This is a genomic window from Streptomyces sp. NPDC030021, assembly GCF_055574035.1.
In genome coordinates this window covers 1-115,343 of record NZ_JBVIAH010000018.1, presented here as the reverse complement: position 1 = coordinate 115,343, position 115,343 = coordinate 1, and the positions used below count along the sequence as shown (strand labels likewise).

Annotated in this window: 73 protein-coding genes and 2 pseudogenes (1 of these 75 running past the window's edge); 31 read left to right on the top strand and 44 right to left on the bottom strand. The window is 74.1% G+C overall.

Features of this window, described 5'->3' with window-relative positions:
- Nucleotides 1-490, top strand: partial view of a SpoIIE family protein phosphatase gene (locus ACZ4YL_RS30295; RefSeq protein WP_468120979.1) — the final stretch only. The gene continues 2,297 nt to the left of window position 1, outside the view; the window shows 490 of its 2,787 coding nt (coding positions 2,298-2,787); its start codon lies beyond the left edge, outside the window; it ends in the stop codon at nucleotides 488-490.
- A gap of 122 nt (nucleotides 491-612) precedes the next feature.
- Nucleotides 613-1,758: an ABC transporter substrate-binding protein gene (locus ACZ4YL_RS30290; RefSeq protein ID WP_468120977.1), complete on the top strand. Its 1,146-nt coding sequence runs from the start codon at nucleotides 613-615 to the stop codon at nucleotides 1,756-1,758.
- Nucleotides 1,759-1,871: 113 nt separating this feature from the next.
- Here ACZ4YL_RS30290 and ACZ4YL_RS30285 read toward each other — a convergent pair whose 3' ends face one another.
- Nucleotides 1,872-5,171 carry an AfsR/SARP family transcriptional regulator gene (locus ACZ4YL_RS30285; RefSeq protein ID WP_468120975.1) on the bottom strand — a complete coding sequence of 1,100 codons (3,300 nt, stop codon included), beginning with the start codon at nucleotides 5,169-5,171 and terminating at the stop codon, nucleotides 1,872-1,874.
- A gap of 301 nt (nucleotides 5,172-5,472) precedes the next feature.
- Here ACZ4YL_RS30285 and ACZ4YL_RS30280 point away from each other — a divergent pair, with 301 nt between their 5' ends.
- A complete protein-coding gene (locus tag ACZ4YL_RS30280; protein WP_468120973.1) occupies nucleotides 5,473-5,733 on the top strand; it encodes a hypothetical protein in 261 nt (86 codons plus the stop codon).
- A 13-nt stretch (nucleotides 5,734-5,746) separates the two neighbouring features.
- Here ACZ4YL_RS30280 and hisC read toward each other — a convergent pair whose 3' ends face one another.
- The 17 genes from hisC to ACZ4YL_RS30195 all read right to left on the bottom strand — a co-directional run bounded on the left by hisC (nucleotide 5,747) and on the right by ACZ4YL_RS30195 (nucleotide 30,765).
- The gene (hisC, locus tag ACZ4YL_RS30275) at nucleotides 5,747-6,841 is read right to left on the bottom strand and encodes a histidinol-phosphate transaminase (RefSeq protein WP_468120972.1); all 1,095 of its coding nucleotides are present in this window, start codon (nucleotides 6,839-6,841) and stop codon (nucleotides 5,747-5,749) included.
- Nucleotides 6,842-6,868: 27 nt separating this feature from the next.
- Nucleotides 6,869-8,167 (bottom strand): ATP-grasp domain-containing protein, encoded by a 1,299-nt coding sequence (locus ACZ4YL_RS30270; protein WP_468120971.1) that lies wholly within the window; start codon nucleotides 8,165-8,167, stop codon nucleotides 6,869-6,871.
- Nucleotides 8,168-8,193: 26 nt separating this feature from the next.
- On the bottom strand, nucleotides 8,194-9,033 hold the full coding sequence (locus ACZ4YL_RS30265) for a TauD/TfdA dioxygenase family protein (RefSeq protein ID WP_468120970.1): 840 nt from the start codon (nucleotides 9,031-9,033) through the stop codon (nucleotides 8,194-8,196).
- Nucleotides 9,015-10,292 carry an MFS transporter gene (locus tag ACZ4YL_RS30260; protein WP_468120968.1) on the bottom strand — a complete coding sequence of 426 codons (1,278 nt, stop codon included), beginning with the start codon at nucleotides 10,290-10,292 and terminating at the stop codon, nucleotides 9,015-9,017. Before ACZ4YL_RS30260 ends, ACZ4YL_RS30265 begins: the two co-directional genes overlap by 19 nt.
- On the bottom strand, nucleotides 10,282-11,694 hold the full coding sequence (locus ACZ4YL_RS30255) for an FAD-binding oxidoreductase (protein ID WP_468120967.1): 1,413 nt from the start codon (nucleotides 11,692-11,694) through the stop codon (nucleotides 10,282-10,284). The genes ACZ4YL_RS30260 and ACZ4YL_RS30255 overlap by 11 nt, the downstream gene beginning before the upstream one ends.
- Nucleotides 11,691-11,903, bottom strand: a complete 213-nt coding sequence (locus ACZ4YL_RS30250; RefSeq protein WP_382504798.1) for a ferredoxin — start codon at nucleotides 11,901-11,903, stop codon at nucleotides 11,691-11,693. The genes ACZ4YL_RS30255 and ACZ4YL_RS30250 overlap by 4 nt, the downstream gene beginning before the upstream one ends.
- Nucleotides 11,904-12,039: 136 nt before the next feature.
- Nucleotides 12,040-13,296 carry a cytochrome P450 gene (locus tag ACZ4YL_RS30245; protein WP_468120966.1) on the bottom strand — a complete coding sequence of 419 codons (1,257 nt, stop codon included), beginning with the start codon at nucleotides 13,294-13,296 and terminating at the stop codon, nucleotides 12,040-12,042.
- On the bottom strand, nucleotides 13,293-19,661 hold the full coding sequence (locus ACZ4YL_RS30240; RefSeq protein ID WP_468120964.1) for a non-ribosomal peptide synthetase: 6,369 nt from the start codon (nucleotides 19,659-19,661) through the stop codon (nucleotides 13,293-13,295). Before ACZ4YL_RS30240 ends, ACZ4YL_RS30245 begins: the two co-directional genes overlap by 4 nt.
- On the bottom strand, nucleotides 19,658-20,083 hold the full coding sequence (locus ACZ4YL_RS30235; protein WP_468120962.1) for a nuclear transport factor 2 family protein: 426 nt from the start codon (nucleotides 20,081-20,083) through the stop codon (nucleotides 19,658-19,660). Before ACZ4YL_RS30235 ends, ACZ4YL_RS30240 begins: the two co-directional genes overlap by 4 nt.
- Nucleotides 20,080-22,275 (bottom strand): aminotransferase class III-fold pyridoxal phosphate-dependent enzyme, encoded by a 2,196-nt coding sequence (locus ACZ4YL_RS30230; protein ID WP_468120960.1) that lies wholly within the window; start codon nucleotides 22,273-22,275, stop codon nucleotides 20,080-20,082. Before ACZ4YL_RS30230 ends, ACZ4YL_RS30235 begins: the two co-directional genes overlap by 4 nt.
- Nucleotides 22,276-22,842: 567 nt before the next feature.
- Nucleotides 22,843-24,765 (bottom strand): beta-galactosidase, encoded by a 1,923-nt coding sequence (locus ACZ4YL_RS30225; RefSeq protein WP_468120958.1) that lies wholly within the window; start codon nucleotides 24,763-24,765, stop codon nucleotides 22,843-22,845.
- A complete protein-coding gene (locus tag ACZ4YL_RS30220) occupies nucleotides 24,762-25,799 on the bottom strand; it encodes a zinc-dependent alcohol dehydrogenase (protein ID WP_468120956.1) in 1,038 nt (345 codons plus the stop codon). Before ACZ4YL_RS30220 ends, ACZ4YL_RS30225 begins: the two co-directional genes overlap by 4 nt.
- Entirely contained in the window at nucleotides 25,796-26,785 is a 990-nt protein-coding gene (locus ACZ4YL_RS30215; protein ID WP_468120954.1) for an inositol monophosphatase family protein, read from the bottom strand. The genes ACZ4YL_RS30220 and ACZ4YL_RS30215 overlap by 4 nt, the downstream gene beginning before the upstream one ends.
- On the bottom strand, nucleotides 26,782-28,050 hold the full coding sequence (locus ACZ4YL_RS30210) for an aspartate aminotransferase family protein (protein ID WP_468120953.1): 1,269 nt from the start codon (nucleotides 28,048-28,050) through the stop codon (nucleotides 26,782-26,784). Before ACZ4YL_RS30210 ends, ACZ4YL_RS30215 begins: the two co-directional genes overlap by 4 nt.
- Nucleotides 28,051-28,304: 254 nt before the next feature.
- The gene (locus ACZ4YL_RS30205) at nucleotides 28,305-28,913 is read right to left on the bottom strand and encodes a GPP34 family phosphoprotein (RefSeq protein WP_468120951.1); all 609 of its coding nucleotides are present in this window, start codon (nucleotides 28,911-28,913) and stop codon (nucleotides 28,305-28,307) included.
- Nucleotides 28,910-29,512: an HAD family hydrolase gene (locus tag ACZ4YL_RS30200; protein WP_468120950.1), complete on the bottom strand. Its 603-nt coding sequence runs from the start codon at nucleotides 29,510-29,512 to the stop codon at nucleotides 28,910-28,912. The genes ACZ4YL_RS30205 and ACZ4YL_RS30200 overlap by 4 nt, the downstream gene beginning before the upstream one ends.
- 26 nt (nucleotides 29,513-29,538) lie before the next feature.
- Nucleotides 29,539-30,765 (bottom strand): MFS transporter, encoded by a 1,227-nt coding sequence (locus tag ACZ4YL_RS30195; protein WP_468120948.1) that lies wholly within the window; start codon nucleotides 30,763-30,765, stop codon nucleotides 29,539-29,541.
- A 170-nt stretch (nucleotides 30,766-30,935) separates the two neighbouring features.
- On the opposite strand from ACZ4YL_RS30195, the gene ACZ4YL_RS30190 reads away from it, so the two are divergent.
- The 7 genes from ACZ4YL_RS30190 to ACZ4YL_RS30160 all read left to right on the top strand — a co-directional run bounded on the left by ACZ4YL_RS30190 (nucleotide 30,936) and on the right by ACZ4YL_RS30160 (nucleotide 53,880).
- Nucleotides 30,936-31,703: a DeoR/GlpR family DNA-binding transcription regulator gene (locus tag ACZ4YL_RS30190; RefSeq protein ID WP_468120947.1), complete on the top strand. Its 768-nt coding sequence runs from the start codon at nucleotides 30,936-30,938 to the stop codon at nucleotides 31,701-31,703.
- Between the two features lie 505 nt (nucleotides 31,704-32,208).
- Nucleotides 32,209-33,330 (top strand): helix-turn-helix transcriptional regulator, encoded by a 1,122-nt coding sequence (locus ACZ4YL_RS30185; protein WP_468120946.1) that lies wholly within the window; start codon nucleotides 32,209-32,211, stop codon nucleotides 33,328-33,330.
- 88 nt (nucleotides 33,331-33,418) lie between these two features.
- Nucleotides 33,419-41,257, top strand: coding sequence for an amino acid adenylation domain-containing protein (locus ACZ4YL_RS30180; RefSeq protein WP_468120944.1), 7,839 nt, complete (start codon nucleotides 33,419-33,421; stop codon nucleotides 41,255-41,257).
- Nucleotides 41,254-51,759 (top strand): amino acid adenylation domain-containing protein, encoded by a 10,506-nt coding sequence (locus ACZ4YL_RS30175; RefSeq protein WP_468120942.1) that lies wholly within the window; start codon nucleotides 41,254-41,256, stop codon nucleotides 51,757-51,759. The genes ACZ4YL_RS30180 and ACZ4YL_RS30175 overlap by 4 nt, the downstream gene beginning before the upstream one ends.
- A gap of 80 nt (nucleotides 51,760-51,839) precedes the next feature.
- Complete coding sequence (locus tag ACZ4YL_RS30170; protein ID WP_468120940.1) at nucleotides 51,840-52,040, top strand: MbtH family protein; 201 nt, start codon at nucleotides 51,840-51,842, stop codon at nucleotides 52,038-52,040.
- Nucleotides 52,041-52,124: 84 nt separating this feature from the next.
- Nucleotides 52,125-53,456, top strand: coding sequence for an MFS transporter (locus tag ACZ4YL_RS30165; protein ID WP_468120938.1), 1,332 nt, complete (start codon nucleotides 52,125-52,127; stop codon nucleotides 53,454-53,456).
- Between the two features lie 175 nt (nucleotides 53,457-53,631).
- Nucleotides 53,632-53,880, top strand: coding sequence for a hypothetical protein (locus ACZ4YL_RS30160; protein ID WP_468120937.1), 249 nt, complete (start codon nucleotides 53,632-53,634; stop codon nucleotides 53,878-53,880).
- 86 nt (nucleotides 53,881-53,966) lie between these two features.
- Here ACZ4YL_RS30160 and ACZ4YL_RS30155 read toward each other — a convergent pair whose 3' ends face one another.
- Both ACZ4YL_RS30155 and ACZ4YL_RS30150 read right to left on the bottom strand, forming a co-directional pair.
- On the bottom strand, nucleotides 53,967-54,515 hold the full coding sequence (locus tag ACZ4YL_RS30155) for a hypothetical protein (protein WP_468120935.1): 549 nt from the start codon (nucleotides 54,513-54,515) through the stop codon (nucleotides 53,967-53,969).
- Nucleotides 54,516-54,612: 97 nt separating this feature from the next.
- Complete coding sequence (locus ACZ4YL_RS30150; protein ID WP_468120933.1) at nucleotides 54,613-55,656, bottom strand: LuxR C-terminal-related transcriptional regulator; 1,044 nt, start codon at nucleotides 55,654-55,656, stop codon at nucleotides 54,613-54,615.
- 246 nt (nucleotides 55,657-55,902) lie between these two features.
- Here ACZ4YL_RS30150 and ACZ4YL_RS30145 point away from each other — a divergent pair, with 246 nt between their 5' ends.
- Nucleotides 55,903-56,130 carry a response regulator transcription factor gene (locus ACZ4YL_RS30145; protein WP_030716619.1) on the top strand — a complete coding sequence of 76 codons (228 nt, stop codon included), beginning with the start codon at nucleotides 55,903-55,905 and terminating at the stop codon, nucleotides 56,128-56,130.
- Here the strand turns inward: ACZ4YL_RS30145 and ACZ4YL_RS30140 are convergent.
- From ACZ4YL_RS30140 to ACZ4YL_RS30095, 10 genes are all read right to left on the bottom strand, one after another.
- The gene (locus ACZ4YL_RS30140; RefSeq protein ID WP_468120931.1) at nucleotides 56,124-57,437 is read right to left on the bottom strand and encodes an MFS transporter; all 1,314 of its coding nucleotides are present in this window, start codon (nucleotides 57,435-57,437) and stop codon (nucleotides 56,124-56,126) included. The two genes, ACZ4YL_RS30145 and ACZ4YL_RS30140, sit on opposite strands and share 7 nt — an antisense overlap.
- Before the next feature lie 47 nt (nucleotides 57,438-57,484).
- Entirely contained in the window at nucleotides 57,485-59,023 is a 1,539-nt protein-coding gene (locus ACZ4YL_RS30135) for an amino acid adenylation domain-containing protein (protein ID WP_468120930.1), read from the bottom strand.
- 112 nt (nucleotides 59,024-59,135) lie between these two features.
- Complete coding sequence (locus ACZ4YL_RS30130; protein ID WP_468120928.1) at nucleotides 59,136-62,378, bottom strand: non-ribosomal peptide synthetase; 3,243 nt, start codon at nucleotides 62,376-62,378, stop codon at nucleotides 59,136-59,138.
- Between the two features lie 19 nt (nucleotides 62,379-62,397).
- The gene (locus ACZ4YL_RS30125) at nucleotides 62,398-65,610 is read right to left on the bottom strand and encodes a non-ribosomal peptide synthetase (protein WP_468120926.1); all 3,213 of its coding nucleotides are present in this window, start codon (nucleotides 65,608-65,610) and stop codon (nucleotides 62,398-62,400) included.
- On the bottom strand, nucleotides 65,607-67,442 hold the full coding sequence (locus ACZ4YL_RS30120; protein WP_468120924.1) for a condensation domain-containing protein: 1,836 nt from the start codon (nucleotides 67,440-67,442) through the stop codon (nucleotides 65,607-65,609). The genes ACZ4YL_RS30125 and ACZ4YL_RS30120 overlap by 4 nt, the downstream gene beginning before the upstream one ends.
- Nucleotides 67,435-67,659 (bottom strand): MbtH family protein, encoded by a 225-nt coding sequence (locus ACZ4YL_RS30115; protein ID WP_382542299.1) that lies wholly within the window; start codon nucleotides 67,657-67,659, stop codon nucleotides 67,435-67,437. The genes ACZ4YL_RS30120 and ACZ4YL_RS30115 overlap by 8 nt, the downstream gene beginning before the upstream one ends.
- A gap of 75 nt (nucleotides 67,660-67,734) precedes the next feature.
- Entirely contained in the window at nucleotides 67,735-70,002 is a 2,268-nt protein-coding gene (locus tag ACZ4YL_RS30110) for a pyridoxal-phosphate dependent enzyme (protein WP_468120922.1), read from the bottom strand.
- A 2-nt stretch (nucleotides 70,003-70,004) separates the two neighbouring features.
- On the bottom strand, nucleotides 70,005-70,985 hold the full coding sequence (locus ACZ4YL_RS30105) for a GHMP family kinase ATP-binding protein (protein ID WP_468120920.1): 981 nt from the start codon (nucleotides 70,983-70,985) through the stop codon (nucleotides 70,005-70,007).
- On the bottom strand, nucleotides 70,951-72,528 hold the full coding sequence (locus tag ACZ4YL_RS30100) for a lyase family protein (protein WP_468120918.1): 1,578 nt from the start codon (nucleotides 72,526-72,528) through the stop codon (nucleotides 70,951-70,953). Before ACZ4YL_RS30100 ends, ACZ4YL_RS30105 begins: the two co-directional genes overlap by 35 nt.
- Before the next feature lie 136 nt (nucleotides 72,529-72,664).
- Nucleotides 72,665-79,984 (bottom strand): amino acid adenylation domain-containing protein, encoded by a 7,320-nt coding sequence (locus tag ACZ4YL_RS30095; protein WP_468120917.1) that lies wholly within the window; start codon nucleotides 79,982-79,984, stop codon nucleotides 72,665-72,667.
- Between the two features lie 246 nt (nucleotides 79,985-80,230).
- Between ACZ4YL_RS30095 and ACZ4YL_RS30090 the strand changes: the two genes are divergently transcribed.
- Together ACZ4YL_RS30090 and ACZ4YL_RS30085 are read left to right on the top strand one after the other, a co-directional pair.
- Nucleotides 80,231-81,064 (top strand): alpha/beta fold hydrolase, encoded by an 834-nt coding sequence (locus tag ACZ4YL_RS30090; RefSeq protein ID WP_468120915.1) that lies wholly within the window; start codon nucleotides 80,231-80,233, stop codon nucleotides 81,062-81,064.
- A 125-nt stretch (nucleotides 81,065-81,189) separates the two neighbouring features.
- Nucleotides 81,190-81,762, top strand: coding sequence for a TetR/AcrR family transcriptional regulator (locus tag ACZ4YL_RS30085; protein WP_468120913.1), 573 nt, complete (start codon nucleotides 81,190-81,192; stop codon nucleotides 81,760-81,762).
- A gap of 57 nt (nucleotides 81,763-81,819) precedes the next feature.
- On the opposite strand, the gene ACZ4YL_RS30080 is transcribed toward ACZ4YL_RS30085, so the two are convergent.
- The gene (locus tag ACZ4YL_RS30080; RefSeq protein WP_468120912.1) at nucleotides 81,820-82,749 is read right to left on the bottom strand and encodes an MBL fold metallo-hydrolase; all 930 of its coding nucleotides are present in this window, start codon (nucleotides 82,747-82,749) and stop codon (nucleotides 81,820-81,822) included.
- A gap of 116 nt (nucleotides 82,750-82,865) precedes the next feature.
- Between ACZ4YL_RS30080 and ACZ4YL_RS30075 the strand changes: the two are divergent.
- The 4 genes and pseudogenes from ACZ4YL_RS30075 to ACZ4YL_RS30060 form a co-directional block, all read left to right on the top strand.
- Nucleotides 82,866-83,104: pseudogene (locus ACZ4YL_RS30075) on the top strand (hypothetical protein); the annotation flags it as partial.
- Between the two features lie 366 nt (nucleotides 83,105-83,470).
- Nucleotides 83,471-84,745, top strand: a complete 1,275-nt coding sequence (locus ACZ4YL_RS30070; RefSeq protein WP_468120910.1) for a pyroglutamyl peptidase — start codon at nucleotides 83,471-83,473, stop codon at nucleotides 84,743-84,745.
- A 285-nt stretch (nucleotides 84,746-85,030) separates the two neighbouring features.
- Nucleotides 85,031-86,140 (top strand): mechanosensitive ion channel family protein, encoded by a 1,110-nt coding sequence (locus tag ACZ4YL_RS30065; protein ID WP_468120908.1) that lies wholly within the window; start codon nucleotides 85,031-85,033, stop codon nucleotides 86,138-86,140.
- Nucleotides 86,141-86,369: 229 nt separating this feature from the next.
- Nucleotides 86,370-87,125 (top strand): DUF4118 domain-containing protein, encoded by a 756-nt coding sequence (locus tag ACZ4YL_RS30060; RefSeq protein ID WP_468120906.1) that lies wholly within the window; start codon nucleotides 86,370-86,372, stop codon nucleotides 87,123-87,125.
- A gap of 7 nt (nucleotides 87,126-87,132) precedes the next feature.
- Here the strand turns inward: ACZ4YL_RS30060 and ACZ4YL_RS30055 are convergent, their stop codons facing one another.
- Nucleotides 87,133-89,196 (bottom strand): SpoIIE family protein phosphatase, encoded by a 2,064-nt coding sequence (locus ACZ4YL_RS30055; protein ID WP_468120904.1) that lies wholly within the window; start codon nucleotides 89,194-89,196, stop codon nucleotides 87,133-87,135.
- Nucleotides 89,197-89,767: 571 nt separating this feature from the next.
- Between ACZ4YL_RS30055 and ACZ4YL_RS30050 the strand changes: the two genes are divergently transcribed.
- Entirely contained in the window at nucleotides 89,768-90,217 is a 450-nt protein-coding gene (locus ACZ4YL_RS30050) for a GNAT family N-acetyltransferase (protein WP_468120903.1), read from the top strand.
- Nucleotides 90,218-90,243: 26 nt separating this feature from the next.
- On the opposite strand, the gene ACZ4YL_RS30045 is transcribed toward ACZ4YL_RS30050, so the two are convergent.
- From ACZ4YL_RS30045 to ACZ4YL_RS30030, 4 genes are all read right to left on the bottom strand, one after another.
- A complete protein-coding gene (locus tag ACZ4YL_RS30045) occupies nucleotides 90,244-90,996 on the bottom strand; it encodes an anti-sigma factor (RefSeq protein ID WP_468120902.1) in 753 nt (250 codons plus the stop codon).
- Entirely contained in the window at nucleotides 90,993-91,589 is a 597-nt protein-coding gene (gene sigK, locus ACZ4YL_RS30040; RefSeq protein WP_468121070.1) for an ECF RNA polymerase sigma factor SigK, read from the bottom strand. Before sigK ends, ACZ4YL_RS30045 begins: the two co-directional genes overlap by 4 nt.
- Nucleotides 91,590-91,833: 244 nt before the next feature.
- Nucleotides 91,834-92,253 (bottom strand): ATP-binding protein, encoded by a 420-nt coding sequence (locus ACZ4YL_RS30035; RefSeq protein WP_468120901.1) that lies wholly within the window; start codon nucleotides 92,251-92,253, stop codon nucleotides 91,834-91,836.
- Nucleotides 92,254-92,395: 142 nt separating this feature from the next.
- A complete protein-coding gene (locus ACZ4YL_RS30030) occupies nucleotides 92,396-92,782 on the bottom strand; it encodes a hypothetical protein (protein WP_468120900.1) in 387 nt (128 codons plus the stop codon).
- Nucleotides 92,783-93,179: 397 nt separating this feature from the next.
- Here ACZ4YL_RS30030 and ACZ4YL_RS30025 point away from each other — a divergent pair, with 397 nt between their 5' ends.
- From ACZ4YL_RS30025 to ACZ4YL_RS30015, 3 genes are all read left to right on the top strand, one after another.
- Nucleotides 93,180-94,259, top strand: a complete 1,080-nt coding sequence (locus ACZ4YL_RS30025; RefSeq protein ID WP_468120898.1) for a hypothetical protein — start codon at nucleotides 93,180-93,182, stop codon at nucleotides 94,257-94,259.
- Nucleotides 94,260-94,347: 88 nt separating this feature from the next.
- Entirely contained in the window at nucleotides 94,348-96,108 is a 1,761-nt protein-coding gene (locus ACZ4YL_RS30020) for an Ig-like domain-containing protein (protein ID WP_468120896.1), read from the top strand.
- Nucleotides 96,109-96,258: 150 nt separating this feature from the next.
- Nucleotides 96,259-96,657: a TOBE domain-containing protein gene (locus tag ACZ4YL_RS30015; protein WP_468120894.1), complete on the top strand. Its 399-nt coding sequence runs from the start codon at nucleotides 96,259-96,261 to the stop codon at nucleotides 96,655-96,657.
- 23 nt (nucleotides 96,658-96,680) lie between these two features.
- On the opposite strand, the gene ACZ4YL_RS30010 is transcribed toward ACZ4YL_RS30015, so the two are convergent.
- Nucleotides 96,681-98,150 carry a PucR family transcriptional regulator gene (locus ACZ4YL_RS30010; protein ID WP_468120893.1) on the bottom strand — a complete coding sequence of 490 codons (1,470 nt, stop codon included), beginning with the start codon at nucleotides 98,148-98,150 and terminating at the stop codon, nucleotides 96,681-96,683.
- A 267-nt stretch (nucleotides 98,151-98,417) separates the two neighbouring features.
- On the opposite strand from ACZ4YL_RS30010, the gene ACZ4YL_RS30005 reads away from it, so the two are divergent.
- The 3 genes from ACZ4YL_RS30005 to ACZ4YL_RS29995 all read left to right on the top strand — a co-directional run bounded on the left by ACZ4YL_RS30005 (nucleotide 98,418) and on the right by ACZ4YL_RS29995 (nucleotide 102,531).
- Nucleotides 98,418-99,242, top strand: coding sequence for an FAD binding domain-containing protein (locus ACZ4YL_RS30005; protein WP_468120892.1), 825 nt, complete (start codon nucleotides 98,418-98,420; stop codon nucleotides 99,240-99,242).
- Complete coding sequence (locus tag ACZ4YL_RS30000; protein ID WP_468120891.1) at nucleotides 99,239-102,007, top strand: molybdopterin-dependent oxidoreductase; 2,769 nt, start codon at nucleotides 99,239-99,241, stop codon at nucleotides 102,005-102,007. The genes ACZ4YL_RS30005 and ACZ4YL_RS30000 overlap by 4 nt, the downstream gene beginning before the upstream one ends.
- An 83-nt stretch (nucleotides 102,008-102,090) precedes the next feature.
- Entirely contained in the window at nucleotides 102,091-102,531 is a 441-nt protein-coding gene (locus ACZ4YL_RS29995) for a molybdopterin-dependent oxidoreductase (RefSeq protein ID WP_351155071.1), read from the top strand.
- A gap of 59 nt (nucleotides 102,532-102,590) precedes the next feature.
- Here the strand turns inward: ACZ4YL_RS29995 and ACZ4YL_RS29990 are convergent, their stop codons facing one another.
- A complete protein-coding gene (locus tag ACZ4YL_RS29990; RefSeq protein WP_468120890.1) occupies nucleotides 102,591-103,010 on the bottom strand; it encodes a TOBE domain-containing protein in 420 nt (139 codons plus the stop codon).
- 152 nt (nucleotides 103,011-103,162) lie between these two features.
- Between ACZ4YL_RS29990 and ACZ4YL_RS29985 the strand changes: the two genes are divergently transcribed.
- The 4 genes from ACZ4YL_RS29985 (at nucleotide 103,163) to ACZ4YL_RS29970 (ending at nucleotide 106,249) form a co-directional block, all read left to right on the top strand.
- A complete protein-coding gene (locus ACZ4YL_RS29985) occupies nucleotides 103,163-103,819 on the top strand; it encodes a DUF2278 family protein (RefSeq protein ID WP_468120889.1) in 657 nt (218 codons plus the stop codon).
- A gap of 161 nt (nucleotides 103,820-103,980) precedes the next feature.
- Nucleotides 103,981-104,616, top strand: coding sequence for an ATP-binding cassette domain-containing protein (locus ACZ4YL_RS29980; protein ID WP_030016709.1), 636 nt, complete (start codon nucleotides 103,981-103,983; stop codon nucleotides 104,614-104,616).
- Nucleotides 104,613-105,479 carry a metal ABC transporter permease gene (locus ACZ4YL_RS29975; protein WP_468120887.1) on the top strand — a complete coding sequence of 289 codons (867 nt, stop codon included), beginning with the start codon at nucleotides 104,613-104,615 and terminating at the stop codon, nucleotides 105,477-105,479. The genes ACZ4YL_RS29980 and ACZ4YL_RS29975 overlap by 4 nt, the downstream gene beginning before the upstream one ends.
- The gene (locus ACZ4YL_RS29970; protein WP_468120886.1) at nucleotides 105,437-106,249 is read left to right on the top strand and encodes a metal ABC transporter solute-binding protein, Zn/Mn family; all 813 of its coding nucleotides are present in this window, start codon (nucleotides 105,437-105,439) and stop codon (nucleotides 106,247-106,249) included. The genes ACZ4YL_RS29975 and ACZ4YL_RS29970 overlap by 43 nt, the downstream gene beginning before the upstream one ends.
- Nucleotides 106,250-106,580: 331 nt before the next feature.
- On the opposite strand, the gene ACZ4YL_RS29965 is transcribed toward ACZ4YL_RS29970, so the two are convergent.
- The 4 genes from ACZ4YL_RS29965 to ACZ4YL_RS29950 form a co-directional block, all read right to left on the bottom strand.
- Nucleotides 106,581-107,537 carry a hypothetical protein gene (locus ACZ4YL_RS29965; RefSeq protein WP_468120884.1) on the bottom strand — a complete coding sequence of 319 codons (957 nt, stop codon included), beginning with the start codon at nucleotides 107,535-107,537 and terminating at the stop codon, nucleotides 106,581-106,583.
- Nucleotides 107,538-107,803: 266 nt separating this feature from the next.
- Nucleotides 107,804-108,127, bottom strand: coding sequence for a hypothetical protein (locus ACZ4YL_RS29960; protein WP_468120882.1), 324 nt, complete (start codon nucleotides 108,125-108,127; stop codon nucleotides 107,804-107,806).
- 17 nt (nucleotides 108,128-108,144) lie between these two features.
- Complete coding sequence (locus ACZ4YL_RS29955) at nucleotides 108,145-109,821, bottom strand: class I adenylate-forming enzyme family protein (protein WP_468120880.1); 1,677 nt, start codon at nucleotides 109,819-109,821, stop codon at nucleotides 108,145-108,147.
- Nucleotides 109,818-111,638 carry a CoA transferase gene (locus tag ACZ4YL_RS29950; protein ID WP_468120878.1) on the bottom strand — a complete coding sequence of 607 codons (1,821 nt, stop codon included), beginning with the start codon at nucleotides 111,636-111,638 and terminating at the stop codon, nucleotides 109,818-109,820. The genes ACZ4YL_RS29955 and ACZ4YL_RS29950 overlap by 4 nt, the downstream gene beginning before the upstream one ends.
- A gap of 204 nt (nucleotides 111,639-111,842) precedes the next feature.
- Here ACZ4YL_RS29950 and ACZ4YL_RS29945 point away from each other — a divergent pair, with 204 nt between their 5' ends.
- The gene (locus tag ACZ4YL_RS29945) at nucleotides 111,843-113,021 is read left to right on the top strand and encodes an acyl-CoA dehydrogenase family protein (RefSeq protein WP_468121069.1); all 1,179 of its coding nucleotides are present in this window, start codon (nucleotides 111,843-111,845) and stop codon (nucleotides 113,019-113,021) included.
- A gap of 160 nt (nucleotides 113,022-113,181) precedes the next feature.
- Here the strand turns inward: ACZ4YL_RS29945 and ACZ4YL_RS29940 are convergent, their stop codons facing one another.
- On the bottom strand, nucleotides 113,182-113,940 hold the full coding sequence (locus tag ACZ4YL_RS29940; protein ID WP_468120876.1) for an alpha/beta fold hydrolase: 759 nt from the start codon (nucleotides 113,938-113,940) through the stop codon (nucleotides 113,182-113,184).
- 104 nt (nucleotides 113,941-114,044) lie between these two features.
- Between ACZ4YL_RS29940 and ACZ4YL_RS29935 the strand changes: the two genes are divergently transcribed.
- Together ACZ4YL_RS29935 and ACZ4YL_RS29930 are read left to right on the top strand one after the other, a co-directional pair.
- A complete protein-coding gene (locus ACZ4YL_RS29935; protein ID WP_468120874.1) occupies nucleotides 114,045-114,464 on the top strand; it encodes a MarR family winged helix-turn-helix transcriptional regulator in 420 nt (139 codons plus the stop codon).
- A gap of 4 nt (nucleotides 114,465-114,468) precedes the next feature.
- Nucleotides 114,469-114,690 (top strand): annotated as a pseudogene (locus tag ACZ4YL_RS29930) (transposase); the annotation flags it as partial.
- On the opposite strand, the gene ACZ4YL_RS29925 reads toward ACZ4YL_RS29930, so the two are convergent.
- Nucleotides 114,639-115,343, bottom strand: a 705-nt coding sequence (locus ACZ4YL_RS29925) for an IS5 family transposase (protein ID WP_468120873.1), incomplete at its 5' end; no start/stop codon positions are given. The pseudogene ACZ4YL_RS29930 and the gene ACZ4YL_RS29925 overlap by 52 nt on opposite strands.

The following is a 115,343-nucleotide window of genomic DNA, read 5'->3' as shown; positions in this document are numbered from 1 at the left end:
GCCCAGCGACGACGTCGCGCTGCTGGTGGCCCGCACCCGCCTGCTGGATCCGGCGCGGATCGCCGAATGGGACGTGGCCCCCGACCCCGCGGCCGTGTCCCCGGTGCGCAACGCCTGCGCCCGCCGACTGGCGGAGTGGGGCCTGGAGGACATCTCGTTCACCACGGAGCTCATCCTCAGCGAGCTGATGACCAACGCCGTCCGCTACGGCACCGAGCCCATCCGGGTGAGGCTGCTGTACGACCGCTGCCTGGTCTGCGAGGTCTCCGACGGGTCCAGCACCTCCCCGCACCTGCGCCGGGCCGCGGACACCGACGAGGGTGGCCGCGGCCTGTTCCTCGTCGCGCAGTTCGCCGAGCGCTGGGGCACCCGCTACACCGATCGCGGCAAGATCATCTGGAGCGAGCAGGCGCTCCATGAGGGGGACGCACCGGCCTCGCCGGACCTCGGGGAGGCGCTCCTGGCCGCGTGGGACGACGAGGGGTTCTGAGAACGCGCCGCTACGACAGCCGCAGGGAAGACGGCGGACACCACGGCCCGGGACTGCGCCGCCGGGGCTGCCGAACGTACGCTGGCCTCGATCGGTACGCGACCGCCCGTTATGGAGCCTTTGTGCCCGCACCCCGTCTCCGGACAGCCTTCGTCGCCGCCCTCCTGGCCCTCGCGGTGGCGCCCCTCGGCGCCTGCGGTGACAAGCCTGTCGCCGCACCGAGGGAACCCGCGGTGGCCACCTCCGCCGCGGACGCCGGCGGCATGGCGGCACTGACCGCGGCGGCGAAGAAGGAGGGCTCGCTCAATGCGATCGCCCTCCCCCGTGACTGGGCCAATTACGGCGCGCTGATCGACGGCTTCGAGAAGAAGTACGGGATCAAGGTCAGGGTGGAGAACCCGGAAGGCACCAGCCAGGACGAGATCGACGCCCTGAAGGAGCACCGGCGCGACGGCAGCGCCCCCGACGTGATCGACGTGGGGGGCTCGTTCGCCCAGTCGGCGGCCCGGCAGGGCCTGCTCGCTCCGTACGAGGTGGCCGCGTTCGACCAGATCCCCGAGGAACAGAAGGACAAGCACGCCCGCTGGTACAACAACTACGGCGGCTACATCTCGATCGGCTGTGACGCCAAGCGGGTGAAGACCTGCCCGTCGACCTTCGCGGACCTGCGCAAGCCCGAGTACAAGGGCCAGGTCTCGCTCAACGGCGACCCCACCAAGTCCGGCTCCGCCTTCGCCGGCGTGTACGCGGCGGCCCTGGCGAACGGGGGGTCCTTCGACAACATCCAGCCGGGAATCGACTTCTTCGCCGAGCTCAGCAAGAACGGCAACTTCATCCCCGTCCCGTCCTCACCGGACACGATCGCGAAGGGCCAGACCCCGATCAGCATCGACTGGGACTTCCTCAACCTCGGATACGCCGACCAGTTCCGCGAGAAGGGGGTGGACGTCGACTGGCGGACCGCCATCCCCTTCGACGGCAGCTTCGCCGAGTACTACGCCAACGGGGTGAACAAGGACGCCCCGCACCCTGCGGCAGCACGTCTGTGGCAGGAGTACGTCTTCAGCCCGGAGGGCCAGAACCTCCGGCTCGGCGCCTATGCACGCCCCGTCCTCATGGACGCCATGAAGGAGGACGGCACCCTCGACAAGGCCGCCGCGGAGAATCTGCCGACGGTCGAGGGCACGCCGACGTTTCCGACGGAGGAGCAGCGCGAGAAGGCGAGGGAGACCGTCAACCGCAACTGGGCCAAGGCCGTCCCGGGCTGAGGGACAGTCTCTCGGCTGTGCAGAGCCGCAGGGCAGCGTCCGTACACCTCGGACCCTGAGCTCGTGGACCGGCGCCGGTGCCCCCATGGCGGGTACGGCGCACCGGCTCCGGCTCAGTGGCGGACCAGATCGTCGTATGCGTTCACCGGTACGCCGACCGCTGTGAGAATCCTCAACGCCTCCTGCCCCGTGGGCCCGGCGGTGGCGTCTCCGCGGGCGTGGAGGGAGCGGCTGAGGGCCGCGAGGGTTCTGGCTTCGCCGAGCCGGTGGCCCGTCAGGCGGTGGATGGCCAGTGCCTCGTGGCCGAGCCTGACGGCGGCCGCGGACCCCGCCGGTGCCGACCCCGCCAGCTCGCACATGACGGTCAGGGCCTGGCCCTCCACGACGCGGAAGGCGTGCTCGCGGGCCAGGGTCAGCGCCTGCTCGGCGTGGCGCCGGGCCTCGTCGCCGGAGCCCAGGAGGTGGTGGGTGAGGGCGAGGCCCAGGAGGCTGTCCGCCTCCGTCCGTCTGCTGCGCGCCTCGCCGGCGAGGGCGAGGGCCTCGGTCCCGGCCCGGAGCGAGGCGTCGGAACGTGCCAGTTTCCGGTGGGCAGCGGCGACCGTGTTGAGGATTCCGGCCTGAATCCATCGCCGTCCCACCTCACGGACCATGGAGAGGGCGCGCTCGGCCTGTTCCAGAGCCTCATGGGGGTGACCGAGCTCGATATTGATCTTCGCGACGGCGTCCAGCATCATCGCGCGGCCGTTGCGGTACCCGCCGCGTCCGTCGCCCGTCGTGCGCGGACCGAGAACGCGGAGACCGTCGGCCAGCCGGCCCAGTTCCCAGTACACCCCGCCCAGGTTCTGCAGAGCCAGGCTGTCGTCGCTCCAGCCGATCTGCGCGTTCCTGCCGATGGCCCGTTCGAGGTGATCGGCCGCCTCGTGCAGTCGCCCGAGATCTCGGCAGGTCACACCGAGGCCGACCAGCGCGAGGGCTTCGAGGTGGAGGTTCCCCGCCTCACGTACGGTCCGCAATCCGGCGGAGAGGTGCTCGTGCGCGTCGCCGAGGCGCGCCATGCTCATTTCCACCAGTCCTGTGCCGCCGAGACCGGCCGCCTCGCCCGTCGCCCAACCGAGGTCGCGGCTGATGTCCCGTACGCGTGCGTGGTGGTACAGGGCCTGCCGGGCGTTCCCCCGGTCCCACTGGATGATCCCGAGGCTGCTGTGCATCGCGGCCTCGCCGTACGGGTCACCCTCGGCCGTGGCCGCCTCCAGCGCGGTCCGGACGTCAGCCTGCCATGTCGCCCGCGGCAGGTGGAGCCAGAAGTGGCCGAACAGCGCGGCGGTCAGGTGCCAGGCCACCGGACGGGGGCCGTGCCGGCCGGCGTGCCGGACGACAGCGAGGAGGTTCCGCTGTTCGGCCTCCAGCCACTGTGCGGCTCCTGCCGGGGACGGCAGGTGCCGTTCCCCGCCACGGGCGAGCGGTCCGGTCAGTTCGGGGAAGAGCCAGGTCCCCGAGGCGGCGCGGGCCGCGTGCACGTACCAGATCAGGAGTCGTTCCAGCGCGGCGTCACGATCCGCCGCGGATTCCTCCACCTGAGCGCGCTCCTGCGCGTACTCACTCAGCAGATCGTGGAAACGATATCGGCCCGCGGTCTCGGATTCGATGAGATGGGCGGCGGCCAGGGTGCCGAGCAGGCGTCGGGCCTGGTTCAGGGGAGAGCCCAGAAGGGCTGCCGCGGCCTCGGTGCTGAACTCCGGCCCGGGGAAGAGGCCCAGGAGCCGGAACAGGCGACGCGCCTCATGCCTCAGAACTCGGTACGACGCGCAGAAGGCGGCCCGCAAAGGCGAGTTGTCCTCACCCTCCGGATCCAGCGCCCCCAGCCGGTTGCCCTCGGACATCTCGCCGGCCAGGTCGGCCAGGCTCAGCCCCGGATCGCCCGCCAGCCGGGCGGCGGCCAGGCGCAGCGCCAGCGGCAGACTGCCGCACAGGCGGATCAGTTCTCCGGCCGCGGCCGACTCGGCGGAGAGCCGGGCCGCGCCGAGGGCCTCGCTCAGCAACGCGTGGGCCTCGTCCGGCCGGAGGAGGCCCAGCGGCAGGGGCCGCGCCCCGTCGCGGACGACGAGATCGCCGAGCCGGTTGCGGCTGGTGACGATGACGCAGCAGGTGGGGCTGCCCGGGAGCAGTGGCCGGACCTGCTCCGCCGAGGCCGCATTGTCCAGCACCACGAGCAGGCGCCGGCCGGCCAGCAGGGTCCGGTACACGCGGGCCTGGTCCTCGTCGTGGGACGGGATCTCCGACGCCGCGAGCCCCAGGCTGCGCAGCAGGACCTCAAGGGCCTCATGGGGCTGGAGGGGCTGGCGATCGTGATCGAATCCGCGCAGGTTCACGAAGATCTGGCCGTCCGGAAAGCGATCACGCACCTGGTGCGCCCAGTGCACGGCGAGAGCGGTCTTGCCGATGCCCGCGGCGCCGCCGATCGCTGAGATGACCACCGTGTTCGCCGGGCGGTGGCCCGGGCCTCCTTCGGACGGAAGCAGCGCGTGCAGACGCACGAGCTCGTCGGTGCGGCCGGTGAACCCTGCTATGGCGTGCGGCAGTTCGGCGGGCGCGGGCACCGGCGGAGCGCCGGCGTGTGCCGGACGCATCGGTGTATCCGCCACCGGATCGTTGCGGAGGATGCGCCGGTGGAGCGTCTGCAGCTCCGGCCCCGGGTCGACCCCCAGCTCCTCGGCGAGCCGTTTGCGGAGGCGTTCGTAGTAGTGGAGGGCTTCGGCCGATGATCCGCATCGGTGCAGCGCCGTCAGCAGCTGCCTGGCGATCCGTTCGTCGAGCGGGTGCCCGGCCGCGACTTCACGCAGCCGCGGGAGGATTTCCTGGTGACGCGCCCCGCGTAATCGCACCTCGTGGTACTGCAGCGATGCCTCCACGCGTTCGCTCTCCAGCCTGGCCCGCGTCCCTTCCGCCCATGGGCCCGTCAGCCCTGCCAGTGGTTCGCCGCGCCACAGCCCCAGGGCCCGCTCCCAATGCCCGGCCGCCTTCTCGTCGTTGCCGGCCTCCGCCGCACGGGCCTGGCCGACGAGTCCGCGGAACCGGTACACGTCCACCCGCTCGACCGGGACCTGAAGCATGTAGCCGCCGGAACCCCGGTCCAGACGCACGCCTGCCGCGTCCGCATCGGCCTGCCGCAGTGCGGCGCGTAGCCGGGTGACGTAGCCGTAGAGAACGTTACGTACGGAAACGGGTGGGCCCTCTCCCCAGACCCGGTCGATGAGGGTCTCGATCGGCACGACCCGGTTGGCCTCGGTGACGAGCACCGCCCAGACGCAGCGCTGGCGAGGCCGACCGAGGTCGATGTCCCGGCCGGCTGCCCGAGCGTGTACCGGCCCCAGCAACCGGATGTCCACCGATCTGTCCCTCCGTCGGTACGCCATGGGGTGAGTGACCGTGGAGGAGTCCAGCCTCCCGGTCGGTCCATACTCCCGGCCCCGTGACCTGCACGTCCAGGTTTCCTCAACATTCCGTGATCTTCCCGTCGCCAAGCTGACGGCATCACGCGGGCAAGTACGCCGGATCCACCGCCTCGGCACGGCCCGGCACACGCGTGACACGGGCTGCCGTCCGCCGGTCCCGGGGGGAACCGGCGGACGGCGCCCCTCTCCCACAGGGAGACACCGACGATGCCCGCGCATCGAGCACCCATCCACCCGCACCACGGACAGCGAGGAGAGCCCCGTGCGCCGCGTCCACCCGCCGCACCACACCCCGCCCGACCCGCCGGATCCCGCGCCCCCGCCCGCCCGGGCGCCTGCTCCGCGGAACTGCACCGGCCCGGCACTCGTGGTCGTCTGCGTGTCCGCCGGAACCTGCGCCGTCCTCTACATGCTCGCCCGGGTCCTCGATGCCGCCGGCGATGCCGCCGGCGCGCTGGCCACCGTCCCGGCGGGTGGCATCCTCACCGGCATCGCCGTGCAGCTCCTGCGCAAGCGGTCGTGACCGGCCCCGGTGTTCATCTGCCGGCGCTGTGGCGAACGCACCGCCCACGGGCGCCGCCGGACCGGTAGCGGTCGGCTGCCGAGAGGAAGGCGTCGTTCTCCTCCGGCAGCCCGACGGTGACGCGGACGCCGTCCCCGGGGAAGGTCCGCACGAGCACTCCGTGGCGGGCGCAGAAGTCGGCGAAATCGGCGGCCTCCTCCCCCAGGGGCAGCCACACGAAGTTGGCCTGCGAGGGGGTCACCGGGTGGCCGTGACGCGTCAACCGGGTCTGCAGCCGCTGCCGTTCGCGGACGATCGCCGCGGAGCGCGAGCGCACCTCCTCGGGGCGGTCGAGTGCGGCGAGGGCCGCGGCCTGGGCGAGCCGGCTGACCGCGAAGGGGACGGCCACCTTGTGGACGGCGGACACCACGGCCGGCGCCGCCACGCAGTACCCGATGCGCACGCCGGCTAGCCCGTACGCCTTCGAGAAGGTGCGCAGCACCGCCACGTTCGGGCGGTTCCGGGCGAGTTCGACGCCGTCCGGCACGCCGGGGTCGTCGACGAACTCCCGGTACGCCTCGTCCAGTACGACCAGGATCCGGTCGGGGAGGCGGTCGAGGAACGCGCGCAGCTCGCGGCCCCGGACCGCCGTCCCGGTGGGGTTGTTGGGGTTGCAGACGAAGACGACGCGGGTCGCGGGGGTGACCGCCGCGAGCATCGCCTCCAGGTCGTGCCGGTGGCCGGCGTCCAGGGGGACGGTGCGGGCGCGTACTCCGGCGACCCTGGCGAAGACCGGGTACGCGTCGAAGGACCGCCAGGCGCACAGGACTTCGTCGCCCGGGCCGCAGTAGGCCTGGATCAGGTCGCGGCACAGGCTCACCGACCCGCAGCCCACCGCGATCCGCTCACCCGGGACCGCCAGGTCGGCGGCCAGCCGGGCGACCAGCGTGTCGGAGAACCACTGCGGGTAGCGGTGACCCTCGACGGCGGCGCGGGTGATGGCCTCGACCACGGCGGGCGGTGGCGGCAGCGGACCCTCGTTGGAGTTGAGCAGGACGGCGTCGGGCGCCGTGCCGGGAATGTTGTAGTCGGGGACGGTGGCCAGATCGGCTCTGATGGCGACACCCATGGGGCTCCTCGGCGTGTGCGGGCGCGGTCAGTTCGGGGCGAGGCGGAACACGTCGTCGGCCAGCAGCCGGATGCGGCGGTGGTCGGCGAGGAGCCGCTCCGGGCTGTCCCCGGTCAGGAAGACCCGCAGCGGGCTGGACAGCAGGTCGGTGGTGGGCCGCATCCGGCCGCCCGGGGCCAGCCGGGGCACCGCCAGGTGCACGGTGTCCAGGGCGCGGATCCGGGCCAGGGCGTCCTCGTCCACTGCCTCGACGAGACCGCTGCGGGTCGTCCGTACGTGGACGACGACCCCCTCGTGGTGCTTTCGGTACAGGGTGTCGCCGGGGTGCCCCCGCCGGTACTCCTCGGGGCGTACGCAGGCGAGTGCGAGCAGGTCGGCCTGGTTCCCGTCGAGGCACGCGTCGTGGTGGCCCGGGTCCATGATGCCGTCGAGCCGTGCGCCCACCTCGACGAGCACCGGCCCGCCGGCGGTCATCATGATCTCCGCGTGGGCGGCACCGAACCGGATGTCCAGGGCGTCGAGGACGGTGTCCAGGTAGGTGACGAGAGGTTCGACCACCGGCGCGCCGGGGTCGATCAGGACGTCCCGGTCGTAGACCGGCCGGGTCCCGACGAGGGTCTTGTCGTAGCGCCAGACCCCGCACACGTGCCGTGCGCCGCCGGGGCCCCTGATGACGTCCACGATGTACTCGGTGCCGTCCAGGAAGGACTGGGCGAGCAACTCGTCGTTGTGCCGGCCGAAGATGTCCGGGCTGCCGAGGATCTCGGCGGCGGCGGCGCGGACATCGTCCGGGCCGCCGCAGATCGAGACCTTGTCCGTGGAGGCCGAGCTGAGCGGTTTGACGACGACCGGGTAGCCGGTGGTCCGCGCCCAGGCGAGCACCTCCTCGACGTCGCCGGACTTCAGCTGGTCGGCGCAGCGGATGCCGGCGGCGCGCAGCGCCTCGATCATGCGGTACTTGTCGCGGCGCAGTGCGGAGGTGGCCGACGGGTTGCCGGGCAGGCCCAGCAGCTCGGCCGTCCGGTCGGCCGGCGGGACCCCGGTCTCCTGGCCGGGCAGCACCCCGCAGGGGTGGTAGGAGGCCAGCTCCTTCACCGTGCGGGCGGGGTCGGCCGCGTCCTGGACCACGTTGGCCAGGTACGGGCGCAGGTCCGGCGGGGGTACGCAGTCCAGGAACTCGGGCGTGCTCTGCAGGTGCACGACGTCCGCGCCGAGCCGGCGGAAGGCGGCGGGCAGGTACTTGCCGACCGAGTAGCCGTCGACGATCACGCCGACGGGCGCGGCGCCCCGGTGGCCGACGGAGGTGGAGGTGGAGGCGGAGGGCATTGCGGATCCCTTCTTCGCGGGCGCGCTCACGCGGCGGCGACGCTGACGCGGTGGACGGTCCGGGAGACGCCGGGCGGCAGGTCGGTGGCGACGTGGTAGGTGGTGGCGGTCTTCCACAGCAGCAGGTCGTGCGGGGTCCACTCGTGGGTGTACGTCCGGTCGGGGTCGGCCAGGAGGGTGTCGACGAGGTCGAAGAACTCCTCGTTCTCGTTGGCGTCGAGGCCGACGACGCGGTCCATGTAGGCGCGGGCGGCGTACAGGAAGCGGCGGCCGGTGTGCGGGTCGCGGCGGACGACGGGGTGTTCGACGGCCGGGTACTGGCGGGCGACGAGGGCGCGGACCTCGGCGATGGACAGGCCCACGTGCTCGGGGGCGATGCGCTGCTGCTTGGTGAGGGTGTGCAGCCCGATGCGGTCCCACAGCAGGTCGCGCCACTCGTCGGGCAGCCGGTCGTAGACGTCGGCGGCGCTCGCGAAGACGGTGTGGCCGTGCCCCTCGGGCACATGGACGCCGTGCAGCACGGTGTAGGCGGAGGGGTCGGCGTCGAAGGAGGAGTCCTGGTGCCAGAAGTGGCCGACCCGCTCGATCCCGATCGGCCGGCCGGCCTTGCGCTCGTTGGACGAGACGAGGATCTCGGCGAACTCGGGGTGGCGCCAGTCGGCGAGCAGGAAGGGAACGGGGCGGCCCATGCGGGCGGCGAGGCCGATCTGCTGCTGGGGGGTGAGTTCGATGCCGCGGACGACGACGAGGTCGCGCCGGTGCAGGGAGTCGACGACGTCGGCGAAGACCTCGGGGCGGGTGAGTTCGGTGTGGGTGAGTCCGGTGTACTCGACGCCGATGAAGGGGGTCAGGTCACGCTTGTGCACGGTTCCTCCTTGTGCCAGGTGTACGGGTGGGTGCGGGCGGCGAGCAGCAGCAGGCAGGCGGCGCAGACCGCCGCTCCGGCGGCCGCCCACGGGGCGCCCGGGTGGCCGGGGGCCGAGAGGTGCAGGGCGAGTTGCGGGGCCGCGATGAAGGCCAGGTTGACGCCGCCGGAGAACAGGCTCATGGTGCGGTCGGCGGCCGGGCCGGAGAGCCGGCTGACGTAGTCGAGCAGTCCGGGGAAGACGACGATCTCCCCGGCCGTCCACACGAGGGTGGCGAGCACCAGCTCGGGACCGGTGTCGGCCAGGGCCATGAGCAGGAAACCGGCGCCCGCGAGGGCGTAGCCGCTCAGCAGTGTCGCCAGGTGTCCGACGCGTGCCATGCGGATGTTGAGCGGGACCTCGAACAGGACGATCCCGACGGCGTTGACGGTGAAGACGGCGCCGGCCCAGTAGCCGGGCAGGCCGAGGCCCACGATGACGTAGGCGCCGACGAAGACCGAGGGCAGCGCGTAGGCCAGCTGGATGGGCAGCGAGAGGCCGAACACGGTCCAGAACCGGGTGCGTTCGGCCGCCGTCGGGCGGACGGTGCCGCGCGCGGCGGCCTCCTTCCCCGGACCGCCCCCGCCCCCGCCGGTGTCGGTGTCGGTGTCGGTGTCGGTGTCCGCGTACGGTCCCGCACCGGCCGGCCGGTGTTCGCGGCGCAGGTGCAGGAACGCCGCGGCCGCCAGGACGCACGCGGCGTTGGCCCAGAACACGGAGTACGGGTCGAACGCGTAGAGCAGGGCCCCCAGGAGCGGGCCCGCGGACAGGCCGAGGTTGATGGCGAGCCGGTAGCAGGAGAACGCGACCTTGCGCTGCTCGGGCCGTGACCCGGCGATCGTGGCCGCGTAGGCCGCCGGGGTGACGATCTCGTACGCGAACCCCCACACCAGCACCCCGGCGGTGAGCGCGGGCAGGCCGTGCAGCAGCGGCACCACCGTGACCGCGGCGGCGCCCAGCAGGAAGCCGCCCCGCATCAGCGCGTACGGGTGCAGCCGGCCGAGGAGCCGGCCGGCGGCCAGGTCCGCGGCGAGGGCGCCGACCCCGAAGGCGGTGACGACCAGGCCCGCCCCGGCCGCGTCCAGGCCGCCGCCGCCCAGCAGGTGGGGGGTGAGGAAGGGGTAGGCCATGGTGCCGGTGCGGAAGAGCAGGGTGGTGAGGAACAGGGTGCGCAGGGGCGGGGCGAGCCCGGCCACGGTCCGCAGGGTCTCAAAGGGCACGGTGGGTCCCGGCCGACCGGCGGGCGAGGACGGCGCCGGGGTTGAACAGGCCCGCCGGGTCGAGGGCGTCTTTGAGAGCGCGGTGCACGCGCAGCGCCACGGGTCCCAGTTCGCGTTCCAGCCAGTCCTGTTTGAGCTTGCCGACTCCGTGCTCGCCGGTGATGGTGCCGCCCAGGGACAGGGCGAGGGCCAGGATCGCGTCGAACGCCGTCCGGGCGCGGGCGTACTGCTCGGTGTCGGCACCGTCGTAGAGGACCGTGGGGTGCATGTTTCCGTCGCCCGCGTGGCCGACGACCGCGACGGTGAGCCCCGCGTCGGCGCCGATCCGCGTGCAGCCCTCGATCAGCTCGGCGATGCGGGTACGGGGCACCGCGACGTCCTCGGTCATGCAGGCGCCCCGGGCTTCGAGGGCGGCGAGGCTCACCCGGCGGGCGCGCAGCAGCAGGGCACCCTCCGCCGCGTCCTGCGTGGCGTGCGTGTACACCGCGCCCGCCTGCCGGAACACCCGTTCCATGTGGTCGAGTTCGGCTTCGCGGGCGGCTCCGGGCGCGTCGGACTGGCACAGCAGCAGGGCCTGGTCCCCTTCGCCGACGAGCTCGGTGCCCAGGTAGGCGGAGGAGGCGCGCAGCGAGGTCGCGTCCATGATCTCCATGAGGGAGGGAACGAGGCCGGCCCGGACGATCCGGTTGACGCTGGCGCCGGCCTGGGCCACCGAGTCGAAGGCCGCGATGACGGTGCCGGGCGCGGCGGGCAGCGGGCGCAGGGCGAGGGTGGCCCGCGTGATGACGCCGAGGGTGCCCTCGCTGCCGACGAGGAGGCGGGTGAGGTCGTAGCCCGCGACGCCCTTGACGGTGCGGCGGCCGGTGCGCAGGAGGGTGCCGTCGGCGAGGACCGCCTCCAGGCCGAGGACGTAGTCGCCGGTGACCCCGTACTTGCCGCAGCACAGGCCGCCGGCGTTGGTGGCCAGGTTGCCGCCGAGGGTGCACGTGTCGAGGCTGGAGGGGTCGGGCGGGTAGTACAGGCCGTGGGCGGCGGCGGCCGTCTTCAGGTCCTGGTTGACCACGCCGGGCTCGACGACCGCGAGCCGGTTGTCCGGGTCGAGTTCGAGGATCCGGTTCATCCGCGTCGTGGCCAGGACGACGCAGCCGTCGACGGCGTTGGCGGCGCCGGTCAGGCCCGTTCCGGCGCCCCGGGGGACGAGGGGGACGCCGGCCGCCGCGCAGGCCCGTACGCATGCCTGTACCTGCTCGGCCGAGGCGGGCAGGACCACGGCGAGCGGCCGGCCGTACGGGGCGAGCGGCATCATGTCGTGGGCGTATCCGGTGGTGGCGTCCGGGTCGGTGACCAGGGCGCCGTCGCCGTCGAGGGCGGAGCGGAGGGCGTCCAGGAGGGCGGCGGTCATACGGGCCGCCCGTCGGCCCCGGTGACGAGGATCGCCTGGGCGGGGCACAGGTCGGCGGCTTCCAGGACGGCGTCGGCGAGGTCCTCGGCCGGCTCCGGGTCCAGCAGCAGGACGACGCCGTCGGCCTCGTCCTGGTCGAAGACCGTGCCGGCGGACAGGACGCAGTGGCCGGCGCCGACACAGCGCTCGGGATCGAGGGTGACCTTCACGGGGTCGGCTCCTTCGGGGCAGGGGACGGACGGTGGCCGGGCGGAACGGGGCCTGTCCCGGGGAGACGGCGGTGGCCCGGCGGAACGGGGCCGCAGGCCGGGACGGGGCGGCAGCGGCCCGTGCGCGGCGGCGGGGTCACCAGGTCACGGGCAGGGCGTGCACCCCGTACACGGCCATGTCGGACTTGAAGCGGATCTCCTCGACGGGTACGGCGGTGCGCAGGGTCGGGATCCGGCGGGCCACGGCGGCGTAGACCTCCTGGAGCTCCACCCGGGCCAGCGCCTGGCCCATGCACTGGTGGGGCCCGTAGCCGAAGGCGAGGTGGCCGTGGGCGCGGGACACGGGGTCGAACTCCTCGCCGGCGGGGAAGCGTTCGGGGTCCCGGTTGGCGACGTCGATGGCGGCGACGACGCCCTCCCCGGCCCGGACGAGCCGGTCGCCGACCGCCACGTCCTCGACGGCGATCCGGCGGATGCCGCGCTGGACCACGGTGAGGTGGCGCAGCATCTCCTCGACGGTGCCGGCGAGCAGTTCGGGGTCGTCGCCGGCGCCGAGGGCGGCGAAGTGGCCGGGATGGCGCAGCAGGGTCAGCACCCCGAGGGAGATCATGTTGGCGGTGGTGTCGTGGCCGGCGGTGAGCAGCAGGAGCGCCATCGCGGCGAGTTGGCGCCGGGTCATGGTCCCGTCGGGCAGGTGCCGGGCGGCCATGCGGCCGATGAAGCCGTCCCGCGGTTCCCGCTCGCCCGCGGCGACGAGCTCCTCCAGGTAGTCCTGGAGGGCCTGCCGGGCGGCGGCGGCGCTCTCGGTGGTGCCGGCGACGACGTTCATGGTGTGGGTCAGACCGCGGAAGAGCTCACGGTCCTCGAAGGGGACGCCGAGGAACTCGCAGATGACGGTGAGCGCGACGGGCAGGGCCAGGTCGGCCACGAGGTCGGCCCCGGTGCCGCGGAGCATACGGTCCAGGCAGCCGTCGACGACGGCGCGCACGGCCGGGCGCCATCCCTCGGCGCGTTTCACGGTGAACTCGCCGAGCACCAGGCGCCGTACGGCGTCGTGCTGCGGGTTGTCCATGACGAGCAGGGTCGGTTCGACGGCGGTCTCGGCGAGGGCGACGGCGCTGGACAGCGGGTAGCCGGGGCGGCTCTTGTCCGCGCTGAACCGGGGGTCGGCGAGGACGGTGCGGGCGTCGTCGAAGCGGGTGAACAGCCAGGGCCGGACACCGTTCCACAGCGTCACGCGGGGCACGGTGCCCGCGTTGCGGACGTCGGTTGCCTCCTGCGGCGGGGCGAACGGGCACTGCCGGTCCATGGGGTAGTGCGGGGCCGCAGTCTGCGGGTCGGTCTTCGGGGCGGCCGTCAGGTCGGTCGTCGGGTCGGTCGTCGGGTCGGTCATGCGCGGGTGCTCCGGTCGAGGTTCTGCCACCAGCGGCCGACGAGGTCGTCGTCCAGGGCGGGCGGGGAGATGCCGTGGGCCCGCAGGGCGGCGAGGGTGGCATCGTTGCGGTGGTCGGGGAGCCGGGCGTCCGGGTGGTCGCGCAGGTCCCGGAAGTACTCGCGGTAGGCGAGGGCGGGCAGCGCGGTGCCGCCGGCCTCGGCGTCGGCCAGGCGGCCGAGCCAGGTGTCCAGCGGGACGGCGGGGGTGGTCCGGCCCGTGCGGCGGTCGTGTACGGCGAGCAGTTCGGCCAGTGGCGTCCGCCGGGGGTGGTGCAGGTGGTGGACGGTGCCCGGGGCTGCGTCGGCGAGGGCCAGGGCGACCAGGGCCCGGGCCATGGTGTCCACGGGCAGTGCGTCGGTGGCGAGCCGCGGGTCGTCGGGGTGGCAGCCGAGGGCGGTGGAGGTGACGAGGAGCCGGCTGAGGAAGTCGTCCTCGCTGATGGCGCCGGTCGTGCTGCCGCCGGCCCGGCCGAGCCGGTAGATCCGGGCGTCGGCGCCGCGTTCGAGGGCCTGGGCGACGAGGTGCTCCGCGGCCCACTTGGCGGCCGCGTAGCCGCGGCCGCGGGGGTGGCGTTCCTCGGCGGCCGGGGTGGCCTCGGTGATGGTGCGCGGGCGGGCGCCGCCGGGTCCGGCGCGGAACACGCCGAGGGTGGAGACGTGGTGGAGGCGGGCCGGGCGGCCCTGGGCGCAGACGCGCAGGAGTTCGGCGGTGCCGCCCACGTTGGCGGCCGCCAGGTGGTGGAAGCCGGACACGTGGTGGACCTCGGCGCCGAGGTGGAGGACGGTCGTCGCGCGCAGGACGTGCTCCCGGTGGGCACCGTCGAGACCCAGGCCGGGCCGGGTCAGGTCGCCGGGGACGGGCACGATCCGCGGGTCCGAGGCGTCGGGGCGCAGCCCGTGACGGCGCAGTGCGGCGGACAGCCGCCGGCGGGCGGCGCCGGTGTCCGCGGCCCGGACCAGGCACAGGACCGGGCCCGTGGTGCGGTCCAGCAACGCGGCCAGGACGTGGGAGCCCACGTATCCGGTGGCTCCGGTGAGCAGGACGGTGTCGTGCGGGTCGGAGGGGCCGGGGCGCTCGGGGAAGACGATGCCGGGGTCGAGCCGCGCGTCGTCGGGTCCCACGGGCCGCGCCGCCGGACCGGCCGGCCGGCCGCCGGACAGGCTCCGCGCGGGGGCCCCGGCCGGGGCGGACCCCTCCAGCAGGCGGGCCACCTCCCGTACGGTCGGCGCGGCGAGGAAGTCGGCCACGGCGATCCGGACGCCGTACTCCCGCTCGATGCGGCCCAGGAGCCGGATGACGCGCAGGGAGTGGCCGCCCTGTGCGAAGAAGTCCTCGTCCGGGGAGCCCACCGGCCCGCCCAGTACGTCTTCCCACAGGGCGAGCAGCCGCCGCTCGGTCCCGTTCGCGGGGCCGTCGGCGGCGCGGTCGGCCGGGTGCGTCCGCTGCCGACGGGCGGCCAGGCGGGCGGCGAGCGCCGGCCGGTCGGCCTTGCCGTGGCTGCCGGTGGGGATGGCGGGGACGGGTTCGGCCAGCCGGGGCACCATGTGGGCCGGGAGCAGCCGGGCCAGGTGGGCGCGGGCGTCCCGGGGGGCGGCCGTGCCGACGTAGCCGACGGCGAGTTCGGCGTCGGCCCCGGCGCCGAGGAGGACGGCGACGGCTTCCCGGACACCGGGGTGTTCCGCGAGCGCGGCCTCGATCTCACCGAGCTCGATGCGGAAGCCGCGCAGCTTGATCTGGTGGTCGAGCCGGCCGAGGTAGTCGATCGACCCGTCGGACAGGCGGCGCACCCGGTCCCCGGTGCGGTAGCAGCGGCCGGCGCCGGCGAGTGCGGGACGGGTGGTGAACGACTCGGCCGTCCGCTCGGGGTCGCCCAGGTAGCCGTCGCCGAGTCCGGCGCCGGAGAGCCACAGTTCGCCGGGGACTCCGGTGGCCGCGAGCCGTCCGTGACGGTCCACGACGTGGGCCGCGGTGCCGGGCAGGGCGGTGCCCACGGGGACGCGGGCCCGGTGGTCCGTCGGGTCGGCCCGGTGGGTGGTGGCCAGGATCGCCGCCTCGGTCGGGCCGTAGCCGTTGACGACGACCCGGTCCGCGGCGAAGTGACGGGTGTCGTGGACGTCCGCGGGCTCGCCGGCGACGAGCAGTACGCGTACGCCGGCCAGGTCGGGACGGTCCAGGGCGCGCAGCAGGGAGGGCACGGTCACCATCACGGTGACCCCGGCGCTGCGCAGGGTGCGGGTGAGGGCCGGGCCGTCGGCGCGGGTGGCGTCGTCCGCGTAGACCAGGGTGGCGCCGGAGACGAGCGGCATGAACTGCTCGAAGGCGGCCACGTCGAAGCCGGGCGAGGTCAGCTGGAGCCACACGTCGTCCGCGGTGAAGGGGTGCCGGTCGAGGCAGGTGAGGAGGGTGTTGGCGACCGCGCGGTGGGGGACGGCGACGCCGCGGGGGCGCCCGGTGCTGCCGGAGGTGTAGATGACGTACGCGGGGGCGGCGGGATCGCCGGGGTGCGCGGCGGGCGGGGTCCGCTCGCCGGGGGCGGTGAGGGCCTCGATGTCCAGGACGGGCGGGCCGGAGCCGTTCGTACCCGGCCCGAACAGCGTGTCGGCGGTGTCCTTGGCGCAGACCAGCGCGCCGGCATCGGCGTCGGCGATGCAGTGGCGCAGCCGCTGCGCCGGGTACGCCGGGTCGAGCGGCACGTAAGCGGCCCCGGCCTTGAGCACGCCGAGGAGGGTCGTGACGAGGAGCGGGGAGCGCTCCAGGCACACGGCGACGCGGTCGCCGGGCCGGATCCCGCGGGTGGTGAGGCGGGCGGCCACGGTGTCGGCGAGCCGGTCGAGTTCGGCGTAGGTGAGGCTGGTGTCGGCGCCGACGACGGCGGTCTTGTGCGGGCGGGCGGCGGCCTGCCGGGCGACGAGGGCGGGCAGGGTGGTCTCCGCCGCCCGGGGGCCCGGCTCCGCGGCGTGGCTCAGCCGCTCGTACTCCCCCGGTTCGTACAGGGTGACGTCGCGCAGCGGCGGGTCGCCGTCCGCGAGGCGGTCGAGCACGGCGGCGAGCTGGCCGGCCAGCCGCTGTGCGGTGGCACGGTCGTAGAGGTCGGTGCTGAACTCGACCTCGATGCCGAGGCCGTCGCCCTCCTCCTGGAAGGTGAAGGACAGCTCGAAGGTGGCGGTGTCGCGGTCGCCGGCGTCCCAGGGTGCGGTCCGCGCGCCGGGCAGCTCCAGCGGGTGCGGGCGGCGCTGCCGGTGGTTGACCACGGCCTGGAAGGGGACGGCCGCCCGGCCGGGGGTGGCCGGGGCGAGTTCCCGGCCCACGGCCTGGAAGGGGACGTCCTCGTGGTGCAGGGCCTCGGTGCAGGCGGCGCGGACGCGGGCGAGCAGGACACCGGCCGTGGTGTCCGCGTCCGCCTCGACGCGGACGGGCAGCAGGTTGACGAAGCAGCCTACGAGGTCCTGTGCCCCGGCCCGGTTCCGCCCGGCGGCCAGGGCGCCCAGGGTGAGGGTGTCGCGTTCGGTGTGGGCGGCCAGGACCGTGTACACGCCGGCCAGGCGGAACATGTACGGGCTGACGCCGTGCCGGCGGGCGGCCTCGGCGTGGCGCGCGTGCTGCGCGGAGCCGATCCGCAGCCGCACCCGGTCGCCGGATCCGCTGAGGACGGCGGGGCGGGGGCGGTCGGTGACCAGGTCGAGTGCGGCGGCGCCGCCGTCGAGTGCGCCCTGCCAGAACCGGGTCGCCGCGGTGAGCCGTTCGGGGCGGGGCGCGAGGGCGCCGCGCAGGTGCTCGGGGTAGCCCGGGTCCAGGGGCGGCAGGTCCGCGGCCGGGTCCGCGTACAGGGCGGACAGCTCGAACGTGAAGAGGTCCAGGGACCAGTCGTCGGCGATGGCATGGTGGACGGCGAAGTGGAGCAGCGTGCTCCGGGCGTCCAGGGTGAGCACCAGAGTGCGCAGCAGCCGGGTGCCGTCGGCGTCCGGCTCCGCCGTGCGGTGCTCGGCGGCCAGGGCGCGGGCCAGGGCCTGGCGTTCGCCGGCCGGAACGCCGGTGAGGTCGATGTGGCGCAGCGCCGCGCCCGGGTCGGCGGTCAGGCTCTGCCGCCGGCCGTCGGCGTCGCGCCGTACGACGGTCCGCAGGGCGGCCTGGCGTCGGCCGAGCAGGCTCAGTGCGTTCCGCAGCCGGGCCAGGTCGAAGGGGCCGTCGACGAAGTGGCCGCGTCCGATGACGTACCGGTCGGTGCTGCCGGTGGCCTCCTGCTCGAACCAGATCCCCTCCTGGGCGGGCGACAGCGGCAGCCTGCCGGGGTCCGCCCCGGGGGCTGCCGTGGCGGAGCCGGGCCCCGGCGGTACCGCCGCCCCGGTGGCGGCGGACGCGGTGGCGGCGGAGGCGGAGGCCACGCGGGCCGCCAGGGCGCGGATCGTCGGGGTGGTGAAGAGGTCGGCGATCGTCAGGGCCGCGCCCTGGTCGCGTTCGAGGCGGGCGAGGATCGCCAGCGCGGACAGGGAGTCTCCGCCGGCGGTGAAGAAGTCGGTGTCCGGGCCGACGGCGCGGCCGAGAACGGCTTCCCAGTGCGCGGAGACGGCGCGCAGGACGGCGGCCTCTGCGGCGGGCCGGGCACCGGCACCCGCCGGGGCGGAGTCGGCCGGGCCGGGGGCCGCAGCGGCCGCCGTGACCGCCCGGTCGGCGCGGGAGGCGAGCAGAGGGCGGTCGACCTTGCCGTTGGCGGTGGCCGGAATTTTCGCCAGCACGGTGACGGCGGCCGGGACCGCCGGTTCGGGCAGCAGCCGGGCGATGTGGGCGATCAGCGCGGCGGTCGGGACGCCGGGAGCGGCCGGGGCGACCGCGTCGGCCGGGGCCGGGGCCGCGACGACGAGATCGGCCTGGGCACCGACGGAGGCCGGGGCGCCGGGGGTGGCGGACTCGTCCGGGGCTGACGACACGTCCGGGGTGGGGTCGCCGACCGGTGTCAGGGTCACGTACGCGGCCAGCCGGCGGGCGTCCGCGGCGCCGTACGGGACCACGACCGCCTCCCGGACCGCCGGGTGGGTCAGCAGCGCCCGTTCGGCTTCGGCCGGTTCGACGCGGTGGCCGCGGATCTTGACCTGGTCGTCGAAGCGCCCCAGGAAGGCGAGTTCGCCGCCGGGGAGCCGGCGGACCCGGTCGCCCGTCAGGTAGGCGGTGCGGTCGGGCCGGCCGGGCTCGGGCACGAACCGCTCGGCGGTCTGCTCCGGCCGGCCGCGGTAGCCCTGGGCGACGCCCGGGCCGCCGATGCAGAGTTCGCCCGCCTCGCCGGGTGCGGCCGGGGTGCGGTCGGGGCGCAGGACGTGGGCGGTGGCGCCGGCGAAGGGGCGGCCGATCGGCACGTCCTGCCAGTCCTCGTCCCAGTCGTCCGGGGTGTCGAAGGTCTGCCAGCAGGCGTAGACCGTGGTCTCCGTGGGCCCGTAGCCGTTGACGATCCGGCAGCCGGGCAGCTCGCGCAGGGCGGTCCGTACCGCGTCCGCGTCGGCCCGGTCGCCGCCGGAGACGCACAGGCGCAGCCCGGCCAGGTCGGCGGTGATGTGTTCCATCGCCAGCCGGAACAGGGGGGCGGCCAGCCGCAGGACGGTCACGCCGTGGCGGGCGCACTCCCGGCCGATGTCGTGCACGCCGGGCCGGTCGGACCGCGGGAGTACGAGCCGGGCGCCGTTGAGCAGGGCGCCCCAGATCTCGAAGACGGAGGGGTCCACGTAGAGCGGGGCGAGCTGGAGGACGGTGTCGTCGGCGGTCAGCCCGGCCTCGGGGGCGTGCGCCAGCGCGAGGACGGAGTGGTGCGCGACCCGGACGCCCTTGGGGGCGCCGGTGCTGCCGGAGGTGTGGATGACGTAGGCGGTCCGCCCGGCCCCGGGGGCGTACGGCGGGTTCTGGCCCAGTTCGAGATCGAGATCGAGGTCCGGGTCCGGTGCGTCCTCGTCGACGGGCAGGACCGTCACTGCGGCGGGCAGGAGGGCGCGCAGCCGCGCGGTGTCCTGCCGGGCGGAGAAGACGGTGCGCAGGTGGTTGTCGAGGACGAGGGTGCGGATCCGCTCGTCCGGCGCGTCGGGGTCCAGCGGCAGGTACGCGCCCCCGGCCAGCACCGTCCCCAGCAGGGCGGCGATGGTGCCGGGCGAGCGCCGGGCGCAGATCCCGACGCTCTCGCCGGGGGCGGTCCGGCCGGCGAGGCGGTGGGCGGCGGCCGCGGCCCGGGCGGCGAGTTCGCCGTAGCCGATCCGGAGGTCGCCGTGGATCAGGGCGGTGCGGTGGGGGTGGGCCCGGGCCACGGCGGTGAAGGCCGCGCCGAGGGTGGTGGCGGTGGTGTTCACGGGGCCGCGGTCACCTCCTGCGGGTCGCGTTCCAGGGCCTCGACGACGCTGGCGGTGTCGAAGAGGTCGAGGTAGCGGGAGATGAGTCCGTCGCGGACGGTGAAGACGTTCATCCACTGCGCCTCGTAGCGTGCGCCGTTGGCGAGGACGTGGGTGCGGCTCACGCCCAGGACCACGACCCGGTCCCCGGCGTCGAGGTACTCGTAGGCCTCGCACTCCTGGACCCGGATCAGCTCGCGGACGACGGCGAAGAAGGCGCGGAAGCCCTCGACGCCCCGGTAGACGCCGGCCCACGGCAGCGAGGCGGGGCCGTGGTAGACCCACTCGAAGTCGGGGGCGAGCAGCGGCTCGATGTCGGCGAGGCGGCCCTCGTCGAACAGCCGGAAGAAGGTGCGGATCACTTCGACGTTCTGCGTGCTCATACGGTGCTCCTCGGATGGGTGGGGGTGCGGGGCGGGCCCGGCCTCAGCAGGCCGGACAGGCGCTGGCCGAGCCGGAACAGGGCGGCGTGGGCGAGGAGCCGGGCCGGGCCGGTGCGGGAGAGCCTGCGGGCGCCGCGCATGACCTGGAAGATCTCCCGCTCGGTGGCGGTCAGGGGCAGCAGGAACACGTCGTAGACGACGAAGGCCCGGGCCCGGGTGATCCACCAGAGGATGAGGGCGTACGTCATCCACTCGCCCTCGGGGTCGACGAAGCGGCCGAGCGCTCCGGGGACGCGTGGTTCGAGGCGGCCGAGCATGCCTTCGGCGAAGCGGCGGCCGATCACTCCGCGCGGCCCGGTGTCCATGGCGGCGAGTCCGGCGGCCACGAGGTCCGACAGGGCCCGGACGCGCTCGGGCAGGCCGAGGGCGTCGACCTGGCGGATGGCCTGGAGGGCGAAGTGGGCGCCCAGGGCGTGGGCGTGGTGGGTGCGCAGTTCCTCGACCAGCTGCGGGTTGGCCCGGCGGGCGGCCTCGTACACCTCGTCGGTGACGAGGGCGGCACCGGTGGGGAAGCAGCCGTAGCTCAGTGCCTTGGACAGGCTCATGAGGTCGATCTCGGGGAGCCGGCCGTGGTGGGCGAAGCGGGTGCCGCAGCGGTAGTACGAAGTCAGGATCTCGTCGACGCCGACGAGGTAGCCCTGTTCGGCCCGGCCCGCGGTGACGGCGTCGAGGAGGGGTCCGGGGATCGGGGCGTAGGCGTCGGAACTGCCGTGGACCAGTTCGATCCACACGAGTCCGATCTCGCCGGTGGCGGCCTCCTTGCGGAAGTCGTCGACGGCGTGCGGGGTGAAGGGGTCGATGTAGCGGATGTCGTCGTAGAGGGGGCCGAAGGGCGCACGGGTGCGTCCGGCGGCGGTGGCCAGCAGGGAGACGAGGGTCTTGCCGCCGTAGTTGTGCTTGAAGACGACGATGCGCCGCTTGCCGGGGCGGGCGAGGCGGGCCAGGGTGATGGCGCTCTCGACCGCGGACGCGCCACTGACGGCGGGGAAGGTGTGGGGCAGGCCGGTCTCGCGGGCCAGGACCTGTTCGAGCTCGCGGACGTGGTCCCGGGCGGGGTCGTGGTCGCGTACGACGTCGGTCAGCGCGTCGGCGGGGTTGTGGCCGGCCACGCCGAGCCCGGCCCCGCACAGCCCGTCGACCAGGTCCAGTTCGCGGCCGGAGTCGAGGCGGACGGTGAGCCGGGAGCCTTTGGCGCGGACGACGTTCAGCGCGCCGTGCAGCTTGCGGTGCATGCGGACCGCCATCGGGTTCACGTGGCGGGCGTACAGGTCGAGGGTGGCCTGCCGGTCGGCGGCGGCCGCCGCGAGGACGCGGTGCACCGGGGCGGCGGCGTCCCAGCGGGGGCGCAGCCGGGCGCCGACGGCGCGCATGGCGACGCTGTTGCCGCCGTAGGTGTTGGAGTGCAGGAACCCGGTCTGCGGGGTGGTCCACGGCGCGAACGTGTCGTGGGTGCCGGTGAAGGCGCCGAACGGGACCTCGTACCCGGTGAGGGATTCACCCAGGACGACGAGGTCGGGGCGCAGCGCGGTGACGGCGGGGTCCGCCGGGCTGTCCGGGGCGATGTCGCTGAGGTCGACGACGACGCGGGCCCCGGTGGCGCGCGCGGTGCGGGCCAGTTCGACGACGGCGGCCAGGGAGCGGTCGTCAAGGAGTTCGGGGGCGCGGACGACGAGCCCGCACACGGTCGTGCCGTGCAGGGCGGTGCGCAGGCCGGCGACGGTGGTGTGGGTGAGGAGGCCGGGGGCGAGGGCGCGGTCGGGGCCTTCGCCGAGCGGGTCGGTGCGGCGGGCGAGGGTGCCGTCGGGGTCCAGGACCAGGATGCGGCCCTGGTGGGCGGCGGCGGTCGCGGCGGCGCGGTGGCGCAGGAGTTTGACGGCGCCGTGCAGGGCCTCGTAGCGGGAGTTGGCGAAGAAGCTGCGGTAGTGGGTGCCGGCCGGGCGGCCGCCCAGTTCCCGGACGAACTCGCTGACGAGGTGGCCGGCCTGGGCGGATTCGGTCGTCACGAACCAGGACGGCATGGCGAAGACGGGCTGTTCCTGCGCGATGAGGGCGGCCAGGATGCCGAGGGTCTGCGGGCCGGCCGGGCGCAGGTGCGGTGCCTGGCCGGGGGCGGCGTGGGGGTTCGGGTTCATGACGCCATCTCGCTCGTGGGAGGAGTCCCGGCGGTGGGTGTCCGGCGGGGTCGCTGCGCTTGCGGTGCCGTGCGGGGTGCGGTGCCTTGCGGGGTGCGGGGTGAGGTGGGGTGCGGGTGCGGACTGCCGAGGCGCGTAGGCGACGGGATCACCGCCAGTCGGAACGGGCGACGGCCCGGGGCCCGCTGCCCGGCGGCGGAAGCCCGCCGGGCAGCGCCGGCCGGTCGTGGCACCGCGCCCGGCGCGGTTCACTACCGGGCAGCGCCCGTTGAGGCACCGCGAGCCGGCGACACCGACAGGCGAACCACCACCGGGTGGATCCCGTCCCGGCACCGCGCACCGGCGGAGCCGACGGCGGGCCGCTGCCGGGCAGGTTCCGTCGTGGCACCGCCCGGCGCAGCCGACAGGCGAACCACCACCGGGCAGAGCCCCTCCCGGCACCGCGCACCGGCGGAGCCGACGGCCGGACCACCACCGGGGTGGAGCCCGTCACGGGATCGGGCGGCGGGGGTAGGGCCGGGCGGCGGGGGGCGCGCTGTCAGGTACGCTTCCCCGCCGCCCGGGTTCTCAGGAGGCCCGGACGCGTGTCGCGTCGGCCTTCTCGCCGCCCCGGAGAAGGGCGACGGGGGTGGCGGACGGCTCCTCGGGGGTGGCGAGCCATCCCACGAGTGCGCCGTCGCGGGTGACGAGGACCGCGGCGGACCCGGCGGGCAGGTCCAGCGTCCAGCCGCCGCCGGTGCCGCTGCCGGTGACCCGGTCGTCGGCGTCGGTGGGGTTGAAGGCGCCGATGACGCGGACGCCGTCGGGGCCGGACCGGCTCAGGACGCGGGCCCTGCCGTGCGCCGTGGTCCAGCGCGGGCCGGCCGGAGCCGGGAGCGCGGCGGCGAACGAGGCGAGGAACGCGGCGGCCGCGCCGTCCGCGGACTCGCCGGCCGGGAGCGTCAGCTCGCCGGGGCCGTCGCCGTCGGGGTGCCCGGCCCGCAGCACGGCGACGGGGACGGGGGTGCCGTCGGCGGCGGGCGCCGGCCGCTCGTCGAGCCAGCCGAGCCCGATCAGCCGTCCGGAGTCGGCCAGTTGGCGGTGTACGGCGTCGGCGAGTTCCGCGAGGACGGTGGGGCCGGTGCGCTGCCAGGCGCCGGCCTCGGGCAGGGCCCGGTCGACGAGGACCACCGCGTCGCGGTCCAGGACGGAGTCGGACAGCAGGTCGCCGAAGCGGTCGAGGAACGCGGCCAGCAGCTTGAGGCCTTGGGCGTTGGCCTGGTGGGCACCGCCCTCGGCCAGCGGTGCGCCCGGGGTGTACGGCGGTGCGTGCAGGGCGGGATCCACCCCTTCTGCGCGCAGCCCTTCGGGGTCCATGTCGACCAGCGGGCCCCAGTTCTCCGTGGCGCAGGCGGTGTAGACGCTGACGGTGGTGGAGCCCAGCAGGAGGGCCAGCAGGGCGTTGAAGACGGGGGTCGCCGGCCGGGCGAAGGACTCGTCGGTCCAGGTGAACCCCCAGTTCGCCTCGACCACGTCGGTGCCGCCGAGGAGGATCCCGGCCAGGTGGGAGCCGAAGGCGGCGGTCTCCCGGGCCGGGTTGCCGATCCATTCGGTATGGCCGACGAAGTACCCGGAGCCCTGGACGGCGCGCTGCCGGGCGGCCCAGGCGTCGAGGGCGGCGCGCGGTGCGGTGACCCCGGTGAGGGGGACGTTGGCCAGCCGGGCCGGGCCTTCGGGGAAGAGCGCGGAGATCCGGTCCCACAGGCCGACGATGGCGTGCCCGGACCAGCGGGACCACTGCTGTCGCGTGGCGCTGGTCCACCGGGTGACGTCCTCGGTGGCGAGGGCGGCCTCGTCGGGCAGGCCGCGCCCGGTCAGCCAGCGGGCGAAGGCCCGGCGGGCGGCCGGTGAGGCGTCCTGGGCGTCCACGGGGAGGTGGGCGTCGCCGCAGGTGCCCTCGTTGCCGAGCTGGAGGGCGACGACGGGGCCGTCGGGGGCGGCCGCCCCGGCGACGACCTCGTCGGCGACGGCCTTCAGCCAGGTCTCGGTCTCGGCCTGGACGGCCGGGTCGAGGAGGCTGGGCAGCGGCTTGCCCTGGGAGGTGAGGACGGTGCCGTCCAGCCCCTGGTAAGGGGTGTGTCCGGGGCCGCAGAGGCGGTCGGGCAGCCCTCCGAGCTGGACCTCGGCGTGGATGAAGGGTCCGGGCTTGAGGAGGACGCCCAGCCCGGCGGCGGCGGCCAGCTCCAGCAGTCCGACGACGTCGCGCTGCGGGTCGGTCTTCCCGGTGAAGTCGAAGGAGCGGTCGTCCTCCTGCGCACCCGTCTCGTGGAAGCGCCACGGGACGTAGCAGGAGACGACGTCCACGCCGAGGGCCCGCAGTTCGCGCAGGTCGGCGGCCCAGTTGGCGGGGGCGGCCCGGTAGTACGGGTACTCGCCGACGACGACGGGCCGGGTGGTGCCGGGGACGAGCGCTCCGGCGAGTGCGGTGCGCGGGGCGGGGCTGGGGCTCATGCGGCCGCTCCGTCGTGCGGGGGTACGAGGACGACCTTCAGGGCGGTGTACTCGGCGCCGGGGACGGCGGCGAGGGCCTTGAACGCCTCTTCGTGGTCGGCGAGGGCGAAGCGGTGGGTGACCACGCGCTCCAGCGGCAGCTGCCGGGCCAGTTCGACGGCCTTGGGGAAGATCATGCTGTTGTAGTCGCCGGCGCCGATGATCTGCAGGCCGCGCTGGAGCAGGGTGAGCGGCCGGACGGTGGCGGAGGCGTTGCTGTTGAAGCCCATGACGACGACGCGGCCGCGCACGGCGGCGTAGCCGATGCTCTGCTCCAGGAGGTTGCCCACGGAGTCGACGACGAGGTCGCCGCGTTCGGTGAGGGCGGGGTCGTCCGGGGTGTGGACGGTGACGCGGCCGCCGAACTCGGGGGCGTCGAAGATCTGCTGGCCGAGCCGGCCGCGTACCGGGTCGGGTTCGACGAGGAGGACCGTGGCGCCGTAGCGCTGGGCGGCCATGGCGGTGACCACGCCCATGGGGCCGCCACCGACGACGACGGCGGTCTCGCCGGCTGCCAGGCGGCCGGCCTCGATGTTGTTGAGTGCGCAGGCGAGCGGTTCGACGACGACGGCGCGGTCGAAGTCCATGTCCTCGGGGATCGCGTGGCAGAAGAGCTCGGGGAGGCGGATGAACTCGGCGAAGGAGCCGTCGTAGTCGAGGCCGACCTCGGTCCCGGCCTTGCGGCCGCAGAAGTTCCAGTGGCCTTCGAGGCAGGTGGGGCAGTTTCCGCAGTACAGGGTGGGGTTTACGATGACCCGGTCGCCGACGGCGAAGCGGGTGACGCCCGGGCCGGTGGAGTCGACGACGCCGACGGCCTCGTGGCCCATGACGACACCGGTCTCGGCCGGGAACTTGCCGACGAGGACGCTGCGGTCGGTCCCGCAGATGCCGCTCTGGGTGACGCGGATGACGATGTCGTCCGCGGCCACCGGCTCCGGCTTGGGGTGGTCGACGAGGGCGAGCGTGCGGTCGGCGGTGAGCGTCAGGGCCTTCATGATTCCTCCCTCACGGGCGCGGCTGCGGCGCGGCCCAGGTCCCAGCGGATGGTGTCGAGGAGCTGCTTGTGGAGTTCGGGGGTGGCGGCGGCGATGCAGGACTTCTGGTTCATCGGGCCGAGGTCCACCAGGGAGGTGCTGCCGAGGTCGTCGCCGTAGGCGTCGGTGATGACGACGCCGGCCTGCCGGGCGAGGTAGACGGCGGCGGCGATGTCGTAGGGGAAGAGGTGGAGGATCGAGCCGCGGCCGACCCGCAGGAACGCCTCTTCCGTGTCCGGGTGGTCGCGCAGCACGCGGTTGCCGATGTCGACGTAGGCGTCGAGCTGGCCGGTGATGATGCGGGAGATGGAGAAGGTGCTGCTGTTGAAGACGAAGATGCCGCCGGTGTTGGCCGAACTGTCCACGAGGTGGCCGTACGCCCGGGTCATCAGGTCCATCGGGTGGCCGTTGAACTCGATCGACCAGAACATGTGGGTCGGGTCGGTGTTCCGGCTCAGCCGCGGGACCGGGGTGGCGAATCCGCCGCTGTCGAGGCCGTCGGTGTCGTCGCCGTAGAGCCATGCGCCGCTCTTGATCTCGACCAGGCAGGCGGCGTCGACGTCGGCAAGGGTGGGCTTGCCGTCGCCGTAGGGGGCGGCCGCGATGGACACCATGCCCATTTCGAGACCGGCCGAGGTGGGACGGGTACCGTCGATCGGGTCGACGACGAGGAGGATCTGCGGCTCGGGGGCGAGCTCCACGTAGGAGCCGTCCTCGGTGTAGAGGGCCGCGGGGACGTGGGCGTGTTCGCGCAGGTAGTCCAGTACGGCCTTCTCGGCCACCTCGTCGACGTCGAACTGGGCGTCGCCGCCGGGCGAGTCGCCGTGGACGCTGCGCTCGCGGCCGGTGGCCTCGTAGGCGAGGAGTTCGGCGCGGACGTGCTGTCCGAGGGAGGTGAGCAGCCGCTTCATCGGGTTGCCGGTGGTCATCGGGTTGCCGGCGGTCATCGGGCCAGCTCCGCGAGGAAGAGGTTCTCCAGCTTGTCGCAGATCTCCTCGGCCTGGTCCATGGTGAGGATCAGCGGCGGGCGGATCTTGAGGACGTTGCCGTAGCCGTAGCGCGAGGTGCGCAGGATCAGGCCGTGGTCCATGGCCTTGGTGGCCAGGTGGTTGGTGAGCTTCACGGCGGGCTTGCCGTCGGCTTCGGCGATCTCGAAGCCGATCATCAGTCCGACGCCGCGGACGTCGACGATCTCCGGGTAGCGGCGCTTCATGTCGTTGAGACGTTCCATGATGTAGTCGCCCGTGCGGGTGACGTTCGCCAGGAATGCGGGCTGCCGCACGATGTCGAGGGTGGCGTTGGCCGCGGCGGAGGCCAGCAGGTTGGCGCCGTAGGTGAACGAGTGGTGGTTCGCGGGGAGGCCGGCGAGCCGCTCGTTGGTGATGATGGCGGCGACCTGGGCACCCGATCCGCCGAGGCCCTTGGCGGTGGTGATGGCGTCGGGTTCGACGTCGAAGTACTGGGCCGCGAACATGTGGCCGGTGCGGCCGATGCCCGTCTGGATCTCGTCGAATATGAGGGCGATGTTCTGCTCGTCGCAGAAGGCGCGCAGTTTCTGCATGTAGCCGTCCGGCGGGACGATGTTGCCGCCGTTTCCGGAGATCGGCTCGATGAGGACGGCGGCGACCCGGCCGGAGCTGGCGTAGTCGACGAAGTCTTCCAGCCGGTCCACGCACATCATCCCGCAGGAGCCTTCCTTCTGCCCGTAGAAGCAGCGGAAGCAGTACGGGTCGGGGACCTGGAGGCTGCCGGGGAAGAGGTTGGGGAACGGCTCGCGGCGGAACGCGTTGCCGGACATCGACGTCATCATCATCGTCTGTCCCACGTGGCTGCGGAACAGCGTGATGACCTCGGACTTGCCGGTGGCCATCTGGGCCATCTTGATGGCGCCCTCGTTGGCGGCGGAGCCGCCCGAGACCTTGGGGTGCACCTTCGTCAGGTTGTCCGGGGAGACCTCGACCAGCCGCCGGACCAGGCCGTTGACCGGATCGCTCTGGTAGGAGGAGGTGATGTGGACCACCTTGTCGAGCTGGTCCTTCATCGCGGCGACGACGGCCGGGTGGGAGTATCCCAGGCTCAGGTTGAAGGTCGCCGACGCGCAGTCGAGGTAGCTCTTGCCGTCCTCGTCGTAGAGGTAGACACCCTCACCCCGCGCCATCTTGTAGTCGCTGACGGGGTAATAGATGTGCTCGGTAACGTCCTTGGTTTCCATCGGTCCCTCTCACACGGGTCGTTCGAGACGTCAACACGTCGAAAAATGGACGGCGGAATTGCAACTCACGTCCAATGGAAAAGAATTGGGTACGGCGGATTGATGCCGGTGGGGGGCGGCCCGGATACTTCACCCGTTTTAGACAGGGATCTCGCGGCAGCGCCTTCTCTTTCATATGATCACATTCCAACTCGGCCTGACAAGTGGCCTTTTGGAGATGTAGATCTCTTTACTCCCTTTGCGTTCCGGATCCCCTAGCCGGGAAAGGCGAAAGTGCCGGCGGATCCGCTCAGGGAATGGGACACGGCCGTCGCGGCGTGTGCGACGGGCAGCCCCGCGGACCCCAGTGCGGCCACGGCCCGCAGGGTGCGCCGGGACGCCTCGTCCCGGGACAGGCCGGGCCAGCACAGGTCGTGCAGTCCGGACGCCGCGAGCAGAGCGCCCGCGGCCACCGCGTGGAGCGCGGAGCGGCCGGGCTCCGCCACCGACCGCCGCACCCGGCTCAGCGCCTCGGCGGGCCGGATCCCGGCCCTCCCGCCGGGCGGTCCGGCGCTGCCCGGGAGCAGTCCGGGCCGGGGGGCGGCGAGCGCCGCGGGGCCCAGGCGTTCCACCCAGTCGGACGGCGCCCGGTCCCGGGGGGAGGCCTCGATCAGCGCCAGGAAGGCGTCCAGTGCCGGGTCGCCGCGGCGGCCCCGTCCGGCCGGCCGGACCCGGTCGCCGTACAGGTCCAGCCGGCCGGTCAGCGCGCCCTGGAGCAGCATCGCACCGGCGAGGCCCCGGCCGGTCTCGGTCTCGCGGCGCGGTGGCGGGAAGCTGCCGTGCGCGGCGGCGCACAGGGCGTAGAGCTGCGCGGGGGCCGTCACGTCAACGCCGCCTCCAGGGTGGCCTGCAGTTCTTCGGGCGAGGTGAACACATGCCCCTGGAGGCCGAGCCGGCGGGCCGCGTCCACGTTCTCGGCCCGGTCGTCGACGAACAGGATCTCCCCGGGCGGCAGTCCGAGCTCGCGGACGCACCACTCGTAGGCGGCGGGTTCGGGCTTGGCGCTGCCGATCCGGCAGGAGAGACCGCGGACCGCGAACCGCTCCAGCCACGGCTGGGTGGCCTCGTACCGGGCGGCCAGGTCCTCGGGGATGTTGGAGAGGAGGCCGAGTGCGATCCCACGGCCGGCGAGGAGGCCGAGCAGGTCCACCATGCGCCGGTCGATCTCGCTCCAGCTGGCGAGGTCGGCGGCGGTCAGCTCCTCGGTCAGCCGCGGGTCGAGCGGGATGCCCAGGTGTGCGCAGACCGCCTGCCAGTAGCCGGGGCCGGTGACCTCGCCGCGGTCGTAGGGGGGCCGGTGCGCCCAGTACGCCTCCCAGAAGCGGTCTGGGTCGCCGCCGGCCGTGCGTTCCAGGACGGCCATGGACTCGGGCGACTGGACACGCGCGATGACACCGAACATGTCGAAGAGGACGGCTTTCATCCTTCGGTTCCTCACGTTCTACGGGTTCAGGGTGTGGTGACGGCGTCCGTACGCCCGGAGTCGCGCGGGCCGGGCACACCGCCGGGGTCGGGGGCGTTGCGGCGCAGCCACAGGCTCAGCGCGCCGCAGATGACGGCGAGCAGGAACAGCAGCAGCGGCACCGTCTTCACCTCCATCGTGTCGATGACGGCGCCCAGCAGGGGCGGGAACGCCACGCCGCCGATCATCGAGGCGGCGATCACATAGGCACCGGCGGCGCCGACGCCGGGCACGGCGCGGTTCAGCCAGGGCAGGCAGGTCGGGAAGATCGGCGCGATCATCAGGCCGACGCCGAAGTACGCGTACGGGGCGAGCGCCGGGACCGTCGCCAGGAGGAGGAAGCCGGCCATGCCGACGCAGCAGACGAGGAGGATCGACGGCGCGGACCAGCGCAGGCTGATCGGCGCGGCGACGAACCGGCCGATGGTCATGGCGGCCCAGTAGGCGGAGGTCGCGGTCGCGGCGGCGGCGGCGCCGTACCCGACGGCTTCGAGGTGGGTGGGCTCCCAGCCGCCGACGCCGGTCTCGATGGCGACGTGCAGGACGTAGACGCCGATGAACACCGCGATGATCGGAAGCACCCGGGCGCCTCCTGCCGGGGCGCCCTCCGCGGGGGCGGGGTCGGGCTCCCGGGCGGCCACCCCGCCGAGGGTGACGAGGATCAGCAGGCTGATCACGCCGGTGCCGATGAAGATCTCCGGGTAGCTGTCCGCCCCGAGCCAGCCGATCAGGGCGGGGCCGGCGATCGCGCCGATGCCGAAGTGCCCGTTCAGCAGGTTGAGCATGGCGGTGCTGCGGTGGCCGAAGCCGACGGCGAAGAGCTGGTTGAGGCCGTAGTCGATGCCGCCGAAGCCCAGGCCGATGACGAAGGTGCCGGCGAGGGCGAGGGCCCAGCTCGGGGAGAAGGCGAAGGCGCCCGCGCCGACGGCCATCAGCACGTAGGACCCGCCGAGCAGCACCCGGTTGTTCAGGCGGCCCCGCAGGAGGTGGTAGATCAGCACCCCGAGGAGGGCGCCGACGAAGTGGGCGCTGAGGCTGAGCCCGGCCACGGCCGGGCTGATGCCGAACTCGTCCCGCAGGGCCGGGATCGCTGGGCCGTAGAGCGCCTGGAGGGCGCCGATCACCACGAACGCCAGGCACGAGGCGACGATCGCGACGGTGGTGAGGAGGGGCTTCCCCCCTTCTGGCAGGTCGGCCTCACGGGTGTCGGTCATGGCTCTCCTCATCGGTCACGGCCGAATGAACACGATCAACGTTCACAACAGCAGGAAGTTCCCACTACTCCGCTCACGCTACACATCGACGATGTTCGTTTCAACAGTTTGGATGTTCGAAATGCACATCCCGACGGCCCTCCGCCCCCATCTGTGCTAAAAGCAGACACATGAACGTGATGGAGAGGCACAAGTTCGTCGTGGGACTGCTCATGCAGCAGAACCGCGCGACGGTGGCCGAGCTGGCCCAGGCCACCGGGGCGTCCGAGATGACCATCCGCCGGGACCTGGAGGTACTGGAGTCCCGGGGAGCACTGCGCCGCGTGCGCGGCGGGGCGGTGAGCAGCCTGCCCGGCGGCGTCGAGCCCCCCTACGCGATCCGGGCCATGTCCGGATCGCAGGCCAAGGAGCGGCTCGCACGCGCCGTGGTCGAACTGCTCACCGACGGCGAGACGGTCGCGCTGGACACGGGCACGACCGCCGTGGCCATCGCCAAGGCCATGGCGGACCGCCAGCTCACCGTCGCACCCCTCTCACTGCACGCGGCCTTCACGCTGTCCGCGTATCCCGGCATCCAGCTGGTGATGCCCGGCGGGCAGGTGCGCCCCGAGGAGCTGTCCTTCTACGGCCACACGCCCGTACAGACCTTCAAGGACCTGTGCTTTGACACGTTCATCCTGGGCTGCTGCGGGGTCGACCCCGTCCAGGGCGCCACCGCCTACAACCTCGACGACGTACAGGTGAAGCGGGCGGCCGTCGCCGCGGCGCAGCGCGTGATCCTCGTCGCGACCGCCGACAAGATCGGCCGTGCGGCGCTGGGCCGCATCTGCTCCATGGAGGAGATCGCCCTCGTCGTGACGGACGCCCCCGCGGACTCCCCCGCGGTCGAGGTACTGCGCGACCAGGGGGTCGAGGTGGTCCACCCGGCGGACGACTGAGCCCGGCGGCCGGCCCCGGCGGCCCCGGCGGACGGGGCGGACGGGGCCCGCCGGTCGTCTGGGATCCATGCGAACGCGCCTTTCCTGCACGGTGCGCATCCCCGATCGGCGCGCCCCGTCCCAGCATCGAGGGGGAGGCGGCCGCCCGCCAATGGGGTGCGACCGTCGTCTTACCGACTGTCGGAAAGACGACAGCAAGAGCCTGCTGCAACTTTCAGGCGGGCCCTACGTGTTCCGGCCATCCCCGCGGAGGCGCGCCCTCAGGCGCGCCGCTCCGCCCCCGCCGTCGAATTCCGCCGTGGATCAAGGATCTTGCACCGGCCTCCCCTCAACACCCGCGCACAGGAAGCGTGTCTGATACACGTTCCTGGGGCGGCGGGGCCGGAGCGGAGTCTCCTAGCATCGCGATCGCGACGGATGCGAACGAGAGGGCAGCGAAATGAAACCAGGCGCGCCGAAACGCCCGCAGGACCGTGACCGACCCCGGGAGCTCACGTCCGAGGAGATGGACCTCTACCGGGAGTTCGCAGAACACGGCCCCCTCCAGGGAAGCCAGGTGCTCGCCCGGGCGGAACCCGCCGCCATGGCCCGTACCCTCGACGCCCTCGTCTCCAGCGGCCTGGTCCAGCAGATCGGCCCCGACTGCTTTGCAGCCACCAACCCCACCGACGTGTCCGCGCGGTTGCTCAAGCGGTGGGAGGAACGCGTCCAGGGGGCCCAGCTCGACCTGCTGCGCATGCGGGGGCAGCTCGCGGAACTGGCCATCGTGCACGCCGCACGCCAACGCACCCTGGAGGGGCCGCCGCTGGAGCGCATCGAGTCGGCGGCCGAACTCCGGCGCATCCTCGACCGGCAGTCCTCCGCGTGCACGCAGGAGGTGCTCTGCGCCCAGCCGGGCGGCCCCCTGCCCGAGGCCGAACTGCTCCGCGCCCGCGCCCGGCACCGGGACCTGCTCTCCCGTGGCGTCCCCGTACGCACGCTGTACCAGCACTCGGCCCGGTTCGACCCGCCGACCGTGCGGTACGAGGCGGAGCTGGCGGCTCTCGGGGCCGAGGCCCGGACGGTCTCCGGCGGCCTGGCCCGGTGCCTGGTCTTCGACCGGTCCCTGCTCGCCCTCCCGCTGCCGGAAACGGCGGGCGGGGCCCTGCTCGTCCGCAGCCCGGACCTGGTCGCGTTCGTCGCCGAGATGTTCGACCTGCTGTGGGCGACGGGCGAACGCATCGGCAAGCCCCGCGAGAAGGCCTTCATCCAGGACGTCGCCGACCAGACGAAACGATCCGTACTGCTGCACCTGATGCAGGGCGACGACGACCGCGCCACGGCCCGCGCCCTCGGCATCTCGGTGCGCACCTGCCAGCGCCACGTCTCCGCCATCATGCGTCAGCTCGGCGCGACGAGCCGCTTCCAGCTCGGCTACCTGGCCCACCGGCACGGGCTGCTCGGACCCGACGGCCCGGAGACCGCCCGCACGGACGTCCCGACATCGATGTCAGACCTGGCGCCCGCGCTGGCCCCTCCCGGGTCCCCGGGGTGCGCCGTGGACCGCGGCACCTGGATCCACCTGTCACGGGATCGCGGTACCGAAGACTTCTCCGAGCGGATCGGGCGTCGTCAAGAGGCGTATTAGTGGGACTTTCGGGACCGTCCGGCCGTCGCGGACAGTGGCCTCACGTCGTCGTTGATCGACCGATCCGACTGAGGAGACTGACCACCGCATGGCCACTCACGACCGCGGGCCGCTGCCCCTGACCCCGCCGCAGAACGGCGTCTGGTTCGCACAGCAGCTCGACCCCACCCGCCTCGACTACACCATCGCCGAGTACCTGGAGATCCGCGGGGCGGTGGATCCGGAGCTGCTCGCCGAGGCGGTGCGCACGACGGTGGCCGGAACCGAGACGCTGTGCGTCCGCTTCGCCGAGGTGGACGGGGTGGTGTGCCAGATACCCGCCGGTCCGCCGCCGCTGCGGATGGAGACGGTCGACGTCAGCGACCACCCGGACCCGGACGCCGAGTCCGACCGGCTGATGCGCGCCGAGCTGGCCCGGCCGACGGACCTGGCGACCGGTGACGTGAGCCGGCACCTCCTGGTGCGGACCGGTCCGGCGACGTACCGCTGGATGCAGGGCTACCACCACCTCGTCGCGGACGGGGTCACCGGCTCGATCCTCGCGCGGCGGACCGCGGAGGTGTACTCGGCGCTGGTCGCGGGAGAGCCCGTACCGGCCCCCGAGAGCACGCCGTGGGAGCGGATCGTGGCCGGGGAGGAGGAGTACGCCCGCTCCGAACGGTTCGCGGCCGACCGGGAGTTCTGGCGTGCGCGGCTGGAGGGCGCCCCCGAGCCTGTGTCCTTCACCGGCAGCGTCCCGGCGCCCGCGTCCGGTACGGCGGTGCGGGTGAGCGGCGAGCTCGACCCCGCCGATGCCCGTACCCTGCGCGACGCCGCGCGCCGGCACGGCACGCGCTGGTCGGCGCTGGTGATGGCCGCGGCCGCCGCCCACCTGCACCGCGCGGGCACCACCGAGGACGTGGTCCTGGGCCTGCCGGTCACCGGCCGCACCACCCCGGACGCCCGCCGGACACCCGGCATGTTCTCCAAGGTCCTGCCGCTGCGGCTGGCGGTGGCCGGCGACACCACGGTCGGCGAACTGCTGCGCAGCACCTCTGCCGGCATCAAGGAGGCCCTGCGCCACCAGCGTCACCGGATCGAAGCGGTCACCGGAACCGGGCCCCGGCTGTGGGACGCCGCCGTCAACCTCATGTCCTTCGACTACGAGCTGTCCTTCGCCGGTGCTCCCGCCTCCGCGCACAACCTCTCGGTCGGCCCGGTGGAGCACGTCTCCCTGAACGTCTACGACCGCGGCGGCGACAGCCCGCTGACCGTGCAGGCCGAGGGCGACGCCGCCGACATCGGCGCGGACGAACTCGACGCGCTGCGCGTGCGGTTCACCCGCTTCCTGGTCGCGCTCGCCACGGCCGGCGACGAGACCCCGGTCGGCTCGCTGCCCTTCCTGACCGCCGAGGACGAGGAGCGCCTCGCCGCCTTCGCCGAGGGCGGCGCCGACCCGGCGCCCGGCGACGGGCGGCTGCACACGCTCTTCGAGCAGGAGGCGGCGCGCACACCCGAGAAGGTCGCCGTCATCTGCGCCGGCCAGGAGGTCACCTACCGGGAACTCGACGCCTGGGCCCAGGACATCGCGGACCGGCTGCGGCCGGACGTGGCACCGGGCACGCCGGTCGGCGTGTGCGTGGAGCGCTCGCCCTCGATGGTCGCGGCCCTGCTCGGCGTCCTGAAGGCGGGCGGCTGCTACGTACCGCTCGACCCCGGCCTGCCGCCGGAGCGCATCGCCTACATCGTGCGCGACGCAGGGCTGCGCACGGTCGTCGCCGGGCCGGGCGGCCTCGGCCGGCTGCCGCACGACCTCCCGACCGTGGTCGACGCGGGAACCGTGACCGACGGGATCCGCGGCGGCGACCGAGTGGGCGCAGCGGTGCCGGCCGCGTCCGCCGCGTACCTGCTGTACACCTCGGGCAGTACGGGCGAGCCGAAGGGCGTCGTCGTCCCGCACGCGGCGGCGGTCGACTTCGTCCGCGGCCACCTCGCCCTGTGCGGCGCGGGCGACCGCCACGGATCCGGGCGCACGGAGCGGTTCCTCGGCTTCGCCTCGCTGTCCTTCGACGTGTCGGTCCTCGACGTCTTCGGCGCGCTGCTGAGCGGTTCCACCCTGGTCCTCGCCACCGACACCGAACGGGTCGACGTCGACCGCCTCCAAGCCCTGCTCGCCGAGCACGCGGTGACCGTCGCCGACCTGCCGCCGGCGCTCCTGCCGCTGCTGGACCCGGCCGCGCTGCCCGCGCTGCGGTTCCTGTCCACGGGCGGCGAGGCCCCGTCGGGGGACGCCGTCGACCGCTGGGCGGCGGACGGCCGCGAGGTCTGGAACGCGTACGGGCCCACCGAGGCCGCCGTGTCCGTCACCATGCACCGGGTGGTTCCGCCCTCGCACGGCCGGATCCCGCCGATCGGCCGTCCGATGGCCAACCACCGCGCGTACGTGGTCGACCGGGCGCTGCGGCTGCTGCCGCCGGGAGCGACCGGCGAGCTGTGCGTGGCCGGTGCCGGTCTGGCCCAGGGGTACGCGGGGCGCGCCGCCATGACGGCCGACCGCTTCGTGCCCGATCCCTTCTCCGGTGTGCCCGGTGCGCGGATGTACCGGACGGGCGACCTCGTGCGCTGGTCGGCGCGGGGCGAACTGGAGTTCCTCGGGCGGGTGGACCGGCAGGTCAAGATCAACGGACACCGGATCGAACTGGGCGAGATCGAGGCGGTGCTCGGCCGGCAGCCCTCGGTGGGGCAGGCCGCGGTCGTGGTGCACGCCCCCGCGGGCGGAGCCCGGCGGCTCGTCGCCTTCGTGGCGCCGCCGGGCGACGGCGGCCCGGCGCCCGAACCGGAGGTGCTGGCAGCTGAGTTGGGCCGGGTCCTGCCGGGCTACATGGTGCCCCGTACCTTCGTGGCGGTGGACCGGCTGCCGCTCACCCCGGGTGGCAAGGTGGACCGCGCACGGCTCCACGTACCCGAGGCCGCGGACCGTCCGGAGCGACCCGAGCGTGCGTACGGCGCCACCGAGCTCACTCTCGCGGCGCTGTTCTCCGAGGCGCTCGGCACCACCGCCACCCCGGACGACAACTTCTTCGAGCTCGGCGGCGACAGCATCACCGCGCTCAGCCTGACCAGCCGGGCACGGGCGCGGGGCTTCTCCTTCACCCTGCGCGAGGTGTTCGCGCACAAGACGGCGGCCGCCCTCGCCGCGGCCGTGGGCGAGCCGGGCCACGGCACCTCCCAGGCCGCCGGTCCGGCCGTCGCGGAGCACGGTCCGCTGCCCGCGACCCCGGTCATGCGCTGGCTCCTCGACGGTCCGGGTCCGGTCGGGCGCTTCAGCCAGTCGATGGTGCTGGCCCTGCCCGAGGGCGCGGACGACGCGACGCTCGTACGGGTCCTGCAGTCGGTGGTGGACCGCCACGGGGCGCTGCGCCTCGGCGTGGCCGCCGGACCGGAGGGCCCGCTGTGCACGGTCGGCGAGCCCGGTTCGGTCGACGTGTCACGGCTGTACCGCACCGTCACGGTGGCGGGCTCGGACGGGTCCGCCCGTGCCGCGATCGTGGCGGAGGCGGCGCGGGAGGCGGCCGGGCAACTGGACCCGGCGTCCTCGGTGATGCTGAGAGCGGTCCGCTTCGACGCCGGCGGGTCGTCGCCGGACCGGCTGCTGCTGTGCGTGCACCACCTGGCCGTGGACGGGGTGTCCTGGCGGATCCTGACGGCGGACCTGGCCGCGGCCTGGGAGGCCGCCGTCGCCGGGCTTCCGCTTCCGGCCGCGGACGGGGAGGTCTCGTTCCGTGCGTGGGCCCGTCACCTCGAACTCCTGGCGCGTTCCCCGGAGGTGCTCGCCGAACTCCCCTTCTGGCGTTCGACGCTGGAGACTTCCGGGGCCGGCCCGGACCCGCGGGAGCCGTGGCACCGGGTCCCCGACCCGGTGCGGGACACCGCGGGCACCACCCGCACGCTGGAGCTCGGCCTGCCCGCCGAGGTCGCCGGCCCGCTGCTGGCCAAGGTGCCGGGCGCGCTGCGCACCGGTCCGGCCGAGGTGCTGCTCGCGGGGCTGGTCCTCGCGGCCCACCGCCTGCGCTCCCCCGGTACCGCTCCCGGGTCGTTGCTCGTCGACCTGGAGGGCCACGGCCGTGTCGACCGCACCGGCCGCCACGACCTGGCGCGCACGGTCGGGTGGTTCACCACCCAGTACCCGGTCCGGTTCGACCTGGACGGCCTCGACCTGGACGCGGCGGCCCGGGGCGGCGACGCACTCGCCGAGCTGGTCGCGCGGATCCACACGGCGGTCGCCTCCGTACCGGACCACGGCACGGGCTTCGGTCTGCTGAGCCGGCTCGATCCGCAGAGCGCCGCGGAACTGTCCGGACTCCCGCGCCCCCGGGTCCTGTTCAACTACCTGGGCCGGTTCTCCGGCGGGGACGAGGCGCCCTGGAGCCCTGCCCCCGAGGCGGGCGGACTGCGGGCCGACGTGGATCCGGCGATGCCCGTCGAACACGCCCTGCAGATCGACGCCCTGGCCGTGGACGGCACCGACGGCCCCTCCTTCACCGCGGTCGTCACCCATCCGCAGGCCCTGCTGACCGACGCCGAGGCGGACGCCCTGGTGGCGGCGTGGGGCGAGGCCCTGCGCCTGCTGGCCGGCTGGACGGGCGCCCCGCGACCGCGCCGCCTCACCCCCCGCGACCTGCCGCTGGTCCGGCTGACGCAGCCGGAGACGGACGCCCTGGCCGCGCGCTACGCGGGGCTCGCCGACGTGCTGCCGCTCTCGCCGCTCCAGGAGGGCCTGTTCTTCCACTCGGCCTTCGACACGAGCGCGATGGACGCCTACACCGGCCAGATCGTCCTCACCCTGGACGGCCCCCTGGACGCGGGCACCCTGCGGACGGCCTGTGACCGGCTGCTGCGCCGCCACACCGCGCTGCGCTCCGCCTTCACCGACCAGGGTCTGGACCGGCCGGTGCAGATCGTCGTCGAGTCCGCAGGAGCCCCGTGGGAGGCCGTGGACCTCGGCGGACTCGGGTCCGCGGACCGGCAGCGGGAGTGGGAGCGGCTGCTGGCGGCCGACCGGGCCCGCCGCTTCGATCTGGAGCGGCCGCCGCTGGTGCGCTTCACCCTGGTCCGGTTCGGCGCGGGCGAGCACCGGCTCGTCATGACGAACCACCACATCGTCTGGGACGGCTGGTCCTCGGCGGTGTTGCTGCGCGAACTGCTCACCGGATACGCCGAATACGCCGGGGCCCGCGAGCCCGGGGACACCGGCCCCGTCGCGGAAGGGGTCCCGTACCGCTCGCACCTGGACTGGCTGGCCCGCCAGGACGACGGCGCCGCCGAGGCCGCGTGGAGCGGCGCGCTCGCCGGGCTGGCGGAGCCGACCCTGCTGGGCGCGGCCGACCCGAACCGGATCGACGCGCTGCCCGAGCGGGTCTCGGTGGAGCTCTCTGCGGAGCTCACGGCACGGCTCACCGCACGGGCCCGTACCGCGGGCGTCACCCTCAACAGCGTCGTCCAGGGCCTCTGGGCGGTGCTGCTGGGCCGGGTGACCGGGCGCGACGACGTGGTGTTCGGCGGGACCGTCTCCGGGCGGACCGCGGACGTCGCGGGCATCGAGGACATGGTCGGCCTGCTGATCAACACCCTGCCCGTGCGGTTCCGGATCCGGGAGGGCGAGCCGCTGCTGGCCGCGCTGGCCCGGTTCCAGGACGAGCAGGCCGAGCTGATGGACCACCAGCACGCCGGACTCGCCGGCATCCAGCGGGCGGCGGGGCTGGGCGCCCTCTTCGACACCACGGTCGTCGTCGAGAACTATCCGCTCGACCTGGAGTCGATGCGGGACCTGGCCGGCGGGCCGCGGCTGACCGGGGTGGAAGGCTCGGACGCCACCCACTACACCGTCAACCTCATCGTGCTGCCCGGGGAGCGGCTGCGGCTGCACCTCGACCACCGCACGGACGTCCTCGACGCACGGACGGCGCGCAGCCTGGGCGAGGCACTGGAGCGGCTGCTGACGGCCGTCGCCGACGCCCCCTCCACCCCGGTCGGGGAGGTGGACCTGCTCTCCGCGGAGCAGCACCGGCTGATCCGCGAGTGGAACTCCACCGCCGTGCCCGTCCCCGACACCACGCTGGTGGAGCTGTTCGCGCAGCAGGTGGCCCGGACGCCCGGCGCCCCGGCGACCGTCTTCCGGGACGAGCGCCTGTCGTACGCCGAACTCGACGCCCGTGCCGAGCGGCTGGCCCGTCAGCTGTGCGCCCGGGGCGCCGGTCCGGAGCGGATCGTCGCGGTCGCCCTGCACCGCTCCACCGAGATGGTGGTCTCGCTGCTGGCCGTGCTGAAGTCGGGGGCCGCCTACCTGCCGGTGGACCCGTCGCTGCCGGCGGACCGGATCGCGTACCTGCTGTCCGACGCCGAGCCCGTCCTGCTGCTCGCCGACGACGAGGTGGCGGCCGCGCTGCCGGCCGCCGCGGACCTGCCCCGGCTGGATCCGGGGGCCGTCCACGGCGGGGGCGGCGGTGCGCAGCTGCCGGCGCCACTGCCCTCGCACCCCGCGTACGTGATCTACACGTCCGGGTCGACGGGGCGGCCCAAGGCCGTCGTCGTGGAGCACTCCGCCATCGTCAACCGGCTGCTGTGGATGCAGGACCGGTACCGGCTGGGCGCGGACGACCGGGTGCTCCAGAAGACGCCGTTCGGCTTCGACGTCTCGGTGTGGGAGTTCTTCTGGCCGCTGCTGACCGGCGCGGCCCTCGTGGTCGCCGAGCCCGGCGGGCACAAGGACCCCGCCTACCTCACCCGGGTGATCCGGGAGGAGGCGGTCACCACCGTCCACTTCGTCCCGTCGATGCTGGCCGCGTTCGTGGAGGATCCGCAGGCGGGCCGCTGCCGGTCGCTGCGCCGGGTCGTGTGCAGTGGCGAGGCCCTGCCGGAGGAGCTGAAGAACCGGTTCCTCGACGTGCTCGACGTGCCCCTGCACAACCTGTACGGGCCCACCGAGGCGGCCGTGGACGTCACGCACTGGGACTGCCTCCGCGAGGAGAGCGGGCCCGTGCCGATCGGCCGGCCCATCTGGAACACCTCGCTGTACGTGCTCGACCCGCGGGGGCGGCCCCTCCCGGTGGGGGTCGCGGGCGAGCTGTTCCTGGCGGGCGCTGGCCTCGCCCGCGGGTACCTGCGCCGCCCGGCGCTGACCGCGGAGCGCTTCCCGCCGGCCCCGTTCGGCCCGCCGGGCTCGCGCATGTACCGCACCGGCGACCTGGCCCGCCACCGGGCCGACGGCTCGGTGGAGTACCTGGGCCGCACGGACGACCAGGTGAAGATCCACGGCTTCCGGATCGAACTCGGCGAGATCGAGACGGCGCTGGGCCGCCTCCCCGGTGTCGGGCGGGCCGCGGTCGTGGTCCGCGAGGACGTGCCGGGCGAGCGCAGGCTCGTCGGGTACGTCGTCCCGGAGGCGGGGGCGGACCCGGCCTCCGGCCCCGGCCCCGACCCCGAGGCGATGCGCGCCGAACTGGCCCGTTCCCTCCCGGAGTACATGGTTCCGATGCTCGTGGTCGTGGACGGGCTGCCCGTCACGGCGAACGGGAAGCTCGACCGCAGAGCCCTCCCGGCGCCCGCCGCGGCGGCCGCCGCCACCGGGTACGAGCCGCCCGCCGGGGAGACCGAGGAACTGGTCGCCCTGGTGTGGGCCTCCGTACTGGACGCGCCGCGGATCGGCCGCCACGACGACTTCTTCGCCCTCGGGGGGCACTCGCTGAGCGCCACCCGGGTGGCGGCCCGGCTGCGCCAGTCCCTCGGCCTGGACCTGCCCCTGCACACCCTTTTCGAACAGCGGACCGTCGCCGCCCTCGCCACCGCCGTCGAGACGGTGCTGCTGGCCGAACTGGAGGCCGAACCGGCCCCGTTCGCCGCCACCGCCGACGCCGTTCCTTCACTCGTACTTCAGGGAGAGACCTCGTGACCACCCAGGAGAGCCGGCCGGCCGCCGGCGTGGACAGCCGGCTGGCCGCCGCCCGCGAACTGCTGCGCCGCCGGGTGCGTGCCGCGCTGGACGACTCGGCGGCCGGTCCGGCCACCGCAGCGGCCCCGGCCCCGGCCCCGGCCGCCGACGCCCTCGACGCCGAGCCCGTCGCCTCGTTCGCCCAGGAGCGGATGTGGCTGGTGGACCGGATGACGGACGGCACCCCCGGCTACGCGATCCCCGAGGTCGTGCGGCTGCGCGGCCCCGTCCGCCCCGACCTGCTGCGCCGCAGCCTGACGGCCGTCGTGGCCCGCCACGCACCGCTGCGCACCGTCTTCGAGGAGCGCGACGGCGCCCCGCACCCGGTGGTCCTGCCCGCGCCGGCGGCCGTCCCGCTGCCCGTCCTGGACCTGGGCAGCGCCGCCCTCGCCGAACTGGAGGAGCGGGCCCACGCCCTGGCCCGGGAGGAGGTCCGCAGACCCTTCGACCTCGCGGCGGGCCCGCTGCTGCGCGCCCTGCTGATCCGGCTGGGCGCCGAGGACCACCTGCTGGTGCTGGTGGTCCACCACATCGCCACCGACGGCTGGTCCATGGGCCTGCTCTGGCAGGAGTTCTCCGAGGGCTACGCGGCGCTGCTCGCGGACCGGCCCCTCCCGCAGACGCCGCTCCCCCTCGACTACCAGGCGTACGCCCGTACCCAGCGCGACCGGTTCGCCGGCGGCGCGATGAACGGGCAGCTGCGCTGGTGGGAGGAGTGCCTCGCGGGGCTGGAACCGCTCGAACTCCCCGCGGACCGGCCCCGGCCCACCCGCCGCAGCGGCGACGGCGCGAGCCTGGACTTCACCCTCGACGCCCGCCTCACCGCACGGCTGCGCGGCATCGCCGAGGGCGCCGGCGCCACCCTGTTCATGACCATGCTGGCCGGCTTCCAGGCGGCCCTGGCCCGCTACGCCGGCCGCACCGACATCGCCGTCGGCACGCCGGTGGCCGGCCGCGACCGGGTGGAACTGGAGCCGCTCGTCGGGTTCTTCGTCAACACCGTGGTGCTGCGCGCCGACCTGTCGGGCGACGCCGGGTTCCGCGAGCTGCTCGGCCGCGTCCGCCGGGCGACGGTGGACGCGTACGACCACCAGGAGGTGCCCTTCGACCGGCTGGTGGAGCACCTCAGTCCCGAGCGGGTCGGCGACCGCAACCCGCTCGTCCAGGTGATGTTCGCCTCCGCCCCGGACGAGACGGCCGGACTGCGGCTGCCGGGCCTGGACGCGCAGGCCGTGCGGACCGACTTCGGCGGGTCCCTCTTCGACCTGAGCGTCTTCGTCTCCGAGGGCGCCCGGACCTGCTCCGGCTCGCTCGTCTTCGACACCGACCTGTTCGACCGGGCCACGGCCGAACGCGTCCTCGGTCACTACCTGGAGCTGCTGGCCTCCGCCGCCGAGGAGCCCGACCGCCCCGTGGCCGAGCTGCTGCCCTCCGCCCCGACCGCGGCCCGGCTCGCGGCCGAGGGCCACGGCGCGGTCCGCCCGGACCTCGCCCCGGCCACCCTGGTGGAGCTGTTCGCCGAGCAGGTCCGGCGCACCCCCGGCGCCGAGGCCGTGGTCTGCGGAGCCGACCGCCTCACCTTCGCCGCACTCGACTCCCGCTCCGACCTGCTGGCGGCCCGGCTGACCGCGGCCGGGGTGGGGCGCGAGACCCCGGTGGCCCTGCTGATGGAGCGCTCGGTCCACCTCCCGGTGGCGATCCTGGCCGTCCTGAAGGCCGGCGGGGTCTACGTCCCGCTCGGCGAGGGGTTCCCCGTCGCCCGGCTGCACTGGATGCTGGAGCGGACCGGCGCCCGCCTGCTGCTCGCCGATCCGGCCACGGACGGCCACGAGGCGGTCCGCACCTCGCCCGTGCCGGTGCTCGACGTGACGGCCCCGGCGGAGGGGGTCCCGGCCGGCCCGGTCCCGTACCCGCCGTGCGTGCCGGACCAGCTGGCGTACGTGATGTACACCTCCGGTTCCACGGGAGAGCCGAAGGGCATCGGCGTCACGCACGCCAACGTCGCGGCACTCGCCCGCGACACCGCCTTCGGTGCCGCCCACCGGCGGGTGCTGGCCCACTCCCCGCTGTCGTTCGACGCCTCGACGTACGAGCTGTGGGTGCCGCTGCTGTCCGGCGGACAGGTGGTCATGGCGCCGCCCGGCCGGGTGGACACCGCGGCCCTGGCCGGGCTGGTGGAGGAGCACCGGATCACCTCGCTGTTCCTGACGGCGGCCCTGTTCAACCTGGTGGTCGAGGAGTGCGTGGAGCTCCTGGCGCGGGTGCGTGAGGTGTGGACGGGCGGCGAGGCCGCCTCCCCGCACTCCTTCGCCCGGGCCCTGGAGCATGCGCCGGACACCGTGCTGGTCAACGTCTACGGGCCCACCGAGACGACCACCTTCGCCACGGGCCACCGGCTGGACCCCCGCGCCGGCGCCGCCGTGGACGGCCGGATCCCCATCGGCACCGCCCTGGACGACACCCGCCTGTACGTCCTGGACGAGCGCGGCCGCCCGGTACCGCAGGGCGCCGTCGGCGAACTGTGCATCGGCGGCACCGGCGTGGCCCGCGGCTACCTGGGCCGGCCCGGGCTGACCGCGCGGCAGTTCACCCCGGACCCGTACGGCGCCCCGGGCGCCCGGATGTACCGGACTGGCGACCTGGCCCGGCGGCGCCCCGACGGCACCGTCGACTACCTGGGCCGCGGCGACCAGCAGGTCAAGATCCGCGGCCACCGGATCGAGCCGGGCGAGATCGAGGCCGAGCTGGCCCGCTGCCCGCAGATCGGGCACGCCGCGGTGGCGGTCCGCGAGGACACCCCCGGCGAGCAGCGTCTCGTCGCCTACGTGGTGCCCTCGGACGGGCAGGTGGCCGAGCCGGCCGAGCTGCACCGGGCCCTCGCCGCGCGGCTGCCCGCGTACATGCTGCCCTCGGCGATCGTGCCGCTCGCGGCCCTGCCGGTGACCCCGAACGGCAAGCTGGACCGGCGTGCGCTGCCCGCCCCGCCCGAAGAGGGGGTGCGCCGGGCCGAGTTCGCCGCACCGGCCACGCGGACCGAGGAACTCGCCGCGGCCGTATGGGGCGAGGTTCTCGGCGCCGGGCGGATCGGCCGCCACGACGACTTCTTCGCGCTCGGCGGCCACTCCCTGCGGGCCACCCGCGCCGTGTCGCGGATCGGCGCCCGGCTGGGCACCGGCGTGCCGCTGCGGCTGCTGTTCGAGCACCCGACGCTGGAGCGGTTCGCGTCGGCGCTGGACGCCCTGCGCGGGGACGACCCGGGCACGGCCGCGACCGCCGTCACCGCGATCGGCGTCCGGCCGGCCGGAGAGCCCGCGCCGCTGTCGTTCGCGCAGCAGCGGCTGTGGTTCCTGGACCAGCTCCAGCCCGGCCGGCCCGACTACAACATCCCCGTCGCGACACGGCTGCGCGGCCCGCTGGACGCCGACGCGCTGGCCGCCGCGCTGTGCGCGGTGGTGACCCGGCACGAGGTGCTGCGCTCGCGGATCACCGAGGGCCCGCGAGGCCCCGTACAGAACGTGGAGGCACCGGAGGTCTTCGTCCCCGTCCGGACCGACCTGGGGGACCTGCCCCGCGAGGAAGCCCGCTCGCGGGCGCTGGGCCTCGCCCACGCGGACGCCGCCGCCCCCTTCGACCTGGGCACCGCTCCCCTGCTGCGGGCCCGTGTGGTGCGGGTCGCGGACGACGAGCACCTCCTCGTCCTGGTCCTGCACCACACCGTCGGCGACGGCTGGTCGATGCCGGTGCTGTGGCGGGAGCTGTCCGGGGCCTACGCGGCCCTGCGCCGCGGCGAGCGTCCCGAACTGCCGGAACTGCAGGTCCAGTACGGGGACTTCGCGTACTGGCAGCAGCGCCGGCTGGCGGACGGCGAGGCCGACGCGGGCATAGCCCACTGGCGGGCGGCCCTGGCCGGCCTCCCGGCCCTGGAGCTGCCCACCGACCGGCCGCGGCCGCAGGTGCGTTCGGGTACGGGCGACTCCTTCGTCTTCGAGGTTCCGGCCGAACTCGCCGGGCGGCTCGGCGGGCTGGCCCGGGAGCGCGGGGCGACCCTGTTCATGGTGCTGCTGGCCGGCTTCCAGGCGCTGCTGGCCCGCTACACGGGCCAGGCGGACATCGTGGTGGGCTCGCCCATCGCCGGCCGCGACCGCACCGAACTGGAGCCGCTCGTCGGCTTCTTCGTGAACACCCTCGTGCTGCGCACCGACCTGTCCGGCGACCCGGCCTTCGGCGAACTGCTGGGACGGGTGCGCCGGACCGCGCTGGCCGCGTACGAGCACCAGGACGTCCCCTTCGACCGGTTGGTGGAGGAGCTGCGGCCGGAGCGCGACCTCAGCCGCAACCCGCTCTTCGACGTGCTGTTCCAGCTGCACCCCGAGCAGCTCGACGCGCTGCCGCTGGACGGTGTGGAGGTCGAGAGCCTGGACACCTCCAACGGGACGGCCAAGTTCGACCTCAGTCTCGCGATGACCGAGCACCCCGGCGGTCTGACCGGCACCGTCCAGTACGCGACGGACCTGTTCGACCGGGCCACGGTCGAGCGGTTCGGCGCGCACTACCTGCGGCTGCTGGCCGGTGCGGCCGAGACCCCCGACGCGCCGCTGTCCCGGCTGGACGTGCTGTCCCCGCAGGAGCACGCCGCCCTGCTCGGGGAGGAGTCCGGGCCGCAGGCGGACCGGCCAGCGGCGCGGACCCTGCACTCCCTGGTGGCGGAACAGGCCCGGCTGCGGCCGGACGCCCCGGCCGTGACCTGCGAGGGCACCGCCATCAGCTACGCGGAGCTCGACGCGGCCGCCAACCGGCTGGCCCACCGCCTGCGCCGGCTCGGGACCGGCCCCGAGAGCCGGGTGGCCGTACTGGCCGGGCGCGACCCGCGCATGCTGGTCTGCGTCCTCGCGGTGCTGAAGGCCGGCGGCGCCTACGTGCCCCTCGACGCGGGGCATCCGGCCGAGCGGGTCCGTACGGTCCTCGCCGACAGCGGCGCCCACCTGGTGCTGACGGCGGGCCTGCCGGGCGGACCGCCCGCGGACCTGACCGGCGGCCTGCCGGTCCTGGACCTGGACGCCGAGCGGGAGCTGGTCGACGCGCTGCCCGCGACGGAGCCGGCCGCCCCCGCCTCCCCCGCACACCTCGCCTACCTGCTGTACACCTCCGGGTCCACCGGCCGCCCCAAGGGCGTGGCCGTCACGCACGCCGCGATCACCGGCTATCTGGCGGCGCTGACCTCCACCTTCGCTCTCGGCCCCGAGGACGTGGTGCTCGCCCGTACGGCGCTGACCTTCGACCCGTCGGTACGCGACCTGTTCGCCCCGCTGACCACCGGCGGGCGGATCGTGCTGGCCTCGCAGGACGAGGCCGGGGATCCGGACGCGCTGGCCCGGCTGCTGCACGCCGAGGACGTGACGGCGCTGCTGTCGATCGTCCCGTCGATGCTGGAACCGCTGGTCGCCGCCGTCTCCGCCGCCGACGGGCCGGCCCCGGCGCTGCGGCTGGTGATGACCACCGGTGAGGCGCTGACGGCCGGACTGGCCCGCGCCGCGCACACCCTGGGCGTGCCCGGCCGGCTGCGGCTGGTCAACCAGTACGGTCCGACGGAGTGCACCAACACCACCACGTACCACGTGGTGACGGACGCCGACGTCGAGGCGGGCCGCATCCCCATCGGGCGGCCGCTGCCCGGCGCCCGGGTGCTCGTGCTCGGTGAGCACCTCGAACCGCTGCCCCGGGGCGCGATCGGTGAACTGTTCATCGCCGGACGCGGGGTGGCCCGCGGCTACCTCGGCGATCCGGCCCGCACCGCCGAGGCCTATCCGCCGGACCCGTACGGGCCGCCCGGCGCGCGCATGTACCGTACCGGTGACCTGGCGCGGCTGCGCTCCGACGGCGTGCTGGAGTTCCACGGCCGCCGCGACAACCAGGTCAAGGTCCGGGGCCACCGGATCGAACTCGGCGAGGTCGAGGCCGCCCTGCTGCGCCACCCCGACGTGGCCCGGGCGGTGGCCGCCGCGCACGGCGAGGGCGCCGACCGGCTGCTCGCCGCGTACGTGGTGTGGCGGGACGGGAGCGGTGATCCGGCCGCCGTACTGGACTTCGTGCGCGCGGCCCTGCCGGCCGCGATGGTGCCGTCCGCGCTGGTGGTGCTGGACGCGCTGCCGTTGACCCCGAACGGGAAGACCGACCGCAGGGCGCTGCCCGCGCCGGAATCCGGTCCGGGCGGCGGGCACCGGGCGCACGTCGCCCCGCGCACGCCGCTGGAGCGGACGGTCACCGAGGTCTGGGAGGAGGTCCTCGGAGAGGGCCCGATCGGGGTCCGCGACCACTTCTTCGAGCGCGGCGGGCACTCCCTGCGCGCCACCCGGGTCATCTCCCGGCTGCGCGCCCTGCTGGAGCTGGACATCCCCATGCAGTTGCTCTTCCGCCACCCGGTGGCCGAGGACCTCGCCCGGGCGCTGGCCTCGCTGGGCGCGGCGGGCGCGACGGGACCGGCGATCCCCGCGCTGCCCGAGGGGCCCGGCCCGCTGTCCTTCGGGCAGCAGCGGCTGTGGCTGCTGGACCGGCTCCAGCCGGGCCGGCCCGACTACAACATGCCCGGGGCCGTCCGGCTGACCGGGGAGCTCGACACCGACGCGGCCCTGGCGGCCCTGGCGGACGTCGTCGCCCGGCACGAGGTGCTGCGCTCGCGGATCGAGGAGGGTGGCGAGGACGGCGGCGAGGGGGCCTTCGCGGCCCGCGTCGTACCCGGTCCTGCCTCGATGTTCACCCCCGCCTTCACCGACCTGTCGGAGCTGGGTGCGGCGGCGGCCGGGGAGCGGGCGCGGGAACTGGCGGCGCGCGACGCCGCGCTGCCCTTCGACCTGGCAGCGGCGGGCCCGCTGCGGGCCCGCCTGGTGCGGATCGCCCCGCAGGAGCACCTGCTGGTGATCGTCGCCCATCACATCGCCTTCGACGGCTGGTCGGTGGGGGTGTTCTGGCGGGAGTTCTTCGCCGCCTACCGGGCCCGCACCCTCGAAGGGGCCGAGCCGCTGCCGGAACTCGCGGTCTGCTACCGCGAGTTCGCGTCCTGGCAGCGTGAGCGGCTGAGCGGTGACGCGCTCGCGGGCACCCTGGACCACTGGCGGGCGCGGCTGGCCGGGCTCGCCCCGCTCGACCTGCCCACCGACCGGCCCCGGCCGGCCACGCCGTCCGGGCGCGGCGAGCAGTTCTCCTTCGAGCTGCCCGAGCCGCTGCTGCGCGGGCTGCGCGACCTGGGGCGCCGGCACGACGCCACCCTGTTCATGGTGCTGCTGGCGGGCTTCCAGGCCCTGCTGGCCCGCTGGTCGGGCAGCGAGGACGTGGCGGTGGGCTCCCCCATCGCGGGCCGCGACCGCACCGAGCTGGAGCCGCTCATCGGCTTCTTCGTCAACAGCCTGGTGCTGCGCACCGACCTGTCCGGCGACCCGGCCTTCGGTGAACTGCTGGACCGGGCCCGGGAGACGGCCCTGGGGGCCTACGCCCACCAGGAGGTGCCGTTCGAGCGTCTGGTGGAGGAGGTCCGGCCGGAGCGCGATCTGAGCCGCAACCCGCTGTTCCAGGTGATGTTGGTGCTCGACGAGGAGGCCGCCGCGCCGCCCGCGCCGCCCGGGCTGGACGTCGAACCGCTCTCGCTGGCCAGCGGGGCCTCGAAGTTCGACCTCTCGCTGTACTTCGTCGAGGAGGAGGGCGCGCTGCGCGGCGAGGCCGTGTTCGCCACCGACCTCTTCGACCGGGCGACCGTCGAGCGGATGACCTCGGCGCTGGCCGAACTGCTCACGGCCGCGGTGGCCGATCCCGCGACCCCGCTGGGCGCGCTGCCCCTGATGGGCCCGGCCGAGGAGCGCCGGATCCTGCGCGCGGGCCGCGGGTCCGCCGAGCCGGCCGCCGAACGGCCGCTGCCGGTGCTCGTCGGCGAGCAGGCCTCCCGTACGCCGGAGGCCGTCGCCGTGGACGACGGGGAGCACAGCCTGACGTACGCCGGGCTGTGGGAGGTCTCGGGCCGGCTGGCCCGGGAGCTCGTCCGGCTGGGCGTGGGCCCGGACACGGCGGTGGCCGTGTGCGCGGAGCGTTCCGCGCTGCTGCCTGCGGCGCTGCTGGGCGTGCTGCGCTCCGGCGGTCTGTACGTGCCCGTCGACCCCGGGTATCCGGCCGACCGGATCGGCTACATGCTCGCGGACAGCGGCGCCCGGGTGCTGGTGGTGTCGGGGCTGTCCGGCTCCGCGCAGGCACCGGACGGGGTCGCCGTGGTGGACCTCGACGCCCTGGCCGGGGACGGGAGCGCGCGGGCCGGCTTCGCACCCGTGCCGCTGGAACCGGAGCAGCTGGCGTACGCCCTGTACACCTCGGGCTCGACGGGACGCCCGAAGGGGGTCACCGTCCCGCACCGGGCTCTGGCCAACTTCGCCCGGGACATGGTGCGCAGGCTGGAACTGACGGCCGGCGACACGGTCGCGGCCGTCACCACGGCCTCCTTCGACATCGCCGTGCTGGAGCTGCTGGTCCCGCTCGCGTGCGGAGCCACCGTACGGGTCGTCGACCGGGAGACCGCGCGGGACGGCACCCTGCTCGCGAAGGAGCTGGACTCGGCGCCGGTCACGGTCGTCCAGGCCACCCCGGCCACCTGGCACCAGCTGATGGAGTCCGGCTGGCAGGCGCCCCGCGTACGGGCGCTGTGCGGCGGCGAGGCGCTGCCGCCGGCCCTGGCCGAGCGGATGCGTACGGCGCTGGGCACGGTCTGGAACGTGTACGGGCCGACGGAGACCACCGTCTGGTCCACCGCGCACCGGCTGTCCGGACCGGTGGGCGACGGGCCGGTGCCGATCGGCCCGGCGCTCTCCAACACCCGGCTGCACGTGCTGGACGCGGGCCTGCGCCCGGTGCCGGTCGGCGTGTTCGGCGAGCTGTACATCGGCGGCGACGGGGTGGCCCGCGGCTACCACGGGCGGCCGGCGCTGACCGCGGACCGGTTCGTGCCCGATCCGTACGCGGCGGGCGAACGGCTGTACCGGACGGGTGACCTCGTACGACGGCTCGCGGACGGCGGGCTGGAGTACCGGGGCCGGGCCGACGGCCAGGTGAAGGTGCGCGGCCACCGCATGGAGCTCGGCGAGATCGAGTCCGCGCTCGCCCGCCACCCGCGGGTGCTGGCGGCGGCCGTGGCCGTCCACGGCACGGGGGTGGACGCCGTGCTCGCCGGCTACGTGACCTGGCGGGACGAGGCGGGCGACGTGCGGGAGCTCGGCGACTTCCTGCGCCAGGACCTGCCCGAGTACATGGTCCCGGCCGTCCTCACGGCCCTGGAGCGGCTCCCGCTCACCCCGAACGGCAAGCTCGACCGCAAGGCGCTGCCCGCTCCTTCGGCGGACGCGGCGCGCGGCGACGGCGCGGGGCGGATCGCCCCGCGCGACACGACCGAGCTGCGGATGGCGCGGCTGTGGGAGCAGACCCTGGGGACGGCCCCGATCGGGGTGCGCGACGACTTCTTCGCGCTCGGCGGGCACTCGCTCAAGGCCTTCGCCCTGATGGCCGCCGTACGCCGGGAGTTCGGCGTGGAACTGCCGCTGAACCTGGTGTTCCGCCGGCGCACCGTGGAGCTGCTCTGCGAGGCGCTGCCGGACGCGGGGGCGGCCGCCGCCAGGCTGCTGGTCCCGCTGGCCGACGGGGACCCGTCCCGGCCGCCGCTGGTCCTCGTCCACCCGCGGGGCGGCGACGTCGTCTGCTACCGGGACCTGGTGCGGGACCTGTCCGCCCGTCCCGGGGGCGACCGCCGGATCCTCGGCCTGGAGTCGGTGGGCTACAACACCGGTGAGACCCCGCTGGAGCGGGTGCCCGAGATGGCCGAGCGCTACCTGGCCGCGCTCCGCGAGGAGCAGCCGCACGGCCCGTACCTGCTCGCCGGCTGGTCGTTCGGCGGGACGGTGGCCTACGAGATGGCGGCCCGGCTGGAGGCCGCCGGTGAGGAGGTCGCCTTCCTCGGCCTGATCGACGCGGCGGCGCCGGGCGCGGCTTCCGGCAGCCGTTCCGGTACGGCTTGCGGGCCGGGCGATCCGGATCTGCTGCGGTACGGCATCGCCGCCGGGCTCGACGCCGGGTCGGCGCGCGAACTGGACGAGGAGGAACTGCTCGACGTCCTGGTGCGCCGGGGCCGCGAGGAGGGCACCCTCCCCCGGACGTCCCCCACGGAGGCCCTGCGCAGACTGCTGCGGGTCGCCGAGGCGAACGGGGCGGCCTCCGCGGCCTACCGCACCGACGCCGTACTCGCCGTCGGCCTGCGCCTCTTCACGGTCGACGAGCGCCATCCGGAGCTCGCGACCCCGCTGGTGGACCCGGCGGCCTGGCGGCCGCGCACCGCGGGCGCCGTCGTACGGGCCGCGGTCCCGGGCAACCACCACGACCTGGTGGACCCGCCGCACTGCGCCGCCCTGGCGGAGCTGCTGGCCGCGGCCCTGCCCTTCTGACCTTGCCGGCCCTCCTGACCCTCCTGCACCACCGCACCCCGAAGACCCTTCCGCATCCCTGATCCATCGAGGAGAACACCGTGAACGACTCGTCCCCGCAGCAGTACCTGGTCGTCGCCAACGACGAGGAGCAGTACTCCCTCTGGGAGGCCGTCCGGCCCGTCCCGCTCGGCTGGCACGACCAGGGCGTGCGCGGCACCAAGGAGGAGTGCCTCGCGCACATCGAGCGGGTGTGGACCGACATGCGCCCGCTCAGCCTCCGCGTGAGCATGGCCGGCTGACCCGACGATCCCCGGGCACCACGCCGCCCGGCAGACCCCGTCGCGGGCTGCCGGGCGGCGCGGCGGTGCCGGAAGGAACCCCGTATGACCAGCTCGTACAACGGCGGCTCCGCGTCACCGCGCCGCCGCACCCCGCTGGCCGCCCTGGTGGCGGCCTCCGGGATCTCCTCGCTCGGCATGGCGGCGACCCTGGTCGCCGTGCCCTGGTTCGTCCTGCACAGCACCGGCAGCGGCACCCGGACGGGGCTCGTCGCCACCGCCGAGGTGCTGGGCCTGCTGTGTTCCGCCGTGCTCGCGGGTCCGGTGGTCGACCGGCTGCCCGTACGCGCGACGAGCATCGGAGCGGACCTGCTGACGGCCGCGTCGATCAGCCTGATCCCGCTCCTGCACGCCGCGGGCGCCCTGCCCCTGCCCGTCCTGATCGTCCTGGTCTTCCTCGTGGGGGCCGCCCGCGGACCGTCCGACACCTCCAAGCAGCTGCTCCTGCCCGGCGCGATGCGACGCGCGGGCGTCACGGCGGAGCGGGCCACGGGAGCGGTCGAGGGAGCCCGCCGGATCGGCATGATGGCGGGGGCGCCGCTGGCCGGTCTGCTCATCGCCACCGCCGGCCCCGTGCGCACCCTGTACGCGGACATGGCGGCGATGGCGCTGTGCGCCCTCCTCGTGGCGGCCCTGGTGCCTTCGGCGGCCCGCCCCCGCCCGGCCGGAGGCGGGGCGCCGCGCGGTTCCTACGCCCAGGAACTGCGTTTCGGGCTCGGCCAGTTGCGCAGGGACCGGCTGCTGGGGGCGATGGTGGGGGTCCTGATGCTGACCAACGCCCTCGACGGGGCGCTGAACGGCGTGCTCTATCCGGCGTACGGGGCCCAGGTGCTGCGCAGCAGCGCCCTGTTCGGGGCGATGGTGACCGCCATGGGGGCCGGCGCGCTGCTCGGGGCGGCCCTGTACGGCTGGGCGGGCCACCGGATGCCCCGGCGCACGGTTTTCGTCGGGGCCTTCGTCCTGGTCGGGGCGGTGCGGTGTGCCGCGCTGGCCGCCGAGCCCGGGGTGCCGGTGCTGCTGGGCGTACTGGCCCTGTCCGGCATCGGGTCGGGGGTCGTGGGTCCGCTGATGATGTCGGTCGCCTACGAGCGGGTGCCCGAGGCGGTGCGGGGGCGGGTGTTCGGTCTGCTGACGGCCGCCGCGCTGGCGGCGACGCCGCTCGGGATGCTCGGTGCGGGGCTGGCCCTGGACGTCTCGGGGCTGGTGGCGGCGCTGCTGGGTACGGGGGCGCTGTACCTCGCGGTCACCCTGGCCCCGCTGGTCTTCCCGGTGTGGCGGGAGTTGGACACCCGGGGCCCGGCGGAGCACGTGGAGGCATCGGCCGGGCATGAACAGAGCTCTTTGGCCGCCGCAGGAGCGGGAACCCTGACCGAATAGGCCGGAGTTGAGGGGATTTACGGCCCCTCACCATCGCGCCAGGCAGCTTGATGAGCAGTCTGATCGATCACCGAAGAGCCCGGGGCACGGCAAGGTTGGTCCTGCACCGACCGGCGCGGACGGCCCACGAAGTGGTTCGCGCCCGGACCAGACCGCTCGTACTCCTGGGGATCCCATGCTCAAGCGTTACGTCATCGCCCTGTCCGTGGCCGCGTCCGCGCTGCTGCTGCCCGCCGCCGGCGCCGCTCAGGCCGCCGACGGCGACACGGCCGCGACCACCGTGACGACCACCGCCGGGGGCGAGGGCAGCACCACCACGCAGACGCCGCGTCAGATCGTCACGTCCAACGGCCGGGTGGTGACGGTCGGCACCACGCTGGACGGCCGGAACCGCGACACGGCCGACAGCTCCTGGGGCGGCTGATCGCACCGGCCCGTGAGGGCCGTCGGAACGGGGGGAGGGAGGATCGCATCGCGATCCTCCCTCCCCCCGTTCCGCCTCCGACGCCGTCAACCCTCCTTGTCGCCGAGACAGATGACGGCATACCGGGCCTCCGGTGCGCCGACGCAGCGGCGCGACCAGCGGGCCGGTACGTACAGCAGCTCGCCGGGCAGCAGCCGGCACTGGAAGGACTCCGACCGGCCGCTCTCGCCGGTCCCGGTCAGCTGCCAGGTCACGGCGCCGGCGATCTGCCGGATCAGCAGGTGCTCCCGACCCCCGGGCTGCCCGGTCCAGGCGGCGTCCACGCCGACGCCCGGGTCGGTCCCGGCCGTCTCCACGCGGTCCAGCCGGACCGACAGGCCGGTCAGCGCGGCCAGTTCGGCGGTGAACCGGTCCACCTGCGCCGGGCACACACCGCCACCCGCCGGCCCCGCGCCGGCGTCATCGGATTCGTCGGCGTCGTCACCGTCGCCGGTGTCGTCGACGTCACCGAACGCCGGGTTGTCGTACTCGGGCCACAGCACACCCGGCGCCCGGTCCAGGTGGACCGAGAGGAACAGGACGATCTCCCGCAGGTGCGGGGCCTCCCGCTCCCAGGCTTCCTCCGGCATGTCCATCACGTGCCCCTCTTGTTCGGCGGCTCCACAGCTCCCATCCCAGCAGCATGCGACACGCCCGCCGACCGCGACAGACACGAAAACACGTGACACCAGGTCAGGAAGGCTGTACGGAGCCGCCGTCCGACCCGTCCGACCCGTTCTCCAGGTCCAGCAGTCCGCGCGCGGCGGCGGCCACACCGGCCTGGAAACGGCTGCCCGCACCCAGCTCCTGCATGATGTCGGCGATGTGGCGCCGGGCGGTGCGCAGCGACATGCCCAGGCGCCGGGCGATGGCCTCGTCCTTCAGCCCGGCCGCGAGCAGCCGGATGATCGTCTCGTGGATCTCGCGGGCCACCTCCTCAAGCCCCTGACCCGCGGCGGCCGAGAACGGCGAGGCCAGGTCCCAGGTCTGGTCGAAGATGTTGCACAGGTACGCGACGGTCGACGGCTCGCGTACCACCACGGCGCCCCAACTGCCGTCGGAGACCGGTATGAAGGCCAGTTCCCGGTCGAAGGCGATGAGCCGGCCGAACAGTTCGTGAGCGGTGCGGTACTGCGCCCCCAGTACGGAGGTGGCCGCGACGTATGCCTGGCTCGGCCCGTTGAAGCGGGCCGTGTGGTGGTAGAGGGTCCGGATCGAGATCCCCCGCTGGAGCATCGTCTCGTCCCGCCGCAGCGCCTCCTGCATCGCCTCCGGCACCCTGCCGCCGCCCCCGGGCTGCGAACTGAGCATTTCGGTGGTGCAGTTGAGGGAGGCCCGGTTGAGTGCCCCGCGCACGTCCTCCAGGCTCTCCAGGACCTCCAGCGACTCCCCCGTGGAGCGGCGGCCCAGATAGTGCGGCAGGAAACGCCCCAGGTCCTCGCGGATCCCGCTGATCGCCCGCTGCTGGTCGCGGATCTGCGCCTCCAGGGGCGCCACGAGCTGCTCGGCGGCGGTGTCCGGGGCCACCGCGAAGGCGACCGTCGGGTCGATCGGACTCACGTGCAGCAGCCGGGAGGAGCGCAGGCGTGTCACGCTGCGCCGGACCTCGTCCGCATCGCGCCCCGTTCCGGCGGCCACCGCGTCCACGTCCACCGTGCGGTGTTCGAGCACCCAGCCGTAGACATCGATGTCAACATCGGCGTTGTTCGGATCCGGCACCACGTCAGATGTTTGCATTGCCCCACTTTGCCTTTTTCGCCCCTGGTCGCTTTACTGCCAGGCACTTTGGTGAGGTGCCCGCCCCCTGGCGCCAGGATATGCAGGACGAAAGGCTGTACCCCACGAACAGCAGCGGGTGTCCGGCCACTTCAGGCCCCGGACGTCCGAAACGGTGCGATCGCACTCAAAGCGATCGCACCGTCACCGGGGGTGCCGAGCCCCGCCGCTCCCCCTTCACCTTCGATCCGGAATCCGGAGTCCCACATGCTGCACACCACGCTCACCGCCCGCGCACCGGAGCTGCCCGCCCTGACCCCCCGCGAGCAGGAGGTGCTCGCCTACCTCGCGCAGGGGGACACGTACCGGATGATCGCGTGCCGGATGGGGCTGAGCCCGCACACGGTCGACACCTACCTGCGCCGGCTGCGCAGCAAGACCGGCGCGGTGAACCGGACCCAGCTCACCCACATCGCCTTCCGGATGGGCTACTGAGCCGACCGCGCGGTCGTGGCACCGGACTCGGCCCCGACCACCGGGGCATCGTCCTCGAACTCGCGCATCCGCCGCAGCGGGGAGCAGAGCAGGACCAGCGGGGCCGCCGACAGGGCGGCGGCACAGAGCCACAGCGCGTTGCGCACGCCCAGCAGTTCACCGAGGAGTCCCGCCAGCAGGCCGCTCAGGGGCAGTACGCCCCACACCAGGAAGCGCATGGTGGCGGTCATCCGGCCGAGCAGGTGCGGCGGGCAGACCGTCTGCCGGTAGGTGACCTGGCAGATGTTGTACAGGGTCACGCCGGCCGACTGGACGAGCGACCCGAGCACGAACAGGCCGATCCGCCAGTCGTCGTCGGCCAGCGGGAGCAGGAGCCCGAAGGGCATGGTCACCAGCAGGGACAGCCACGTGAGCCGGGCCGCGCCGACGGCCCGGGTCACCCGGTCCGCGGCGGTGGCCGCGAGCACCGAGCCGATGGTGGCGGTCGTCAGCACCCAGCCGATGGCCGCGGGCGGCAGCCCCACGGTGCGGGTCAGGAAGAGCACCTCGATGGCCATCACCGCGCTGAGGAACAGGTTCACGGCAGCCGTGTTCAGGGCGATGAGCCGCAGGATCCGGTGGCTCAGGACATAGCCCAGCCCTTCGCGGATGTCGCGCAGCAGGTGCCGGCGCGGGGCGGGCTCCGGAGTCTCCTCCCGGGCGCCGATCCGCCCCAGAAGGACCACTGACACCAGTGAGGTGACCGCCTGCCCGGCCAGCGTCCCGGCCGCGCCCAGCAGTTGCACCAGGAAGCCGGCGATGCCGGGGCCTGCGAACTCGGCCCCCGAACGCACCGTCTCCAGCTTCGAGTTGCCCGCGATCAGGGTGTCCTTGCCGATGAGGGTCGGCAGGTAGCTCTGATCGGCCACGTCACCGAACAGCCGGGCGCAGCCGAGCAGCAGGGCGACCGCGTACAGCAGCGGCATCGAGTGCAGGTCCAGCAGGTAGGCCACCGGCAGTGCCGTCAGCAGGACGGCGCGTGCCAGGTCGGCGGCCATCATCACGCGGCGCTTGCGCATCCGGTCCACCCAGGCCCCGGCGGGCAGTCCCAGCAGCAGGAAGGCCGCGTGTTCCGCGGCGGACAGCAGACCGGCCTGCATCGCCGAGGCGTCGAGGGTGAGCACCGCCATCAGCGGCAGGGCCACGTACGTGATGCTGCCGCCCAGTTCGTTGCAGATGTGCGAGGACATGAAGAGACGGAAGTCCCTGCGCGTGCGGCGCTCGGCGCTCTGGACGGGATCGGTGGACTCGTCGGTGGTGACGGACACGGGTGCGTTCCTTGTCTGGTCGCGGACGGGGTCCGCGGGCTGCTGGTTCATCGGGGGGCGGGCGCGGGCAGCGCCCGGGGATCGAGCTTGCCGCCCGGGGTCCGCGGCAGCCTGTCCATCAGTGTCACCACGGCCGGTACGAGGTACCCGGGCACCTTGGCCAGAAGGTGCCGGCGCAGGGCGTCCGGGGTGAGGGTGCTGCCGGGGGTGACGGCGGCCCAGGCGGCCAGCTGCGGTCCGCCGGCCGCCGCGACGGCGCGGGCGACCACGTCGACGACGTCGGGGTGGGCGGCCACGGCCGCCTCCACCTCCTTGAGTTCGACCCGGTGGCCGCGGATCTTGACCTGGTCGTCGGCGCGCCCGAGGAAGACGAGCGGGCCGCCGGGTGCGCGGGTGACGCGGTCGCCCGTGCGGTACATGCGCTCCCCCGGGGCGTCGGCGAAGGGGTCGGCGACGAACCGCTCGGAGGTCGGCCCCGGCCGGCCGTGGTAGCCGCGCGCCAGACACGAACCCGCCAGGTACAGCTCGCCCGCGGCACCGGGGGGCGCCTCGCGCAGCTCCTCGTCGAGGACGTAGGCGCGTACACCCGCCAGCGGTTCGCCGAGCGGGATCAGCTCGTCGCCCGCGAAGCCGGCCAGTTCGGCCGGTCCCGGCTCGTAGGAGGTGGCGGTGATCGTGGACTCGGTGAGGCCGTAGCAGCTGATCACCGGGGGGTGGCCGGCGGCCGTCCAGCGCGTCAGGTCCGCGGTGCGGCCCGCGTCGCTGCCGATCACCACGCGGCGCAGTGCGGACGGCAGCGGCCGCGGGGCGCGCTCCAGGTCCTTGGCCCACTGCGACCAGTACGGGGTGGGCAGGTTGACGACGCTGATCCGCTCCTCGGCGAGGAACGGCTCCAGTTCGGCGGGCGAGAGGACGTTGTCCTTGACGAAGACGGCCGTGCCGCCCGTGCACCAGGTGGGCAGGGCCTCCTCCAGGCTGACGTCGAAGGCGGGGGCCGCGAACTGCAGGACCGCGTCCTCGGCGGTCAGCCCGTAGCGTCCGGCCAGGGTGGCGACCTGCGCGGCGAGTCCGGCGTGGCCGACCGCCACGGGCTTGGGCTGCCCGGTGGAGCCGGAGGTGAAGAGCACGTAGGCGAGGGAGCCGGGGGCGACGTCGGCGGGCGGAGCCGACGACGTGGGGGCCGCGGTCGTGGTGGAGGCCCAGAACAGCTCGCTCCCGGTGCGGCGTTGCAGCATCGCCGCCGCGCAGGTGTCCTGCGCGACCGCGTGCCGGGTCCCGGCGGCCCGCAGCAGGGTGCGCAGCCGCTCGTCGGGGGCGTCGAGGTCCACCAGGAGGGGGGCCGCGCCCGCGTACCAGATGCCGAGCAGCCCCACCGCCCAGTGGACGCCCCGGCGCACCCCCAGGAGCACGGTGTCCTCCGGCCCGGCGCCCGCGGCGCGCAGTTCCTCGGCCACCGCGCGCGCCCGCCGGTCGAACTGGCGGTACGTCAGCTCTCCTTCGGGTGCGCGGACCGCGGTGGCCTCGGGTGCGATCCCGGCCCGGTGCGCGATGCGCAGGGGCACGGGGGTGGTCTCGGTGGGGCTCATGGTGGCGGTGTCTCCTGGGGGTGCGGACGGGCTCTTCGCGGGGGGGCTCTTCGCGGGGGTGCGGCGCGTTCAGGCGCGTTCAGACGCCTGAACGCGCGGTCACGCCTGGTCGTCAGCCCTGGTCACGGGAGCGGGGGCGCAGGGCGGGGCGGGCGGGTGCGGTGGCGGCCTCGGCGAGGCGGGCGGCGATGCCCGCCGGGGTGGGCGTCTCGAAGAGGTCGCGGATGTTCAGCCGTACGCCGAGTTCGGTGCCGATGCGGCCGGCCAGCCGGGTGGCGAGGAGCGAGTGGCCGCCGTGGGCGAAGAAGTCGTCGTCCATGCCCGCCTCCTGGAGGCCGAGGACGGAGGCGAAGATCTCGCAGACCGTCTTCTCGGCGGGGGTGGCGGGCAGCCGGCCCGCCGGGCGGTGCACGGTGGCCGGGTCGGGGAGCGCCTTGCGGTCGAGCTTGCCGTTGACGGTGAGCGGGAACTGCGGCAGGTGCAGGAACAGCGACGGGACCATGTAGTTGGGCAGGTTCCGGCCCAGTTCGGTACGGACCTCCTCGGCGGTGGGCGTGCCGGTGAAGTAGCAGATGAGCCGCTGCTGGCCCGCGTGGTCCCGGTCGACGGCGACGACGGCCTCGCCGACGCCCGGTACGGTGCGCAGCGCGGTCTCCACCTCGCCGAGTTCGATGCGGTTGCCGCGGACCTTGACCTGGTGGTCCTGGCGGCCGAGGAAGTCGAGCTGGCCGTCGGCCCGCATCCGGGCGAGGTCGCCGGTGCGGTACATGCGGCTGCCGGGCACGGCGGAGAACGGGTCGGGTACGTAGCGCTCGCTGGAGCGGCGCGGGTCGCGCAGGTATCCGGGGCCCACTCCGGTGCCGCCGATGAAGAGTTCGCCGGGCACGCCGGGCGGTACGGGGGCGAGCGCGGCGTCCAGCAGGTAGAGGGTGTTGTTGCGCAGCGGGCGGCCGACGGGCAGCCGGCCGTGTTCCAGCTGGGCGTGCACGTCGGGGCCGATGAAGGCGTGGGTGTTGTCGTCGGAGCACTCGGTGAGGCCGTAGGCGTTGACGATCGCGGCCTGCGGGTGGCGCGCGTACCAGCGGGTGCACAGTTCGGGCGGCAGCACCTCGCCGTTGACGATGAACCAGCGCAGCTCGGGCAGGGCCGGCGGCAGCACGCCGGTGTCCCACAGGTCGACGGCGGCGCGGACGAAGGAGGGCACGGTCTCCAGGACGGTGATCCCCCTCCGGGCGGCGTCGTCGAAGAGGGCGGCCGGGTCGCGGGCGGTGTCCCGGGTGACCAGGTGGACCTGTCCGCCGGTGATCAGCGGGGCGAGCATCTGCCACACGGAGATGTCGAAGGTGAGCGGGGCGTTCATCACCACGCGGTCGCCGTCGCCGAGGCCGAGGTCCTCGGCCTTGGCCAGGAGGTGGTTGTTCATGCCCCGGCGGTGGACCATGGCGCCCTTGGGCTTGCCGGTGGAGCCCGAGGTGAAGCAGACGTAGGCGAGGGCGTCGGGTCCGCCGGCCGGCGCCGGCCGCTCGCCCGGGGCGGCGGCGGCCGCGTCGTCGATCACGAGGACGGGCAGGCCGCCGGGGACGGCGGCGGCGATCTCCTCGGCGCGGGCGCGCTGTTCGGGGGCGGCCAGCAGCCGGGCGATCCCGCCGCTCGCGAGCAGGGCGGCGGTGCGGGTGACGGGTCCCTCGGGGTCGAGGGGGACGTAGGCCGCTCCGGAGCCCAGGATGCCGAGCATCGCGACGGGGACCCGGGCGGTGGGCTCGCTCAGCACCGCGACCAGGTCGCCGGGGCGCACGCCGTCGGCGAGCAGGGCCAGGGCGAGGGCGTCGGCGCTGGCGACGAGGGCCGCGTAGCTCAGCTCGCGGCCGCTGTCGTCGGTGGTGGCGACGGCGTCCGGGCGGCGCTCGGCCTGCTGCCGTACGCGTTCGACGGCCTCCGCGTATTGCTCGTCGCGTGCGGTGTCGTTCCATTCGACCAGGACGCGGTGGCGTTCGGCCGGGGAGAGCAGGTCCACCGTGCCCACCGGGCACGACGGGTCCTCGGCGACGGCCTCCAGGAGCCGGGCGAGCCGTTCCAGCAGGGCCTGGGCGGTGGCCCGTTCGAAGACGTCCGGCCGGTAGTCGATCTGCAGGCGCAGCCGGTCGCCGGGGATGGCGGTCAGCGAGAGCGGGTAGTGGGCGGCGTCGTACGGGTCCACTGCGGTGACGCGGAGCCCGCCCGCGCCGAGGGCGGCGAGGCCGGCCGCGTCGACCGGGTAGTTCTGGAAGGCGACGCAGGAGTCGAAGAGCTCCCCCGCTCCGGCGAGCCGCTGGATCTCCACCAGTCCCAGGTGGTGGTGGTCGATCAGCCGTGCCTGCTCGTCCTGGAGGCGTTCGAACAGGGCGACGAGGGACTCCGCGGGGTCGATCCGCACGCGGACCGGCACCGTGTTGATGCACAGGCCCACGATGTCGGCGACGCCGGGCAGTTCGGGGTCGCGGCCGCTGACGATGGCGCCGAAGACCACGTCCTCGGAGCGGATCTGGCGCCCGAGCAACAGCGCCCACGCGCCCTGGAGCAGGGTTCCGGAGGTGATCCGGTGGTCGCGCGCGAGGGCGCCGAGCCGCTCGGTCAGGGACTCGGGGAGGTACGTCTCCACGCGGTCGGGCAGGACGGAGCCGGGCGGCGGGGACACGGGCGCGGTGCGGGTTCCGCCCGGCAGGCCGTCCAGGGCGCGGGTCCAGGCGTCCTGGGCGGCGGCCGTGTCGCGGCTGTGGAGGCGGCCCAGGAAGGCGGAGTACGGGGTGACCGGGCCCAGGGGCGCGTCGTCGGCGTGGTGCAGGGCGAGGAGTTCGCGCACCAGGACCGGCCAGGACCAGCCGTCCATCAGGATGTGGTGGTAGGTCAGCAGCAGCCGGTGGGACAGCGGGCCGGTGCGGATGAGGGCGAAGCGCAGCAGTGGCGGCCGGGCGAGGTCGAAGCGGGTGGCCCGGTCCTCGGCGAGGAGGGTGTCGACGGCGGCGGCCCGCTCGGCCGTGTCGAGCCCGGACAGGTCCACCTCCTGCCAGGGGGCCCGTACGCCGCGCTGGACGACCTGGGCGGGTTCGCCGGTGGCGCGGCGCAGGAAGCCGGCGCGGAGGTTGGCGTGCCGTTCCAGGACGGTGTCGGCGGCGGCGCGCAGCCGGTCCGCGTCGAGGGGGCCGTCGAGGTCGAGGAGCAGCTGGGCGACGTAGACGTCGCGTTCCTCCTCGTCGAAGAGGGCGTGGAAGAGGATGCCGTCCTGGAGCGGGGAGAGCGGCAGGACGTCCTCGACCAGGGAGCGTGCGGCGGGGGCAGGGGCAGGGGCAGGGGCAGGAGTGGACGGCGGGTGGTTCACGGTGATGTTCCTTCTGTGGTCAGGCGGTCTGGGTGCGGCGGGCCCGGCGGACGATCGGCGGGTCCTGCGCGGCGGCGCCGGCGGCCGTGGCGGCGGGCAGGGCCGCGGCCAGTTCGGCGACGGTGGGGCCGGTGAAGAACTGGCGGATGCCGACGGCGGCTCCGAACCGCGCCGTGACCTCGGCGAGCAGCTGGGTGGCGAGCAGGGAGTGGCCGCCGAGGTCGAAGAAGCTGTCGTGGACCCCGATCCGGGGCAGGCCCAGCACCTGCTCCCAGATCGCGCACAGGGCGCGCTCGTCGTCGGTGCGCGGCTCCTGGTGGGCTCCTGCGGTGCCGGCCGTCGCCGGGCCCGGTGCGGGCAGGGCGGTCAGGTCGGTCTTGCCGTTGGCCGTCACGGGGAAGGCGTCGAGCAGGGTGAGGGTGGCGGGCACCATGTAGTCGGGCAGCCGGGCGCGCAGGTGCTCGCGCAGTTCCCGCGGGTCGGGTGCGGGGGTTCCCTCGGCGGGGACCGCGTAGCCCGCGAGCGCGGGTCCGGCGGCCGTGTCCACGACGGTGACGGCGGCCTGGCCCACTGCCGGGTGAGCGGCCAGGGCGTGCTCGATCTCGCCGGGTTCGATGCGCAGTCCGCGGATCTTGACCTGCCGGTCGGCGCGGCCGAGGTACTCGACCTGGCCGTCGGTGTTCCAGCGGGCCAGGTCTCCGGTGCGGTACATGCGGGCGCCCGGAGGGCCGTACGGGCAGGCGACGAAGCGTTCGGCCGTCAGCGCCGCCCGGCCGAGGTAGCCCTGGGCGAGTCCGGCGCCCGCGATGTAGAGCTCGCCGATGACGCCGGGCGCCACGAGGCCGAGCCGCTCGTCGAGGACGTGGAGCTGCGTACCGTCGAGCGGGCGGCCGATCGGGACCTGCCCGTCGGGGGCCTCCTGGCCCGGTCCGACGGCGAAGGTCGCGGCGAAGGTGGTGGTCTCGGTGGGGCCGTAGGCGTTGGTGACGGTGGTGCGGGGGCAGGCCTCGCGGACCCGGCGGACCATGGACGGCGAGGCTGCCTCGCCACCGGTCATCACCTCGTGCAGCGTGCCGAGTGCGGGCAGGCAGCGGTCGGCGAGGACGTTGAAGAGGGTGGCGGTGAGGAAGGTTCCGGTGACCTTCTCCTCGGTCATCAGCCGGGCCAGCGCGTCGACGTCGAGCTCTCCGGGCGGCGCGACGACGACCAGGCCGCCGTTCAGGAGCGGCACCCACAGTTCGTAGGTGGAGGCGTCGAAGGCGTGCGGGGAGCGGAACAGGACCCGCTCGTGCGCGCCGCCGCGCCAGCGCCCGTCGGTGGCGAGGGCGACGACCTCGCGATGGGAGACCGCCACGCCCTTGGGCGTGCCGGTGGAGCCGGAGGTGTACATCAGGTAGGCGAGCGCGTCGGGATGACCGGCGGGCCCGGCCGTCACGGCGTCCGCGGGCGGGTCGACGGCGTCGGCGTCGGCGTCGGGGCGCAGGACGTGGCGCGGACCCGCCGGTACGGGCTCGCCGTCCGGGACGTCGGTGACGAGGACGGCTGCCCCGGCCGCGGTGATCACGGCCTCGGTCCGGGCGCGCGGGGCCCGCGCGTCCAGCGGCAGGTACGCGGCGCCGGCCTTGAGGATGCCGAGGCAGGCGGCGACGAGGCCGGCCGAGCGGTCCATCAGTACGGCGACGGCCTCGCCCGGGCGGACGCCGAGGGCACGCAGCCGCTCGGCGATCCGGTCGGCCCGGGCGTCGAGTTCGGCGTACGTGGTCTCCCGGCCGGCGCAGAGCACGGCGGCGCGGCCGGGGTGAGCGGCGGCCCGCTCCTCGAAGGCCTGGTGGACGGTGCGGGCGGCGGCGGCGGGCGCGCCCTGCCAGTGCTCCAGGAGGTCGGCGCGCTCCCCGGGGAGCAGGACGTCGAGCGCGGAGACCGGGATCCCGGGTTCGCGCACGACGGCGCCGATGAGGTGGACGAGCCGGTCCAGCAGGCGCCGGGCCGTCGTCCCGTCGAAGAGGTCGCTCGCGTACTCCAGGCCGAGGGCCAGGCCCCGGGGTTCTCCGGTGGCCGGGTCGTGGAGCTCCTCGACCTCCAGGGTGAGGTCGAACTTGGCGGTGTCGGTGCGTACCGCCTCCACCTCGGCCCGCAGACCCGCGAAGGCGGGGGTGAGCGGCTCGCCGCGCTGGGCGGAGACGGCGACCTGGAAGAGCGGGTGACGGGCGGGCGAACGGGCCGGGTTGAGGCGTTCGACGAGCGATTCGAAGGGCAGTTCCTGGTGGGCGTACGTCTCCAGGGCGGCGGACCGCACCCGGCCCAGCACCTCCGTGAAGGTGGGGTCGCCCGAGGTGTTGGCGCGCACGATCAGGGTGTTGACGAAGAGGCCCACGAGGTCGGTGAGGGCTTCGTCGTCGCGGCCGTCGACGGGGCAGCCGAGCGGCAGGTCGGTGCCGGCGCCGAGCCGGGTGAGCAGGACCGCGAAGGCGGCCTGCACGGCCATGAACGGCGTGGCGCGGCCGTCCCGGGCCAGCGCGGCGAGCCCCGCGTGGACGGCGGCGCCGGTCCGCGCCTCCACCAGCGCGCCCCGGTGGCCGGCCACGGCCGGGCGCGGCCGGTCGGCGGGCAGGGCCAGTTCCTCGGGCAGGCCGTCCAGGACGGCGGCCCAGTGGGTGAGCAGCCGGGCGTGCAGGGAGGCGGGGTCCTGGGCCGGGCCGAGGAGTTCGCGCTGCCACAGGGCGTAGTCCGGGTACTGGACGGGCAGTTCGGGCCACTCGGGCGGCCGGCCGGAGCACCGGGCGGTGTAGGCGGCGGCCAGGTCGCGGACGAGGACGTTCACGGAGTGGCCGTCGCCCGCGATGTGGTGCAGGACCAGGAGCAGGTAGTGGTCCTCGTCCCCGTCGGTGAACAGGTCGGCGCGCAGCGGCGGTTCGGTGCCGAGGTCGAAGGGCCGGGACGACGCCTCCTCGGCCCGCCGGGCGCGTTCGGCGGGCGGGCCGGCGGTGACGGTGAGCACCGGGGCGGCTTCCGCGGGGTCCAGGACCCGCTGGTGGGGGCGGCCCGCCGCGTCGGGGAAGACGGTGCGCAGGGCCTCGTGGCGGGTGCTGACGTCCGTAAGGGCGGCGCGCAGGGCGGCCTGGTCGAGGGCGCCGCTCAGCCGCAGCCCGACGGGGATGTGGTAGAGCGCGCCGTCGGCGCCGTCCCGGGCGTGGAACCACAATCGCTGCTGGGCGTGGGACAGAGGGATCACAGCAGGGCTCCGAGCTGGGATTCGAAGGTGTCGAGGTCGGCCTGGCTGACCTGGGCGAGGGACACGTCGGAGGGGGTGAGCCCGCCGGCGTCCGGGCGGGCGGCGTGGGTGACGACGGCGCGCAGCATGGTGAACCACTCCTGCGCGAGGTCGTGGACCCACCGCCCCGGGAAGACGTTGCCCGCCCAGGTCCAGGTGGCGCTGAGGGTGAGGCCGTCCGGGCCCTCGTGGGCGGCCGCGTTGACCTCCACGGCGTGGGCCATCGGAAGGCCGTCGTCGGCGTCGTCGAGGGCGAAGGCGTGGCCGGGCGCGGCGTCCCAGGGGGCGTCGCCGCCCATCGGGAACCGGCCGAGGTAGTTGAAGCCGATCTGGGGTATGCCGCGCGCTGCGAGGTCCGGCCCGGTACGGGAGTTGAGGTGGCGCAGCAGCCCGAAGCCGATGCCCTTGTCCGGTACCGCGCGCAACTCCTCCTTGACCAGGCGCAGGGCGGCTCCGACCGCGGGTCCGCCGGCGCGGGCCTCGTCGAGGTCGGGGCGGCCGAGGGCGAGGCGGACGGGGAAGACGGTGGTGAACCAGCCGACGGTGCGGGACAGGTCCGTGCCGTCTGCGACGTCCTCGCGGCCGTGTCCCTCGACGTCGACGAGGACGGCGCCCTCCTCGTCCGCCTCGTCCGCCCCGTCAGCCCCGTCCTCGCCGCCGGCGCTCCGCCGGCCGAGCACGGCGAGCGCCAGGGCGGTCAGCAGGACGTCGTTGACGGTGCCGTTGACGAGACCGGGCGCGGTGGTGAGCAGGGGGCCCGTCACGTCCGGCCCGAGGGTCAGGGTGAAGGTGTTGTCCGGGCTCTCGGGATCGAGGCCGCCGGGTGCGCGGACCCCGGCGAGCGCCTGCGGGGCCTCGCGCAGGGCGGCGGCCCAGCGGTCGGCCTCGGCGGTCCGGCGGCCGGAGGTGGCCTCCGCGCGCAGCAGGTCGGCCCAGTGCGCGAAGGGGGTGTGCGCCGGTTCCAGGACGGGCTCGCGGCCCTCGGTGAGGGCCGTCCAGCAGGCCCGCAGGTCGTCCTGGATGATCCGCCACGAGACGCCGTCGACCACGAGGTGGTGGACGACGAGCGCGAGGCGTCCCTGCTGTCCGGCTCCCCGGTCGAGGAGTACGGCACGCAGCATGTGGCCCTCGCGGGGCGAGAGCAGCCGCCGGGCCGCGCGCATCCGCTCCCGGGTCAGGGCGGGCAGTTCCCCGTCGCCCCTCCCGCGGGCGTCCACGTGCTCCAGCAGCTCCGCCGCGGCGACGGAGCCCGCGGGCGGTACGAGCGGCTCGGCGCCGGAGGCCCCGATCCCGTCGGGCAGCCGCAGGCGGAGCATCTCGTGGGTGTCGAGGAGGGCCTGGACGGTGCGTTCGGCGTCGGCCGCCCCGAAGCCCGGCGGGGTGCGCAGGACGAGCGACTGGTTGTACGTGTCGACGGGGCCGCCGAGTTCGGCGAGCCAGCCCATGATGGGGGTGGGTACCAGCGGGCCCAGGCGGCGCGGCGGCACGACCGGGCCGACGCTTTCCCCCGCCCGGCCGTGGGCGCGGGCGGTGGCGGCGAGCGCGCTCACGTTCTCGGCGCGGAGCACGTCGCGGGTGCTGACGACGAGGCCGGCCGCGCGGGCGCGGCTGACGACCTGGATGGCCTGGATGCTGTCCCCGCCCAGCCCGGTGAAGCTGTGTCCCGCGTCGACCTCGGCGCGGCCGAGGACCTCGGCGAAGAGCGTGCACAGGGTCCGTACGGGGTCGGCGCCGGTGTCGGCGCCGGTGCGGGTGTCCGCCGGCTGCCCGGCGCGGTGGACGGGCTCAGCCACGGGGCGCGTTCCCGGCGAGGGCGGCCACCAGGGAGGCGGGGCGCATGTCGGTCCAGACCCGCTCGACGTGGTCCAGGCAGGCCTGGCGGCCGTCGGGGCCGTGCACCACGGTCCAGCCGGCCGGGACGGGGTTGGCGGCGGGCCACAGGGAGTGCTGGAGCTCGTCGTTGCGGACCACGACGTAGGCGGCGTTGTCGTTCTCGAAGGGGTTGCTCATGGCGGTTCACCTTTCGGATCGCGGTGCGGCCGTACGGGGCGTACGGCGCGCCTTCGGGCTGTAAGTGACGGACAGTCAGGAATGGTGTGCGGGCTCGACGTCGAGGCGGAGCAGGGCGCGCGCCGCGTCGAGGGCGGCGTGCACGCCCTCCGGCTCCGGGTGGCGGGCGATCACGTGCCCGAGGCGGTCGGAGGCACTGCGGGGCCTGCGTACGGGTGTGCCGGGGGCGGCGGTGACCAGCACCGACTCGACTCCCTCGACGGCGGCGGCCTCCTGGGTGCCGTGGGCGGCCGTGAGGGTGCCGTCGGCGTCGGCGAGAAGGAACTGGATCCCGGCGTGGCCGGCCTCCTCGGCCTTGAGGTGCGGGGGCAGGCCGAGGGCGGCACGGAGCTGCTCCCCGAGGAGGTCCACCCCGGTGGCGAGCCGGATCAGTTCGGGGATCATGCCGCCGGCCGGGCGCGGGTTGATCTCGATGAGGGCGGGCCCGTCGGCGGTCAGTTTGACCTCGGTGTGGGTGGCTCCCAGGCGGATCCCGGCCGCGTCCAGGGCCGCCGTCACCGCCTCGGTGATCCGCTGGGTGGTGGCGGCGGGCAGCGGGGCGGGGAAGAGGTGGCGGTGCTCGACGAAGTGGGGGGTGGCGGTCACGGACTTGGCGGTGATGCCGACGCACACGGCCCGACCGTCTCCGCTGAACATCTCGACGCTGTACTCCGGCGCGTCCAGGTACTCCTCGACGAGGACCGTGCGGGCGGTGGGCATGCCCCGTACGTTGGTGTCGATGGCGAGGATCCGCTCGATCTGGGCGCGGACCTCCGCCTCGTCGGCACAGAGCAGGACGTTGGTGGAGCCCGAGTCGTCGGCCGGCTTGACCACGCAGGGCAGTCCGGTGCGGGCGACGGCGGCCGCTGCCCCGGCCGGCTCGCGGACCAGGGCGTACCGGGGCTGGCGGACGCCCGCGGCGTGCAGCCTCTCGCGCAGGGCGGACTTGTCGCGGCAGACGGCCACCGCCTCGGGCGGGTTGCCGGGCAGGCCGAGCCAGCGGGCGATCCGGGCGGCGGCCGGTACGTAGAAGTCGCTGGTGGTGGTGACGCCGGCGATCTCCTCGCGGCGGAAGCGCTCCTGTACGGCGGCGCGCAGGGCGGCGTCGGAGTTGGTGTCGCAGCGCACCACCTCGGCGCCGGTGTCCGCGAGTCCCCGGTAGCGGTCGGGGTCGCCGGTCAGCAGCACGGGTACGGTGCCCAGTTCGCGCGCCCGGTCCAGGGCCAGCATGCCGGTGCCGGTGGTGTTGGACTCCACGAACAGCAGGTGCCGCTGGATCCCGGCGGGCGGGCTGTAGGCGAGGGTGGACCAGGTGCGGGCGGTGCCGTCGGGGCCGAGGTCGGCCGGTGCGGTGGCGGTGGGCACCTCGCGCAGCCGGTGGTCGTCCCAGTGCTCGTCGCTGTAGACGGTGTCGGCGTAGCGGTCGCCGCGGTCGGGCAGGATGCCGACGATCCTGGTGCCGGGCTCGGCGCGGTCGGCGAGGCCGGTGAGGACCCGGTAGACGGAGCCCGAGGTGTTGCCGCCGAAGATCTGCTGCTCGCGGGCGAGGTCCCAGGTCGCGGCGAAGGCCTCGTGGTCGTTGAGCCAGTGCACCTCGTCGACGAGGGTGCGGTCCAGGTTCTTGGGCAACAGGCTGTTGCCCAGCCCGCTCTGCAGCCGCTGCGGCACGTCGGGCTGGCCGAAGAGGGCGCTGCCCACGCAGTCGACGCCGACGACGTGCAGGGCGGGGAGGCTCTCGCGCAGCGCCCGGGCGGTGCCGCACAGGGAGCCGCCGCTGCCGACGGCTCCGACGAGGGTGTCGAACTGCCCCAGATCCTGCAGGAGTTCACCGGCGAGGGTGCGGTAGGCGCCGGGGTTGTCGGGGTTGGTGTACTGCTGCGGCCAGAAGGCGCCCGGCAGTTCGTCGAGCAGTTCCGCGAGGCGCTCCAGGCGGGCGCTCTGCCAGCCGTGGCTGGTCATGGCCTCGACCACGTGGACCCGGCAGCCCAGGGCGCGGAGTTTGGCGAGGGTGACGGGGTCGATGCGCGGGTCGGTGACGATGTGCACCTCGTGGCCCAGGGAGCGGCCGACGAGGGCGACGCCGAGGGCCATGGTCCCCGAGGAGCTCTCGATGACGGGGGCGCCCGGCTTCAGGGTGCCCAGTCGCCGGGCCTCCAGCAGGATGTTGCGGGCGACGCGGTCCTTCATCGCGAAGAGGTTCTGCAGTTCCAGCTTGGCGTAGACCTCCACGCCGCGGGCCTCGCCCAGGCGCAGCCGGACCAGCGGAGTGGCGCCGATCGCGTCCGTCACGGTGTCGAACAGCATGCTCAGATCTCCAGCTCGGTGGGGTGGGCGGGCGCGGCCTTCGGACTCCAGCTGTCGCCGTCGCCGAGGGAGCGGTGTACGGACACCTCTCCGCCGAGGGCGGCGCAGCCGGCCCGGATGTGCGCGGTCTTGCCGGCGAGGGCCGGGTCGTTCGCCTCCAGGAGGACGCCGAGCATGGTGCCGCTGTGGGCGAGCACCAGGCCCAGCCCGTCGACCTCGCGGCACAGGGCGTGCAGTTCGGCGAATCCGGCACGCCGGCGGCGGTGGGCGTTCATCTCGGCGCTGCGGGTGGCGACGGCGCCGACCTCCTGGAGGTCGCCGCGGGCCACGGCGTCGGTGAGCCGGTCCAGCAGGAGCGCGTACTCCTCCCGGTCGGCGGCGTCGATGGCCCGGGCGCCCCGGTTGTGCGCGACGGTGTCCACCTGCCCGCCCTCGTCGTGGGCGACGACGGTGAGCGGGGGGAGCACGCCGAGGCGGCGGCCGAGGCGCACCTCACGATGGTGGAAGGCGACGATCTCGTCGTACATGACCCCGTCGGCCGGTTCGATGCCGCGCAGGAAGTCCTCCGTCTCGGCCGGGGTGAACTCGCGCCCGTGGGCGGCTCCGACGGCCCGTACGGTGGCGACGAGGTCGGCGGAGGAGCTGGCGAGGCCCTTGCCCTCGGGCAGGTCTCCGGCCACCTCCAGGAGGCCGCCGTCCGCCGTGCCGAGGGCGGTCAGGACGGCCTCGGCGACCCGGCGGGACTTGGCCTTGTGGGCCGGCCGCACCTGGACGTCGCGCCGGCCGGGCCGGGGGTGGAACACGGCGGTGGCCCAGCGGGCGAGGGGGAAGGTGACCAGGAAGTCCCCCTGCGGGTGGGGCAGGGCGCCCTGGAGCAGTTCGCCGAAGGTGCCGAAGGCGCTGCCGGAGCCGGAGCCGAGGACGGAGGCGGACGATCCTCCGGCGGTGTCAGTGCGCGTGCTGTACACGGGTGCGGGTGCCATCGCCGTCCTCCTCGTGGATCTCGTCGCCGGTCACGCCGGTCACGCCGTACAGGGCGCGGTCGCCCTCCTCGGCGCCCGCGCGGACCGCGGCGGCGCGCAGCTCCCAGTCGGCGCCGAGCCGTTCGTACGTCTCCTGCTGGGTGCGCAGTACCGCGCGCACGGCGTCGGGGCGGGCCGAACCGGCGGACACCATGCGCTCCAGGCCCCGGTCGACGTCGAAGGCCTCGGCGAGGAGCCGGGCGGGGTCGGCGAGGGTGATGCCGTGCCCGGCGGCCGCCTCGGCCAGCAGGGCGGGTTCGCCCGGGGCGGGGGCGGCGCCCGCCGCCGCGGCGAGCACGACGTACTTGCCGGCGACGACCTGGGCGGTGCGCCAGGGCACCCCTTCGGTGAGGCAGAGGGAGTTGGCGAGGCTGAAGCCTCCGAGGAACTCGCGCTGGCACACCTGGCGCATGCGGTCGGCGCGGAAGGTCAGCCTGCGCAGTACCTCGGTGAGGAGGCGGACGGTGCCGTGGGCCGAGTCGAAGGCGTTCAGCAGGTGGGTGCCGGCCTCCTTGGACACCTCGACGAGGTTGCAGAAGGGGGTGTTGCGCTGGCCCAGGAGCACGTCGAAGTGGAAGGCGGTGAGGTGGGCGGTGCGCCCGCGGATGCGTTCCAGGACGGGGTAGTTCTTCTTCTGCGGCATGGCGGAGGAGATGCCGGACAGCTCGTCGGGCAGTTCGATGAAGCCGTACTCGCTGCCGCCCCAGGTGAGCAGGTCGGTGGTGAAGCGGCTCAGGGCGGTGCCCAGCAGGCTGAGCTCCGCGGTCAGTTCGGCGCTCCAGCGGCGGGAGGCCACGGCGGTCAGGGCGTGGGGCTGCGGCCGGGAGAAGCCGAGCAGCCGAGCCATCCGGTCGCGGTCCCAGGGCAGTTCCTGTCCGGCCATGGCGCCGGCGCCCAGCGGGCAGGCGTCGATGCCGTCGTAGGCGTTCAGCAGCCGGGCGTGGGTGTGCAGCAGGTGCTCGGAGAGCGCGGCGAGGTGGAAGCCGGGGGTGATGATCTGGGCGGCCTGGAAGTGGGTGTACCCCGGCATGGGCAGGTCGCAGGTCTCCTGCGCCAGCCGGTGGACGACGGCGGCGAGTTCGAGGAGCGCGCCGGCGAAGCGGGTGAGCTGGTCGCGGCCGTACATCACCTGGGCGCAGGCTTGGAGGTCGTTGCGGCTGCGGTCGGCGTGCCAGCGCACGACCGGGGCGGGCAGGCCCGCCTCGACGTGCCGTTCGAGGGCGAAGGCGATGTCCGACATGTTGGCGCCGGGCTGCGCGCTGAGGGTGCCGGGCCCGACGGAGTCCAGCAGGGCGGCGATCCGGTGGGCCTCCTCGGCGGTGATCAGGTCCATGCGGACGTACTCGGCGGCCAGGGTCTTCTCGATGGCGACGTAGTGGCGCAGCAGATGGCGGGACTCGAATGCGAACTGCGGGGCGAGCACTTCGTCGTGGAGGAGTTCGGCGGGTCCGCCGCGGATACGGCCGCTCAGCTCGGGGGCGGGCCCCGGGGTGTCACTCGTCACGTGGTGTGTTCCGTTCCTGTTCTGGTGCGGGGCGCAGGGCGCGAGGCGCGAGGCGCAGGGCGCGTCGGCGCATGCCTCGGCGACGCGCGGCGCGGGAAGGGGGTACGGGTACCCCGGGCGGGGCCGGGGTACCCGTTCAGCGGTGGTCGGCCGCGGCGAGGGCGGTGCGCAGGAGGGCGGCGGCCCGGGTGCTGTGCGGCGGCCGCATCAGCCCGTAGTGGTCGGTGGCGGCGTCGTGGCGGGTGAGGCCGGCCCCGGCCCGCCCTGCCCATCGGTCGGCGGCTTGCTCCCGGGCCCCGGTCTCGCTCTGGAGGAACAGGACCGGGCAGGGGGCGGCCGGGGGCTCGTACGCGGCGGCGGCGCGGACCCCGGTACGGAACACCGCGTAGTGCCGGGCGAGGTCCTGCGGGTCCAGCCCGGGGGCGAAGCCCTCGCGTTCCACCTGCTCGGCGAGGACGGCGAGCCGGGCCGTGGTGTCGGTGACGCTCCGCAGGGCGCTGCGCAGGGCGGAGTTGCCCTCGTCGGACGGGTCGAAGCCGGCGGAGCGGGCCAGGTCTTCGTGGAACCACTCCAGCAGCTCGCTCTCGTCCTCCGGGACGTGACCGGGCTCCGGGTAGCCGGTGTCCAGCAGTGCGAGGGTCGCCACCTCCTCGCCTGCGGCCCGCAGTTGGACCGCCATCTCGTAGGCGAGGAGCCCGCCGAAGGACCAGCCGGCCAGGTGGTAGGGGCCGGTGGGACGGATCCGGCGCAGGGCCTCCAGGTGGGTGGCGGCCAGCTCCTCGACCGTGGCTCCGGGCGCCGCCGCGGGGTCGGTCAGACCGGGTGCCGTCAGTCCGAACACCGGCTGGTCGAGGCCCAGTTCGGCGGCCAGGGTGCGGTAGCAGAAGACGTTCCCGCCGATCGGGTGGACGAGGAAGAGCGGGTCGAGCGTGCCCTCGGGGCGCAGGCGCACCACCGGGTCCGGGGCCGCCTCGGCGTGGCGGCCGCGCAGCAGCGCGGCCTGCCGGGCGACGGTCGGGTGCTCCAGGACGGCCGAGACGCCGAGGCGTTCGCCGAAGGCCTGGTTGATCCGGCCGATCAGGCGCAGGGCGTCGATGGAGTGCCCGCCGGACTCGAAGAAGTCGTCGTGGACGCCGACCGGGCCGGCGGCCAGCAGCCGCTCCCAGATCCCGGCGAGGCGGGATTCGAGGGCGTCGCGGGGCGGGGTCGGCTCGGCGCCGCCGCGCAGGTCGGCGGGGTCCGGGTCGGGCAGGGCGGCGCGGTCCAGTTTGCCGTTGGCGGTCAGCGGGAGGGCGTCCAGACGCACCCAGGCGGAGGGGACCATGTACTCGGGGAGCCGCTCCCGGGCGTGGGCGGCCAGTTCGCCCGGGTCGGGCGCGGGCGCGGGGGTGCCGGTCGTGCCGGTCGTGCCGGGGACGAAGTAGCCGACGAGGCGTTCGCCGCGGGGCAGGACCGCGCAGTCGCGCACGCCGGGGTGCTCGGCCAGGACCGCTTCGATCTCTCCCGGCTCGACACGGAAGCCGCGGATCTTGAGCTGGTGGTCGGTGCGGCCCGCGTACTCCAGGGCTCCGTCGGGGCGGTGCCGGGCCAGGTCGCCGGTCCGGTAGAGCCGGCGGGTGGCGCCGTCGGGGCCGGTGTGCTCGATGAACCGCTCGGCCGTCAGTTCGGGCCGTCCGTGGTAGCCGTCGGCGAGGCCGACGCCTTCGAGGAAGAGTTCCCCGGTGACGCCGAGGGGGACCTCGGCGAGGCGGCGGTCCAGGACGTGGGTGCGCATGTTGGCGATGGGCCGGCCGATGGGCACGGTGTCGCCGCCGTCCGGACGGCACTGCCAGTACGTGACGTCGACGGCCGCCTCGGTGGGCCCGTAGAGGTTGTGCAGTTCGACGCCGGGCAGCCGCTCGAAGAACCTGCGCTGGACCTCGTACGGCAGGGCCTCACCGCTGCACACCACCCGGGTCAGGCCGCCCGAACGGGCCACTGCCGAGGGGTCGTCGAGGAACACGCTGAGCATCGACGGGACGAAGTGCACCGTGCTGATGGCCTCGTCGTGGATCAGGCCGGCGAGGTGGTCGGGGTCGCGCTGGCCGCCGGGGCGGGCCAGGACCAGGGTGGCGCCGGTCAGCAGGGGCCAGAACAGCTCCCACACGGAGACGTCGAAGGTGTACGGAGTCTTGTGCAGCACCCGCTCCCCCGGGGTCAGTCCGTACTCGTCCTGCATCCACAGCAGCCGGTTGGCGATGGCGCGGTGGGAGACCACGACTCCCTTGGGCTTGCCGGTGGAGCCCGAGGTGAAGATCATGTACGCCGGGTCGGACGGCCCGGGCGCCCGGGCAGGACGCGCGGTGCCGGTCGCGGCCTCGTCCGGCCGGACGAGGGTGACCCCGCAGCCGTCCAGCCGCTCCGCCCACGCGCCCTCGGTGACCACCAGGCCGATGCCGGACTCGGCGAGCAGCGACCGCACGCGCGGCGCCGGGTGCTCCGGGTCCAGCGGGACGTACGCGGCGCCCGACTTCAGGACGGCGAGCAGGACGACGGGCAGGGTCAGCGAACGTTCCAGCAGCAGGCCGACGAAGGTGCCGGGGCCCGCGCCCCGTTCCCGCAGGGCGGCGCACAGCCGCTCGGCCTCGGTGTCGAGGGCGCGGTAGGTCAGTTCGGCGCCCTCGAAGCGCACGGCGGGGGCGTCCGGGGTCCGGTCGCGCTGAGCATCGATCAGCCGGGTCAGGACGTGCGGCTGCGGGTAGTCGACGGCGGTCCGGTTCCACGCGGCGTAGCGGCGGTGTTCGGCCGCCGGCAGCAGGTCGGCGGCCGTGCAGTCACGGTCCGGGGCTGCGGCCAGGTCGCGCAGCGCGGCCGTGTAGGAGGCGTGCGCGCTCTCCATCTGCTCCTCGGAGAACTGGGCGGCGTCGAAGCGCAGGCCGAGTTCCAGCAGGGAGCCGTCGGGGCTGCGGGAGAACTCCGCGCCGAAGGCGAAGTCGGTGCCGGCCTCTCCGGTCTCCTCCAGCACGGTGAACGCGCCGTCGGCGGACCCGTCCCGCTCCACGTGGAAGTGGGTGTAGTTGAAGAACGTCTCGAAGAGCGGGCCGCCGCCGGACAGGCGCTGGATCTCGGCGAGCGGGAAGCGGCGGTACGCGTACAGGTCCGCCTCCACGGCGGCGACGTGCGCGACGAGGCCGCGCCAGCTGAGCCCGGTGACGGCGACGCTCAGCGGCAGGGTGTTCAGGAAGACGCCGACGACCTTGTCGCCGTCGGTCTCCTCGGCCCGGCCGTTGTGGACCACTCCGGTGGTGACCGCGTCGCCGCCGCCCAGCAGGGCCATGGCCCTCAGGTGGGCGGCGAGCAGTACGGTGCGCAGCGGTACGCCGCACTCGGCGGCCAGGGCGGTCAGCCGGTCGTGCAGCCCCTCCGGGAGCGGCGCGAGGTACCAGGACATCCTGGCGGGTCCGCCGGTCGCCGCCGGGCGGGGCAGCCGGGTCGCGGGGGCGCCGGCGGCCTTTCCGGTCCAGAAGGCGCGCTGCTTCGCGTCGGCCAGCGCGGCCCGTTCCAGAGCGACGAAGGAGGCGAACCGGGAGCGGGGGCCCGCGTCCGGGGAGGGGCCCTCCGCGGGGGTCCGGGCGGCGAGCGCCTCGGTGTAGCAGGAGGCCAGTTCGGTGAGGAGCGAACGTTCGCTCCAGCCGTCGAGGACGGCGTGGTGCTCGGCGACGAACAGCTGGAGCCGGGTGTCGGAGAGCCGCTGAACGTGGAAGCGGATCAGCGGGGGCCGGTCCCAGGCGAACGGCCTTTCGCGCTCGGCGGCGTAGCGGGCGGCGACGGCGGTCCGCTGTGCCTCGGGGTCAAGCCCGTACAGGTCCTCGAAGGTGATCTCCGGGCGGGCGCCGCGGTGGACGAGCTGGAGGGGCTCGCCGAAGCCGTGCGGGTCGAAGGAGGTGCGCAGCATCTCGTGCCGGGCCGCGAGGACCTCGACGGTGGTCCGCCAGGCGTCCTCGGAGAAGGGCGCCTCGACCAGGTAGGAGGCCACGTTGTGGTAGACGCGGCCGCCGGCCGACGGCAGGTCGCTGTGGTAGAGCATGCCGGCCTGGAGCCGGGTCATCGGGTAGGCGTCCTCCAGCCCCTCGGGCAGGGCGGCGCGGTCCTCGGGGGTGAGCAGGGCGAACGGCTCGTACGGGGCCTCGGCGCCGGCCGCCGCCTCCCGACGGGTCACGACGGGGGCCAGCGCGCGGGCCGTCTGACGGCGCATGAGGTCGGCGACGGTGAGGTCGAGGCCGCGTTCCCGGACCCGGGCGAGCACCTGGAGGGAGCGGATGGAGTCCCCGCCGAGGGCGAACCAGTTGTCCAGGGCGCCGACCCGCTCGTGCCCGAGGACCTGGGCGAAGACCTCGGTGAGCACGGTCTCGACCGGCCCGCGGGGCGCCTCGTAGGCGGCCGTGGGAGTCCGGGGCACCGAGCCGGGGGCGGGCAGGCGGCGCCGGTCGGTCTTGCCGTTGGCGGTCAGCGGAAAGGCGGGCAGGGTGACGAACGCGCCGGGGATCATGTAGCCGGGCAGCCGCCGCGCGAGGTGGGTGCGCAGCTCCTCCACGGTGGGGCCCGCCCCGTCCTCGGCCCCGGTCACGGCCAGGTAGCCGACGAGGACGTCGCTCCCCGCGGGATCCGGTGCCACGAGTGCGACGGCGGCGTCGACGAGGGGGTGGGCGGCCAGTGCCGCCTCGACCTCGCCAAGTTCTATCCGGAAGCCGCGCAGTTTGACCTGGTGGTCGATGCGGCCGAGGTACTCCAGGTCCCCGTCGGGCAGGGCGCGCGCCAGGTCGCCGGTGCGGTACAGCCGCTCGCCGGCCGCGAGCCCGGCGGGCCCGTCCGCGCCGCGGTCGGCGAGAGCGGCGAGGCCGGTGGGGAAGCGCTCGGCGGTGAGCTCGGGCCGGCGCAGGTAGCCGCGGGCCAGGCCCGCCCCGGCGACGTAGAGCTCGCCGACGGCCCCGCGCGGGACGGTCCGGCCGCGCGCGTCGAGCAGGTGCAGGCGCAGGTCGGGGATGGGCACGCCGATGACGCTGCCGCGGCCGTCCTCGGCGTCGCGGGCGGTCAGCGGCCGGTAGGTAACGTGCACGGTCGTCTCGGTGATGCCGTACATGTTGACCAGGCGGGGCGCGGTGTCGCCGTGCCGGGCGAACCATCCGGCGAGGGCGGCGACGTCGAGGGCCTCCCCTCCGAAGACGACGTGGCGCAGGCTCAGCCCGGACCCGGCCGGACCGGCCGTGCGGTGGTGTTCCTCGTCGGCGCGGGCCAGCTGGTAGAAGGCCGAGGGGGTCTGGTTGAGGACGGTGACCCGTTCGGCGCGCAGCAGCCGGTGGAACTCCTCGGGCGAGCGGCTGGTCCCGTACGGCACCACGACGAGGCGGCCGCCGTGGGCGAGGGCGCCCCAGAGCTCCCAGACGGAGAAGTCGAAGGCGATGGAGTGGAAGAGGGTCCACACGTCCTCGGGGCCGAAGCCGAACCAGTGGTCGGTGGCGGAGAACAGCCGGGTGACGTTGGCGTGGGGCACGAGGGTGCCCTTGGGGAGCCCGGTGGAGCCGGAGGTGTAGATGACGTAGGCCAGGTGGTCCGGGGTGACGCCGGTGTCGGGGGCGGTGTCCGGTTCGGCGGCCAGGAGCGCGGCGTCGGCCTGCAGGTCGACGGTGTGCAGGCCGGGGGCGTCCCACAGGGCCCGGGTGCCGGTGGTGCCGACGACGTGCTCCAGGCGGGCGTCCTGGACGATGTGGCGCAGGCGCTCGGGCGGGTTGTCGGGGTCGAGCGGCAGGTAGGCGCCGCCGGCCTTGAGGATGCCGAGCAGGCCGACGACGAGGTCGGCGGAGCGGGGCAGGCACAGTCCGACGAGTGTGTCGGGTCCCACGCCGAGGGCGCGCAGCCGGTGCGCGAGCCGGTTGGCCCGGGTGTCGAGCTCGCGGTAGGTGAGGGACGTGCCCTCGTGGACGAGGGCGACGGCCTCGGGGGTGCGGGCGGCGTGTCCGGCGAAGATCTCGTGGACGCAAGCCGGCCCGCCCGGAGCGTGCGGGAGGGCGGCACGGGGCGGGAGCGGCGAGCCGATGCCGCTGCGTTCGCCGGCCGACAGCATCGGCAGCCCGCTGAGCGGCAGTTCGGGGTTCGCGGTGGCGGCGTCCAGGAGACGTGCGAAGTGGCGGCCGAACTGCTCGACGGTGGCGGCATCGAACAGGTCGGCCCGGTACTCCAGCCGGCAGCTCAGCGCGCCGCCGGTGCGTACGACGTCGAAGGTCAGGTCGAACTTGGCGGTTCCGGCCGGTCCTTCGAGCATCCTGGCCCGCGGGCCGGGCAGGGCGTCGGTCATGCCGTCCTCGTCGTGCAGGCCGAACATGACCCGGAAGAGGGACGCGTCCTCGCCGGTGCGTCCGGGGGCGATCCGGTCGACGACGCGTTCGAAGGGCAGGTCCTGGTGGTCCTGGGCGTCGAGCACGGTGTCCCGTACGCGCTCCAGGTGGACCCGGAAGGCGGGGTCGTCGGACAGGTCCGCGCGGATCACCAGCGTGTTGACGAACAGGCCGACGGTGTCCTGGAACTCCTTGCGGTTCCGGCCCGCCACCGGCGTTCCGACCAGCACGTCGTCGGTGCCCGTGTAGCGGCCCAGCACGATCTGGAAGGCCGCCAGCATCAGTGTGTAGGGGGTGCTGCGGGTGTCACGGCACAGGCGCTGCATCCGGGCGAGCACCGGGGCGGGCACCTCGAAGGAGTGCAGCCCGGCCGCGCCGCGGGCCGCACCGGCCCCGGGCCGGCCGTCCCGGGGCAGGGGTGCGTCGGGCAGTTCGCCGCCCAACTGCTTCTCCCAGTAGGCGAGCTGGCGCTGGGCGGCGGCTCCGTGGAGCCATTCCTCCTGCCAGTCGGAGAAGTCGGCGTACTGGTACTCGGGGGCTTCCGGGGCAGCCTGCTGCGGACCGTCAGGACCGTCGGTACCGCCGCCGCACCGGGCGTACGCGGCGAGGAGCTCGCGGGCGAGGATGCCGACGGACCAGCCGTCGGCGACGATGTGGTGCATGGCGAGCGCGAGGACCGCGCCCTCGGGGGTGTGCAGCAGCGCCGCCCGGAAGAGCGGTCCGGACTCCAGGTCGAAGGGCCGGTGGTGTTCGGCGGCCATCCACTCCTCGGCGTCCTGCGCTCCGCGCGCCGCGGCGGAGGACCAGGCGAGCGCGGCCTCGGTGTCGATGTGCTGCCACAGCTCGCCGTCCCGCAGGACGAACCGGGTGCGCAGCGCCTCGTGCCGGTCGATCAGGCCCTGGGCGCACGTGCGGAGCGCGGCCTCGTCCACCGGTCCTTCGAGACCGTAGAAGACGGGCATGTGGTAGGTCGGCCTGCCCTCCTCCATCTGCTGGAGGAAGTACATCCGCTGCTGCGCTCCCGACGCGCGGAACGCGCTGAACGACGGCTCCGCAGGGCGTTCGATCGGATCGTGACTGGCCAAGACAACTCCCTCGGCGCCGCACCGGTGCCGGTACGCGGCGCATGCTCCGCTTGCTTGCCCGTCCAGCCTAGGAAGGGCATCGATTCGGGTGAAGTCGCCTGTTTCCGGTCCCCTGTTCACGTGACCGGGACTGTGGACGACCTGCACAAGTACCGTCGGAAGGCCGTGTTCCGACACCGTTCGGGGACCCCGGGGCGGGAGACTGCTGCCGCGAACCGAACCGAGATCGCCACAGGAGGCCACACCATGCCCTTCATCACCGTCGGCCAGGAGAACAGCACCGACATCGACCTCTACTACGAGGACCACGGCAGCGGTCAGCCCGTCGTCCTCATCCACGGCTACCCGCTGGACGGGCATTCCTGGGAGAAGCAGCTCCCCGCCCTGCTCGACGCCGGCCACCGCGTCATCACCTACGACCGGCGCGGCTTCGGGCAGTCGAGCCAGCCCACCACCGGTTACGACTACGACACCTTCGCCGCCGACCTCCACACGCTGATGGAGACCCTCGACCTCACCGACACGATCCTCGTCGGCTTCTCCATGGGCACCGGCGAGGTCGGCCGCTACCTCGGCACCCGCGGTTCCGGACGCGTGGCCAAGGCCGCCTTCCTCGCCGGCCTGGAGCCGTACCTCCTGAAGACCGACGACAACCCGACCGGTGTCGACGGCAGCGTCTTCGAGGGCATCCTCGCCGCCGTCACGAAGGACCGCTACGCCTACTTCACCGACTTCTACCAGGCCTTCTACAACCTCGACGAGAACCTCGGCACGCGCATCAGCGAGGAAACCGTCCGGGCGAACTGGGCCACCGCCGCCGGCGCCTCCGCGTACGCCTCCCGCGCCGCCGTCCTCACGTGGACCACCGACTTCCGGGCCGACATCCCCAAGATCGACGTTCCCGCCCTGATCCTCCACGGCACCGCGGACCGCATCCTCCCGATCGGGGCCACCGCGGAGCCCTTCCACAAGGCCCTCCCGCACGCCGACTACGTCGCCGTCGAAGGCGCCCCGCACGGTCTCCTGTGGACCCACGCCGAAGAGGTCACCAACGCCCTCCTCGCCTTCATCGGCAAGTAACGCCCGGCGCAGCCGTCCGCCTCACCCCGGACTCCGCGGCCGGTACCGCCGCGGAGTCCGGGGCGGCGGCCACAGCTGCGGCTTCGGCCGAGCATGATGCAAGAAATTTGCTTTAAGCTGGCTACATGAGCCGAAGAGCGATGGTCCGCCCCGGAGGCCGCAGCGCGCGGGTCCAGGAGGCGGTCCACACCGCCGTGCGTGAGCTCCAGGCCGAGCTGGGGCGTCCGGAGCTGACCATCCCGATGGTCGCGGCGCGGGCCGGCGTCACTCCGTCGACGATCTACCGCCGCTGGGGCGACCTGCAGGAACTGCTTTCGGACGTCGCCGTCGAGCACCTGCGCCCCGACGCTCCGCCGGACGACCACGGAGACCTGCTGGAGGACCTGCGGGGCTGGGCCGAGCAGTTCCAGGAGGAGATGGCCTCGCCCACGGGACGTGCGTACATCCGTGACGCGCTGCTGGGGGACCCCGACGGCGACAACGCGGGGCGGTGTTCGGCCTACGCGGCGGAGCAGATCGCCATCGTGCTCGCCCGCGCCGCGGAGCGCGGCGAGGAGGCCCCGGACGTCGAGACGGTGCTCGACCGGGTCGTGGCGCCGATGATGTACCGCATCCTGTTCCGCCCCGCCGGCCTCACCGGCGCGTACGCGCACCGGCTCGTGCGCGAGGCCGTAGAGGGCTTCGGCGCACCCCGCTGACCGGCCCGCCGGGCACGCCGTCGCGGGACATGCCGTCGCCGGACATGCCGTCGCCGGTCAGCGGCGCGCCGGTGCGGCGGCCACGGGTTCGAGCCGGTAACCGTCCCCCTCGGCCACCACGCGACCGGCGGTCGGCGCGGGGAAGTGCGTACCGAGGACCAGGGCGCCGGTGCCGGCGAGCCGGGCGAGCAGCGCGCGGCGGGTGGCCTCGGCCTGCACCGGGTCGATGTCGACGCAGCTGCCGATCTCCGGACGGGCCAGCTGCACGGGGTGGTGGACGGCGTCCCCGGTGACGAGGGCCGCCGCGCCCGCGCTGCGCACCTCCACGGCGATCTGTCCGGGGGTGTGCCCCGGTGCGGGCAGCAGGCGCAGCCCCTCGGCCACGTCGATCCCCTCGGCCGGTACGTCGACCAGGTCGAGCAGGCCCGCCTCCTCGACGGGCACGACGGAGTCGCGGAACATGCCGCGCCGGGCCTCGTCCATGTCGTAGGCGGCCCAGAACTCGTACTCCGCCCTCGACGTCAGGTAGCGGGCGCCCGGGAAGGTCGGCACCCATGCGCCGTCCACCTCGCGGGTGTTCCAACCGACGTGGTCGGTGTGCAGATGGGTGAGGATCACCAGGTCGACGTTCTCGGGGGTGAATCCGATGTCCGCGAGGCGCTCCAGGTAGTCGGTACGGAGGTTGTCCCACGCCGGGTTGGCCCTCGTCTTGCCGTTGCCGATCCCGGTGTCGACGAGGACGCGCAGACCGTCCACCTCCAGCGCGAAACTGTGGCTGTCGAGGTGCAGGACGCCGTCCGGGCCGGCGAAGTCGGGCCGCAGCCAGTCGTGTTCGGCCACCACGTCCGGGGTGGCCGCCGGCAGCAGCCACGGTCCGGTGGCGGGCGGCAGCGGCACCTCGTCGACGCGGTGGACCGCGATCTCCCCGACGGACCAGTGGGCAGCGGCTCCGGACGGGGCCGGCTCGGTGAACTGTGCGGTGCGCATGCGCGTGTTCCTTCGTCTGGAGAGGACCGGCCAACAGCAAAAGCGATTCATTCGCTTTAAGTGACCGTAGGTCCTACCGCGAGCTAACGCAAGTCGTTAGCTTTAACGCGGCGGTGATCGTTCCGCCGTTCCCCGGAAGGACGGCAGCACATGTCCGCCTCGGATCCCACTCCCCCGAAGCCGCCCGCTGGGCCGCACGGTCGGGCTTCCGCTGGCGCAGGACCGCCACGCGGGAGTGGCGGCCACCGCCGACCACATCCACGCCGTCGTATCGCTCCTGCGGGAACTGGACTTCGGCGAGACACCGCCCTGCGCGGCGTACCGCGCGGGAGGGGAGCAGCACGATGGAGCCGTAGGAGCTGACCGTGGCCGAAGCGGCCGAGGCCGTACGCACCCGGCGGGTCTCGCCGGCCGAACTGGTGGACTCGGCCGGCGCTGAGCCTGCCCGTCGGCCTGGACTCGGCGGGCCTGCCCATCGGCATGCAGCTCACGGGGAGGCCCTTCGGCGAAGCCACGGTGCGGCGCGCGGGACACGCCTTCGAGCGGACCGGCACCACGCGGCGTCTGGCCCGGGACCGGGCGGCGTAGCGGGACGGCCGAGAGTGCGCGGATCGCCGCCTGGCGGTGAACCGGCCGTGGCAGAGGTGGAGTTGAGCCAGTCACGGCCGCTGCGGCCGGTGCGTCTGGTGGGGGTGGGGGCCGCTATGTAATGTCACATCGCATGATGCTCTTACGGCGTGCGGCGTCGGCCGCTGCCCTTCTCGTCACCGTCCTTCCCCTGGCCGTCACCTCGCCCGCGCACGCGGCCGACGGCTCGTCCGCCTGCCGCGCCGACGCGTCCGTACCGCTGGACGCCGAACAGGCGCGGCTCTCGGACGCCCGCACCGCGGCCCTCGTCGAGCGCGGCGGGTTCGGGGACTTCGTCCGGCGGTTCCCCGCCGCGCTGTGCGCGGTCCGCGGCCCCGCCGAGGCCGGCCGGCTGGTCACCGACTGGGGCGAGGCCCTCTGGCAGGCCTCCGTACGGCGGGCCCAGGGACAGCGGCCCGGCGGCGACCTCGCCCCCGGGGACGACCGGCCGCTGTACTGGGCGCGGCTCGGCATGACCGCCGCACTCGCCCGCTGGCAGCCGGAGTTCACCGCCGACCGGGCCGCGCTCCGCGCCCGCTTCGAGGACGCGTCCCGGGGCCTGACGAACAACGTCTTCCGGACCGCGCCCGGCGTACGGCGCGTCTTCATCAGCGGGTTCGACCCCTTCGGGCTCGACGCCGAGATACGCCGCGCCAACCCGTCGGGGTCGGCCGCCCTCCAGCTCAACGGACGGCGCGTGACCCTCGCCGACGGCAGCCCCGCCGAGATCCGCGCCGTCGTCCTCCCCGTGCGGTACGCCGACTTCGACGCCGGCCTGGTGGAGCGGGCGTTCGCCCCGCGCATGGCCGGCGGCCCCGCCTCGGCCGACATCATCACCACCGTCAGCCAGGGCTATCCCGGCATCTTCACCCTGGAGGACTGGGCGGGACGGGCACGGTCCGCCGACCCGTACCCCGACAACGTGCGCGCCCTGGCCGGCGGCACCCGCGAGCACCCGGTGACCGCCCCCGGCCTCGGCCCGGGCCCGGAGTTCATCCGCACCACGCTCCCCGCCGACGCTGTCACCGGCGCCGTGCAGACCCCGTACCCCGTCCTCCTCAACAGCGACGTGACCGAGATCCCGGCGGGCGGCACGGCTCCCGTCGACCGGACCGACGGCCCGACCCCGGGCTCGCGGGCCGTGGCGGGCGGCGGTGGCGGCTATCTGTCCAACGAAGTGGCCTACCGCTCCAACCGGCTGCGCGCCGAACTCGCCCCGCACCTGCCCGGTGGCCATCTCCACACCCCGGTGCTCACCGGCCTGCCTGCCGACCCCCGGCAGCTGACCGGCCCCGAGTTCGAACGCACCGAGAGCGCGATCGCCACGGAGGTCCGCGCGGTCCTCGAACACGCCGCCGCGCGGCGGTAGGCCCTGTCGTCGAAGCCCCTCCCCCAGCCACCGCCGGGAGGTGTCCCCAGGCCCGACGCCACTTCGACGGCAAGACACCCCCTGGCGGCAGCCCCGCCTGCGGTGCGTCCTGCTGCCATGGGGCAGGATGGCAGCCCGTTCCGGATGCGTACTCACGCCCGAACGCGGCTTCACGCACGACAAACTGACAGGTGACAAGGTGACGACACACCCACACCCCATACGACGGCCGGCAGCGCCCGTCGCCACTCCCCCGGGCCGGCGCGGCGCACCGGAGGGGGTCCGTTGACCCGGGATCTCGTCCTGCACGACTGGCTCGTCGCCGGGATCGCGCTGGCGGCGGGCGCCGCGGCCGGGCTGCTGTTGCGCGCCCTCCTGCGCTGGCTGGGCCGGCACGCCGAGCGGACCCGGTGGCGGGGGGACGACGTCATCGTCGACGCGCTGCGCACCATCGCGCCAGGGGCCGCCCTGATCGCGGGCGCGGCCGTGGCCGCCACGACCCTGCCGCTCACCGCGCGCGTCTCGGGGTTCGTGAACCAGTCGCTGACCGCGCTGCTCATCCTCATCGCCACGCTCAGCGCGGCGCGGGTCGTCGCGGGCCTCGTCCAGTCCGTGGCGGGGGCGCGCACCGGTGTGGCCGGTTCGGCGACGATCTTCGTCAACATCACGCGGATCGTGGTCCTCGTGATGGGCGTTCTCGTCGCCCTGGAGACCCTCGGCGTGTCGATCGCGCCGCTGGTCACCGCCCTCGGAGTGGGTGGTCTGGCGGTGGCCCTGGCCCTCCAGGACACCCTCGCCAACCTCTTCGCCGGGGTGCACATCCTCGCCTCGAAGACCGTGCAGCCCGGTGACTACATCCGGCTCACCAGCGGCGAGGAGGGCTACGTCGTCGACATCAACTGGCGCAACACCGTGGTCCGCAACCTGTCGAACAACCTGGTCATCATCCCCAACGGGCGTCTCGCCCGGACCAACATGACCAACTTCACCCAGCCGGAGGCGCAGTTCTCGATCCTGGTCCAGGTGGGTGTGGGCTACGAGAGCGATCTGGAGCACGTCGAGCGGGTGACCCTCGACGTGGTCGGCCAGGTGATGGCGGCCGTGGACGGCGCGGACCCCGCGCACGAAGGGGCCGTCCGCTTCCACACGTTCGCGGACTCCCGGATCAACTTCACGGTGATCCTGGGCGTCGGCGAGTTCAGCGACCAGTACCGGATCAAGCACGAGTTCATCAAGCGCCTGCACGAGCGGTTCCGGGCCGAGGGCATCTCGATCCCCGCTCCGACGCGTACGGTCGCGCTCCACCGGGACGAACCGCGCGCGCCGTTGTCACCGCACGCACCGGTCCCGCACCAGCGCGAGGCGTCGGCGCTGCTCCCGGACGGCGGCCGGTAGACCCGCGCCGCCGTCCCAGGCGCCGCCGTCCCCCGCGCCGCCGTCAGCCGGCGGGGACGCGGGGGGGCTCCGGCCGGAAAGGGCCGGAGGCCCGGGGCCCGTGGGCAAAAACCGTGTGCGGTACGTCAAGACCTCGCCAGGGCGGGTGGCTCAGCACCTCGCCGTGGGCAGTCTGCCCTCGGACATCTGGCTCTGGTTGAGATCGTCACATCCGGACGGGAGGCAGCACATGCCCGGGTACCGACTCCACGACCGTGCCGCGCTGTTCGGGGCCCTGGTGGTGCCCCTGCTCGTGGCACTCGCGCTCGTCCCCTTGCGCACCTGGCTCTCCCCGGCGAACGAGGCCCTGGTGCTGGTCGTCGCCGTGGTCGCGATCGCCGCCTCGGGTACCCGGGCCGCCGCGGCCCTGGCCGCGCTCTCCGCGGCCGGCTGGTTCGGTCTCCTCCTCCTCGCCCGGCCCTACGAACGCTTCACCCTCGCCGACCGGGACGAGATCCAGACGGCCGCCCTCCTGCTGGCCGTCGGGCTGATCGTCGCGCAACTGGCCGTCCGTGCCCGCAGGCTGGAGGCGGTCGTGGTCACCGGCGCCGCGCACCTGTCCAGCCTCCAGGGCACCGCCCGGCTGACCGAGCGGGGCGGCTCACCGGACGCGGTGGTCGACTTCGTCCGCCGGGAGCTCATCGGCCTGCTGGGGCTGCGCGGCTGCCGCTTCGAGTACGGGACCCTGATCGGGCACCGACCGCGGCTGGAGCACGACGGCGGCCTGTGGCTGCGTCGCGGTGGCGAGGTCACCGGGTACGCCGACTGGCCGGACGGCGAGACCGAGCTGCGGGTCGTCGGGGGCGGGCACTACTACGGCCGCTTCCTCCTCGTCCCCTTTCCCGGCCACCGCCTGCCGCCCGAGGACGCCCGCTCGGTGGCACTCGCCCTGGCCGCGCTGGCGGGCGCCGCGCTGGACACGGCCGGCGTGTCCCACCGCGGCTGAGCCCCGCTCACGGAGTGCCGCGGTGGACGCGGGCCAGGATCAGGACCGTGTCGTCGGTCGGCGGCTCGGGCAGCAGGCCGGCCAGGATGCGGTCCGCCATGTCCTCCAACGGCCGGCCCCGGTCGCCCAGTTCGGCGCGCAGGGCGTCCAGGCCCACCTCGATGTCCCGCCCCCGGGCCTCGATGAGGCCATCCGTGTACAGGGCGAGCGTCGCGTTCTCGGGCAGTTCGATCTCGGTGGTCCGGAACGGCGATCCGCCGACGCCCAGCGGGACCCCGAGGACCTCGTCGACGGTCTGCACCGTGCCGTCCGGCCGGAGCACCAGGAGCGGGGGGTGGCCGGCGCTGGCGATGCGGGCGCGTCCACTGCGCGGGTCGTAGACGATGTACAGGCAGGTCGCCAGCTCGATCCCGGCCTCCTGGGCGCACGCGTCGAGTTCGGTGAGCAGGTCGGCGGGCTCGCTGTCGTGGCGGGCCAGGGCCTTGGTGGTGATGCGGAGGTAGCCCATGGCGGCGGCCGCGGACACCCCGTGCCCCATCACGTCGCCGACGACGAGGACGACCCGGCCGTCCGGCAGGTTGATCACGTCGTACCAGTCGCCGCCGACCTCGGTGATCCGGCTGCCGGGCACGTAGCGGTGGGCGACGTCCACGTACGGGGTGGCCGCCAGAGCCGTGGGCAGCAGGGCCCGCTGCAGGGTGAGGGCGATGTCCTGGACCCGGCTGTAGAGGCGGGCGTTGTCCAGGCAGATCGCGGCGCGTGAGGCGAGTTCGCCGGCCAGGCTGACGTCCTCCTCGGTGAAGGGCGGACGGGCGGCGGACCGGCCGAACATGGCGATGCCCTGGACGGTGCCCCGGGCGACGAGCGGGGCCACGAGGATGCAGGCCACCCCGCTCTCGGCCATGAGCCGTGCGCGTGACTCGATGACGACGGTCCGGGCAAGGAACGCCTCGTCCACGGTGGCCGAGATGGCGCGGCCGGTGCGCAGCATGTCGTGGATGATGGAGCCCGGCGGGTACCGCACCTTCTCCACCCCGCTCACGAGTTCGACGGCCGGATCGGGCAGGGTCGTCCCGGAGGCGATGCGGCGGGTGAACAGCGGCCGCGCCGGATCAAAGTCCTCGGTCTCGTCCATCCATTCCACGATCTCGACGACGGAGCCGTCGCAGAAGTCCGGCATCGACGCGTCGACGAGTTCCTGGGCGGTGAGGTTGACGTCCAGGGTGGTCCCGATCCGGGTGGAGGCCCCGTCGAGGATGGCCAGCCGGCGGCGGCTGGCGGTGGCTTCCAGGATGGCGCGCTCCCGGTCCGTCACGTCGATCATCAGCCCGCCCACGCCGGAGCTGGTGCCGACGGCCCGGCTGAGCGGGAAGAAGCTGACGGACCGGACCTGGTCGCGGTCCGGATGCCCGCGGGGGCGCACGCCGATCAGTGTCCCCACGACGGGTGCTCCGCCCTGGGCGACGGCGCGGAGCATGCGCTCGTACTCACCGCCGTCGGACATGATCATGATGTCGTCCATGCGCCGCCCCAGGTGGGCGTCGATCGGCAGGCCGTCCATGTCGGCGAGCGCCTGGTTGAGGTGGATGTACCGCAGGTCCTGGTCGATCATGACCAGGCCGATGGGGCAGGTTTCGAAGAGGGCGTCGAGGAAGGCGAGGTTGGTCTTGACCCGGTCGAGTTCGTCGCTGCGGCTCGTCAGGACCATCACCACCGAGGGGCCGGATCCGGTCACGGAGAAGGACCGGAAGCCGCAGTCGAAGGCGGTGCCGTCACGGTGCCGTGCCGTCAGCCGGCCCCGCCAGTAGCCCTGCGTACGGCCTTGTTCCGCCAGCCGGGCGCACGATGCGGACGTGCCTCGGGTGGCATCGGCGAAGAGGAGGGCGCCGGGCCGGGTGAGGACGGCGTCGGGCTCGTACCCGAAGAGGTCACGGGCGCCGGGCCCCCAGAAGCAGACGCGGTCGTGTTCGTCGATGCCGAGGACGGCCACGGGCACGCGCTCCAGCAGCGACCCCGGCTCGGCCCAGATCGGGCCGTGGGTCTCCTCGCCCCCCGGCCGGGCCGATGGCACGAGACGCCCCCTTCCGCACGCCGTCCTCTCCACATCATCGTCCGGACACGCCGTGCGGGCACGCCGGGCGCCGCGCGGCGGCCCGGGACGGGCGGCCGCGCGGGGTCGCTCGTCATCGCCGACGGGACATCGAACGGACATCGACCGGCATTCGCCAGACGAATGAGGCAAACAACCTGGCACATGCTTATATCAATGTCCGATTCACCTCTAGGATGATCCACCGTGCCGGCACGCGGCGGGTCGGCCCGATTCCGTGCCCTGCACCAGGTGCCGCCCCGGGCCGCTCCTGGTTGACTGGCCGTGGCCACCGCCCTCCGGACCGCTTGGCGGCTCTCGCGGTCACGGAGTGACCTGGTGCAGGAAGCCCCTGCGCGCCGACAGCGGTGTTCGGCGCGCAGGGCTTCGCCGGCCGCACCCGTACATCGTGGCGCTGAGACGGCAGGCCTTTTCGACACCCCGGCACCTGCCGAGCCCGCCCGGCTCCAGCATGATCGAAGCTCTGCGCCGGAGCGGCGGCCCACACGCCCCGCTCCGCTCCGCTTTCCTTCGATCCCGGGAGTCCGGTCCTATGTCCGACATCAGCGTGCGTTCCGTGCGGGCGGGCGATTTCGCCCAGTGGCGCGCCCTCTACCGCGGCTACGCCGACTTCTACGGGGTGGAGCAGACCGAGGAGGCGGCCGCCACGGTCTGGTCATGGGTGACCGATCCCGGCCACGAGGTTGGCGCCCTGGTGGCCGAGGACACCGAGGGGCGGCTGCTGGGCCTCGCCCACTACCGTCCGTTCGCGCGCCCGCTCTCCGCGACGGTCGGCTGCTTCCTCGACGACCTGTTCGTGGCGCCCCAGCACCGCGGTTCGGGCGCCGCCGACCTGCTGCTCGGCGCACTGCGCGAGCTCGCGGCCGAGCGCGGCTGGAGCGTGGTCCGCTGGATCACCGCCGATGACAACCACCGGGCACGGTCCAAGTACGACCAGGTCGCCACGCGCACCATGTGGGTCACGTACGACATGGCCCCCTGAGCCCCGCCTCCGTCTCCTCGCCGGAGTCAGGCGGGAAGGTCCATCAGGAGCAGGGGGGCCGTGGTGGGTTGCGGGGATCCTCCGGCGGGTTCGACGGTGAGGCCGATCGCGGCGGCGTCGGCGGTGTCGCCGTCGACGAGGACGGTGCCGTCCTGGTGGATGAAGCCGGCCGGGCGCATGGTGCCGTCGTGGTCCAGCCACAGCTGGTAGGTGGTGCCGGAGACGGGCGCGGGCAGTCCGCCGGCCGTGAAGACGGCCTTGTTGCGCAGGGCCGAGGAGACGACGGTGGCAGAGGCTCCGTTGCTGGTGCGGCCGTGGGCCGCGCGGGCGTCGGGAGCGGCCAGGACCGTGCTGACGTCGTCGAGGCGCTGCTCGATCTGCCGGGCCTGCTGTTCGTAGTGGCGGTTCTCCTGGCTCTGCCAGGCGGCCAGGCCTGCGAACAGGGCCGCGGCGGCCACGCTCGCGGCCACGGCGAACCGGCCGGTCTTGCGGCGCAGCGTGCCGCGCAGCGGGACCGGGGAGAGGGTGATGGAGCTGCGGGGCGGGAGTTGGCGCACTCCGTCGACGGCCGCCAGGGTCCGCTGCTTCATGGCGGCGGGGGGTTGCCGGGCCACGGCGGCGGCCAGCCGGGCTGCGGTGGCCTGGAACTCGGCCACTTCCAGGCGGCAGTCCTCGCACCGGGAGAGGTGGTCGGTGAACGGCTCGCGTTCGCCGGGGTCCAGGGCGTTCAGGGCGTAGGCGGCGGTGAGGGCGTGGCTGTCGGACCCGTGCCGGTTCATGTGGTCACCCCCATGCAGTCGCGGAGCCGGATCAGTCCGTCGCGCATGCGCGTCTTGACGGTGGGAAGCGGCGTGTGGAGGACGTCGGCGACCTCGCGGTAGGTCAGGCCCTGGTAGTAGGCCAAGGTCACCACCTGGCGCTGGAGTTCGGTGAGGCCGCGCAGGCAGCGGCGGACCTGTTCGCTGTCCAGGCGGGTCTCGACCTGTTCGGCTACCTCGTCGAAGGCAGTCCGGTGCTCGCGGGCGGCCTGCGCGTGTTCCCGGTCGGCGGACGCCTGGGCGGAGCGGACCCGGTCCACGGCCCGCCGGTGGGCGATGGTCGCCGCCCACGTGGTGACGCTGCCGGAGTCGGGCCGGTAGCGGGCGGCCTGCCGCCACAGGTCGATCATGACCTCCTGGGCGACCTCCTCGGACTGGGCCCGGTCGCGTACGACTTTGATCACGATCCCGAAGACCAGGGGGGCGAGGGCGTCGTACAGGACGGAGAACGCCTCTTTGTCGCCGTGGGCGACCTGCCGCATGACCTCGGGGAGGCCGCTGCGGCCGGTGGGGCCACCGGTGGGTTCGGGACCGAAGGGGCTCGGCTGATTCACGGTGCGGGCTCCGGCCGTGGGGACCAGACGCAGGGTCGGCCGGTGGCGTCCGGCCGGGGGCGGGGTGTCCATCGCATGGTGGTCCTTGTCCGGAGAGCAGCGGCCGGACCGCCGCGCAGGGCGGTGTCGGCCACAGGTCCAGGGGGTGGGTCTGATGGTTCTTCGTAGCGGAGGTGCCCGCGGATGGGAGCGCGTTCACGCTCCGGGACGGGGCGCGGTTCCCTCCTTCGAGGGAACCGTCCGGTCAGCCGTCCCGCCAGGTGATCACTGCGATGACCTGCTTGCCGCGCGGTGAGCGGCTGACGAAGATGACCGCGCCGAGCGCCCGGACGATCTGCAGCCCGCGCCCCCGGGTGGCATCGGTCCCGTGGCCCTCGCCCCGCTGCGGCAGGGAGAGCGAGCCGTCGCTGACGCAGATGCCCGCCCGGCCCCGGTCCAGGCTGATCGTGAGCGCGTACGGGGGCATGGCGTGCCGGACCGCGTTGGTGGCGAGCTCGGAGGCGATCAGCAGGATGTCGCAGGCGGTCTCCTGTGGGCAGCGCACGGGGTGCAGGGCCAGGGTGCGCGCGGCGCTGCGGCGGGCTGCCCCGGCGGCCTGCGGTCCTGAGGGAAGTGGGTGGTGCACGGTCCTCGGCCGCGCCGGGGGTGCGATTGCGGTGTCCATGACGGTTCCTCGCTGTGCGAGCGGCCCCGGTGGATCCGGACCGGACCGGGGGCCGGGAACGGACGGGGTTCCGGGGCGGTGACCCCGGAACCCCTTTGTGCCAGGTCGGCGCTATGGCGCTACGGTGCTGTGGCGCTACGGGCTACCACTTGCTGTGGCAGTTCCAGTGGCCGGGCACCCAGTGCTTCGAGTGGCCCTCGCCCCACCAGCCGTCGTGCCAGTTGCCGTGGTGGTCGCGGTGGCCCTGATGCCAGGTGCCGTGGTGCCACTTGGATTCCCAGTGACCCTTCACCCAGGTGCACCGGTCATGGCGGTCCCACCGGTTGTGGCGGTCGTGGCGGTCCTGACGGTGGTCACGATCGCGGTCTCGGTCACGGTCACGGTCACTGGTGAGCGTCGAGCTCACTGTGGCGGACGTCGCCGGGGCGGCGTTCGCGGTGCCGGAGAGGCCCAGCAGCGACCCGCCGGCCAGCAGCCCGGCGGACGCGGCTCCGACGATCAGGCGCCGTGTGCGCAGCGAACCGGTCATCGCACTCACCTCCTTCCCTTCCTCGGACAGTCGATTCAGCGGCCCCTTCGACCTCAGGAGCCTCACCAGGGATTCGCCGCGAACGGGACGAGGGATTGGAAAATCCGCATCACGGGATAAAAGCCCTCGACGCGGGAAGCGGTCATCAGCTACCGACGAGTACAGCATTTGCCAGGTGAAATCATGAGATCCGCCTTATCTGCTGCCTTATATGACTGATACATTCCGCAGGCGCAATCCGCACACCCCATCCCGTCACGGCTGTCCACCGACCTGGTTCGACGCCGTGCCGAGCACCTCGGTCGAACCGAAGTCCCGAGAACCACAACGGATGCGTCGGAGGCCGTGCGGCCATGGCCGCCTCCAGCCGAGATCCACCTCCGAAGGGGAAATTCTGATGCGAAAGATGCTTCTGCGGCGCCCGGCCGCGGGAAAGGCGCTGGTCGTGAGCGCCCTGCTGGCCCTGGCCGTACCGGGAATCGCGTACGCCAACACGGTCGGCGTGACCGTGAAGACCCCGGGCGCCACCATGGGGCCCGGCTCCGCCTTCTCCGAGATATCCACCAACGCCGCCTGTAGCAGCGGCCTGATCTCCGGTGGCGGGATCGCCCAGGCCATCGGCACCGGCACCTCGTCGAACGGCAACAAGATCAACGGCACCTCGCCGAGCCCCGACGGCAGCACCGAGTACACCGGCTCCACCGGCGTGGTCGGGACCGACGTGGCCTACTGGCTCGGCATCGGCGGCAGCGGCGGCGCGGTGAACGCCTCCTTCTCCAGCACGCCGTACGCCATGTGCTTCACCAGCAGCCTGATCAACCACACCCAGGTGGTCATGAACAAGATCGCCGGACCCACCACCAGCGGGACGGTGGGCCTGGTCACCGCGAGCTGCCCGGCCAACACCCGCCTGATCGGCGGCGGCGCCCGCATCACCCCGGCGAGCGTCGGCAGCCTCAAGCCCATCGCGAGCTTCCCCACCTTCAACGACTCCGCCCACGGCTTCGGCCAGAAGGCCGCGGCCGACGGCGAGAACAACCCCGACTCCTGGACCGCGGTCGGCTGGAACGGAGGCGGCGGCAACAGCAACAACACCACGTACGCCTACGCGATCTGCAGCGGCAACAACATCAACATCAGCGGTGCCACCGTCAAGGTCCGCCACAGCGAGGTGAGCGGCCCGACCGCGGCCACCAGCGGCCAGACGGTCACGGTGGGCTGCGGCGGCAACGACGGAAAGCTGGTCGCCGGAGGCGCCGCGATCAGCGGTGGCAGCGTCACGACCACCAACTTCACCGGACCCGGATCGGTCGGCGACCACCTCAACGGCAGCTACCCGAGCAACTCCGGCGGCACCCCGGTCGGTGACGGAACCACCACCGCCGCCTACTGGACGGCCGTCACCCACACCGGCGGGGTCAGCTCGCCGGGCACCTACTCCGACGCCTGGGCGCTGTGCGCCGACGACGGCGTCTGAGCCTCCGGCAGCTGCCCGTCTCCTCCCCGTACTCTCGTTTGGACCCTCATTGAGCATTTTCAGATCCAAGACAGCAGTGGCGGCCGGCGTGACCGGTCTCCTGGCGGCCGTACTGGCGGCCGTGCCCGCGACCGCCGAGCCGGCCGGGCCGCCGTCGCCCTGCGGCACGGGCGGCACGTTCACCGCCTCGCCCCCCACGTGCACCTACACGGCGGTCGGTACGGACACCTTCACCGTCCCTGAGGGCGTGAACGCGGTCACCTTCGACGTGTTCGGAGCCGAGGGCGGCGGCGCGGCCGGCTTCGTCACCCCCAACCCCCCGAACGAGGGGGCGCCCGGCGGGCTCGGCGGCGAGACCCGCGCGGCCCTCGCCGTGAGCGCGGGCCAGAACCTCCAGATCACGGTGGGCGGGGCCGGCAGCTCCGGCAGTTCGCGGCACGGCGAGTACGCCCGGCCCGGCGGCACCGGCCACGGGGCCGGCGGCGGCGGTGCGCACGGCGGGGGCGGCTCCGGCGGCGGCGCCACCGATGTGCGCACCGGTGCCTTCGGACCGGCCGACCGGATCCTCGTCGCCGGCGGCGGCGGGGGCGCGGGCAACGGCGGGCCCCTGCTGCGCGGCGGCAACGGCGGCGGCCGGGCCGGAGAGCCCGGCGGCCACGGCGGCGGTCCGGAGGGATCCGGTATCGGGGGCGGTGGCGCGACCCAGACCGAGCACGGCACCGGCAGCCGCACCTCCCCCCTCGGCGGCCCCGGAATACCCGGAGGCGACATCGACCCCAACACCGGGCAGCCCAACCCCGGCAGCGGCGGCCCCGGCGGCAACGGCGCACGCGGCGGCAACGGCGGCGGGGGCGGGGGCGGCGGCTACTTCGGCGGAGGCGGCGGGTCCGGCGGCGGGAACCCCGACAACCTGTACGGGGCCGGCGGCGGGGGCGGCAGCGGCTTCGCGGCTCACGCGGCCACCGATGTCGCCCTCCTGCCAGGGGTGAACCGCGGCAACGGCAAGGCGGTCGTCTCGTTCCGGTACGGGACCTCGCTCACGGTCGCCACGGACACCGCCGCACCGCTGTTCGGGCATCCCGTGACCCTCACCGCGACCGCCACCCCGGCGAATCCGGCCGGGGGCACGGCAGGCGGGACGGTCACGTTCTTCGACGGGACGACTCCGCTGGCGACCGTACCGCTCGACGGCGGGCAGGCCCGGCTGCGCACCGCCGCGTTCCGGCCCGGCGCCCACGCGATCACCGCGACGTACGGCGGGGACGCGAGCCACACGTCGAGCGCGACGGCCGGGCCGTCCGCCGTCACGGTCGGTTTCAGCCTGCCGTGCATCACGACGGCACGCGACGGCGCCCTGACGGTGGCCGCCGGCCAGGCGCTCTGCATCGCCTCGGGCGGCAGCCAGACGGGCCCGGTCAACGTGGCTCCGGGCGGATCCCTGGCGATCACGGACGCCCGCGTCACCGGACCCGTGTCCGCCGAAGGCGCCCTGGCCCTCGCCTTCTGCGGCTCGCGCCTCACCGGCCCCGTCTCCGTGACGGACAGCGCCGGCTACGTCCTGGCCGGCTCGGACGACGCGTCGACCGCCTGCGGCGGCAACACCTTCCAGGGTCCGCTGACCTTCGAAGGCAACACCGGTGGCCTCCAGGCCTCCGCCAACACGGTCACCGGACCGGTACGGATCGACCGCAACAGCGGCAGCGGACCGCTGCCCGGCGCGGGCGTCCCGGCGTTCCGGGCCAACCGGCTCACCGGACCGCTGCGTTGCGAGGGTAACGCACCGGAGCTGGTGCAGACGGGCACCCTCGTCCAGGGGCCCCGCTCGGGCCAGTGCCGCCCGGCTCCGTAGCCGGACCCGCTCCGTGGCCGCGACCGGGCTTGCGGCCTCGGCCGGCCCCGGCGGGCGGTAACGGCGCGCGGTGACACGCGGGCACCCGGGACGATCGGTCCCAGGTGCCTCGCCGTTCGCGGCCGGAGCGGCACCGCCTATGCTGCGGGCGTGCCGTCGTACTCCGTGGGCCTTGCCGCCCAACTGCTGCGCGTGAGCCCCGAAACCGTCCGCCGGTGGACCGAGACGGGACGGCTGCCGGCCGACCGCGCCCCGGACGGTTCCCGGGCCGTCGACGGCGTGGTCCTCGCCGCCTTCGCCAAGGAACGCGCCGCCGGAATGCACCCGTTGCCGCCGGGCACCGCGCTGACCTCCGTACGGAACTCCTTCGCCGGGATCGTCACCGCCGTACGGCTCGACGACGTGGCGGCCCGGGTGGAGATCCAGTCGGGGCCGCACCACGTGGTGTCCGTGGTGACCAGGGAGTCGGTCGAGCAGCTCGGCATCATGGTCGGCTCGACCGTCACGGCCCGGGTGAAGTCCACCGAGGTCCACATCGCATTGCCGTAGGGGGTGTCCCCGCCCCGGCGCGGTCATCCGCAGCGCAGCGCGGCGTACAGGTCCAACTTGTGGTCCAGGCGCGATAGGTGACGGCCCGTCAGGACCTCCACCCGCTCGATCCGGTAGTGCACCGTGTTCACGTGCAGGTGGAGCGCCTCCGCCGTACGGGCCCAGGAGCAGTTGTTGGCCAGGAACACCTCCAGGGTCTCCCGCAGCATCCCGTCCCCGAGCGCCCCCAGGATCCGCGCCCCGTACACCGACCGCACCTCTGGCGGGATCCCCGCCATCAGCTCGCCGAGGGTGTCCAGCTGTTCGACCCCGCGCACCGGGACCGCCTCGTCCGCCGAGGTCAGCGCGAACCGGGCCTGGCTGAGCGAGGCCCGCAGCCCCTCCAGGCCCTCGGCCCGCGTGCCGAGGCCCAGCCGGAGCTCCGTCTGCGGTCCCCCGCACTGCTGGAGCATCGGCCACACCGCGCGCAGCGCGCCGGCCGCGTCGGTCGCGGCGGCCGGGTCCTCGTGCAGCACCGCCACCGAACGCCCCACGGCGTACGTGGCGTTCTCCAGATGGCGCAGGCCCTCCGCCAGGGCGTCGCCCGAGGTCGCCGCCAGGACCCGGTAGGTCCCTCCCACGGGCAGCCCGGCGCCCGCGAGCGCCTCCTCCAGTGCTCCGGTGTCGGCCGGGGCGGGGCCCGCGAGCGTCCCCTCCAGCACGCCGATCAGCTCCTGGCCGGCCAGCCGCTCCGCGTCGAGCCGGCGGGTCTGCCCGCTCCGGCTCTGGGCGAGCACCTCGGCGATCTCGTGGAGCACCCGCGGGGGCGCCGCGTCCGGGTCGGGCACGTGCAGCTGCCAGGCGTCGTACGGGGAGCTCTCGGTCTCGATGCGCAGCCAGACCCCGCCGCGCGCGGAGGCGGCCGACGCCTGCCGGGCGGGCAGCTCGGGGGCCGACGGCGTACGCGCCACCGTGCGGCCACTGGCGGTGAGCAGGTAGCAGGACACGCGGCCGAGGTGCGCGCACGCCCGGTCCAGGAGTTCGTCCGGGCCGGCCCCCGCCTCCACGAGCCGGCTCAGCTCGCCGCGCACGTTCTCGGGGAGCGCGAAGAGCCGGGTCGGGCGGCGGCTCAGGTCGCCCCACTGGCGCAGGTACACGGCCTCGGTCACCGCCCGGAAGCTGGTGCGCGCGGGGACGGCCACGAGCGGCACCCGATGGCTGCGGCAGGCGGCGACGACTTCGTTGGGGACCCTACCGTGGGTCTCCTCCCCGGCCAGCAGCGCCGTGGCTCCGGCGTCGGCGAGCGCGCCGACGAAGCGGTCCGCCTTGGTCACGTCGCCCTCGGCCCACCACACCAGCCCGCTCAGCACGAGCTCCCCCGGCCCCAGGAAACGGCCGGGCTCCTCCAGGTCGGTGGCGGTGACGCCGGCGACCTCCTGGCCGAGAAGGGCTTCTTCGCCCCAGAGCAGATTGAGACCGAGGCTGTCGAGCTGGAGCAGGTCGAGGACGTGCATGGCGGGGACTCCTTGCGGCGGGCGGATGCCCACATTCGCGAGGTGAACAGAGGCTCAGCCATCGTAAATGCTAGGCGAAGGACCCGGTATGCCTCTTGGTTGATCCTCCAGCAGGGAGGGTTTCGGGCTCGTCCGATTCCGTGGCCGGGACCAGTCGTCCCACCCCCGCTTCCGTTGCTTCACTGGCTGAAACCCCCCGGGTGGACCCCCCGGGTGGAACCCCCTGCGTGATACCCCCTGTCAGGCCGGAAAGGCTGGTGGCGCGAATTGGATCTCAACACGGTGCTCGACGTGCGCGACGCCCGCCGCCGTGAACCCTGGCGTCCCGGCGACGCCTGGCTCGGCGGCGGCACGTACCTCTTCTCCGAGCCCCAGCCGCACATCCGCCGCCTCGTCGACCTCTCCCGCATGGGCTGGCCGCCCCTGTCCTGGCAGCCCGACGGCTCCCTCGACATCGCCGCGACCTGCACGATCACCGAGCTCTCGCGGTTCGCCCGGACCCTGCCGACCACGGCCGCCCCGCTCTTCGAGCAGTGCTGCCGGGCCTTCCTGGCCAGCTTCAAGATCTGGAACATGGCGACCGTCGGCGGGAACCTCTGCAACGGCCTGCCCGCCGGCCCGATAGTCTCCCTCACCGCCGGTCTCGACGGGACCGTCTTCCTCCAGGGCCAGGACGGCGCCACCCGCCGGATGCCCGTCACCGAGTTCATCCTCGGCGCCGGCGTGAAGAACCTGCGCGAGGGCGAGCTGCTGCGGTCCGTGCGCCTGCCCCCGAACGCGCTGGACTCCCGTACGGCCTTCCGCCAGGCGTCCCTCTACGGACTCGGGCGCTCCGGCGCGCTGGTCATCGGCGCCTGCGACCCCGCCGACGGCTCCCTCGCCGTGACGGTCTCCGCCGCCACCACCCGCCCCTTCCGCTTCTGGTTCGCGCTGCCGCCCACGGCCGCCGAACTGCGCGAGGCGATCGACGGCACCGTCCGGCCCGGCGAGTGGTACGACGACATCCACGGGCTGCCCGACTGGCGGCGCCACATGGCCCTGCGCCTGGCCGAGGAGATCCGCCGCGAGCTCACCACCGAGGACCACCGATGACGTACGAGATCGAGATCAACGAGCGGCGTTTCGACACCGAGCCGCGGGCCGGCCAGTGCCTGCGCACCTACCTGCGCGAACGCGGCTGGTTCGGCGTGAAGAAGGGCTGCGACCAGGGCGACTGCGGGGCCTGCACGGTCCACGTCGACGGGCAGCCGGTGCACAGCTGTCTCTACCCGGCCGTCCGCGCCGAGGGCCGTTCCGTCACCACCGTGGAGGGCCTGGCCTGCTCCGGCGGCGAGCTCCACCCGGCGCAGCAGCAGTTCCTGGACGCCCAGGGCTTCCAGTGCGGCTTCTGCACCGCCGGTTTCCTGATGACCACCGCCGCCCTCCAGGCCGAGGAGGGCACCGCCCACGACGACGGCAAGCTCCAGGACCTCCCGCGCGCCTTCAAGGGCAACATCTGCCGCTGTACGGGCTACCGCGCCATCGAGGACGCCGTGCGCGGGGTCAAGCACACCGAGGCCCCGGAGGCCGGGCAGGCCGTCGGCAGGTCCCTGGGCGCCCCCGCCGGTCCCCTCGTCGTCACCGGCACCGCCCGCTACACCTTCGACGTCGAGGTGCCCGGGCTGCTGCACATGAAGCTGCTGCGCTCCCCGCACCCGCACGCCCGCATCGTCTCCATCGACACCAGGGACGCCCTCCAGGTCCCGGGCGTCCACGCGGTCTTCACCCACCACGACGCCCCCGACCGGCTGTACTCGTCCGCCCGCCACGAGCACCCGACCGAGGACCCGATGGACACCCGCGTCCTGGACGACGTGGTGCGCTTCGTCGGCCAGCGCGTGGCGGCCGTCGTCGCGGACAGCGAGCAGGCCGCCGAGGAGGGCTGCCGCCGGGTGGTCGTCACGTACGAGGAACTCCCCTACGTCATCGACCCGGAGGAGGCCATGCTGCCGGGTGCCCCCGTCCTCCACCCCAAGGGCCCCGAATCGGGGATCTTCCGCGCCGAGAACAACGTGTGCGGCGAGGTCCACAACACGATCGGCGACATGGAGAAGGGCTACGCGGAGGCGGACGTCGTCCACGAGGAGACCTTCCAGACCCAGCGCGTGCAGCACGCCAGCCTGGAGACCCACGGCAGCGTCGCCTACTTCGAACCGAAGGAGGAGGGCGACGGCGAGCGCATCACCGTCCGCTCCTCCACCCAGGCGCCGTTCCTGACCCGGCGGGCGCTGTGCGCCCTCTACGACCTGAACGAGGACGAGGTCCGCGTCGTCGCGGGCCGCGTGGGCGGCGGGTTCGGTGGCAAGCAGGAGATGCTGACCGAGGACATCGTGGTCCTCGCCGCCCTGAAGCTGCGCCGGCCGGTGAAACTCGAATTCACCCGGGCCGAGCAGTTCTACGGTGCCACCACCCGCCACCCCTTCAAGATCACCATCAAGGTCGGGGCCAGGGCCGACGGCACCCTCACCGCGCTGCGCATCCGCGTGGTCTCCAACACCGGCGCCTACGGCAACCACGGCCCGGCGGTCATGTTCCACAGCGTGGGCGAGTCCTTCGCCGTCTACAAGGCGCCGAACAAGGAGGTGGAGGCGTACTCCGTCTACACCAACGGCGTCCCGGCCGGCGCCTTCCGCGGTTACGGCCTGGGCCAGGTCCTCTTCGCCCTCGAATCGGTGATGGACGAGCTCGCCATCCGGCTCGGCATGGACCCGCTCGAACTGCGCGAGAAGAACGTCATCGGCGCCGGCGACCACATGGTCACCCCGATCGGTCACGAGGAGGACCTCTTCATCGCCTCGTACGGGATGAAGCAGTGCATGGACGTGGTGCGCAAGGCCATCGCGGAGGACCGCAGCCACGAGGACGTCCCGGAGGGCTGGCTCACCGGCACGGGATCGGCGGTCGCCATGATCGCGACCGGCCCGCCGGGCGGCCACTTCGCCGACGCCCGGATCAGTCTGCTGCGCGACGGTACGTACGACATCGCGGTCGGCACCGCGGAGTTCGGCAACGGCACGACCACCGTCCACAAGCAGATCACGGCCGGCGCGCTGAACACGACGGTGGACCGGATCGCGGTCCGCCAGTCGGACACCGACGTCGTCCGCCACGACACCGGCGCGTTCGGCTCGGCCGGCACGGTGGTGGCGGGCAAGGCGGTGATGCTGGCGGCGAACTCGCTCGCGGAGCGCCTGCAGACCTTCGCGGCCCGTCACACGGGCGTGGCCCGGCACCTGTGCAAGCTGGGGCCCGAGGCCTTCGACTGCGCGGGCCGGACCGTCACCCTCAAGGAGCTGTACGAGGCCGCGTACGACAAGGGCAAGCTGGAGGAGATGGCCGCGGACGGCCACTGGACCGGCTCCCCCCGTTCGGTGGCTTTCAACGCCCAGTGGTTCCGCCTCGCCGTCGACCCGCACACCGGCGAGATGAAGATCCTGCGCAGTGTGCACGCGGCGGACGCGGGCAAGGTCATGAACCCGATGCAGTGCCGCGGCCAGGTGGAGGGCGGTGTGGCCCAGGCGCTGGGCGCGACCCTCTTCGAGACGGTACGGGTGGACGAACGCGGTGAGGTCACCACGGCGGCGTTCCGCCGTTACCGGCTCCCGCAGTACGCGGACGTCCCGCGCACGGAGGTCCACTTCATGGAGACCTCGGACGCGATCGGCCCGCTCGGCGCCAAGTCGATGAGTGAGAGCCCCTTCAACCCGGTGGGCCCGGCCTTCGCCAACGCCCTGCGGGACGCGACCGGGGTGCGGTTCACGGAGATGCCGGTGACCAGGGACGTCGTCTGGCAGAAAATGCAAGGTGCGAGGGAGTAGAACACGCTCAGATGCAACTCACATAGTGAGATGAGAGTGGCAGATACGTTTCCGGGACGACGAGATCTGGGAATCGGGCTCGTATGGCCAAACTCATGCTGCACGGCGACCTCGACCGCCCGGCCCTGCTCAGCGTCGCCGACCTGCGCGAATGGGAGCAGCGCCGGGCCAAGGTGGTGTTCGACTGCGCGACGAACGGCCCGCAGCACCACGTCTTCGAGGGCGTGCTGCTGCGTGACGTGGTAGCGAGCGCGGGGCCTGCCTTCGACGCCCGGCGCCGCAAGGACCGATCGCGTTTCCTGCTGGCGGTCAGCGGCGGGGACGGCCACCACAGCGTCCTCGCCTGGGCCGAGCTGGACGCCGACTTCGGGGGCAGTCCGGTGCTGCTGGCCACCCGTCTGGACGGGGAGGACCTGGACGAGTCCGGGGCCCAGCTGGTGGTGCCCTCGGACCGGTGCGGGGCGCGCTATGTCAGCGCGGTCACGCACGTGTGGTTCGGGGCCCTGGCGGCGCCGGGCATCTGAGCCCGGCCGGGACCTTACGAGGCCGGGACCGTACGAACGATACGGACGATACGGACGGTTCAGGCGCCGGCGAGGGAGATCTCGGTCGACTTGATCAGCGCCACGACGGAGGAGCCGGGGACCAGGCCCAGCGCCTGGACACCGTCGGCGGTGACGGCCGCGGTCAGCCCGCCCCCGTTCACGTTGAGCTTCACGGCGGCCATGGCCGGGCCGACGGCGACCTCGGACACCGTGCCCGTGATCTGGTTGCGGATGGAGATGTTCTCGACCGGGCCGGTGGCCAGGGCCACCTCGGTGGCCTTGACGAGCGCCTTCACCGCGGAGCCCGGGGTGATGCCGAGGTCCTTGACGGCGTCGGCGGTGATGGCGGCGGTGATCTCCTGACCGCCGTCCAGACGGACCTTGACCGTCGCCATGGCCTCGCCGACGGTGACGGCGGTGACGGTGCCCGCGAGCTGGTTGCGGATGCTCAGACTCATGAAGGTTCGACCTCTTGCGTAGGCGCCTCGCGCGGTCCGAAGGGGCCGCACGGGACCGACCGTAGGGCCACCCCGACCGGTCCGCCCCGATCCCCCTCACACCCGCGCGCCACAACCACCCGACCGGCTGGCCCGGTGCTTCACTGGGGAACATGCCATTCGACCGCTACGGCGTGCTGGCCGGGACCCTGCACAAGCACTTCCGCGACACCCCCGACACGGAGGGCGCCTGGTTCCACGTCAACCTCCGGGTCGACGCCCCGGACGGGCGGTACAAGTGCGCCGTCGACGTGGACAGCCACGACTCGGACACCGGTGTGCAGTGGAAGGTCTTCACCGTGGACGCGGCGGCACTCGGCCCGGTGGCCGCGACGGCGCCCGGGTTCCACGACCTCGACCGCGTGCCCAGGTCCGGAGCCCTCGACTACCTCCGCCATCCGGCCCTGCGCAGGCTCCAAGAGTGGCCCGGGTGGCTGCCCGGCCCGCTGGGCGGACTCCTCGACCGACTGCTGAAGTCCTCCCCGCCCTGGACCTCGGGCTCCAACGTCGAAGCCGCCAACGCCTTCGAGCCGATCCTCGCCGTCGGACGGCCGATCCTGGTCTTCGGCGAACCGTTCGACACCGGGCTGGGCGTCCACAACATCCACCAGAACCAGGGCGACGCGTATGGCAGCCAGTGGTGGCCCGAGAACGGCATCTGGCAGGACGGCGCGACCATGACCCGCCGCCCCGACGGCCGTTTCGACGTGTTCCTGAACAAGTTCTCCGGCCAGAAGGACCACACGGACGCCGAGGGCCACCCGATCTGAACACGGCCGGAGTCGGCTCTGGATCCGCCTCCGTCCGGGTCGACGTTGCGGCCCTCCACGGAATCGGCCCCGGCCCGCCGGGAACCCCCGGCGCCCCCCGTCCGACTACTGCCGCGTGGGAGGCGGATCCTCGCCTTCCCGCGCGGCGGAGGAGGCGTGTGATGGGCGGGCTGGATGTACGCATGCGGGAGGTCGTGTGCCGGCACGGCCGGGTGGAGGCCGTCTCCGACGTCGATCTGGAGATCGCCGCCGGTGAGCGCGTGGCCCTGACCGGTACCAACGGGTCGGGCAAGACGACGCTGCTGCGCGCCGTCCTCGGTCTGCACCGTCAGACGACGGGCTCGATCCTGGTCGGCGGCCGGGAGGGCCGGTCGCCCGCCGAGTGGGCCTGGCGGCGCCGGGCCTGCGCCTGGATCCCGCAGAAGCCGGCCGCCGGCCGCTTCCCCCTGCTCGGCGCCGAACTGCTGGCCGGCAGCAACGCTCCGGCGGAGGCGGCCGAGGCCGCGGAGCGGCTCGGTGTGGGCCCGCTCGTCGGGCGGCCCCTGCACACCCTCTCCGGCGGCCAGCTGCAGCGGATGTACCTCGCCCGGGCGATCGGATGCATCGCCGCGGGAGCCGAGTTGCTCCTGGCGGACGAGCCGACCGCCGCGCTCGACTTCGACGGGCAGTCGGAGGCCGCGGACGTCCTCACCTCCCTGCCGGTGACCCTCATCGTGGTGACGCACGACCGGGCCCTCGCGGACCGCTGCGACCGCGTACTGGAGATGGCCGCGGGCCACCTGCGGGAGGTCCGGTGAACCTGGCCACCGTCGACCTCGGCGAACTCCTCCAGCTGCTGCCCGTCCAACGGGCGGGCGTGGCCCTGCTGCTGGCCGCGATCGGCCTGCCGGTCGTCGGCGTGGTCATCGTCGGGCTCGACATCATGCCGGTGCGGTTCGCGATGATGCACGTGGCCCTGCTGGGCATCGCCGTCGGACTGCTCACCGGACTCGACCCCATGCTGTGCGCGCTGGTGGCCTGCGCGCTGGCCGGCGCGGGCGTGGCCCCGCTCGCCCGGACCCCGGACGGCCTGTCGGGGGCGATGGGGCTGCTGATGAGCCTGGCCATCGCGGCGGCGCTGCTCCTGCTGGCCGTGTCGGGGGTCAACGCCTCCGGCGCGTTCGCCCTGCTCTGGGGGTCGATCCTGTCCGTCGGGACGCCGGATCTCATCGTCCTCGGCGTACTGGCCGTCGCCGTACCGGGCCTGTTCTGGTGGCGGCGCCGCGAGATCGGCCTCCTCCTCTACGACCGCGAGCTCGCCCAGTGTTCCGGCGTACCGGTACGGGCGCTGACGGCCGCCCTGCTGGTACTGGTCGCCATCGCGGTCGCCGGGGCGATCAAACTGACCGGCGCCCTGCTCGTCGACGCCCTGACCCTGCTGCCCGCACTCGCCGCCCGCCGCCTGGGCAGCTCACTGAAGTCGATCACCCTCTGGGCGGTCGGCATCGGCGTGGCGGTGAATCTGACGGGGTTCCTGCTGGCCCTGTGGCTGGACTGGCCGCCCGGCCCGGTCCTCGTCCTGACCGCGGGGGCACTGGTCCTCGCGGTGCATTTCATACCCGAACGGAGAATCAGCTCATGGCGCGCACCCGCGTCCGTATCTCTTCCCTCCTCGCACTGAGCGCGTCGCTCGTCCTGACCGCCGCCTGCGGGAACACCCCCTCACCCCAGGACGCGAAGTCCGAGGACGGCACGCAGCCGCAGGCCAAGAAGCCGGTCGTGGTCGTCACCACCACCTGGGAGGGCGCCTTCGCGAAGGCTGCGGGCGCCGAGGACGTCAAGGTCATCGTGCCGCAGTCCGTCCACCACGCCCCGGACTACGACCCCAAGCCGTCGGACCTCGCCGCCGTGGCCAAGGCCGACTTCGTGCTCTACGCGCCGTTCGAGCCGTACGCCGCGAAGATCAAGGAGGCCGCGGGCTCGAAGGCGAAGCTGGTCGAGGTGAACCTCGACAACGACCCCGACAAGGTCAAGGCCGAGGTCGACAAGCTGGGAGCCCTCTTCGGCACGGCGGACGCAGCCACGACGTGGAAGACCGGCTTCGACACCGAGTACGCGAAGCTCAACAAGGAGGTCCAGGCCGGGTGGCCCGGCGGCAAGAGCCCCTCGGTCGTCACCCAGGTCTTCACCGCGTGGTCGGCGAAGCTCGCGGGCGCCACCCCGGTGGGCACGTACGGACCCGAGGCCGTGACTCCGGCGCAGCTGGCCGAACTCGCGGCGAAGAAGCCGGAGCTGGTCCTGGACAACGCGCACATGTCCACCGGCACGGTACTGCCCGACTCCGGCGCCAAGCAGGTCAAGATCGTCAACTACCCCGGCGAGGACCTCGACCTCCTCCCGGTCTACCGCAACGCCGCGGCCGAACTGAAGAAGGCCATGGGAGCCTCCTGACCGACTGCCCCTGAGCAGCCCCGCGGGAACCGGCCAGTGCCGCGTGTCCCGACTCGCCGCCCCGCGGGGCGCTCCGCCGTACCTCGGCCGTCGGCCCCTACTCCGAACGGGACCCCGGACGCGGTGCTGTACGGCCCGGCTCGTCATCACCAAGGGCAGGAAGAAGGGGCAGCACCCCAGTCCGGCGACCGTCCTGCGGATGCTCCGGGACCACGACGGCCAGACGGCCTCCAGCGCCGAGATGCAGACGCAGGCGACCACGCCCGTAGCCCTCCCGGCGCGCGTCAGCCCCTGTCAGGTCCAATGGGCCCAACAGGGGCTGACGTGTGGTTCAGGCGATCGGGCTCGTCTTCGTCACCCACGGGTCGGGGAGGGACTCCCATGCGGGTGGCCGCGGCGGAGCGCAGGCTGCGGAGCAGAACTGCGGTGGAACGGGCCAGACGTCCAGACCGCGGGTCAGCGCGGCTCCGCAGACGGCGCATGAGCCGTCGACCGACGACCGGATGTGGTAGCCCTCCTTGTTCGCCACCATGGTCAGGCGCAGTCGCTCGCGTTCGGTGCCGTGACGTACAGCCATGGCCTCCTCGCCCCAGCCGTGCACGTCGTCGATCAGATCCGAGTCCGTGAAGCAGTGGCCGATGAGTGCGGCCGCGACCTTCGTGAAGGCCCCCTGGGCGACTGCGGCCCGGACAAGGTGGTCGCCCTGCGGCCCCGCCTGCGCCTCCCCCGGGTGTTCTTCGAACGCGTCGCGGCGGTCGAGGCTCCAGTTCCCGGCCATGTCGATCAGCTTCTCCGCCGGGCACTCAGGAAGGTGGCCGGTGCAGTACGGGATGAAGAAGTCGTCGACCGGCTGGCGGGGACAGGCGGAGCCGCGGCACAGCTCGTAGAGCAGGTCCTGGTTCAGGACCAGTCGGAAGCGACGGCCAGCGCAGGACACGATCGCTTCCCCAAGGGGATCGTTGGACTCCACGTGCACGTCCCCGCGCAGTTCCAGGCCGGACAGCGCGCCGGCGAGCGCCAGAACCGTGCCGCAGGGGACGGGCCCGCCGAGCAGGGCGGACTCGAACATCACGGGGCCGGGGAACGCGCCGTCGTCCTCGGGGTCGTTGTACCCCCAGTCGACGTGAACCTCCGGCAGCGTGGAGCACTCGGCCAGGAGGCTCCGGAACGGGAAGGCCTTCGGCGGTCCGCCGGCGGCGGCTTCGCGGAGCAGTGCGGTGTACTTCCCGCCCGTCTTGCGCTGAGCCTCCCGGGCGCGCTGCGCAGCGGTGTTCTGGTTGCGGGGCATGAATGTTCTCCGGATCCGGCGGGCCGGCCCACGTCACCCGCCGGCGGAAGACACCGTTACGGACTTCGCGGGCCCCGGAGGTCCTCGGCCGATCGCTGACCCCGACGACGTGGGCGTCGGAGTCTGCGGCGGTTGGCGTGCGCGTCCAGCCGTACGCACCGTAGCGCAGCCCAGAGACACAGCGGCAGCCCGCAGAGTGGATCTCACCCGCGAGAGTGGTTGCCCCTGTCAGTCCCAACAGGGGCAACCTGGAACGAGCCCGGCCGCTACCCCGCAGGTGCGAGCGGGAACCTGTCGCCGAGGGCATCACCGGCGCAGTCGAGGAGCATGGCAGCCTCCTGCGGGTCAGCGACGGCACGAAACGCTCGCAGCTCGTCGAAGGACTTGGCGCCGGGTCCGTGGTGTTCCGGGTGCGCCCGGGCAAGCCACCAGGCGAGCGCCCAGCAGTCGGTCGAGGACGACAAGGCAGCCCGCGGCGAGAACGGGGCGCCCGCCGACGTCCACGGCCTTCCCGCGGCCAAGAAGACCGCGAAGCGCGCGGCGAGCACCGTGAAGAAGACGGCGCCGCAGGGGCCCGGCGGGCGGTGCATGCCGCCGGGCCCGTGCCTCAGCCCGCCTGTGCGAACGGCGGAGCCGTTGTGGAGGTCGCCGCGAGGCGCTCGCGCAGGGCCGCGCGGTCCGGTTTGCCCGCTGCCGTCAGGGGCAGTTCGGCGATCAGGAGCAGCCGCTCGGGGTGTTTGCGCCGTTCCAGCCCGCGCCGCGTGAGGTGTTCGCCGAGGGAGGCGAGGGTGAGGGGCTGCCCTCCGCGCGGCACCACGCAGGCCGCCAGCCGCTCCCCCATCAGCGGGTCCGGGACCCCGACACAGGCCACGTCCCGGATCTGGGGGTGGGCGGTGAGTTCGCGTTCCACCTCGGCCGGGCTGATGTTGGCGCCGCCGCGGATGACGATGTCCTTGAGGCGGCCGACGATGTGCAGGACGCTGTCGGAGTCGAGGTACCCGAGGTCACCGGTGCGGACCCAGCCGTCGGGCGTACGGTAGCGGGCGTCCAGGTCGGGCGCGCCCACGTAGCACAGCGGGGTCATCGGGCCGCGCGAGATGATCTCGCCGACGGCGCCGTCGGGCAGCGGTTCGTGCGTGTCGGGGTCGGCGATGCGGATCTCGGCGACCCGGGGGTCGGGATGGCCGGCGACGACCCCGGATCCGTCGGTGGGCGGCACCGTGTTGCCCAGTCCGGTGTGACAGTTGACGCCGTCGGCGGAGCCGTAGAGGTTCACCACGGGACAGCCGAAGGCCTGGGCCGCGGCGGCCGCGGTGGTCTCGTCGAGCGGCGCCCCGCCGAGGACCAGTGCGGTGGGCGCGGGCAGCTTCTCGTCCGTCCCGTCGAGGCGTTCGAGCATCATGCGGACCATGGTGGGCACGCCGAGGATGTGCGTCGGCCGGTGTTCGCGTACCGCCCCGATGGCCGCTTCCGGGGTGAAGTGGTCGAGCAGGACGAGGGTGCCGCCGTGCCGGGCGAGGGTGACGGCGGTGCCGTTGGACCCGAAGGCGGACGCCAGCGGTACGAGGAACAGGCAGCTCGGCGGGGTGCGGTCCGGGATGAGGGAGGCGAGGAAGTTCCCGCGTCCGCCGGCCAGCGCGTTGTGCGAGTACGCGATCATCTTCGGCTCGGCCTCGGAGCCGGAGGACACGAGGATGCGTGCGGCGCTGTCGGGATCGGGCCGGGCGGGGACGAATCCGCTGGGGTCGGAACGCAGCAGCCCCGACAGCTGAATCGTTCCTTCAGGCGCGGCTCCGGGACCTGCGGCGATGACGTGACGCAGGGCGGGGAGCGCCCCGGCGAGCGTGCTCAGATCGGCCGCGTGCCGGAATTCCCGGTGCTCAATGGCCGCGATGACGGCGACGGCCTCGGCGCGGCGCAGCAGGCACTCGGCTTCGAGGACGCCCCGGCCCACCGGGAACGGGAGCGCGATCGCGCCGAGCGCGGCGAGCGCGAGATCGGCGATGACGGCGAAGCGGTTGTTGGGGAGTTGCACGCCGACCACGTCGCCCGGGCCGATCCCGAGTTCCCGCAGGCCGGTGGCCAGACATCGCACCTTGCGGTCCAGCGCGGTGTAGCAGAGCTTGCCCTTGGCGTCGAGGACGGCCGTGCGGTGCAGGTCGGCGATCTGGCGTGCCCGGAAGAGGCTGTAGAGGTCGAGGTCGGGGCAGGTCCCGTCGACCACCCAGGACCGGCGGAGTTCGGCGGGCAGCAGGTCGTGCAGTACGAGCCTGTCGGCGGTCATACGAAGCTCCAGGGGTCGGGGACTGCGGGGGCGCCGTGCGCGTCGCGGCTGATCGAGCCGGTGAAGCGCGGATCGTGGTGCAGGTCGGACAGCTCGGTGGTGACCGCGGTCGCGGTCAGCCCGTGCTCGTGCAGCCGGGCCAGGGCCTCGGCCGTGGACAGCCCGCCCAGGTCGTGGGCGGCCACGGCGCCGGCGTCGGCGTCGGCCGGCGCGAGCCAGCCGTCCGCCGTCGGCCGCGGGAGCCGGAATCCGGCCGGCCGGCGGGGGTTCTCCCCGCGGGCCGCCCGGCGCAGGGCGGGGGCGGTCAGCGTGTCGGCCGCACCGAGCAGGGAGGAGTCCACCCGTACGCCGTGGCCGGTGCGTTCGCGCAGCAGCAGCCCGGCGAGGACGGCTTCGGCGCCGAGCAGTCCGCCCAGTACGTCGAGCAGGGTCATCAGCGAGGGCGCCGGGGCCTCGCCCTCGGGGCGGGCGGCCTCGCCGACGCCCGTACGGGCCTGGACCATGAAGTCGGTGCCCATGGGGGCGTCCTCGATCCGGTCGGCCCAGCCGCTGGTGTACGCGTAGACGAGCGCGGGATTGGCCCGTGCGAGGTCTCCGGAGTCCAGGCCGAGCTCGGCGGCCTTGCCCGGCGCCCAGTTGTGCAGGAAGACGTCGGCCCCGGCCGCCAGTTCCCGCAGCCGTCGGCGGTCGGCCTCCTGCTTGATGTCGATCTCCACGGCGCGCTTGCCCCGGTTGAGGGCGAGCCAGCGCGCCGAGATGCCCGAACAGGCCGGGGGCATGCCGCGCAGGGGGTCGCCGCCCGGCGGTTCGATCCGGATCACGTCGGCGCCGAGGCGCCCGAGCAGATGCGCCGCGAGCGGGGCCTGGATGCGACGGCCCGCCTCCAGCACGGTCAGCCCGGCCAGGGGCCCGCCGGAGTGTGCCGCGTCGGGCAGCCGGGCCGACCTTGCGGTGAGACGTCCGGTGGCCGATCGTGACAGGGACCAGGGGGCGGCGCCGTCGTGCTCCACGGCCCGTTCCGCGGCCCGTTCCGCGAGCGGGTGCAGGGCGCACACCTCGGTGCCGTAGGCGGCCGCGGCCCGGCGGATCCGCTCCCAGGTGTGGGACCGGGCCGTGAGGTGGAGGGCCGCCGGGAAGGGGGCGCAGGCGGTGGCGTAGCGGAACTGGAAGGGCCGCCAGCCGGCCCTCAGGGCCTCCGCGGGCGCCTCCAGGGCCTTCCAGAAGGCCGCCCAGGCGCCCGGATCGAGGGTCTCCAGTTCGAAGAGGACGCCGTCGGCGGACGTGAACGGGGGTCCTCCAGGGGCGAGTTCGGCCGCCTCGCCCTCGTCGGCCCCGGCGGCGGCGAGGTACTGGGAGACCGCGAGCAGCCCCGCCCGGTCCGCGCTGGTGGTGACCGCGCGGGCGGCACCGCCGCGAGCCTGGCCCACGAGGGCCGCGAGCAGCCCCTGCACGGCCAGGACTCCGGTGGCGGTGGCCGCGTAGTCGACGGCGAGGCCGCGCGGGCTGCCGTCGCGCCTGCCGTGTACGGCCATGATGCCGGTCGCGGCCTGCACCGTGGCCTCGTCGGCGAGCCCGCTCCGGGGATCCGCCCAGGTGGCCGTCGCGTGCGCCGGGTCGAAACCGCCGCCCATGAGCGTGGTGCCACCTGCGGTGGTGGCGGTGCCGGTGGACGCGTCCCCCTGTGCGGGGCGGTCCGTCCGTGCGCCGAGCAGCCGCAGGTGGTCGGCGATGACGCTCGTGATCTGCGGGGGCCCCGAGGTGTCGAAGCGCAGTGTGTCGAGCGGCCGGACCGTCTGCGTGGTTGCTGGTGACGCCATGCCTCTCCTCTCCTGGCGCGGCGGTGGCCGGCGCCCGGGTCTTGCCGAATCTGGGGAACCCGGGAGCGTCCGCACCCGACCAGTTCCACGGACAGGCAGTCGGTCGGCCGTTCCCGCGAGTTCCCGGGAATGAGGAGGAAAGAAGTGACGGATCCAGGCACGGACCACACCGCGGATGCGCAGCAGGCGGCGGGGGCGGATGAGTTGAGGGAGCGAATCGACCGGTTCGTCGGCACCCGGGTGATCCCCCGGGAGGCGGTGCTGGACGGCGGCGGTCCCGCGGCGGCCGAAGCGCTGGCCGAACTGCGCGGTCAGGCACAGGAGGAGGGCCTGTGGGCGCTGCCCCTCCCGGCGGAACTGGGCGGCGGCGGGCTGGGGTTCCGGGCGTACGCCGCCCTGGCCGAGGCGGAGGGGGCCAGTGACCACGGTCCGGCGGCGCTGGGATCCGCCCCGCTGCTCGACGTGACGATGCTGGCGCGGCACGGAGGGAGCACGGTCCGCGAGGCGTACCTGAAGCCGCTGGTCGCCGGGGGGATACGGGCCTGTTACGCGATGACCGAGCCGGACGTCCCCGGCACCGACCCCTTCCGGACCGGCACCCGGGCCGAGCGCGGCCCGGACGGGAGCTGGCTCGTCACCGGCCGCAAGTGGTTCACCTCCGGCGCCGCGAACGCCGACCTGGTGACGGTCATGGCCCGCACCGGCGGGAGCACCGGTGACCGCGAGGGGCTGTCGTTGCTGCTCGTGCCCACCGCGTCGGCCGGTTTCCGCGTCGTACGCGAACTCCCCGTCCTCGGCGCGGGCGGCCAGTACGAGATCGAGCTCGACCGGGTCCGGGTCCCGGCCGACCACCTCCTCGGCGAGCCCGGGGACGCGCTCGCCATCGCCGGTGAGCGGCTGCAGCTCGGCCGTACGCTGCGCTGCCTGCGCTGGCTCGGCCAGGCCCGGCGCGCCTTCGACCTCATGTGTGAGCGGGCCGCCACCCGCAGCGGTTCCCGTGGGCCCCTCGCCGACCAGCAGCTGATCCAGAGTCATGTCTTCGACGCCCTGCTCGCCCTGCGCACCACCCGCCCCCTGGTGCACGAGGCGGTGGCGCTGATCGCCGCCGGACGGGACGCGCGTACGGAGGTGGGACTCGCCAAGGTCGCCGCCGCGCGCATGCTCCAGCAGGTCGCGGACTCCGCCATCCAGGTCCACGGCGCCGCCGGGCTCGGTCCCGACACCCCGCTGCCCGGGCTCCTGCGCACCGGCCGGGCCGCCCGTATCCTCGACGGGCCGGACGAGCTGCACATCACCTCCGTGGCCCGCCGGGTCCTGCGCGGCTACGCACGGGACTGCGGCCAAGACACCCTCAGGTGTGTTGTCCCGGGACAACACACCTGAGGGCTGTCCCGTAATCCCCGGTGGATCAGCGCGCGGCGTCAGATGCGGTGCCTCGCAAGGCGGAGGGGCGCCCGCATACTGGGCGTATTCGGGTGCTCCGACAACGCGGCGAGGTGCCGTAGCTGGCGTCGTGGGCTCGCCGGGGATTACGGGACAGCCCTTAGGGCGTGGTGAACTCCGCGACGGCTGCGAGCACCGTCTCCGGCGTCTCCAATTGCGGGAGGTGTCCGGTGTCGGCCAGCGGTCGGAAGACGGCGCCGGGGATGGCGGCTGCGTACGCCTCGCCGTAGCCCAGCGAGGCGATCCGGTCGGCGGTGCCCCAAGCCACCAGGGTGGGCACGCGGGTCGCCGCCAGCCGCCCGGCCAGCGTCGGGTCGGCCATCTCCCGGCCCGCATACGCCGACAGTGTCTCGCGGTTGGCGGCCATCGTGGCGCGCTGAGCCTGGGTGAACCGGTCGGCGGCGGCGAGCGGGGAGCGGGCCGGGTCGTGGAAGGAGAGCGCGGCCACCTCGTCGGGGCGGAGCGCGAAGAAGTCGGCGAGCGGGTGGCCGGGCACGGTGATCCCGACGCCGTTGAGGATGACGGAGGCGGCGATCCGCCCCTCGTCCAGCAGGCCCATCTCGGCGGCGATCCAGCCGCCGATCGAGTTGCCCACCACGGTGACCCCGGTCAGCCCGCGCTCGGCCAGCAGCGCGGTGTACGCAGCGGCCAGCGCGCGGATGCCGTCCAGGGTGGCGGGGCGTGGGGTGCCGTCGAAGCCGGGATGGGTGGGGAGCAGTACCCGGGCGGAGTGGCGCTCGGCCAGGAGCGCGGCGAACGGCCGCATGGAGGCGGGCCCGGCGCCGCCGTGAAGCAGCAGGACGGGGCGGCCGGAGCCGGTCTCGTTGACAGTGAACGGGACGGGGGCGGTGGCGTTCATGGGCTCTCCCGGGGGATAACTGCGGCCGCGTCGGGCTCGCTAATCAACATGCTTATATAAGCAACCTTAGATCAACAGGCTGGGTTTGCGCTAGCCTGAATCCCGTGACCCGGACCCCGCAGCAGGTCGCGCTCGCCGTGAAGCGCCTCCAGAACCGCCACCACCGCGCGCTGACCGCCACCCTCGCCCCGCTCGGCGTCTCCCTCGCGCAGTGGGACACCCTCCGCCATCTGCACGCACACCCGGACGCCTCGCTGCACGACCTGGCCCAGCTCACCTTCCAGACCGACCAGGCGTTCGGCACCCTCGCCGCCCGGATGGCAGCCCGGGGCCTCATCGAACGCGTCCCCGGCCCCGGCCGGGCGGTCCGGCATGCCCTCACCCCGCACGGCGAAGAGATCCGGCAGGAGGGCGCGCGCCGGGTCGCCGCCGAGGTGGACCGCTCACTCGCCCCCCTCGCAGAGGCCCAACTCGACCAGCTCGGCGCGCTGCTGGAGCAGGTTCTCGCGGCCGGGGAGGGCTAGCGCGTGTCTCCCGTCGGACCAGATCGGTCACCGCCAACGACGAGGCCGCCAAGGCGGTCGCCCGCCCGGCTTCGATGCCGAGGCCTACAAGCAGCGGAACACCGTCGAGCGCTGCATCAACCGCCTCAAGCAGTGGCGCGGCCTGGCCACCCGAACCGACAAACTCGCCATCGCCTACCAGGCCGCACTCCACCTCGCCGGCATCCTCATCTGGACTCGACGCTGACCAAAGAGACAGAACCTAGTAGGGCTTGGTTCGCGGAGCGCGAGGGTCAGCGAGGCCAGGATGACTCCGGCGCGGTAGCGGTCGGCGAGCTTGTCGAACCTGGTCGCGATCGCGCGGAACTGCTTGAGGCGTGCGAAGCAGCGTTCGACCACGTTGCGGTCGCGGTAGATCTCCTTGTCGAAGGCGGGCGGCCGGCCGCCGAGGCGCCCTCGGCGCCGGCGGTTGGCCGCTTGGTCGCGGCGCTCGGGGATCGTGACGGCGATACCCCGACGCCGCAGCAGGTGCCGGATCGCCCGGCTGGAGTAGGCCCTGTCGCCCAGCACCCGCACCGGTGTCGTGCGCGGGCGGCCCGTGGCGATGCGCGGGATGCGGATCCCGTCGAGGACCTGGGCGAACGCGGTGGCGTCGTTGACATTGCCGGGCGTGAGCACGATCGACAGGGGCAGGCCCCGGCCGTCGACGGCGAGGTGGACCTTGGTGGTCAGCCCGCCTCGGGACCGGCCGAGGGCCTGGCGCGTCTGCGAGCGGCCCGGATCTTCCAGTTCGTCCCCGTCAGCGGCCCCGTTACCGTCTTCGTGGCCTCGCAATGAGGCTCCCGGCCTTCGGCCCCGGTATGACTTGAGCCCCCAGTCGAGATGATCGAAAAGGTGGTG

Bases quoted from the DNA above. Each gene is read 5' to 3' on its own strand.
- ACZ4YL_RS30285 (WP_468120975.1), bottom strand. From the start codon at position 5,171: ATGGCGTACCGACGGAGGGACAGATCGGTGGACATCCGGTTGCTGGGG.
- hisC (WP_468120972.1), bottom strand. From the start codon at position 6,841: ATGGGTGTCGCCATCAGAGCCGATCTGGCCACCGTCCCCGACTACAAC.
- ACZ4YL_RS30270 (WP_468120971.1), bottom strand. From the start codon at position 8,167: ATGCCCTCCGCCTCCACCTCCACCTCCGTCGGCCACCGGGGCGCCGCG.
- ACZ4YL_RS30255 (WP_468120967.1), bottom strand. From the start codon at position 11,694: ATGACCGCCGCCCTCCTGGACGCCCTCCGCTCCGCCCTCGACGGCGAC.
- ACZ4YL_RS30245 (WP_468120966.1), bottom strand. From the start codon at position 13,296: ATGACCGACCCGACGACCGACCCGACGACCGACCTGACGGCCGCCCCG.
- ACZ4YL_RS30235 (WP_468120962.1), bottom strand. From the start codon at position 20,083: ATGAGCACGCAGAACGTCGAAGTGATCCGCACCTTCTTCCGGCTGTTC.
- ACZ4YL_RS30230 (WP_468120960.1), bottom strand. From the start codon at position 22,275: ATGAACCCGAACCCCCACGCCGCCCCCGGCCAGGCACCGCACCTGCGC.
- ACZ4YL_RS30225 (WP_468120958.1), bottom strand. From the start codon at position 24,765: ATGAGCCCCAGCCCCGCCCCGCGCACCGCACTCGCCGGAGCGCTCGTC.
- ACZ4YL_RS30220 (WP_468120956.1), bottom strand. From the start codon at position 25,799: ATGAAGGCCCTGACGCTCACCGCCGACCGCACGCTCGCCCTCGTCGAC.
- ACZ4YL_RS30215 (WP_468120954.1), bottom strand. From the start codon at position 26,785: ATGACCGCCGGCAACCCGATGACCACCGGCAACCCGATGAAGCGGCTG.
- ACZ4YL_RS30210 (WP_468120953.1), bottom strand. From the start codon at position 28,050: ATGGAAACCAAGGACGTTACCGAGCACATCTATTACCCCGTCAGCGAC.
- ACZ4YL_RS30200 (WP_468120950.1), bottom strand. From the start codon at position 29,512: ATGAAAGCCGTCCTCTTCGACATGTTCGGTGTCATCGCGCGTGTCCAG.
- ACZ4YL_RS30195 (WP_468120948.1), bottom strand. From the start codon at position 30,765: ATGACCGACACCCGTGAGGCCGACCTGCCAGAAGGGGGGAAGCCCCTC.
- ACZ4YL_RS30190 (WP_468120947.1), top strand. From the start codon at position 30,936: ATGAACGTGATGGAGAGGCACAAGTTCGTCGTGGGACTGCTCATGCAG.
- ACZ4YL_RS30185 (WP_468120946.1), top strand. From the start codon at position 32,209: ATGGACCTCTACCGGGAGTTCGCAGAACACGGCCCCCTCCAGGGAAGC.
- ACZ4YL_RS30180 (WP_468120944.1), top strand. From the start codon at position 33,419: ATGGCCACTCACGACCGCGGGCCGCTGCCCCTGACCCCGCCGCAGAAC.
- ACZ4YL_RS30165 (WP_468120938.1), top strand. From the start codon at position 52,125: ATGACCAGCTCGTACAACGGCGGCTCCGCGTCACCGCGCCGCCGCACC.
- ACZ4YL_RS30160 (WP_468120937.1), top strand. From the start codon at position 53,632: ATGCTCAAGCGTTACGTCATCGCCCTGTCCGTGGCCGCGTCCGCGCTG.
- ACZ4YL_RS30155 (WP_468120935.1), bottom strand. From the start codon at position 54,515: ATGGACATGCCGGAGGAAGCCTGGGAGCGGGAGGCCCCGCACCTGCGG.
- ACZ4YL_RS30150 (WP_468120933.1), bottom strand. From the start codon at position 55,656: ATGCAAACATCTGACGTGGTGCCGGATCCGAACAACGCCGATGTTGAC.
- ACZ4YL_RS30145 (WP_030716619.1), top strand. From the start codon at position 55,903: ATGCTGCACACCACGCTCACCGCCCGCGCACCGGAGCTGCCCGCCCTG.
- ACZ4YL_RS30135 (WP_468120930.1), bottom strand. From the start codon at position 59,023: ATGAGCCCCACCGAGACCACCCCCGTGCCCCTGCGCATCGCGCACCGG.
- ACZ4YL_RS30115 (WP_382542299.1), bottom strand. From the start codon at position 67,659: ATGAGCAACCCCTTCGAGAACGACAACGCCGCCTACGTCGTGGTCCGC.
- ACZ4YL_RS30110 (WP_468120922.1), bottom strand. From the start codon at position 70,002: ATGCTGTTCGACACCGTGACGGACGCGATCGGCGCCACTCCGCTGGTC.
- ACZ4YL_RS30105 (WP_468120920.1), bottom strand. From the start codon at position 70,985: ATGGCACCCGCACCCGTGTACAGCACGCGCACTGACACCGCCGGAGGA.
- ACZ4YL_RS30090 (WP_468120915.1), top strand. From the start codon at position 80,231: ATGCCCTTCATCACCGTCGGCCAGGAGAACAGCACCGACATCGACCTC.
- ACZ4YL_RS30085 (WP_468120913.1), top strand. From the start codon at position 81,190: ATGAGCCGAAGAGCGATGGTCCGCCCCGGAGGCCGCAGCGCGCGGGTC.
- ACZ4YL_RS30080 (WP_468120912.1), bottom strand. From the start codon at position 82,749: ATGCGCACCGCACAGTTCACCGAGCCGGCCCCGTCCGGAGCCGCTGCC.
- ACZ4YL_RS30070 (WP_468120910.1), top strand. From the start codon at position 83,471: ATGATGCTCTTACGGCGTGCGGCGTCGGCCGCTGCCCTTCTCGTCACC.
- ACZ4YL_RS30060 (WP_468120906.1), top strand. From the start codon at position 86,370: ATGCCCGGGTACCGACTCCACGACCGTGCCGCGCTGTTCGGGGCCCTG.
- ACZ4YL_RS30050 (WP_468120903.1), top strand. From the start codon at position 89,768: ATGTCCGACATCAGCGTGCGTTCCGTGCGGGCGGGCGATTTCGCCCAG.
- ACZ4YL_RS30045 (WP_468120902.1), bottom strand. From the start codon at position 90,996: ATGAACCGGCACGGGTCCGACAGCCACGCCCTCACCGCCGCCTACGCC.
- ACZ4YL_RS30035 (WP_468120901.1), bottom strand. From the start codon at position 92,253: ATGGACACCGCAATCGCACCCCCGGCGCGGCCGAGGACCGTGCACCAC.
- ACZ4YL_RS30030 (WP_468120900.1), bottom strand. From the start codon at position 92,782: ATGACCGGTTCGCTGCGCACACGGCGCCTGATCGTCGGAGCCGCGTCC.
- ACZ4YL_RS30025 (WP_468120898.1), top strand. From the start codon at position 93,180: ATGCGAAAGATGCTTCTGCGGCGCCCGGCCGCGGGAAAGGCGCTGGTC.
- ACZ4YL_RS30010 (WP_468120893.1), bottom strand. From the start codon at position 98,150: ATGCACGTCCTCGACCTGCTCCAGCTCGACAGCCTCGGTCTCAATCTG.
- ACZ4YL_RS30000 (WP_468120891.1), top strand. From the start codon at position 99,239: ATGACGTACGAGATCGAGATCAACGAGCGGCGTTTCGACACCGAGCCG.
- ACZ4YL_RS29995 (WP_351155071.1), top strand. From the start codon at position 102,091: ATGGCCAAACTCATGCTGCACGGCGACCTCGACCGCCCGGCCCTGCTC.
- ACZ4YL_RS29990 (WP_468120890.1), bottom strand. From the start codon at position 103,010: ATGAGTCTGAGCATCCGCAACCAGCTCGCGGGCACCGTCACCGCCGTC.
- ACZ4YL_RS29985 (WP_468120889.1), top strand. From the start codon at position 103,163: ATGCCATTCGACCGCTACGGCGTGCTGGCCGGGACCCTGCACAAGCAC.
- ACZ4YL_RS29980 (WP_030016709.1), top strand. From the start codon at position 103,981: ATGGGCGGGCTGGATGTACGCATGCGGGAGGTCGTGTGCCGGCACGGC.
- ACZ4YL_RS29970 (WP_468120886.1), top strand. From the start codon at position 105,437: ATGGCGCGCACCCGCGTCCGTATCTCTTCCCTCCTCGCACTGAGCGCG.
- ACZ4YL_RS29965 (WP_468120884.1), bottom strand. From the start codon at position 107,537: ATGCCCCGCAACCAGAACACCGCTGCGCAGCGCGCCCGGGAGGCTCAG.
- ACZ4YL_RS29960 (WP_468120882.1), bottom strand. From the start codon at position 108,127: ATGCACCGCCCGCCGGGCCCCTGCGGCGCCGTCTTCTTCACGGTGCTC.
- ACZ4YL_RS29955 (WP_468120880.1), bottom strand. From the start codon at position 109,821: ATGACCGCCGACAGGCTCGTACTGCACGACCTGCTGCCCGCCGAACTC.
- ACZ4YL_RS29950 (WP_468120878.1), bottom strand. From the start codon at position 111,638: ATGGCGTCACCAGCAACCACGCAGACGGTCCGGCCGCTCGACACACTG.
- ACZ4YL_RS29940 (WP_468120876.1), bottom strand. From the start codon at position 113,940: ATGAACGCCACCGCCCCCGTCCCGTTCACTGTCAACGAGACCGGCTCC.